Genomic DNA, 115,343 nt, shown 5'->3' on the forward strand with positions numbered 1-115,343 from the left:
GGCAACTCTACCTTGACATCTTCACTCTCAGCTTTCGGAAAATCTACATCTAAGTCTTTGAATTCTTCTTGTTTTCTTGCAATATTACAAGTTTCTGTTTCCACTACTTTCAATACTTCCATCATTTGCTCTGGCATCTTCACTTTGTCTAATGCCATTTGCATTGTATCTTCTAAACATATAGCATTTTTGATATTCATATTAGAAAGAAGTTCTTGTAATTGTTGTAATTCACCTGCAGGTAATTCGTTAAGTTTTATATTTCCATATTCTTTATATAGCTCTTGTATTTTTTGTATGTATTGATATAACAATTCTGGCTGCACACGTAATTGCTCAATTGCAACCATTTGCTCAGATACAGCTAACAATAACTGTTCTGTCTCTTTTTTTTCTTCTTTCTTTACATTAGGCTCTTCTTTCGTTGCCGATTTTTTAGAAAGAATGTTTTCTTTTCTATCCCCTGGTGCATTTTCTTGCTTTGTTTTCTCCGTTTTCGGCTGCTTTTTGTTTTCCATTCTCATCGCACGATCGAATGAAGAATCTTCACTTTTAGATTGTACTTCTAGCCCTTTTTCTTTTTGCGGAGGTAAACTTTGTTGCACCGGTAATACAGACTGTATCACTACATTCACCTCATCCATTCATACACATTTTCAAATCAAGAAGCATTTTTTCTTCCTGCTTTTCTCGTATTTTCGCAAGCTTTCTACAATCTTCTTGATACATCTCATCAATGACACGTTCTTTTTCTTTTACTTGTTCTAAAAGGCTTTCATTTTTTCGAATAAAATCTTCTGTTTTTTTAATTTTCCGATTCCATTCTTCTATTCTTTCAGGTGAAAACGTATGTGACGAAAGCATGCCAGCCATTATACGTTGCCCAGCTTGTACAACTTTACTACGCGATTTTACAACATATAAATCATATTCTTTTTTTTGTTCTATTTTTCTTTTTTCAGCTGTTAATTCATACACTTCTTTCAAAATCTGTTCTTTTTCTTGATTTATTTGCAATTTTATCGTGTCGTACTGCTGCTTATCCACCTGTTTTCATAGCCCCTTCCTATTATAACGTTCTCTTTTTCTATTATATAGTTTTTTTCCAAAAAAATCTGTGAAATATTAAAAAACAAAAAAATAAGACCTCCGAAGCGCAAGGTCTTATACTATATGGTGCATTGCTTCAACAATATCGTTAAATTGGAAACTATCAGATCGACCTTGTTTTAAAAACGTATTTATACCTTCTACTTTATTTTTACATTCAAAAATATAAGCATTTTCTGTATTTTCTTGAATCGTTCCTAATTTGAAATACAATTCATTTTCTTTATAAATAGATAAAATTTTTCGCATTTCATTTGCCAGTTGCCAATGAGTTGGCGACACGATTTCTTCCATAATCCGACTTACTGAGTCTAGCACTGAAATAGCAGGATAATGACTGAGCGTTGCAAGTTCACGTTTTAATACAATATGTCCATCTAAAATACCACGTGCTAAGTCCGGTACAGGACCGTTTAAATCGTCTCCATCAACGAGTACAGTATAAATACCTGTTATAGACCCCTTCTTCGTTTTCCCAGATCGCTCTAACAGCTTCTTCATATAACTTTCCATTAAAAGTGTTTTACCACCAATCGGTAACTCTTTAACTGCAATATCAACACTTCTACGCGCGTCAGCAAAACGAGTGACAGAGTCCATCATAAGTAATACGTTATTGCCTTCGTCTCGGAAGTATTCAGCAATAGATGTTGCAAGCTTAGCTGCACGAAGCTGCATAAGGTGACTTTCATCTGACGTCGCTACGACAACGACGCTTTTCCTCATACCTTCCTCGCCTAATTCTTTTCGAATAAAATCTTTTACTTCTCGGCCACGTTCTCCTACTAAACTAATAACGTTTATATCCGCTTTTGCATTTTTCGCAATCATGCCGAGTAAAGTAGATTTCCCAACGCCAGACCCAGCGAAAATACCAATCTTTTGACCGATACCAATTGTTAGCATAGAATCAATGGATTTAATTCCCGTTTCAAATACGTCAGTAATCTCTTCACGTTCAAACGCATGAATAGGCGGAGCATCTAGTTTTATTTTTTGCAGCGGAATGTTTTCAGCGTTCTCATTTAACACTTCGCCATTTGCACTTAACACTTTTCCGAGTAAATGATTACCACGAGGTATAACAACATCTTCTGCAATTAATGTAACGGAATCTCCGTAACATACTTTTTCTGTCTGTTCAAACGGGAGTAACATATTGTTCTCTTTTTCAATTGCAATTACTTCACATAAGACGCTATGTTCTCCAACGAGACAAACATCACCGATTTTCGCCTTCGGTCCCTTCGCTACGAAAAACTGCTCTTGCACACTATGAACTTTACCGACTTTCGTATAAAACGGTGTTTCAATAAATGTATTCCATTTTTGGTTTTCATTCATTAATAGTCGATTCATACATTTTGCTCCTCAAATAACTTCTCTTCTTCCCATTTCTGGCGAAGTTTCGCAAATATAGGTGCAAACTTAAATTCAAAGAACTCTTTCTCCTCTTCTAGAACAAATTCACCGAACTGTAAGGAGAAATCATATTTCCATTCTACTAATTGTAGCAACCAATATTCTTTCGTATTTTCCTTCTCTTCTTGAATACGTTCAAACGTTTCTGGATGTACGGTAATAACTAGTTTTTCAAACGAAGTAGGTAACGTTTGAACGATGCCAGTTAAAATAGGTAACACATCAAGCAATCTAGTATCTACTGCTTGATTCACAATTTTTTCTGCTAGTTGGAAAGATTGATCCCATAATAATTCTGTCCATTCGTATGCAGTTTCTTGTTGCTCTTTTTGAAACTGCTGACGTGCCGATTCTATTTCTTTCATCTGCTGCTGAACGTGCATTTGAAATTGTTCTTGATCATGTAATAGCTGCTGACGCTCTCGTTCTAATATTTGCTGCTCTTGCCTTAGCTGATTTAGTTCAACATGTAACGATTGTTGCTGCGCAAGAAGTTCTTCATGATCTACTTGAATTTCTTCTACGTGAACTGGTATTGGTTTTGGAAATTGTAATTCATACTTTTCTTCAGAAAAAGAAACAGAATTCTTCGGAATTCTGTTTTTAAATAAGGACATCCTCTTCACCTCTTTGAACGATAATTCTTCCTTCTTTCTCTAGCTTTTTCACCGTACCTGTAATCATTTGCTGTGCTTTCTCAGCATCTGTCATCTTAAGTGGTCCTAAGCCATCTAATTCTTCCAAAATCATCTCTTTACGGTTTGAAGACATACATGTAAATAATTTCTCTTTAATTTCTTCTTTTGCAATTTTAAGCGCTTTTGCAATGACACCGTTATCTGTAATTTCCTCTAACACACGGCGAAGCGCAAGATCTTCAAGACCAAGTAAGTCTTCAAAGACAAACATATTTTCTTTAATTCTCTCAGATAACTCATAATCAACTTCATCCAGCTTTTGAAAGACTGTTTTTTCAACGCCTCGTGAAACGTTATTTAAAATGTTCACAATTGTTTTTAAGCCGTCTGTTTTATTGATTGCACTAAATGCCATATTATTTAATTTTGCTTTTAATAGCTCACCAATTTGATTAATGAGTTCACCGTCAACTTGTTCTAGTTTCGCAATACCCATTACCGTTTCTACTCGCTTATGATCTGGCAATCTCTCAATTAATTGAGAAGCAAGTTGCGGTTTAATGTAAGAAGCGATAATTGCAATTGTTTGTGGTGATTCATCATTCAGCACTGTAAGAAGTGGCTCTAAATCTGTAAGTGAATTTAAGAATTCAAATGGATTATCTTTGTTGTACCAAAGGTCTTCCAATAATTTTTCAAGCTCGTCTTCTGGCATATTTTTAAATATGCGACGAATGTACTCTTTATCTGGAGTGACTAAATTCAATTCTTTTACATTTAGTTCATATAAGAACTCCCCTAGTACATTTTCTAACGTTTCTGGTTTATATACACGAAACTTCGCGATTTCACGAAGCAACACTTCTTTTTCCTCAGCCGTCATATATTCAATGACTTTCGCTGCCACCTCTTCATCTAATGTACGAATGAGGATGGCAGCTTTTTCTTTGGAGGAGATTTCATCTAACATCGTTGTTCCTCCCTTACTGTCCGTTTAACCATTTTTTAATTACTTTTGCAGTACCTTCTACATGTTCTTTCGTAGCATCCTGCACTTGTTCATCTAACGTCGGTTCTTTCGGTTGTTCTGGCTCAGGTTTTGGCTCTGGTACTATTTTCTCTTCAGGAATTTCCATAATACTTTCACTACTTGCAGCAACTTCATCTTCTGCTAAGTATTCTTCATATTCCTCTTCTTCTTTCTTTCTCTTACGTCTTGCTAATAAGAACCATACTAGACCACCAATCGCTAATAGACCAGCTGGAATTCCACCGAATAACCACCAGTTTATACCACTTTCTTCTGGCTCTTTCTTCTTCTCTTCTTTCGGCTGATCAAACTGAACAGTTACAACGTTAACTTGACCATTTGTAAAGTTTCCATTCGGGTCAGCTTGAAGCCCAGCAGCTGTGCCGATTGCTTCTTTGAAAGTTGTCATATCAATTCTTCGTTTTACTAACGTATCATTATCTACCCATACAACAACATTTGTTTTCGTTAACTCTGGGTGTTTCTTAATCGTTTCAACTGTTTTATCTATTTCATAGTTTTCGATTTTGTTACCATTTTTATTATCGTAGACAATTTTGCCATTTTGATTATTGTTCGTACCGTAATTTGGTACTTCGCCGTTCGCTGTAATACCAGCGCCTTGCTTCGTATCTGCACCTTCTTGCGCAGTAGAGCTTTCCTCTTGCTCTTGTTTACTACGAAGTACACCTTTATCACCATATTTTTCAGACTGACGTGTAACTTCATCGTAGTTTACAGATACTTTCGTATTCACTTTATATTCATTTGGTTTAAACATCGTCATTAATGTTGCATCGATATCTTGCTTTAATTTACCTTCAATTTGGTGCTGCATCTCTACTTCTTTCTCATAAGAAGAGGAACTAGTAGCATGTGCTTCATCTGCCCCTTTTGAGATAACACCTTTTTTACTATCAATCACACTTACTTCTTCTGCTTTTACACCAGGAACTGCTGCACTGATCATTTGCTGTATACCCGCAACTTGATCAGCCGTTAATAGTTGACCACGCTTTACACCAACCGTAATTGCAGCTGTTCCTTTTGCTTTTTCTTCATCAAAAATTGTCTCTTTTTCAGGTAATGTAATTTGAACATTTGCCGTTTCAACTGTCGCAAAATTTCTTACAATGTCTTGCTCTAATTGCTTTTTCGTACCGACAATTTGCTTCATTTTTTTATCTTGCTCACTTGAACCGAGCGAGCTTTCTAATAAAATTTCCTCACCGCTTTTTGAGTTAAACGGTAAGCCCATTCCATTCATTTCTTTTCGAACCCATGGAGCATCATTCTTTTGCACACGAATCGAACCATCGGCTGCTAATTGGTAATCGACACCTAGCTTCGATAATTCTGCTGTAATCTCTTGCTTGTCTGCATCATTTAAATTTTGATATACAACAACATATTTATCTGGCAAGGTGAAGTATAAAAGTGCTCCTGTTACAATTGCTAAAAGCGCAGCACCAATGACTAACTTATGCCACGTTTTTAACGATTGGAAAACATTTTTTAACTTTTCCATTTAAACACACCCGTCCATTTTCCTAAATTTGCATATTAATTAGTGACTTATAATTTTCAATAAGATTATCACGTACAAGAGCAGCCGTTTTCATTTGAGACTCAGCCTTCTTTTGCTGAATTAAAACGTCATGTGTTTCTCCTACTCCTTTTGTTAGTAAATCATATACAGCTGTTTGCGCATTGTTTTGTGTTTGATTCATATCTTCCAATAAATCGATAAACTTCTTCCCCTCGACTACAGATGCTTGCGTGTTCTTCGGTGCACCAATTGACTGAATCGCGCCAAATGGCTGTGTATGTAACATTGGTTGGATTTTCATCTTCCCCTATTCCCCCTTTATCCTCGGCCGATTTCTAAATCTTTATCCAGCATTTTTTTATTCGCATTTAATACACTTGTATTTGCTTCGTACATTTTTTGAGCAACCATTACATTCGTCATTTCAGCAGTCACATCAACATTCGGATACCGTACATACCCTTCTTCATTTGCATGCGGATGCGTCGGATCATACACTAAGTTTTCAGTTTTGTCTGCCTCAATACTTTTTATTTTCACCCCGTTAGTCGGTGCACTGTCTAACATATTCGCAAAACTATTATTTGATTCAAGCACTACACTACGGCGCTCATACAAATCTGCCCCCGGAGCTGCCGTTGTATTGGCATTTACAATATTATTTGAAGTAACTTCCATCCATTTTCTCGCTGTTGTTAGCCCTGATCCACTTGCATTAATTGCCTGAAACATCGTTGTCTCTCCTTCTACTATTAACGTCCGCGAGCTGCTTGGTTAATTGCATATTGTGTATTAATTGCGTTAATTGAAATCCCATACAATTGGTTTGTTTTCATTAAATCTAGCATTTCTGTCGTTACATCCACACTATTTCCATCTTTATTCGTTTGCATTGACTTCGTTTGAATCTTCGCATATGTATTTTTCGTATTTACTGTCGGTAAGTGCATTTCATTCGTTTGATATAAATCTGCATTAGTCTTTAAATCCGCAGTATTACTCTTATATAATGCACTACTTTTATTCAGTTGCTCAGCAAATGTAACGTCTTGTGCTTTATAGCCAGGTGTATTCGCATTTGCAATATTACTAGAAACAGTATTTCGTTTCGTCACTAAATAATTCATATAATGGCTTACATCAGTCACTAAATCTGGCATACTCCACACCCTTCCTTTTTAACTTATCATTTTGGCATAATAATCCACTGATGGAAGTTTCACTTCATTATTTAATTTCTTATATGTATTTATTAAAATATTAACTATTATGTACCCTTACATATTTTATTCCATTTTTACATTGTTGTCTTTAGAAAAATACAAAAATATAAAAAAGAATACAAAAAAACTGTATACGCGTAGTAATCTATATAATATTTCAACATATTTACGACTAGCCGCAGATTATTTTCGCATTATTTAGATTACTTCTATTTTTTACAGTCATAAAATGAAACCTCAATCAGCGGAATTCTTTATTTACATGAAGGAATGGATCCCCTTTTAATAAGGGGGATCCGTTTCCACACTTTATAATTAATATTTACCGTAAAATGAATTTGCTTTCATTCGCCCATCATTTGTCATAATCATTTCTTCCAAAATCTTTTGCTTATCTCGAATATGCTGTGCTGCCTTAATAATAAATGGACTTACTTCTGCCGCAACTTGTGCGCGCGTTTCTTCATCCAATGTCATCATCCAGCGATTTAACATCGCGCTCTTCTCAGCAAACTCTTCATCTGACACTTGCAATTCACCGATTTCATTAAAACAACCGACAAATGCTCGATAAATATCATTGTTCATTTTCAAGCGCTCCGCGATAACCATCTATTAAATCTTGTAACACTTTCACAATCGCATCAATATCTTTCGCTTCACGTGTTACTTTCATCGTTTGAATTTGAACACTAATCCAATCATATAAACCATAAAGACTATCATATAAATCTTTCGTAATCTCAGGGTTTAATTGAAGCTTTAATTCTTCAAAAATACGTTCTAACTTCTCAAGAAGCGCATCTCCCTCTTGTAGTTTAAAAGTATGTAAAAGCTCTTCTAAATTACGAAACTCTACAATGCATCTTTCATAAATAAAAATTGTATTTTTAATCGGATTACTCGTCATAATATCATTTTGCATATAACGTTGCCATGCTTGCATACGATCACTTCCTCAACTTTCATTAATCATCACTTTTTTGTTTTGTCATTGCTTTAATTGTTTTTAATTGGCTATCTAGCGCCGCTAATGTACTTTCTAGCTTTTGATACTTCTTCACGATTTCATCTTGTTTTTGCAAGTTTTGTGCTTCAATATCTTTAATCTTTTTATCTAAATCACTTACACGTGAATCGATGTTTTTTACTCGTTCTCCAACTACACCTTTATCACCAAATAATTTATCAAGTGGTTCTTCCATCATTTTTCCTAAGCCGTTAGAACTAAAGAAAAATTGCTTCGCTGCATCCGGCTTCTCTTTTAACGCTTTCGTTAATGCTTCGTCATTAACTTCCATCGTTCCGTCTTGCTTTAATTGAATACCAAATGAGAATAAGTAATTACCATCTTGAGAAAATGTTACGACGCTATTCATCGCTTGGCGTACACTTTGCATAATAGCTTGACCTTGGAAAGCCCCGCCTTTACCAGCAAAGATATCTACTGTAGAAACAGCTTTATTATAATCTGCAACCATTTTTTTAATAACATTTGCTGCATCAGTTACGTTTGAGTCACTTACTGTAAACTTCAGTTCTATCCCTTTTGCTTTCGCCTCTGTTGTCTTTGGATCAACCTCTGTTTTTTCTCCATCAGGATTTTCTACTGGCTTTTCCTCTACTTTTTGCTCAGTTACTTTTAATAATTCAATTTTCACACCAGGCAGGGCTTCAATCGTATTGGTAGAACTATTACCTTTAATACCATTAATCGTATATTCAGCATTTTGCGCTTCATTTATTATATTGCGTGCTGTACCATCCTCATTAGCTAACCCTATATCTTGAAACAATTTAGATGTGTTGTCCTTAAAATTAATTACTCCATCTTCTCCCTCTTTTTTTGAGGTCATGAAAATTTTATTTCCAAGTGTATAAGCTGATACGCCGTAATCTCCATCATTAATTTTATTAATTAAATCTTTATATGTCATATCAGATGTTATTTTTAGTTCTTTACCACCTAGTTTTAATGTTTCATCTCTATTCAACTTTGCATCTATATCGTCAATTTTATCAGAAGCTATTTGATGACGCTGCGCAAGCTGTGTAATCGTCATATTAAAAGTTCCCGGAATAGCTCCACCATCAGCTTTGACATTAATATAACCATCTTGTGATGTTGTTACCTTTTTCTCATTTCCTTTAAAAGCCGCTAAATTTTTAAATGTTTGCGTGAAAGAACTGAATTCTGATTTTAAACTTGTATATAAAAGTTTATCTTGTGAAAGGCTATTCTTTTCATTTGTATACGGCGTTTTTCTCATATCTAACGCATTCATTTCTAATTCAACGAAGTTAGAAGTATCGATCATATTATTTCCGAGGTTCCAAATCTGTTGTCTACCGCCAATACCTGTTATTGTTCCTGCCATATTTCTCACTCCTTATTCATTACATATAGTCTAAAATACTCGTTTTACTCATCGTACTAACCGCTTTAAGCGTCGCTTCATATGTCGCATTAATATACGCCAAGTCAGAAATCGCTACCGCTAAATCAACATCTTCAATTTCTTTACGATTTTCTTGAAGCGCTAAATTTTGCTCGCTTAAAATTGTCTTAAACGTATCTACAGTGTTCATCGTTGCTCCCACTTCTGTTGTACGATTAATAACACTATCCAAGTTTTTCTTATTTTCCGTTAAAATCGGTTGCAACGCCTTTTGATCACCACTTTGCATCGCATCTTTCATCTTTACTAACGTTTGAATAACAGGAGTTAGTAAGTTCTCACCATTACGAAAAGCTTTAATTTCATAACCATCATTTAGCTTCCACATTACATCTTTTTCGCCACCTTGGTATGTCCCATCATCCGCAAATGGAGGTTTCTCTGCACTATCTCCACCAAAAAGATAACGACCTTGCTCTTTCGTATTCGCTAAATATACAACTTGTTTTAAAATTTGATCGATTTCGGCACCGATTGCCTTTAATTCTTTTTCACCATTTGGTCCATTTAACGCTTGTATTGTTAATTGATCCGCTCTCGTTAAAGATTTCACAATACCTGACAATGTATTTTCCGTCTGACTTAACACATTTTTTGAATCCGCTATATCCTTTTGCATTTGTTCAATATTCGCCAACGAATGTTGAATTGCAAATGATTTACTTGCTGCAAGTGGATCTTCACTCATAAGAAGATTTTTCTTCCCTGAAGTTACTTGATTTCGATGATATTGCTGTTGGGCATTCAAATCCATTAACTGGTTCTTTGCCCAGTTTGCATTTTGAAATGTAGATACTCTCATTTCTATCTCCTCCTTTATCTATTGAAAATTGATTGGAAGGTGAAACCGGAACTATTTCCGGCTTTCCTCCATTCTTATTTATCCGGCAACCGCCCTGTATCTCTGGTCTTACACCGATAGGTTCTCTATTAGGCACTGACCGCTTCTACACTCTGCTGGCCCTCTCTTCAAACATAAAAGAAAAGGGTTTTGTTTTTACCTCTCATTATCTAATGATTGAAAACAGACTATCAAACACTTCATTCATTGTAGTAATAGCTTTAGAATTCGCAACGAAGTATTTTTGGAAGGCCATTAGATTAACCATTTCTTCTTCCATATTCACGCCTTCGATACTCATCTTTTCTTGCTGAATACCTTCTAATAAGTCTCCATGAATTTTTTGATAACCGTTCACTTCACTTTTATCAGATGCTACCTTCACTATGAATTGGTCTAATGCTTTTTTATATGAAAGCCCATCTTTATAATCTTCATCTGTAATTCCTGCCAATTTATTTGCAGTTTCAGCAGATATTTTCATTTTCGAAAAATCATTCGCAAATTCTGGATTTAATTTCAACTCTTTCGCATAATCTCCAACGAAGAAGTCTTTTCCCATCACTGTATTTACTTGATTTTTCACTGAACCCATTAACTCTTCAAGATTTTTCTTATAACTAGCAATCTGCCCTTCCGTATCGATTGCAGATTTTATTGCCCCACTAGTTAAAGGAATTTCCGAACCGTAAATTTCAACAGACATAGGTTCTTTCGTTTTATTTAATTGCAATGGATATGTATCTTGTCCATTCACTGTTAAAACGCCATTCATTCTAACACTTGCGATATTAGGATTCATAGATTCATAAGATACTTCTATATTGGCATACTTAGACATTTCTGTAACGATACGGTCACGTTCGTCTAAAAGTTGATTTGGCACTTGTGTACCAGCTTGCCCAATTTTTTGATTCGCTTCTGCTAAACTGTCAGCAAGACGATTAAATTCATTGACATGCGCTTCAATATCTTCTGTCGTCTGCGCTTCTACTGAATCTAAATTTTTCGCAAGTTTATTTACCTGACTTGTAAACTTCCCAGTTTCAGAAATTAGCGTATCATAATAGTTTGATTGATCTGGATTTTTTGCAACTTCTCGAAAAGCATTAAAGAATCCATCCATTAAACTAGATAGTGAGTTTTTGCCTGTCGTTCCTACCATAGACTCTACTCGTGATAAAACCGAGTTCTTATAATTATAGTAAGAGAGCTGAGATAATTGGTCGTTAAACTGTTTCGTCTTCACTTCATCTGTAATACGATCAACACCTAACGTTTGTACACCATAACCAATTCTCTGTTCTGGCGTATGGCCATTGCTCGCTCCAACAGATCCGTAATTCACCATTTGGCGCACATAGCCAGGTGTATGAATATTTGATAAGTTTTGTCTCGTCGTTTGTAATCCCATTTGGGCCGCTAACATACCCGATAACGGGGTATTGTAATCAGATAATCTCATAATGCTTCACTTCCCCTTTACAATAGTTCATTCATAAAGATTTGCGAATTATTGTTTCGTTCTAAGTTATATTCAGAAACTGAATCCACAATACTTTCTGTAGTTTTTAATAGTACGTTTAAGTAATATTGATTTTTCAAAAGAAGCATTTTTACATTTTCTTCTAATCTAATTAAGTTTTTTTGTAATTTTTCCATTTTCTCAATTTCTTCTTGAGAAAAATACGAAAATAACGCACTTACGCGAAATGATTCCACTCCCTGTTCTTTACAAAACTGAACAACCATTTCTTCAAATGATCTCGATAATTGTTTTAAACCTTCAATGTACTGCAATTGCTCTACTTGTAACTTTTGAACTGCATTTACATTTTTATTTTTTAAATTCTCATATATTTGTTCTCCAAGCGTTTGAATGTTTTCATATGCTTTTTGAATAATAACGAGCTTTTCATATAATTGTATATACATATAGCTTCCTTCCCTTTTACAAGACTAAATTTACAATTAAACCGTGGATTTCTCCAATTTGATTTAACATTTCTAAATGTCCTGTTTTTGTATTAATTAAGTTCATAACATCTTCTAACTCATTCAATCCCATTTCCGCCTGTTTTACAACCGTCATTTTCTGTGAATAGCCATAACGCGGATGACGAGACATGATATCTTTATATTGCAATACATTATCAACGTAAAAATTCAAAAATGATTTTACCGTATTTTTGTATTCCATTACGTTATCAAGTGTTAATTCCATTTCGATTTTTTCTTTAATTTCTCCAATATTATCAACAAACGCTTCCATTTGTTCTAACAACTTATCTTTTTTCGGATCTGCATGCAAATTATCCGAAAATGCAAGTCCAGTCCTGACATTTGCTTCTTTCGGCATTTGAGTAGCAGGCGGTATATGCGATAAGATTGGATTATGCGAGATTGAACGCAGCATATATATCACCTATTTATTTTTTTATTTCTTCCAAAAGTTAATCGTAAAATCTAGTTATTTATAATTATACTCTGAACACTAATATTTTGCAGTTATTTTTTATAGAAGATATGTTACAATTTAGCATGAGGTGGCACAATTCTATGAATATTTTTCTTTGTGGTTCAAATCAATTAACAGCATTAGATCAAGAAGAAATCAAAAAATTTTTAACTGACTATGCTCACAAACATAAAATTTACATATTATGTTATAAATCTATTGAAAATGAGGTACTTCGTTTTTTCGTTGAAAACGAAAGACTCGCTCAAAATTTATGCCTTTACACGCTCCAACCGTTACAAGCAGTAACAGATGAATTCCAAGAAATCGTAGATTATTTAAAATCACACGGAGCCGAGTATGTTGCTTTTGATCACCCTTCCGACTCTATTTATCGATCTGATTATATGTTTTTTGTGAAACAAATTATTGAAGATACCGATTTAGTTCTCTGTTTTTATAACGGAGACAAACATACATCTGTCATTCCCGTTGACATTGCAAAAGAAGCTGGGATTGATGCTGTCATTTATGATTTACCAGGTTTACATGAAAAACAAATGAAAAAAAGCTTTGAACAAAAAATTCGTATGATGTAAAGGGGGCGGCACAATATCGTTATTGTGCCCATTGTAAATATGATAATTGAACAAGATTATGATCATTTTATCGCGAGTTTTAAACAACAATTCAATATGGATATCGCTTCGTATAAACAAGATAGGATGCGCCGTAGGATCGATGCTTTTATTTCAAGAAAAGGCTTTGAAAACTACACTACGTTTTTAAGTACTTTACGTGTTGATCAAAACTTATTTTTAAGTTTTATTGACTATATTACAATTAACGTTTCAGAGTTTTTTAGAAATAAAGAACGTTGGCAAACGTTAGAATCGAAAGCACTGCCAAAATTACTCGAACAAAATAACGGAAAATTAAAAGTATGGAGTGCCGCTTGCGCTGCTGGCGAAGAACCATATACACTCTCTTTAATTTTATCGAAACATCTCTCTCCATTTCGCTATGAAATACTAGCAACGGATCTTGATTTTCATATTTTAGAGAGTGCAAAACGTGGTCAATATACGGACCGTTCTTTAAAAGAATTACCTAGCGATTTGAAAGAACGTCATTTCACAAAAGAAGATGATGTATATTCATTACATCAAAATATTAAGCAACACGTCACGTTCAAACAGCATGACCTATTAATGCAATCGTTCGATACAAATTACGATTTAATTGTTTGTCGTAATGTAATGATCTATTTCACTGAAGAAGCAAGAGTCAAGCTGTATGAAAAGTTTAGCCGTTCTTTACGAAAAGGCGGTGTGCTATTTGTCGGTAGCACAGAACAAATTTTAACACCTGAACGATTCAATCTTCAGCGTTTTGATACATTCTTTTATGAAAAAATATAGAAAAAAGCAGGATTATTGCACCCTGCTTTTTTTGTATTTATTTACTAAAATCATAACAAAGAATTGCGTGATTCCGTTCGTTTCTTATATAACTCGAATTAAAATAATACAAGCAACCCATATAACGAGAAAAAGAAACGTCATTGACCATTTATGTTCTTGCATCGTTTGTTTCAACGCCTGTGATAATTGTGTCATATTCATTTCTGCAAGTGCTCTCCATACACTTGCATCCCGCTCTTTAGCTGTGCGATCCGTGACGCTAATTAAAATGGTTTCGTTAGACAATTTCGTGATATACGCAGTAATAACCGTTACCATTAAATTTATATTTCCTTCTGATGAATCACTCTCCACGCTAGAGAGGAGTGCACTTACATCTAATAACGGAATGTGTACCTTTCTACCAAATGATAGTTGTACTTCAGCGAAATCATACGTTCCATCTAACAAAGGAAGTTCTTTTATATGCGCCTGCTTAACAAGTCCTTGCAGGCTTCTCATGACTTGTTCAAATATTTTATCTGTTTGCTTTCCTTCTCCAGATAATGTATGTAACTTTTTAAAGAGTTGTAATACTGTATCCATCTCTTTAGAAAGCATTTCCTTCATAACCTTTCCATCACCTAAACTCGCAAGTAAAATCCCGATTTCATTATTTTTCGAAATAATCTTAGACTGTCCAGTAAACACTAGATTACTATACTTTCGTTCTTTCTGGATTTCATGTTCCGAAATAGCTGCAGGCTGTTTTAATGGTTGTAGCGTCTTATTTTCAATTGTCGTACGTTTAATTTCCATTTAAGCGCCTCCACTATGATGAAATAATTAGCCCCATTCTTTATTACTCTTTAACACTAAAAATAGTACGAATAAACCTGACATAATAGCAAATACATTAGAAGCTTGTATTCCATGGTCACTTTTAGTTTCTTTCTTATCTTCTGGCTCTTCTTTTTTTTCTTTCTTTTTCGAAATGACTTGATTGTTATTATCTTTATCTTTTTGAGCCTTCGTATTATTTACTTCCTTGTTGTCTGTGAGAGGCTCTTTTATAACATAAGTAATTTTTTCTTTCTCTTTCAATGGTTCTTTTATAAGGTCGTTTACTTTCGCTTCTTTTTTCGGAATTTGAACAACTGGCTGTTTTTCTTCCTGCAGCGGGATTTCTACTTTCGTGTCTTCCTGCTTCTCAGTTTCTTTCTTATCTTCTATTTTATTTTCTAATTTATCTTCTTTCTCTCGTTCTTCTGTCTTTTTATCCTCTTCTGTTTTTTGTTCCAAAACAGAAACGACATACTCACTTTCTTCAACGAGTTTATTTCCAGCCGCATCTACTACCTCTACAAGTAGCTCGTATGTCCCATTTGGCAATGCATCCGTTATTTCAAATACTTTTTGCCATTCCATGTCGCGCTTATTGTAATCTAATAAAAATGTAATCTCTTTATTTTCTTTTCCTTTTAATGTAACACGAACTTCTTTCACAACCGATTCCACGTCTGCCGCCTTCACTCTTACACGTATAGAATCGCCTCGTTTTCGTTCGATTACATTCTCCGTCGCCTCGTCAATAGTGACTTTATGCAACTTCGGCATCTCTTTATCTATTGTTGGTGTTTCATTATTTATACGAATAAGAGGAACTTTCACTTCATTTTCTATAAGCTCTTCTTTCTCATTTTCTTTAAAACTTTGAATAAGCTGAAGGTTCCAATCACCTTGCAAATCAAAAATCCCGACCTTATAGTTAGCAATCCATCGCTTCGTCTCTTCTTCATAGTCAAAAGGTATCATTCTTTCTTGCTCATACAGATTACTGTTTTTTTGCAAACGCAACATACCTTTTATACTTTGAATATTTTTCTCTTTTGGCTCTATAATAATCCGTACTTCTTCGCCAATCTTTAATTCTCGCTTATTTATTGTAATAATCCCTTGATCCGTCTCTATCTTTTTTTCGGTTTCTTGCTCATTCTTTACTTCTTGTTGTTCCTCTTTATCTTGCTTCATTTCCACCTGTTCTGGCTGTTCTTGAACTTCCTTATTCTCTTCTTGTACATTCACTTCATTTATATTTTGTTCTGGCACATTTTGCTCTTCCGCCTGACTTTGCAGCGGGAAGAGCAAGCACACATGTATGCATAGCCAGCAAATTAGAAAAAACTTTACGCTTTTCATCTACTATTTCAACGCCTTATAGTGATTTCGTCACTTTTACTCCGAAAAATCCATCTACATTTACAAGTTCACCATACGCCACCAATACATCATTTACATAAATTCGAATTGGTTCATCAATATCTTCATCTAATACAACGGCTTCATTTTCTTGTAAACTTAATATATCTTGAATCGTTTTCACTGTACTTCCAAATACAAATTTCACATTCATTTCTACATTTTGTAGAATAGATGTATCCATATACACTGGCTCAATTTGTTTCACTTCTTTAAATTCAATAGGTTGTACAACAGGTTCTACAACCTCTTCTTCCATTTCTTCCTCTGCAATCTCTTCTTCTGCTTCCACCATTGGATATAGCAGTCGTCTTACCATTTCTTTCGCTTCTGAAATCGGTAAAATTTGATACATTTTCGATTGAAGCAAGTCGCCAATTTCAAGGTTGAACGTAATTTGAACGAGTTCATCCACTTCCATTGACTCTCCCAAATATTCCATTTCTTCTTTTAACGTGACAAATTTAACGTCTGGCGGCGTCATGTCCATCTTCTCTTTAAACATTTCTGACATCGCTGTTGCCGCATGCCCCATCATTTGGTTCATGATTTCTTTAATACCGCTCAGCTCTAATTCACTAAGCTCTTTCTCTGGATCAATCTCCCCTGTTCCCATCATCATTAAATCTACCATTGTCAAAGCAACATCTTTCGTAAATACGAATACGTTCTCATTCTTTAAACCTTCAACAAAATCGACATTTAAAATCACAAAGGGAACCGGTACACCGTCATAATGACGCACATTAATCGCTTCTACATTGGGTGTACTAATCGTAACCGGCTGATTTAAAAGCGTTGATAATACCGTTGAAGCTGAACCGATGGAAATGTTGGCAATTTCCCCAAGTACATCTTTCTCTTCTTGCGTTAACTGTTCTTTTTTAACTTGTTCTTCTACAATTTCAGCTTCCGCTACTTCTGCTGGCTCGTCTTGCTCTTCTACGCCACCAGATAATTGTAGTAATTTATTTATCATTTGTTTCGCATGTTCAACTGAAACAATTTGTACGAGTTTAGAGTTTACAAGATTATCTATTTTAAGGTCAAACGACACTTTCACAATCGTGTTATTTCCTGTTATTCCAGAGATTTTCTCCATCTCTTCTAATAACTTTACAACTTTAATTGTCGGCGGTGACATGTCTACTGTATCTTGGAAGAATTCCGACATAGACGTCGCTGCGAATCCCATCATCTGGTTCATCGCTTCTTGTACAGCACTGAGCTCTAATTCGCCAAGTTCTTTTCCCTCTTCCACTTCACCTGTCCCCATCATCATTAAATCAGCAATAGATAAAGCAACATCTTGCTGAAGGACAAGTAGATTTTCCATATCTAATCCTTTTGTAAAATAAATATTTAATACAACATGAGGAACCTCAACATCACTTGTATCGTATAAATCCACTAACTCTACATGAGGAGCAGTTATACTTACTTGCCTATTTAAAATCGTTGATAATACTGTCGAAGCAGAGCCAAATGATATATTTGCAATTTCGCCAAGAATATCACATTCTTGAGGCGTTAAAAGCTCCTTTTCTTTTTCTAGCACAATTGTGCTCGTATCCCCTTTTGTGTGTTGCTCAGGCATTTTCCCTGCCTCCTCATTTTTGTTTTTCTATTCAATGAATACACTCATTACATTTTAACAAACTTATTACGTAAATCGTGAACATGTATTTATTTCCTGCTATATATATTAATTTTTTATATTAGTATGTAGTTAACCAAAAAGCTCCCCAATTGTATACAAGTGGGGAGCTTTCCTTCATTCCTATTATAAACCTTCTGGGTTTAAAATGAGGACCACTCGTCCATCGCCGAGAATCGTCGCGCCAGAGAAATAGTTCGAACTCTCTGCAAAGAAATCACCTAATGACTTTAAGACTATTTCTCTTTGGCCGATAATTGTGTTTACAATAAGTCCATAGCTACGATGTGTATTACGAACAATTAACACAGGAACCATTTGACTTTCATATGATTCAAATGCCTCATCTACTGTTTTTTCACCAAATACAGTACTTAAATGCTTCACTTCAATAATTTGATCACGATAGTTTAACACATCTTTTCCTTGTATGGATTGGATGTCTTCTCTCTTAATTCGAATTGCTTCAACAATATTACCAAGAGGTAAAGCATAACGTTTATCATTCGTTTGAACAAGCATAGATTGAATAATGGACAACGTTAATGGAAGTTCAATTCTAAATGTACTTCCCTTTCCTTCTTCTGAATCAATAATTAAATGTCCACCTAAACTATGGATTGTATGTTTTACAACATCTAATCCAACCCCGCGCCCCGAAAGATCCGATACTACTTCTGCTGTACTAAATCCTGGTTGGAAAATGAGATCAAACACTTCACGATCCGTTAATTTATTTGCCTCAGATTCTGTTACAACACCATTTTTAATCGCTTTTTCTAATACTTTCCCTTTATGAATTCCATTTCCATCATCCGTAATTTGAATTACGACATGATTTCCACTATGGAACGCTTCTAATTTAATTGTACCCGTCTCATTTTTCCCTGCATCACGACGTTTTTCAACAGTCTCAATACCATGATCAATTGCATTACGAATTAAATGAACGAGTGGATCACCGATTTCATCAATAACAATTTTATCAACTTCTGTATCTTCACCCGTAATTTGTAAATCGATTTTCTTCCCTAAATCTTTCGCTAACATACGCACCATACGCGGGAAACGATTAAAGACTGTTTCAATCGGCACCATACGCATGTTTAGAAGTACATTTTGAATATCTTTTGAAATATCGCCTAATCGATTTAAATGCTCAATTAATTCTTTGTTTTGAATTGCTTGTGCCAATTCATCTATGCGACCACGCTCAATTACACTCTCTTCAAACATATTCATTAATCGTTCAATTTTCTCTAGCTGCACACGAATGGAACGATTCTCACCTTTAGCATTTTTCGTTTTTGCAGTGCTTTTAGTTGGCGTAGTACTTGCAGGTTGCTTCGCTGTCTCAATAGGTGCTTCCACCTGCGCAACTACAGACGGCTGTATCATTTCTTCTACTCGCGTAGTTTCTTGCGTAGCAACCATCGAATCTACTTCCTGTAATAATTCTCCTTGTTTCACTACTACTTTCTCAATTTCAGAAACATGAAGCACTACCTGTTTCAATTCTTCTTCACTACGATCCGTATTCATAAATACTGTAAACTCAAACCCGAAAGCATCCGCTTCGATTTCTTCAATACTAGGAACCGTTTTTTGTATATCGCCTATATTTTGCAGTGCTTCAATACACATAATGGCACGTACTGCTTTTAAAATAGCTTGCTGTTCAACGGTTATATGCACTTCATGCGAAACTGCATCATCATTGTTTATAGACTCTTGCTCTACATGTTCCATAGAAGTTTCTACATTTCCGTTCAATAACGCTTCTAATTTTTGCTTCGTTGCGACTACATCAATATTACCCATTCCGCCTTGCTGCACATCTGCAACCATTTTCTCTAAATTATCAATGCATTCAAAAATCACATCAATAATATCCGCATGTACTACTATATTCCCATGACGAATTTCATCTAAAACGTTTTCCATTTTATGCGTTAAATCCGCCATTTCCGTAAATTCCATACTCGCAGACATACCTTTAAATGTATGGGCTGAGCGGAATATTTCTCCCACAACATCCATATCAGTGGGATTTTGTTCTAAAGTTAGCACATTTTCATTTAGCGACTGTAAATGTTCTTCCGATTCTTCAAAAAATATATTTAATAGATCTGTTTGCATTTTCATCCCCTACCTGTCTAACAAACATTTCATTTATGTATAACAATTTAGTGTTTTAAAATGAGAAAAAAGGGGCCACACATCTATCCGTTATCACTGTTTTGATTCCTTGTGGCACCCCTTTTATATTAGCTATTTGCTACTTTTGTTAAAGCTTCGATTACGCGATCTGCTTGGAATGGCTTTACAATAAAGTCTTTTGCCCCGCCCTTAATTGCATCTAATACCATACCTTGTTGTCCCATTGCTGAACAAATAACAACCTTTGCACTTGAATCAATTTTCATAATTTCTTTTAATGCTTCAAGTCCGTCCATTTCTGGCATAGTAATATCTAATGTTACAATATCAGGTTGAAGTTCTTTATATTTTTGAATTGCCTCCACTCCATTTTCCGCTTCTCCGATTACTTCAAATTCAGAATTACTTTTTAATAAGTTTTTAATCATTGTTCGCATGAACATCGCATCATCTACAACTAAAATTTTATGTGCCATTCTTTTTGATTCTCTCCTTCTATGTATAAATATATCTTAATATTTCACCTTATCATTCTCACTCATTATACAAAATAAAACGATAAAATTTAATATTTTTTTAAAAGAATTTCTGCATTTTAGTATTTTATTACTAAAATACTAAAATACTATTCTTTAATATAAATGACAACGCGACGGTTTTTCTCCCAATTTTGCGGTGAATCATTCGGTACAACTGGCTTTGTGTCTGCATATCCTACCGCAGCTAACCTTTTATCCTCCACATTATACACTTCAATTAAATGGTGGATCATATTAGCTGCTCGTGCTGAAGATAATTCCCAATTAGAAGGGAACTTTTCATTATGGATCGGTCTACTATCTGTATGCCCCTCCACAACAATTGAGTTTGGTACGGATTGAAAAAATCCGACTAATTTGCTAATAATTTCTTTTGCTTCAGGCTTAACGTTCGCATCACCTGTATCAAATATTAAATTATCTACTATAACAACGCTTACCCCTGTATCTTCTCGATATACATTCACTTGACTAATACCGTTATTATCTACATATGCTTTTAACTTTTTGTACAAGTCGTCCATTCGCTTTTTTGAGACCATTTTTTCATCATTTTTTTCATGTGAAATATCTGGTATAGTATTTTCCATTACTTTTGCATCAACTTGCTCCGTATCACTAAACTTTTCAAGCATCTTTGACAATTTTACTGCATCCTGCTTTGAAGTAGCAACTAGTAATACAAAGAAAGTTAATAATAACATCGTTAAATCTGTAAAAGTCGTCATCCAACGAGGCGATCCCTTTTGCGGTCGTTTTATCATCACCATACCACTCCTTGCAATATTAGGCTGCTCGTTTTACTTTTTTTATCTTTGTTTCGTATACATACGTATCGAGTTTTAACTTTAATTTAGACGGAATTTGTCCACGATACAATTCTGAAATTGCTTCAATAACAAACTTCTTCTCTGTATATAAATCTTCAATACCACGATACACTTTTTCAGCAAGAGGGATTGCAATCATATTTGCAAGTACTGATCCATACAATGTCGTTAACATCGCAACTGCCATCCCTGTACCAATTTGCGATGTGTCTTGCAAGTTTTGAAGCATAATGATAAGACCAATTAAAGTCCCTATCATACCCCAAGCCGGAGCGAAATCGCCAATTTTATCTAATAATACTGCCCCTTTTCTTAATTCATACACTTCCGTTTCAACATCTTTCATTAACACTTCTTTTAATTCCTCTTCATCGTAACCACTTAACATTAATCGAATTCCTTTTTGAATAAAAGGATTGTCCACCTGCTCTCCATCAACCTCTAAAGAAAGTAAACCGTGTTTTTTAGATTTTTTCGAAAAATCAACAAACAAATCCGTTAACTGTTCTAAATCTTCTTCTTTTCTATGTAAAACAGTAAAAATACTTTTCGTATATTTTTTTATTTCTCCAAATCGATATGCCACAACAATTGTCGCAGTTGTTCCCCCTATGACAATTAAAATAGATGAAACATCTAAAAAGTTTTTAAAAGCTTTTATTCCGCCTCCACCAAGCATAATTGCCGCTATCACTATAGCAAAACCTACTAAAATGCCAAATGGGCTAGAAATGTCAAACTTCCTTTTTCTTCTTTCTGGTCTAGCAAATCCTTGATTTTTGTCTCCCATATTCCTGCCCTTTCCTTTTCATTTTTATAAAACATTTTTTTATTTTAATAATGCGTTTTCACATATAATGCTTATTATACGCTCATCATCTATTTATCGCAATATACTCATAAAATTGACACATTTCATTTCCATATTAGAATTATAGTATAGAAATATGAGGAGGATCACGATGGAACATAACATTTTACAAGTCATTGCACTAGCAGAAAAACTAAAATATGAAATGCGACATAGCTGGCTTTCTAACGGACGTCAAGAAAGCGTTGCTGAACATACGTGGCGCATGTCTCTAATGGCCATTTTAGTTGAACCTTATTTAGATCAGAAAGTAAATATTGAAAAATTACTTAAAATGGTTATTATTCACGATCTAGTCGAAGCAGAAGCTGGTGATATTCCTGCTTTTGATACAATGAATAGTCATGAATTACAATTACAAAAACAAATAAATGAACAAGAAGCAATTTTAAATATTAAACGAACATTAAAAGGTTCTCTCGGCGAGGAATTATATGATTTATGGATGGAGTTTGAAGCGAAAGAAACATACGAAGCAAAAGTTGCTAACGCACTTGATAAGCTTGAGGTAAAAATTCAGCATAACGAAGCTGATATTGATACGTGGTTGCCAATTGAGCATAAAATGACATTCCAAGTAGCAAAGCATACAAACTTTGATTCTTTCCTATCTAAATTACAAAAAATCATTGAGCAAGATGGTGAAAAAAAATTATTAGCTGCCGGCATTGACGTTGAAGCTTGCAAACAATAATGAAATAAGACACTCAGTACGAGTGTCTTATTTCATTATTGTTGATACAGCCTGCTTGTAAATAAGTTGTTGTTTTCCATCAACTAACATTAAAACGGTAAATTTGTCTATTGCAACAACTTCTCCTACTATTCTAACGCCACTCTTTAAAAAAATTGTAACAATACCTTTTTCTTCTTTTATTTGTTTATATAGCTCTTCTTGTAAATGTTCCAAATATATCTCTCTCCTCTTCGTTGAATATCTTAATATAAAAAACTGCAAATTATTTATGTACTTTATCTTTCACATTCATAAACTTATTAATAAGTATATCTAAATCTCGGCTAAATAACAAAACTTTATCATGATCCAATCCATGTCTAGCAACAAGTTGAATTAGCTCTTTCTTTTTAGTTTCTATTTTATTTTGTAGTTGTCCCATCTCCATCTCTTCACTAAAACTCCCTTTTCCCATAATATTACTTGTAAAATTATAGTACAAATCCTCTCATAAAAAAATATAAAAATGGTTTTTTTTACAATTTTTATATTTTTTATGAACAAATCGCGAAATATATAATGATTTCTTCACATACTCCTAGCTCCATATACAATCAAAATGACCATACAGGCGTTTGTCTAATTACTCAAGAGACTGGCTCCTTTTCCATACGAAAAACATACTGTATACAGTAGTCCATGAATTATATAGATTAACTTACTCAAAAGGAGGAAAACATATGAGTTATGGTGGAAGTTGCGCTGGTTTCGGCGGTGGATTTGCTTTGCTTATCGTACTATTCATCCTTCTAATCATCATCGGATGTAGCTGTTGGGGTGGCGGCGGATACGGATACTAATATATCCTATCCTTAACAAATGAACGAAAAACTATAAGAAAACAGCTCATATTTGAGCTGTTTTTTTCATACTTTCGTATGAAGTTATGTCCCTCTTTTTTGTGATTTCAACTAATAAAAAACGTTTACTATGAAATAAGAAATATTTTTACTTAGGAGGATTACAATGATTAAAGGTCTTTACGAAGCACATTTACCTGTCCGTAACTTAGAAGTGTCTATACCTTTTTACGAATCGCTAGGACTAAAATTATATAAAAGAGGAGACGATATTGCTTTCTTTTGGATTAAGGAAAATGAAAGTTGGCTCGGTCTTTGGGAAGGTACAGAATACAAAGTAAATTATCATCCCTCTTTACGACACATCGCCTTTCAAGTAAGCTTACATGATTTAGAACATGCAATACATTGGCTAAACCAAAAAGGAATTTCAGCACGAAAAGATTTTGGAATGGAGCCAATTGAACCAATTGTTTTTCCAGAGTTAGCGCATGCCGCCGTATACTTTAACGATCCTGACGGAAATAGTTTAGAATTGATTGCACAATTACCTGTTGGACTCCCTACAGAGGAGAAAGTGTATTTAAGTGAGTGGAAAAAACAAGTTCAAGCATCATCATTACATAAGGATTAATCTTTTTATGTCAGTTTCTTATTCCGCGCTTCTTAAAACAAATAATAACTTCAAAAAACTATTTTATGGGCAAACATTAAGTGTGCTTGGAGATTGGTTTCATACTGTAGCTTTATTAACGTTCGTCTATAGCATAACGGAATCTCCATTTATGATCGCACTCACCTTTATAAGTAAAGGTTTACCTCAGCTTCTGCTTAGTCCTTTCATAGGCGGAGTTGTAGATCGTTTTTCTAAAAAGAATATTATGATTTTTACCGATATTTTACGAGGCATAATCGTCCTCACTTACTTATTCGCACTATATAAAATTGAGATTATTTTCATTTCTAATATATGTTTATCCGTACTTTCTTGTTTATTTGAGCCGGCTAAACAAGCAACCTTAAAAAACATCGTACATCAAAATCATTTCGTAACTGCTAATTCTCTTTCTAGTACAATGAATGGTTTTATGTCTATTATGGGAGCTTCTTTAGGCGGGATTATCGCACAATCTTTACATATTGAGTTCGCTTTTTTAGTAAATAGCCTTTCCTACTTTGTTTCAGCCTATTTTATTTATAGTATGAGTATCCCTGCTCATATTAATTTTAATAAGAAAAAAGCATTTTTTACTGATATAAAAGATGGTTATACATACATATTACAAACAAAAATCATTTTAACATTAATTCTTGTCGGCATTTCATGGGGCATAATTGGCGGCGCTTATCAGCTACTTCTAACAATCTATGCCGAAAAAATTTTCCACACGAACATTGGGATTTTATATACGGTTCAAGGGGCTGGGCTTATGATAGGAAGCCTTCTCGTTACTCTTTACATATCCAGCAATAAAGAAAAAATGAAAAAAGCATTTGGTTGGGCCTATTTCCTACAAGGCATTTTCTTTCTTGGATTCATTCTATCCGATCAACTTATTTTCGGTATCATTACATTGCTCTGTATGCGCATAGCAGGAGGAATCATCGTTCCACTTGATACGACATTACTTCAAACTTACACGCACGAAAGTATGATTGGTAAAGTTTTTTCCTTTCATTACTCAATTTACGGTTCACTTATACAGTTCTCTATGTTCATTACAGGATGGCTATTAGAAATCCTTTCTCCTCAAATAATTGGTAGTTTTCTAGCTACATGCTGTATATTTGTAAGTTTTATATGGCTTTACCTGTTTTATCGCGGGAAACTTAATGAAGAATCTACTATTACTTAATAGCATGTTTATGTACATGCTATTTTTATTTATGTCGAAAAACAGAGGAAAAAGGCGATTTATTTTTCTTACGTTCTAATTTTTTAGAATGTACAATAAATTTAGATTATAAGAAAGGGGATATTATAATGTTTGAAGATAGGCTTACTATTTCAGCTGAGCAGCAGAAACTTATTTCCAATGCAACACGTATTCAAATTCTTCACCTTTTAAAAGACGAAGCACTCACTGCAAAGCAAGTAGCTACTAAACTAAATAAATCTGCTGGTAGCGTACATTATCACGTTCAAATTTTGTACGATGGAGGGTTACTTGAATTAGTAGACACGAAAGAAAAACGAGGAATTATTGAAAAATATTACAAGGCAAAATCCGCTCATTTCTATATTGAAGAAAGCGGCACAGAAGGAACGAATACAGATAGTCATATTGTATCTCATTTATTTTTAACTCCAGAGGAATTACAACAGCTTACTTGGGAAGTTACACAAGTTTTATTACGATGGGAAAACAAAACCGCTCGTCAATCACACTCTGAAGAGGAATACGCTATTTCCTGCAGGCTAAAAAAACAATGAAAGAAAGGGCCATTTGTTCATGAAAAATAAATTATTATTATTGTCGGGAACAGGAATTTCTCGTTTAGGTGATTTTATGTATCTCATCGCCCTAAACGTAATGGTGTTACATAGCACAAACTCCCCTGCTGCTGTAGCAGGATTATGGATTGTCGGTCCAATTGCGACCGTTGTTACAAAAATTTGGTCTGGTAGCATAGTAGATCGATTAAACAAACGGTCCATTATGCTCATCACAGATATAATTCGAGCAATTCTCATTGGCTGCGTTCCACTATTTGATTCTATTTGGGCCATTTATATTTTTATCTTTTTAACTCGTATCGCTACATCATTTTTCGATCCAGCTTCATTTTCTTATAAAACAATGCTTATACCTGCTGAAGAACGCGCTCAATTCAACGCTTGGAGTAGCTTTTGTACAAGCGGGGCTTTTATTATCGGTCCAGCTCTTGCTGGAATACTTCTCACCACGCACTCAGCATCCTTTGTAATTTACTGCAACTCACTTTCCTTTCTACTTTCTACTATTCTCATTTATTTCTTACCTAATATTACGTTACAAACAAAGCAAAGCGAAGAAGTTGCAAATACTTTCGTACAAACATTACGAAGTGATTGGAAACAAGTTTTTTCATTCGCTCGAACTGAAACGTACATTATTCTCATATTCGTTTTATTTCAAGCGACTATGCTTGTCGCTATGGCACTTGATTCACAAGAAGTTGTTTTTACAAGACAAATACTGTTTTTAACCGATATAGAATACAGTATGCTTGTTAGTATAACTGGCGCTGCTTACGTTTCCGGTTCATTTCTTGTCTCTCTTTTTGCCAAACGTTTACCAATTCAATATTGTATCGGATTAGGGACAATTTTCACAGCAATAGGCTATGTAATTTTCGCCTTTTCAAATTCATTTATCGTCGCGGCAGGCGGTTTTATTTTACTTGGCATTTCTTCATCATTTGCTGGTACTGGCTTTTTTACATTTTATCAAAATAACATCCCGGTTCATATGATAGGACGTATCGATAGCGTATTTGATTCCATAAAAAGTTTTATCCAAATCTTTTTCATTTTAGCAATTGGAGCATCCGCACAATTTCTTTCCGTTCAAATGACTGTAATAAGTAGCTCGTTACTCATCCTTTTCCTTTCCTGTTTATTAGCAATCCGAGTAATGACTCCTTCACGAGAAAAATATTTTAAGGCTACAGGATCATCATTGAAATATTAACCGCAACATAACAAGCGGCGATTTGCTAGGTAGTAAGCCCTCACTGATTAAAGTTTTACTTTATGTTAAAATATTAATGAAATTTGATTATGTAGGGGGGCTTTTTTGAATACTATATTCATGTTCATTTGTATTATATTAGTAGCTTCTATTTTACAAACGAGTACCGGTTTTGGCTTTTCTATTATGGCAACACCTTTCTTACTCATGTTATTTCTACCACAAGAAGCTATACAAATAAATATCATTTTATCATTCATTATTTCTATATCACTCATTTGGAAAATAAGAATGGACATTGATTGTATTCTACTGAAAAGATTAATTGTCGGCAGTATAGTTGGTGTTCCTTTTGGTATTTTCATTTTCGTTTCCATTAACATCAATACGTTTAAATTAGCAATTAGCATCTTGCTCTTACTATTAACGTTGATGCTAATCTGTAACTTTAAGATTCAATCAACAAAATCTAGAGATTTCTTAGCGGGAGGATTATCCGGTCTTTTAACGACAAGTATCGGTATGCCGGGACCACCTCTGTTACTGTACTTTACAGGAACTGATACAAAAAAAGAGAAGCTGAGAGCAACTACTTTAGCTTTTTATCTATTTATATATTTCATTAGTCTACTAACGCAAATACTCTTTACTGGCACAAACAAAACAATTTGGGAATCAAGTTTTTACGCTATTCCAATCGTATTTCTAGGTTTGTATATAGGTCAAATTATTTTCAAATGGCTTAATCAACGGATTTTTAAAATATTTACGTACATCCTTTTAAGTTGCACGGGCATGTATCTTCTTATTGAAAGTTTGCATTCGTTATAGAAGTTGCTTTAGTTTGTGTCATAACGGATAAGTTTTCAATATTTTTGAACGTGATAACAATAAAAAGCGGCTATTATGCCGCTTTTTATTTTCAAATTAAATATTTTAAAACTAGAAGCCCACCTATCGCTATTACAAACACATTGAAAAAAATCAGCCAACTTTTTTCAAACTCTTTATATCTCTCTTCTTTCACCCCTCGTTGTTTTAGCTTCTCAATTACCGTTTTCAATTCTTGCTCATGCTCGGTACTTCCTAATTGTATATAGTTATTATCTATAGTAATTCCATATACATTCTTCATTTTTTTATGTCTCGAAACTGCTTGAATTGAACTAATTAGCACATTGTACTCATTTATTTCTTTGAAATAACAATCTAACGATTTAATTCGTAATCTTGTATTTGTTAAAACAATGTAATAATAAAAAGCAGCACCTGCCGTTAATATATTCGGTATAACTTTAGAATTTACAAGACTCCCCTCTTCTACTAATATTTCGCATTCGATTTCTTCTCCTTCTTGTAAATCTTTCCGAACTGATTCTTCCAACATTTGCACCGTTAATTTCTTCAATAATTCTCCGTTTTTCACATAATACTTATCTATATTGATAGTCTCATCCGCTTCTTTCTCTAAACGTGCAATTTCTTCATCTGAATATTGGAGCTCATTTAACATAGATAATAATCTTTTATCCATATTACACACTCCCTTTCCATAGTTTTTGAATTTTTTTCTTCCCACGAGAAATTCGATTGTATATATAATCCGCCGTTACTTTTAATTCTTTTGCAATATCGTCAATGGAATATCCATCAATGTACCTCTTTAAAAAGATATATCGATCCTTCTTGTTTAAATCTTGGACTATTTCCATAATCTCTTCTTCTTGTTCTATTTCATACCTATCATGGACACCTGTATCTATCTCTACGTCTTTATCGACTTTATTCTCTTTATATACTTTCTTTTTATATTCCAATGTCTTTAATTTAGTAATACCAATCATCCAAGATTTGAAGTTTCCCTTTTCCATATCAAATTGTTCGATATGAAACCAAATGACAGTAAATACATCCTTATAACAATCATCCACATATTGTTTCTCCATAGGGCTACTTAATAATTTATGAATAATGTATAAAATTAATTTTCCATATTGATCAATTACTTCTTTCAAAGCATCTTGATCACGTTTTTTCATAGCTGTAATTAAATCCACTTCAGAATCGAAAATCATAAACATCTTCCTTCCTCAATTCCCCTTTAGCAGCTGCCTTTACTTACTATTGGCATTTCATTCTCATTTTCTATCACTTTTGTAAAAATTTTTTAATTTTTATGTATATGATAACAAATAAAATACCTAAGTTCAGAAAGTGGTATCTACATTCTGAACTTAGGCATTAGCAATCAAACTATTCACTTAAACTAACGTTTCATCACAAAGCTCTGTTACATTTTTAAAATATTGCAAGTTCTCCTTCGCTTCAGATCTGCCTTTTTACTCATTTCTTATTAAATCCTTTTTCACTTAAAAACTCTTTCATATGCATTCTTTTTTCTTTAGACATAAACGAACTCATCGATTCCGTCCATGTTGCGTTTTTCTTATTTGATGATCTTTCTTTATAATACGCGCTCATCGTTTCATCGTATTCGTTTAGTAATTCATCATATTTCTTTTCATCATATCCATTTTCATGAAGGATTGCTGCTACTGGTAAGCGTGGTTTTACTCCATGATCTTCATCTGATACACCGACTGTCATTCCGAATACAGGATATACTTTATCTGGTAAATGAAGCAATTCGCTCACTTCTCCCGGATTATTACGAATACCACCAATATAACAAATACCGTATCCTAACGATTCTGCTGCTAACGCCAAGTTTTGCGCAAAGAGTGAAGCATCTACCGTTGCTACGATAAAGTCTTCTACTCCTTCATGCTTTATCTCTGTACCATGTTTTTCACATGCCATTTCAAGTCGTTTTAAATCTGCACAACAAACAAAGAATGCTGCGCAGTCCTTCACATGACGATTTTCGGATAACTCTGCTAGTTTCGCCTTTAAGTCTTGATCGGTTACATATATAACAGAGTAAGCTTGTACAAAATGCGAGGAAGCAGCATGCTGCGCAGCTTGCACCATTCTTTCTACTACATCTTTCGGAATGGATTCTTCTTTATATTTACGAACTGAAACGTGTTGCTCCATTTTATGTATCATCTCATTCATGAAAATCACTCCTTTTTTCTCTTCCTAATGAAAAATTAACATATCTTTTCCAATATTCACAACTTATAAGCACAAAAAGAGCAATTCTTTTTGAATTGCTCCTTTTAAAAGATCTATTAATACGGTAAATGAAATTATATCGACGATTTTTTCAATATATCGACTTACCGACAAATAACGACAAATTCATTCCAAATTATCCCTTATCTTATTGCGCTGTTTTCAACACTTTAACACCTTTTACGATATTCCAAATGAAGTAATAAATCCCTACAAGAATGAACACTGCATATGTGATCATGATCCCAATTCCAGCACCGTCAGATTGATTGAATCCTAAACCGTATATTCCTGATATCGCTACCCCTCCGAATAAAATTGCATACGGGAAAATATGTGACCAAAATGCTTTTTTCGCGTGATATTTCACTTCATCCTCTGCAACGAAGTACACTATAATTGGTAGTAAAAATGGTGCAAAAAAGATACTAAAGTAACATAGTGAAGATAATATATTATTTCCTTTCATCCGATTCACCTCTAAATAGTTTTTGTTATCTTCATTATGTCAGGAATCCATTCTAGAAACTATCGCTTTACCTTTCATTAAGATGACATATTTGTAAGATTCCCCTCAAAAAATCCCGCCTAGAATGCTAGGCGGGACCACGTCCACTATATTCGATTCATAAACCAATATTGCGTAATGGCTAAATATTCACGTATATTCGATGGAATGACAATTCGCTTTGGTGTTTCGGCCGGAAGACCTTCTAATTGTAAACCTTGCTTAGCTGCTATTTTTTTCGCTCTAAACATATGGAAGTCATTTGTTACGATCAGTCCTTTTTTCATATTGTCCGGAATTAAAGGTTTTGAGAATTTAATATTTTCATCTGTACTCGTTGACTTATCTTCCATTATAATGCGGTCTTCTGCAATTTTTAGTTTTATTAATTCATTTTTCATTGCTAATGCTTCTGAAATATCTTCCCCTTTTCCTTTTCCTCCAGACACAATAGCAATTGCTTTCTCATGTGCTTTCAAATACTCAGCTGCTTTATCAATACGATATTGCAATGAGTACGATGGTTTCGTTCCGTTTACTTTCGAGCCTAATACAATGATATAATCAGCTTCATAGGTCGCATTCATTTGCCCATGCTTATAAATGTTATATTGTAAAAATCCCACATAAACGGCGCAAACCATTATCATTCCTATCATATACTTCATTATTTTTTTCTTTCTCATATCTATATACTCCTATGTTCTTTGCTTCTTTCATGATAATATCCATTTATTTGTTTGTATACAGACAAATTCCAATTCAACCTAATTTATCCTCTAGAAAGTAATATTTATATTTCTTTCGGGAACAGTAAGTACAACTTTGCACGAAGGAGTGTCTCTATTGCTTCTCTTTTTATGTAACGTATCGTTCTTTTTTATCTTATTTTTACTATCACTTAAGATGCTCGGTAAATCAGCTTTAGCACAACTAACTCCTCATGATTTTGGTGCTATTATCTTTTTATCTTATTTAGCTTTTCAGGCCATACCAGTCTCTGGTGCTTTGCAAGCTTTTCTCGGTATGGTCGTTATTACATGTTTGCATTTAATCCTTACAAAATTAAGCCTATTCAACAAACTAAATCGTTTCATTCTCGGACACCCGATTATTTTAATTAAACATGGTGATATTATTTTTGAGAACTTACAAAAAAGTAGGTATCCCATTGCTGAATTACTTTCTAACCTTCGTGTCGCAGGATATCCAAGTGTTCATGAAATTGAATACGCTATTTTAGAAGCGAATGGAGCCATTAGCATTTTACCAAAGCGTGAACTTGTCCCATTAACTCCGAAAGATTTGAACATAGATGTTAAGTATGCTGGATTACCAATTGCCCTTATCGTTGATTCACAAATTCAATACGATAACTTAAAGTTAATTCATAAGGACGAAAAGTGGTTATATAAAGAATTAAAAGAAAAAGGCATCACAAATATTAAAAACGTTGCCTTTGCGTCTGTTCAAGAAACGGATGGATCTTTTGCTATTAGTTTAAAAGAATAAAAAATCCCCTTACTTGCTCAAGGGGATTTTCTTCATCATATTGCTTCTTTCTCGCCTGCCATGTTTAATGGCACAGGATGTTTCATACGATTCATCGTAAATACGATAATCGCTGTCAATACTTCCGCTACTGGCATAACGAGCCAAATTCCGTTTATCCCAAATAATTTCGGCATAATCCATAATAATGGAATAATAAATAGCAACCCTCGGCTCATTATAATAAGTACTGATTTTGTCGTTTGTCGCACTGATTGGAAGTACTCTCCATACACAATGTTATAGCCTAAAAATACATATTGGATAAAGAACAAGCTCATACCTGTTAATGTTAACTCCAATAACTCTGGAGATTGGACATCAAATAGACCAATAATATATTTCCCGAAGAATAATCCGACAATTATTGCAACGCCTCCAAGTACAACTGCAATTTTCACTGCAAACTGCAATCCTTCACGAAGTCTCTCTGCTAAATTTGCACCATAATGGAAACTAGCAATCGGTTGTAATGTTGCACCTACACCAAAGAATAATAGTAATGTCATTGCATGAATACTATTCACCATCGCATAAGAAGCGACTCCTACTTCTCCTGCATATTGAACGAATGCAATATTAAAACCAATCGTTACAATCGCTACTGTACTTTCTGCTGTAAAGCTCGGGAAACCGATTATCATAATTTGTTTTACTGTATCCCATTCAAAATGGAATTTCGTCCATTTTAAAATACTACTTTTTCTAAAGAAATGCGTTAATAATACAAGGAAACCAATCGCTGCTGAAAGAATAGTTGCTGAAGCAGCTCCTGTTACGCCCCATTTAAAGATGAAAATAAAGATATAGTCAAACACTATATTTAATACAGCTGTTACAACTAAACCTGCCATTGCTAAATTAGGATTTCCATCATTTCGTATAAATGTACTTAAAATATTTTCTAAAACGTATATCATTCCAAATGTTAATAATACGTGTAAATAGTCTAACGCATACGGTAAAATTACTTCATTCGCACCGAATACGTATGCTAAATCTTCTATTCTCCATAAGCAAATTGCCGCTAAAACGCCTACAATAATGACTGCTACCGTCATGGATTGAGTAAAAATAGACCTTGCTCTTTCAATTTTATTTTCACCTAATGCAATGGAATATAACGTTGCCCCGCCCATTCCAATCCATAATGAAATAGAGAAGAAAATTGAAAACGCTGGAATAGCCACGTTTACTCCTGCCAATCCATTTGCTCCAACTCCCCGACTAATCATTACCGCATCAATTACAATATTAACCGACATTAATACCATTCCTAGAACAGCTGGTATTAAATAAGAAATAAATAAACTTTTTATCGGTTTTTCTCTTAATTTTTCTGTTGCTTCCATACTATTATGCTCCTTTTTTCAACTCTCTTTTCTTAGTTTAAACCTTCAAGTAACTTGAAGGTCAATAGAGAATTTAAAAAATAGGTAACTGAATTATCGTATTTAATACCCATTTGTAATGATACGAGTGCTACAGCTTATTGTTTTATTTTTTCATGATAGGAATTTGAATTTCTGTTACTTGCTCCTCTGGATTTTCTGTTACAGACCAATCGATTAATCCAATCTCAATCGCATCTCCACTTACTTCATATCCTTCTTGATCAATGTATGCAAGTAATTCCTTATACGTTGCATCTGTTTCTTCATACGGTCCATGATGATAAGAACAAGCATATAAACCTTCCTTAATCTCATCTGAATTATGCACTTCATACGGCATATAATCCAAAAGAATAAACACGCTACTATACGCTTGAAACTCATTTTGCATGAATCCTTTTTTCGCAACTGTTACACCAATATCTCCAGAAAATAAACTATCATCCATTTGCCTCATATTTTTTTGCAACGAATGGATGTAGTACTCAAACATATCATCCGTCGTATTCGGAGCAACCGCAATGGCTGTTATTTTTCGCCGCGGGATCTCTTTTATTACCATTTGTTTAGCTTTTGCTTTTGTTGCTTCCTTAATCAAATGAATTCTATGCTCCATTTTCGCCAAAGCATACTCAATTTCTCTTTGTTTTTTCAACATCATTTCTTGTTGTTTTTCCAACAAATTGAGTGCGTATGCTGGATTTCTTTCATCAATATATTTCTTAATTTCCTTTAATGGAATATTTAATTGGCGTAAAAACTTAATCGTATCTAATAGTGAAAATTGATCGATTGTGTAATAGCGGTAATTTGTTTGTGGGTCCACAATGGACGGATGAAAAATTCCTTTTTCATCATAATAACGTAAAGTAGATTCCGCTATATTATGCATTTTTGCCATTTCTCCAATTGTAAAGCGTTTGTTTAATAACATCTTTTATTCCCTTCCATTTCTATTTATTTCATTATACGTTCATTCTATCTTCAAAACAAAAAAGAATTCCCTTAAGAGAATTCTTTTTATTCATTATTACACCTCTATAATTATAGGAAGAATCATCGGTTTTCTTTTCGTACTCGTATATATATACTTCCCTAAAGCTTCTCTTACTTCTCTTTTCAAAATACCCCAGCTATTCACTTTCTCTTTCTTTACATTATTAATCGTAATAACAGCTAATTTATTTAATTCCTTCAAAAATTCTTCTGAATCACGAACATAGACGAATCCACGAGAAATAATATCAGGACCTGAAATTATTTCTCCATCCACTTTATTAAAAGTAATAACTATAACGAGCATTCCATCTTCTGAAAGTTGTTTTCGATCACGTAATAATGCATTTCCAACATCACCAATTCCTAATCCATCTACATATATATTTCCTGCTTGTATTTTTCTCGATTGAATTGCCACTTGATTACTTATATCTACAACATCTCCATTACGAACGATAAAGATATTTTCTTTTTCAACACCAATTGATTCCGCTAGCAAGCTATGGTGATGTAGCATTCTAAACTCTCCATGAATGGGGATAAAATATTTTGGCTTCATTAATGTGAGCATTAACTTTAATTCTTCTTGATATGCATGGCCAGATACATGGACTCCAGTAGAACTGCCTGATCCGTAAATCACTCTTGCCCCTAATGCAAATAAGTTATCGATAATTCGCGAAACATTACGTTCATTTCCTGGAATAGGAGTCGCAGCTATAATAACTGTATCTTCTGGTAAAACATCTACTTGCCTATAGTTTCCACTAGCTAAACGCGCTAAAGCTGCCATTGGTTCTCCTTGACTTCCTGTACAAAGTATTGCGACCTGCTTTGGATCTAAATTATTTACCTCATTTGCTTCAATTAGCATACCATCTGGAATATTTAGATACCCTTTCTCTAGAGCAACTTCTACTACATTTACCATACTTCTGCCGAGCAAAGCCAGTTTTCGATTTGTTTTTATACAAGCTTCAACTATTTGCTGAACACGATTCACATTAGAAGCAAAAGTAGAAATAATCACTTTCCTATTTGCTTTCATAAATATTTCCTCTATCCGTTCCCCCACCGACCTTTCTGATGGGGTAAATCCAGGTCGTTCTGCATTTGTACTTTCAGATAGTAAAGCTAATACACCTTCACTACCTATTTTAGCCATTTTATGAATATCAGGATGTTGATTATTAACTGGTGTTAAATCAAATTTAAAATCACCTGTATGTACTATAGTACCTTCTGGTGTATGAAAAACAATACCGAGGCAATCTGGAATACTATGATTCGTTTTAAAGAAAGTTGTCTTAATAGCACCGAAATCAATTTCTGATTCTGAATGAATCACGATTAATTCTGTATTATCTTGAAGGTTATGTTCCTTTAATTTAATTTCAATTAAACCTAACGTTAACTTCGTCGCATAGATTGGTACGTTTAGTTGTTTTAAAAAATATGGTATTCCCCCAATATGGTCTTCATGTCCATGCGTCACGACTAATCCGCGAATTTTTTCTTTATTTTCTTGTAAGTAGGTGACATCTGGAATGATTAAATCAATTCCTAATAAACTTTCATCTGGAAATTTTGATCCACAGTCAATAACGACAATATCATTTTCAAATTGAATAACATACATATTTTTCCCTATTTCATTTACTCCACCTAAAGCAACGATAGACAAGTTGTTTTTTAATGACTTCAAATGATAAGTCCTCCCTTTCACATTTATAATTCGTGAAATAACATTTAGGCTTTATTATTTGTAATGAAAAAGGACTTCATACTATTTCATACATATATAAATTCACACGCTACTCTTATATGTATATCCCCAATTACACAGTCTCTCTCTAAAAAAGCCCCTATTTTTTCATTGATTTTTTGTAAAATCTATTATATATTAATTACAGGTTCAAATTACAAGTTCAAAAGAACTCGTAATCAGACCCTTTGTTTAATGGGTTTTACATATTTTCATTAGGCAAATTCCGAGAAATCGTATGATAAAAATAAAAATGATAAGGAGAGGATCCGATGGAATTCGAATTTTTCTTTCAAATTGCACTTATTTTATTAAGTACAAAGCTTGCTGGTGATCTTAGTGTTAGATTAGGTCAACCTTCTGTACTAGGTAAATTAATTGTCGGTATCGTTATCGGTCCAGCTGTATTAGGTTGGATTGAAAACTCAGAACTTCTAACACAATTAAGTAATGTTGGTGTTATTCTTTTAATGTTTATGGCAGGACTTGAAACAGACTTAGAGGAATTAAACGCAAATCGTAATTCTTCTTTAGCTGTTGCACTCGGAGGTATCATTCTTCCATTCGTAGGTGGTTACGTTTCTGGTCTTATTATGGGAATGGAACAAGGAAATGCTGTATTTTTAGGATTACTTCTATGTGCGACAAGTGTTAGTATTTCCGTACAAACACTTCGCGATTTAGGAAAGATGAAAACACGTGAAAGTACAACTATGCTGGGTGCAGCTGTATTTGATGACATTCTTGTCGTTATTTTATTAGCATTTGCAATGAGTTTCCTAGGTACAGACGATGTTAACTTAACAATGATTATCTTGAAGAAAGTTGTATTCTTCGCTTCTATTATTTTAATCGGATGGAAAGGTGTTCCTGCGATTATGCGCTGGTTATCACCGCTACGCGTATCTGAGTCTATCGTGAGCGCGGCTCTTATCATCTGTTTCTCATTCGCATATTTCGGCGAACTATTAGGAATTGCTGGTATTATCGGTGCTTTCGCAGCTGGTATCGCAATTTCTCAAACGAACTACAAACATGAGGTAGAAAAGAAAGTAGAACCAATTGCTTACGCTATGTTCGTTCCAGTATTCTTCGTAAGTATCGGTATGAATATTACATTTGACGGTATTGGCGATCAAATTTGGTTCATCCTAGCATTAACAGTAATCGCTGTATTAACGAAACTAATCGGTTGTGGCTTAGGTGCACGAATGACTGGATTTGACGCTAAGTCTTCTGCAATTATCGGTTCTGGAATGGTTTCTCGTGGTGAAGTTGCACTTATCATCGCAGGAACAGGACTTTCTTCAGGTCTACTAGCACAAGATTACTTTACAGCTATCGTTATTGTCGTTATTTTAACTACAATGATTACACCACCAATGTTAAAATACACTTTTGGTGCAAAAGATAAAGCAATGAAAGCAAGTAAATAAGTTTAATAAAAAAGAAGCTTACTATCTTATAAGATAGTAAGCTTCTTTTTCGTTTTATCTTTAAACAATCCCGTTCGTTTTTAACCATTTTTCAAAAATAATTCGCGCTTCATCATCATCAATATCATTACGAAATGAATACACCATAATGCCATAATCATCTACATATTCACCTAGCTTCATTTCCTCCACTTTCTTATAAAAATCGTCTACCTCATAGTGTGGAATATAAGCATCCCAAACTGGTTCATGTATTCTTTTGTACGCTGTCACTTCTAAATCATATCCATCTTCATAATATCCGATGTGATAATGTTGACTAGGATCATATTTCTTCATAATAATTTCCCTCCCTTTGAAAACGTATCATATTTCACCTAATAAAGTGAAACTTTAATCAGCCCTCACCAATCGGACTTTAATGGGCAGCCCGACCCCCACCTAACTCCTTTGCTTTCGCTGCATTTTGAGGTGGGGGTCTTACTGCCCATTAAGTGGGATAAACAAAAGCGAGCTGTAATCACAGCTCGCTCGATTCATTAAATGCGTTCCATCGCTGTCTTCAACGTTCCAACAACAAAGGCAATTTCTTCACTTGAAATAACAAGTGGTGGCGCTAATGTTAAGACGTTATTATATCCTGCTGTTGTCATACCGTTTCTACCTATAATTAACCCTTTTTCTTTGCAAGCATTTACAACACTTGCAATTTTGTCGTTATCAATTGGCTCTTTCGTCTCTTTATCGTTTACTAGTTCAATTCCCACTAGTAGACCTTTTCCTCTAATATCTCCAACAAGTGGATGCTCCCCAATTTCTTCTTTTAATTGCTCTAATAAAAGAGAACCCATTTGCGCAGATCGCTCAATTAAATTTTCATTTTCCATAATTTCTAAATTTTTAAGTGCTAGTGCACAAGCTGCAGGATTTCCACCAAATGTATTAATATGACGGAAGAATTCATATTCTCCCTTTCCTTTAAATGCTTCATATATTTCTTTTTTCACAGCTGTTGCTGATAATGGTAAATATGCACTCGTAATGCCTTTTGCCATTGTAATAATATCAGGCTTCACATCATAATTCATAAATCCAAATGCCTTTCCTGTACGTCCAAAACCGCAAATCACTTCATCGCTAATAAGCAGGGCACCGTGTTTTTGACACGTTTCATGAACAGCTTTCATATAGTCTTGTGGCGGCATTAAAATGCCTCCGCCTGTAATAATTGGTTCCATAATAAAAGCTGCAATCGTTTCACTTAGTTCCCATGTCATGACCCGATCTACTTCTTTTACACATTCTACATCATAAATGTTCTCTCTTTCTATTCCAGGCATACGATAACAATCTGGCGGCGTTACATGTAAAAATCCTGAAGCAAATGGCTCATATTGATATCTACGCTGTGCTTGTCCCGTCGCTGCCATCGTTGCCATTGTATTCCCATGATAGCCGCGGTAACGTGACATAAATTTATAACGATGTGGTTCACCTTTTTGCGCATAGTATTGTCTCGCTATTTTAAAAGCTGTTTCGTTCGCTTCCGAACCACTATTAGAGAAGAAAATAACATACTCTCCTCCAAGCCATTCATTTAATTTTTCTGCAAGCTTTATAGCCGATTCATGTGATTGTGACATCGGAAAGTATGATAATGTTTGTAATTGCTTATAGGCCGCCTCTGCAAGCTCTTTTCTGCCATATCCACTATTCACACACCAAAGACCACTCATACCATCTAAATATCTTTTTCCTTGTATATCTTCAACCCAGCACCCTTCTGCTTTTGCCCCTACCATTGTACTATTTGGACTAAAGGGACGCATTCCGTGCCAAACATATTGCTCATCTTTTGCTAATAATTCATCAGTCTGTTTCGTTTTCATCATTTCTTCCACCTTCCATAACAACTTATTTTTCACAAAAGCTGCGCTGGTACCATGATGATTTAAATTTCTCCCTGCTTATTTTCATTCCACAAAATTAAGACAAATCCTACTTACAAAGCAGTATTATTTACAAGAAAATGACAAAAGAAAAAGGAGCTTTTCTTATCTATCGAAAAGCTCCTCTTTTTTAATGCGAAGACGCGTCACTAATACCATGCCCAGTATTAGATTTCACGAGAATTTCATCAAATTTCGCTGCATCTTCTTTCTTACTAGATAAAACAGTTCCTAAATACGCTGCAAGAAATCCGAGCGGAATCGAAATAATTCCAGGTGTCGTATATGGGAATATCGCTTCCCCAACAAATATAGCTTTTCCAGCTACAGGGTTCCATACATTTGGGCTTAACGCTACAAGAACAATAGCTGATACAAGACCAGCAATCATACCAGAGATGGCACCTGTTGTATTGAAGCGCTTCCAATATATTGTGAATAATATAACTGGCAAGTTTGCACTCGCTGCAACTGCAAATGCTAACGAAACTAAAAATGCTACGTTCAATGTTTGAGCAAATAACGCTAGTATAATAGATAATACAGCTACTCCAATAGACGCATAACGAGCCATGGATACTTGCTCTTTTTCCGTTGATTTCCCCTTACGGATAATTTCATTATAAAAATCATGTGCGAATGCGGATGCTGCTGTTAATACAAGGCCTGCCACTACAGCTAAAATCGTTGCAAAAGCAATTGCTGATACGAAAGCAAATAAGAAATCTCCGCCCAATGCTTTAGCTAATAAAGGTGCTGCCATATTACCAGCTGGATTTGCTTTAATAATTGCCTCATTTCCTACAAACGCTGCTGCCCCAAATCCTAAGAAAATCGTCATAATATAAAATGCGCCAATTAACCATGTCGCATATACAACAGATTGACGTGCCGTTTTTGCATCACGTACTGTAAAAAAGCGGACAAGAATATGTGGTAACCCTGCTGTACCAAGAACTAGTCCTAAATTTAAAGATAGCGTATCAAGACCATCTTTATACTTTACACCGGGATTTAAAAACGACTCTTTTAACGGAGTAGCTGTTTTCATTTGCGCGAACATTTCCGTCACACTGAAATTAAATTTGGCGAAAACGATTACAGAAATAATAAATGTACCAGCCATAAGTAATACAGCCTTAACGATTTGTACCCAGCTCGTCGCAGTCATGCCACCAAAAATAACATACACAGTCATAAGTGTACCAACGATTAATACAGATGTTGTATATTCGATTCCTAATAATAATTTAATAAGTGCACCCGCACCAACTAATTGTGCAATCATATAAAAAATGGATATCGTCATCGTATTAAGCGCTGCAACTCCGCGAACTTTTTTCGCATCAAAACGCGCCGCAATCATATCTGCTAATGTGTATTTCCCCAAGTTTCTAAGCGGCTCTGCAACTAAGTATAGTACAACTAAATAAGCAACTAAGAAACCGATACTATAGAAGAAACCATCAAACCCAGTTAACGCGATCGCTCCCGCTATACCAAGAAAAGACGCAGCAGACATATAATCTCCCGCAATGGCCAGACCATTTTGCCAACCAGTTAATCCCCCTCCAGCTGTATAAAATTCACTCGCATTTTTCGTTTTCTTCGATGCAAAATAAGTTATGACGAGTGTACCAAGTACGATGATTAAAAATAGTGCAAAAGCGGTTGTATTCAAAGTCAGCCCCTCCCTTTTTGCATCTCTTGCAGAATGTTTTGTGAGATTTTATCAAAGGATTCAGCTTTTTTGCTGTAAATCATACATAATGACCACGTCATAATAAATTGTGCAAAAGCAAATATCCACGCCCACGTAACATCACCAAATGCCGGTGTATTGAGTACCTTTGAATACGATGTTAAAATAGGTAACGCAATAAAAAAACTTAAAAAGAAAATACTCATTGGAACGATGAACTTCTTTTTCGTATTTAATAACAATTGAAATTCTTCTGACTGAACAACCTCTGTATAATTCACCTCATTTTGTAACTTACGTGCTGACGTATCATCTCGTTTCATTCTCTAATCCCCTCTCTTACTGAAAGTACAATTCCCCCTTGTATACCCAAAAACTAAATTTTACAAATATTCAGAAACTTATTTTCATTTTAGACAATCCATACATTCCTGCAAAGATTTTTCGATAGACATTTTTCGGCATTTTCCCCTAAGTTTTTAATATACTTTTTCAACATAAAATTTACGTGCCAGTGAAGCTTTCATACTCATTAAAACAAAATAAAAAAGTAGTGCTTATCGCACCACTTCTGTTTTTTTCTCTTTTTCTAAATTACGAGCCGTTTCGCTTAATTCAACGTCTTTTCCATCTTTAAGTGTTCCAAATATGAAATCAAATACTGGATTGGAAACACCAAACCAAAACTTTTCATTTTTATAATGGTGTAATATGTGCTGTTTTTTTAGCCACCTACCAAACTTGGTGACGGGACGAATTGGCTTATGTGCAATGTAATGTTTCCATTCATAAACGAGAAGCATAATAATCATTCCGATTCCGAATGAAAGTGTAATAGTAACACTTTTTGTTATCACGTATGATATAAGTAAATATATAGTAAAGCTCGGTATACTAAACCATACAGGCAAAAATAAAAGTTTTAAATCATCTGGATATACGTGATGGTCATAATGTAATCTTCTTAGCATTTTTAATAAAAATACGTTTTTAGGTGGTTTTAAATGAAATAAAAAACGGTGTGTCATATATTCGTTTAGCGTATAAAAAATAATCCCAAACAAACATGCTAACAAACCGATCCATGTGAAAAATTGCATTTTTAAAATAATGATAAAAACAAATAAAATACTATACATAATAACGATATCATGTTGTAAAAAGAACTCTTTCCCCACCCTCTTCATCTTCCTTCCCCCTTTTCAAAAAAAACAGTCGCAACATATCGTTACGACTATTTCTTTTCTATATCTTATTCTATACGCTTTACAAATTTGCCTGTTGCTCTATTGTCGAGAAAAAATTGTTCGGTCCAAATATATTTTGCTTTGGAATAATATGTTCTACCGCAAACACTGTTACTTCTCCTCTTTGTACCTCTCCAATGATAAGTCCAAATATTTCATGATTTACAGCAAACGTTGGTTGCTTTGTTTGTAGTAATCTTGCTGCATTATGAAATACCGCTTCATATAGTGGATTTCTATCAGTAATTTCTTTTCTGATTTTTGGTGCTAACGTAATAATGATTTCTTTTCCGTCAATAGTGGTTCGATACATAAAAATCTCCCCTTCAATCTTATGTGAACAACTGTAAAGCTTTGTATGCAAAATGGATAGAATATCCTACTAAAATAATACCTGCTCCGGCTGTTATATAGCCAAGTGCTTTTTGCTTTAATAATGTTCTGCCAAAATGGACAGAAAAAGCAATATTTACATTCCATAAAATAATACCAACGATAATACAAAGACTGTACAAAAAGGCTTCTTGTTTCGTTACCTTCGTAAGCAATGAGCTAAGTGTACTTCCATATATACCAAACCAAAAAACAAGATTTAATGGATTGGATATCGCAATTAAAAAACCTGCCATAAACGATTGTTTAAGGCCGCCTACCTCTTCTTTTTTATATTCCATATTCGATTGAGAAATTCCTTGTTTTACACTTTGAAATCCTAAATAAAATAATAAGAAAAACCCTGTGCAATACATAAAAGCTTGTACATATGTATACATAAACAGAGAAGATAAACCGAAATAGATGAGAAGCATAAACAAAATATCTGCTGTCATTCCACCAATTCCAACAACCCACGCATGCCAAAAACCTCGTTCAATTCCTCGTTTTAACATTTCAATATTAATCGGACCTACTGGCGCAGCTAATGAAATACCTAATACAATTTGTTGTATAATTGCTCCAAACATCACTCTATCCTTTCTACTTCCTTTACTATTAAGTAATGATGTAATAATTAAAAATAGACTAGCTTTCCTCAAAATATTTACTACTAAAATACCCCTTTTTATCCAAAATATGCAAAAGAGCCATCTAGATGATGACTCTTACTTTTCTATCTTATGAAGAAAAGGACATTTTCCTTTTAACGGTTCTACATCGTCTCCTATAAAGTATTGTTTCCATTCACGATGATCCGGATCACCATAATGACTAATGTTAGGATGTTTCGGCAACTGATCCCACTTTTCAACTCGCTCACGGACCGTTTGCCTAGAATATGCTCCTTTAGGACGATCCCCTTCTAATCCATCAAATATAGTACGTGGCTGAAATCCAATAACGAGAGAATTTCCTAAATGCCTAGTTTTTCGTTGTTTATAGGCTGGTGCGTTTCCAAATGCGAATATCGGTTCCCCGCCAAATGAAAATTCCCATAAGTAATGATCTGGGTCTTCAGGAATTTGCTTTGGCCATGTTTCCTTATCGTTTTCATGTAAATATTGTAGTACTTTCCAAAAGTAATCACGGTAATATTCCAGTGATTGCTCCTCACATTCCGGTTCTACAAAAAGAAAAAATCCTCTTCTTACAATTGGACGCTCTTTCATTAACTCTAAAAAAGATAACATTGTATGTGGCAAATGACTCCAATCATTATGAGAGAGAAATGAATAACGAAGTTCATTCTTTTTTAAAGCTGTTAAGCCGAAATAACACGGAAAAGTTGGTTCTAGCACAACACTCGAAAAATTTTGAAATTCCTTTGCAACCCAATTCGGTATGTCGTTTCTCGTTCTCATTCCTTCATTATCTAATAAATAAGACTCATTCATTCTTTCACCTCATTATGTATAGCGTTCAATTAAGACTATTACATACTCGGCCTGTCCTATACCTATTAAAAAATTTGGCTAAAAAATTATTTAAAAATACAAAAAAATAAAATCGCTTACTTGACTAAATTCTCCCAATTCGTGTATATTTAAATTAATCATTTAGCAGAATATTCAAGATTATAGCATTTTTAGTTTATATTATCTTTTCAAATGAATTTCACTAAATGAAAAAACGTAAATGTTTTCTAGGAGGAATTGTAACATGCAAGGAAAAGTAAAATGGTTTAACAACGAAAAAGGTTTTGGATTTATCGAAATTGAAGGCGCTGACGATGTATTCGTACATTTCTCTGCTATTCAAGGCGAAGGCTACAAAGCTTTAGAAGAAGGTCAAGAAGTATCTTTCGATATCACTGAAGGAAACCGTGGACCTCAAGCTGCTAACGTAGTAAAACTTTAATCCAACATATGACAGGAGGTTACCTTACTTGGTAACCTCCTTTGTTATTCCTTTGTATATTTCCGTTTTCCAGAGCAAAAACTATGTGAAATGCGCACTATACAAAGGAGGAATTATTAATGGGATCAGAAGTAAATGATTTTGAAGAAGTGAAATTCCGTGTAGAAACAGCACAAAAAATGGTAGGATCAGCGACAATTTCAATGGATCCAGATACATTAGAGCATGCGACTACTGCTGTAGAAGCCGCTCGCTCTCAGCTTGAGATTATGAAATCTGTGGCAACAGATTTAGATGAGCCGTTTTTAATAAATGAGGAAAAGAAATTAAGCGAGTGCGAGCATCAATTAAATGAAGCGAAGCACTAAAAAACATCCAGAGAGTTTTCTCTGGATGTTTTTTCATGACAACTGTTCCCCATACTTTTTCAATGTTTCTCCAACTGTACATTGTCTTATACAAAAGGAATGAGCATAATACTTACTATTTGTTTTTCGATTATGTTCTCGCAAAAAACATCCTTCACAATACGTTTCTAATAAGTCATTTACCTCTGTAATGAGTTGCTTTTTATCCACCTTTGCACCTCTCTATTCGGTTATTTCTTTATGACTATCAATCACTGTTCCTTCTAATGCTTGCGTAGCTAATTGATGTGCTTCTTTATTTTGTTTTCTTGATATAGGCTCACATACAAGTTTTAATTTCATTTGCTTCGCCTTTTGCTCAATTTGGTCTAAATAATGATTTAAATGTTCATCATAACAAGGCCATTCTCCAGCCAATTGCTGCAGTACAACTTGAGAATCTCCGCGAAGCGTGACCGCTTCATACTTAATTCCTAATTCCTCGAGTATATTCATGCTATATAGTAATGATGCATATTCCGCTTCATTATTATCATATATGCCTTCTATATATGCATTACGGCGAATTCGGTATTGTTTATTCCCTTTTTTATAGTATACACATATACCTACTCCAGCTTCTTTCGTCTGAACATCATACCCCCCATCAAAATAAACGAGTATTTCTTGGGGTTCTTCCTCCACTTGTTTGCTCAGCTTCTTCATTTCCTTTAATGACCATTCTGCATCCATTTCATCGTAAAATAATAATTCTTTCACTCTTCCTGTTTTCTCGAAATCCTCCGCAAATTGAAGTGCTTTTTCTATGTTCATATAATCTGTCGTTAATTCCGTCTGCAAACCGCGTTTTGTTTTATACAACCAATGAATTTTATATTTCATACTAGATTCCCCTTATGTAAGACTTCTTATATGTATCCAGCTAATGAAAGCCTCACTTTATTTTATTATATTTTATCAAGAGCTAAAGAATTATATTCAATATTATCACATGCAAAAAGAGCTATCCCTATAGGAATAGCTCTTTCATCTATTACATAAATCTTTCAAATTGTACTCGTTTATTAATCCAGTACATTACAGGCATACCAATTGCCATGACAACAAATTCACCGATTGCACATGTTAACCAAGTCAACATGAATGGTAAATCAAATGCAAGATGAAGTTCAATTGCAATCATAAACATTGTAATTGTGAAAATAACTGTATTAAAAATCATACGAGCCCAAACACCTTTAATAAATCGCATAGAAATAATTGTTGCAACTAATGCAAGAATAGATTGCCCTACTCCAAATACTAAATCGTAAGCGATCATAGGTGAGAAAAAGAGATTCGTTAAAAATACACCTAATACAATTCCGTAAATTGCTTTCTTATTAAATACAACGAGATGATTAAACATCTCTGAAATACGAAACTGTACATTCGTAAAGCCAAATGGCTGAATAAGCATAGAAACAGCAATATATAATGCCGCTAAAATACCATTACCGACTAAAGTTCTAATATTCATGACAAAATCTCCTTAGTTTTTTTACGTGGGATGGTTTCGAACCACGTTATTCGTTTTTTAAGCAACAAGATTATATTTTACGCGGTAGCCCCCCTTTCGTCAATAGATTCCTACCATGAACTACCCTTTTTCTTTTAGACAACGTATAATGAAATATATGAAAGATTTAGGAGGTTTTACTTCATGACTGCAACAATTCAAAATGAAAAAGTGGTCGTTACCATCTCTGACAAAGGTGCAGAATTACAAAGCGTTCGCTTAAAAGAAGACAATACAGAATACTTATGGCAAGGTGATTCTACTTATTGGGGACGCCGTGCACCAATTTTATTCCCTATCGTCGGCCGATTAGTAGATAATACATACTACGTAGACGGTAAAGCTTATTCTTTAACACAACACGGCTTTGCTCGGGATCTTACATTCTCTGTAAAAGAACAAAGTGAAACGAAAATCACTTATATCGTTACTAGTAATGAAGAAACATTAAAAAAATACCCATACGAATTCGAACTACTCGTTTCATATGAAGTAGATGGACAAATCGTTCATGTAACATACGAAGTGAATAACCCTACCTCAAAAGAGATGTTCTTCTCAATCGGGGCACATCCTGGTTTCAATTTCCCGTTATTAGAGGGCGAATCATTTACAGATTACCATCTATCTTTTAATGGTTCAGAACGTTTAGAAACGAGCGTATTAGAAGGACCTTACCTTTCAAATAAGAAACAACTAATCGCTGAAAGCACGAATGAATTGCCACTTACATACGACCTATTTAAAAATGATGCGCTTATTTTTGAAAATATGAATACAGACGAAATCTCTATTCGTTCTCATAAACATAATAAATTTGTAAAAGTAGAATTTGATGGATTCCCATTTGTCGGCGTATGGACACCAGGCGAGAATGCACCTTTCTTATGTATTGAACCTTGGTACGGAATTGCTGATGAAGTAAATCCAGCAAAAGATTTCAAGGAAAAAAAAGGAATTCAATCTTTACAAGCGAATGAAACATTTACATGTCGTTATAGTATTACAATCGGCTAAGTTACTCTATCCCCTACTTCAAAGAAACATGTAAGTAGGGGAACATCTTATCATTTGGAGGTTTCTCATTTTGATTGAAGTATATATTGATGGTGCATCAAAAGGAAATCCTGGTCCTTCTGGTGCAGGTGTGTTTATTAAAGGGGTTCAACCGGCTGTACAATTATCATTGCCCCTTGGGACAATGTCCAATCATGAAGCAGAATACCACGCTTTACTTGCGGCATTAAAATATTGCATGGAGCATAATTATAACATTGTCTCTTTTCGTACAGATTCGCAACTTGTCGAGCGAGCTGTCGAAAAAGAATACGCAAAAAATAAAATGTTTGCACCTCTATTAGAGGAAGCACTGCATTACATAAAAAGTTTTGATCTCTTTTTTATTAAGTGGATTCCAAGTAGTCAAAATAAAGTTGCTGATGAATTAGCTAGAAAAGCTATCTTACAAAACTAACGGGGGTATGAGTGTGAAAAAAGATTGGATTGCTCCTCTTGCTTTATTATTTGTCTCTTTTATTTGGGGAGCTACATTTGTCGTCGTTCAAAATGCTATGTCTTTCGTTGGGCCATTTACTTTTAATGGTATTCGCTTTTTATTCGCTGGAATTATTTTATTATTCGTTCAAATCATTTTCTCAAAAAAAACTTCAAAACAAGATATAAAACAGAGTAGCCTCGCTGGATTAATCATTGGATTCTTTTTATGTGTTGGCTATGTATTACAAACATTCGGCTTACTGTATACAACTTCTTCAAAAGCTGGTTTCTTAACAGGGCTTAGTATCGTTATGGTACCAATTTTGTCTTTTATCTTTTTAAAACAAAAGGCTACCATTTTTATCGTAATTGGCATCACTGTAGCAACAGCGGGTTTATATTTATTAACAGCCGGTGATTCTTTTCAATTAAACATTGGAGATATACTCGTTCTCGGTTGTGCGGTTGCTTTCGCTGCTCATATTCTTGTTAACGGCTTCTTCTCTAAAAAAATATCACCTTTATTGTTAAGCACATCGCAAGTATTAGCTGTAGGTATGTTTTCTTCTATTTGCGCCTTTTTGTTTGAAGATTGGGAAAAATTATTTTCAGTAGCACTATGGACGAATGCTTCCTTTTTATTTGCTCTATTTCTAACTTCCCTGTTCGCGACATCCATTGCTTTTTTCATTCAAACATCAGCACAAAAACATACATCTCCAACGAGAGTAGCAATTATTTTCGCAATGGAGCCCGTTTTCGCTGCCTTAACAGGCGTTCTCGTTGCAAACGAACAACTTTCTATTTCCGCTATTATCGGATGCCTCTGTATTTTCCTAGGCATGGTTTTTGTTGAATTACCTTCCAAAACAAAAAAAGAAGCGCAGGCTGCGTGAAGTTACGCTTGTAACTTCCGCATAAAAGCCTTAGCGCTTTTTTTATCTGTAATCTCTTCTTCTTTCAATCGTTCTAATAACGCAACAAAATAACTGCCATCAAACTGCAATTGATGCTTAATTGTCGCTTCTATTGCTGCGTTCACAATCCCATCAGACGCACCAGTATATCCTTGTCCGAACATAATAAATCCTTGTGCTTCCTCTGATAATTTAAATCCTTTCGTATGTAAGAATGAAAGATAATCTTCTACTGTTTGCATGTTATTCCCACCTACTCAAAAATTCTCCATCTCCTATCATACATGTTTTTACACGCTATGAGAATGAAATTTCTTTGACAACTTTGTAAATCAATCTTCTACTTCTCTTACAATGGAGGACTTCCTAACAATCTGAAGGAATATGTACAGTGGAACTTATTTCATATTAAAGGGGAGACATGATGAAACAAGCACTATTAATTATCGATGCTCAGCAAGAATTAATGGATGGAAATGAACAAGAAAGTGAAGTTTTTCGTAAAACCGAATTATTATCTACACTCAATACAGCCGTGCAGAAAGCAATAGATTCCAATGCCCTTATTGTTTTCGTAAGAGATATCGATGTTGCTTCTGGTAGCGGCTTAGGCTTTCAAGTACATAATGAAATTCAAGTACCTCAGTCTGCAATCCTTATTAATAAAGCAGCCACAAACGCATTCTATGGCACTTCTTTACTTGAACTTTTAAAAGAAGAAAAGATTAACCATATTGTTATCGGTGGATGTAAAACAGAGCATTGTATTGATACTGCTGTGAGGACAGCAACTGTACAAGGCTTTGATGTTACATTAATTAAAAACGGTCATTCCACAACTGACTCTAACGCATTGTCTGCCGAGCAAATTATTGGTCATCACAATAAAACTTTACATGGGCATTATAACGTTGATCATTTTTCTATGGTGAGGGCTATCGAGGAAGACCTCTTTCAGCCGACTCATGATCAATATCGTGATTAATATCGTGATTAAATGAACTAAAAAAGAATCCTTACGTGAAAAGGATTCTTTTTTAGCCAAAAATTTACGCTGCAATACTGTATAGTTCTCCATTTCTTTTCAATAATTGATCACTATTTTTCAACATAATGGGTGGTATATTCGCCCTTTTAAAACCAGCAATCTCTAACTCTTTCAGAAAATCGTCCTTTCCTTCTGTTACATCTATTCTTAATCTCCCATTATGTCCCCTTGCTAAAGCATGTACAATTCTCATTGCCATCGCATCATTTTTAGCAACAACCGGTCCTATTATTTTATTTTCTGGTGTTTGTATGCTTAAACCGTAACCTAATACATTTTGTTCCTTGTCCTTTACAACGATACACTGTTCACTTTGCATAATTCTTTTCTTTAAAAACTCTTTTCTATTTGTTCCAAACGCATATTCATCTATTTTTATTATTTTGTCTAACTCACCCTCTTCATAATTCATCACATAATCTTCATTTCTTACACAATAATCATTCGCATTGTATGAGTTACATATGTATTTAGAAACATAACTTACTGCCCTAAATCCTAATTTTTCATATAAAGGTTTCCCTTCATCCGTAGCAATAAGCATAAATGGAGTTTGAGCTGATACGCTATTCATGCATGAATTTGTAATCATCTTTCCAATTCCTCTTCCCTTATAATCTGGATGTACAATTACCATTCCGATAGATGCCAACGCCTCCCCATATAATATTATTGCTGCGCTAGCAATAAGTTCCTTTCTCTCATTCCATACGCCGTATACAATACCTGAGTTAAAAATTGTTTCAACTTCTTCCCTGTTATAATCCCAACCAATATAAGATGATAATGCTACAATATCGCCTATTTGTTCTTCCCTAAGACGCTCCACGCTAAATTCCAATTCAATCATACTCCATCCCCTTATCTAGACATTTAAATCCATCTTCCCAATTCAACTTGTACATGTTACCCTTTATTTGTCACACACATATCCTATTTTGACCAAGACTATATTGTAAATGAGGTGACAACATGCCCATTACGAATCGATTTTCTACCACCACTAACGGCGCACTCGCTATTACAGGAAATACTTTAGGCTTAAGTAAAATTAGTAATCAAAACCGTGCTGGTACAATCGGGGCAATTGGTGCATTCGCAACTACGAATACTGCTTTACAAGTCCCTACTTTTCCTGCTGGTACAACGTTAAACTATACACAAAATAGTTCTACCGCTATTTTAAATATACCTGCTGGTAGTACGATTCTTTACGCAGAACTCGTTTGGGGTGGAAACTATTTATCTCGTGATCAAAACATTACGAGTGTTTTAGGAAACCCCGTTTCTTTTACAACACCTGTTTCAACATACTCGATTACCCCTTCATCCGTTACAGCTTCTAATCAAACATTCGTTTCTGGATCAGTCACATTTGGATTTTATACGCGTTCAGCAGATGTAACATCACTCATTCAAGCTGCGGGAAGCGGTTCTTATACGACTGGATCTGTTCCTGGACTTGTGGATCCTTTAGATGCTTCTAATGGGTCGATTAATTCAGCTGGATGGACGCTTATCGTTGCTTATCAGAACGGAACATTACCCGCAAGAAACTTAACGATTTATGTAGCAGGAAACCGTGTTTCTGCAGAAACTGGTAGTGCCGATGTATCTGTTTCAGGATTTTTAACACCTTCCGGAGGACCTGTAAGCGGGAGATTGTTTTTAAGTTCTACCGAAGGAGATGCTGATCTAACTGGGGATCAAGCTTTGTTTGGACCAAATTTCAGTTCATTAAATGCTTTATCTGGGCCAAATAATGCTATAAATAATTTTTTCGGTTCTCAGGTCAATAATGCGGCTGGAAATTTAGATACAACCGGGACATTTGGAACACGAAATCAGAGTGCTTCTACAAGCACAAATATTTCCGCAGGTCGGCAAGGTTGGGACATTACTTCTATTGATATTTCTCCTTATTTAACAAACTCTCAAGTGTCCGCAGCAATCCGTTTAACAACTAACGGAGATGCATATATGTTAAATACAGTCGGATTACAAATTAATATAAACTCGCCTAACATACAAGCAACGAAAAGCGTAAATAAAAGTGTTGCGGCAATTGGAGACATTCTTACTTATACAGTTACTATCCCTAACACCGGACTACTTCCTGCTAATAACGTTATTTTTACAGACATACTCCCTAACGGTACTTCCTTTATACCTGGCACTGTAACAGTGGATAATGTCCCGCAAACAAATGCAAATCCGGCCGCTGGTATATCTCTTGGAACAATTAATAATAGTGCTTCTCGTACAGTAACTTTCCAAGCAACCGTCGTTTCTCTTCCAAGTCAAAACCCTATCTCTAACACCGCTACTATTACATTTCAATATACACCAATTGCTGGAGGAACGACTTTTAACGGTCTTGCAACAAGCAACTCTGCAGGAACACAAATTAACCTCGCAGATATTAATGGAACAAAATCAGTTAACAAAATCTTTACTGACATTGGTGAAACATTAACTTACAGTATCGCCTTAACTAATATAGGAAATATCACTGCAACGAACGTTATATATACGGATCCGATTCCTAGCGGGACTACTTTCGTTCCAGGAAGTGTAACTGTTAACGGAATTACGCAAGCTGGAGCGAATCCCGCTAATGGTATATCAATTGGGTCTATTGCTGCTAATTCTACAACTACTATTTCATTCCAAGTACTCGTTCCATCTATCCCCCAAACAAACCCCATATTAAATAGTGGAACAACAACATATCAATATACTCCTATACCAAATCAGCCGGCAGTAAACGGGACTGATACGACGAATATTGTCTCCACTCAAGTGAATAATGCTACTGTAACAATGACGAAAGTAGTAGATAAAAATTTTGCAGATATTGGTGATACACTAACGTACACCGTTTCCTTTACAGGTACAGGTAATACAAGTGCAAACAATGTTATTTTTACAGATGCCATTCCTACTGGAACAACTTTTGTTCTCAACAGTTTAACAATAGACGGAACGACACAAGTAGGCGCAAATCCCGCAAACGGTGTGAATATTGGATCGATTCCAACTGGTACAACAAAAAATGTTTCATTTCAAGTAGTAGTAAATACAATACCCGCGTCAAATGTCGTATCTAATGGATCAAACGCTTCTTATCAATACATCGTCAACCCTAGCCAATCACCCGTTACAAAAAATATTTCTTCTAATCTCGTTTCCACTCAAATTAATAATGCGAATGTAACAGTAACAAAATCAACAAATAAACAGTTTGCTACAATCGGCGAAACAATTAGTTATACAATCCTTATCTCAAACAGTGGAAATACAGCTGCAACGAACGTACAACTAACAGATCCACTTCCAAATGGTACAATATTGACTCCAGGTACTGTAACACTAAACGGTGTTTTGCAAAATGTAAATTCTCTCGTTGCTTTTCCTATTGGCACAATTCCCAGCGGAGCTACTTTTACACTTTCTTTCCAAGTAACTGTCATCAATATTCCCGCCCAAAATCCTATCATTAATAATGCTTTCGCTTCTTATTTATACACTGTAAATCCTGGTCTGCCACCAACTTCAAAAACCGCAAATTCTAATTCTGTTACATCAACAATTAGATTAGCAAACCTTCAAGCTACTAAATCTGTAGATAAAACGTTTGCAGAAGTTGGAGATGTATTAACCTATACCTTAGCTCTTACAAACAACGGAAATGTTACGGCAAACAATGTATTACTATCCGATTCAATAGCGAACGGTACTTCCTTTGTACCGAACAGTGTTATAGTTAACGGTACTACTCAGCCGGGCGCAACACCAGCTAGCATCAATATCGGTAACATCAATGCTAATACTACACTTACAGCTTCATTCCAAGTAGTAATCACTAGCATTCCAAACCCAAACCCGATTTCAAATAGCGCCTCCATCTCTTATAACTTTATTGTTGATCCAAATGCTTCACCTGTAAGTAAAAACACAACTTCAACTACTACATTTACGCAAGTAAACGATGCAAATGTCATTTCAGCCAAAACAGTGGATAAAGGGTTCGCTACTGTAGGGGATGTATTAACTTATACCGTCGTTTTAACGAATGCAGGAAGTGTTTCTGCTGATAGTCCTACTTTCGTAGATACAAATCCAAACGGTACTACCTTTATCCAAAACACTTTCCTTATTAATGGTGTACTCCAAAATAACGCCGATCCAAATGTCGGTGTTCCGTTACCTTCCATTCCTGCTAACGGCTCACTTACCGTCTCTTATCAAGTAACTGTCACCTCTTTACCAACACAAAACCCAACAATAAATTCATCTAGTACACAATATAGTTTTATTTTAAATCCGGGCGATCCACCAACTATAGAAACATCTTTAAGTAATACTGTAAGTACACAAATTAATTTAGCAAATGTAGTTATTGTTAAACAGGTAGATTTAACTATTGCTGATGTTGGGCAACCAATCACATATACCATTTCCCTAGCTAATCCAGGAAATACTCCAGCGAATAATGTAGTTGTTACCGATATACTCCCTTCTGGCACAACTCTCGTACCAAATAGTACTTTTATAGGCGGTGCTTTACAGCTAGGTGCAGACCCAAGTACCGGTCTTCAAGTTGGGACAATTCCTGCTGGCGGATTTACAACGATTGTTTTTCAAATAAGCGCAAGTAGTTTGCCTACACAAAATCCAATTCAAAACAGTGCTGCACTGCAATATAACTTTATTGCTGACCCAAATTTATCTGCTGTTGTGAGAAATGCTACTAGCAATATAGTAACGACTCAAATTAACACCGCTAATATTGTTGCTACGAAACTAACAAGTACAAATTTCGCTGATGTTGGCAATGTCATAACTTATGCAACGATTTTAACGAATAACGGCAATATCCCTGCCTCCAATGTAACGTTTTCAGATATCATTCCAGCCGGTACCATCTTCCTTCCTAACACTGTAACGATTAACGGTGTCCCCCTAGCTAATACAAACCCTGCTAATGGCATTTTAATTGGTACAATAGGAGCGAATTCATCACGTACTGTTTCATTCCAAGTTTCTGTACCAACTATTCCTATTCCAAATCCGATTACGAATCAATCGAGCACTACATTCCAATACACGTACGACGCATCCAAACCAGTTGTAACGCAGATGGTGGCGTCTAACACCGTACAGACGACTATTAATAATGCTACAATTGCCGCTGTAAAATCGGCAGATAAACAGTTTGCTAACGTAAATGATATGATTACGTACACAACTACTTTAACGAATAACGGGAACACACTTGCATCAAATGTAATTTTTACAGATGTAATTCCAAACGGAACATCATTTATTCCTAATAGTGTAACAGTAAATGGCAATACACTTCCTAATACAAACCCAGCAAGTGGAATTGCAATTGATCCAATAAACCCTAATACAAGTGCAACAATCTCATTTCAAGTAATAGTAAATTCCATTCCTAGTCCAAATCCAATCCCGAACCAAAGCAATACAGCGTACCAATATGTCATAGATCCCAGCTTACCTCCAGCATCTTCCAATGCGTTAAGTAACGTAATAACAACTCAAATTAATAATGCTACAATTGTCGCTACGAAGTCAGTAAATACACCGACAGCTGCAATTGGGGATATCGTTACTTATACGATTGCAGTTACGAACACAGGAAATATTCCTGCTAGTGCTACAGTTTTAACAGATGGACTTGGTGCCGGCGCGTCCTTTATCCAAAATTCAGTAACTATCAATAATGTTCCTCAGCCAGGGTTAGATCCATCACTTGGTATTCACTTGGCAGATATTCCGCCGGGAGATACTGTATTGATTACTTTTCAAGCCCAAATTTTAGCTATACCACCTAGTGGCACATTAACAAATAATGCTCTTGTAAATTATGAGTATACCGTGAACCCAAACCAATCACCTGCTGTTGGTAGCACAATTACGAATACGACGGTTACTCCAATTATTGATGCTACTTTAGTTTTAAATAAAAATGCGAGTACAACTTTCGCTACAATTGGTGATACGATTACATTCACTTCATCTGTTACAAACACAGGAAATACTACTGCAAACAACATTGTTTTTACAGACACAATTCCAAACGGTACTACATTTATCCCAAATAGCTTTAAGATAAATGGTGTAACCGTTCCGAATGCAAATCCACAAAACGGTATCAATATCGGTAACTTGAATGCAAATGCATCAATTACACTCAATTTTCAAGTAAACATTACAACGCTGCCAAACCCGAATCCAATTCCGAACCAATCATCGCTTCAATATAGCTTTATTGTTGATATAAATGAACCGCCTGTTTCACGAACAGTTCAATCCAATAAAACTTTTACACAAGTAAATACTGCTTCCGTTATCGCAACAAAAACTGCAAGCAGTGCATTTGCTGCTGTTGGAGATATAATTACGTATACGACTATCCTCACTAATAGCGGAAATACTACTGCAAACACACCTGTTTTTATCGATATATTACCACCCGAACTTTCATTCGTTCCTGATAGTGTACAAATTAACTCCATCCCACAACTTGGATTTAGGCCAGATAGCGGAATCTCTTTAGACGTAATTCCAGTTGGAGGAACGATAACAATTAGCTTTCAAGCTATTGTTGGCTCAATACCAACTACAAATCCAACATTGAACCAATCTAGCACAACATACTCTATCATTGTTGATCCTACCCAGCCGCCGGTGACGGAAACAGCTACAAGTAATCCAACTTTAGTGCAAATTAACGAAGCAATCATTCAAGCAACGAAAAGTGTGGATCGACTATTCTCTGACGTCGCACCTGGAAATTCCTTTTTAACGTATACTGTTTTATTAGAAAATATAGGGAACACAACTGCTACGAATATCATTTTTACAGATTCGATTCCAAACAATACAGTATTTATAGAAGATAGTGTTCGAGTAGGTGGGGTTTTATTGCCTGGGGTAAATCCAGCGAACGGGATACCAATTGGGGATATTATTGCAGGAGATTTTATAAACGTTACCTTCCGTGTGCAAGTAGTTAGCATTCCAAATCCAATTTTCACAATTGGACCTGGGGGGCCAAATTCACCGGTTGTAAACGGTGCTTCTATTGATTATCAATTTATGGCAGGACCTAATTTACCACTTGTTTCACGAAATACGACATCCAATTCTGTTTCGACACAAATAAATTCTGGGGAAATCGCACTTGTTAAATCTGTAGATAAAACTTTCGCAACAATTGGCGATACAATTTCTTATACAATTACATTAAGTAACCCTGGAAATGTCACTTCACAAAATATAATTTTCACCGATATTTTACCTAATGGAACAACATTTATATCTGGTACTCTTGTAAATGATTCTGGTACGCAGCAAATCGGAAATCCAGCTAATGGCATACAAATTGGAAATATAAACCCAAGCGGAATGGCCGTTATTACTATTAATGCACTTGTTATAAACATTCCAAGTATAAATCCAATCTCTAATTCTAGTTCTGTACAATTTCAGCATATTGTTAATCCAAGTCAACCAGTTATCACTCAAACAGCTTCATCTAATACCGTTACTACGACAATAAATAGTGCCATATTAACTACTACAAAAAGCGCTGATAAATCCATTATTTCTGTCGGTGATACGATTACGTATACAACTACGATTACAAATACAGGAAATACGACAGCAAAAAACATAACATTTACAAGCGCTATTCCAGCTAACACTACCTTTATACCAAATTCAGTCACAATCAATGGTGTTCAGCAACTTGGTGCACAGCCAGCTCTTGGAGTAAATATACCAAATATCGCTCCTGGTGAAACAGTAACCGTTACTTTCCAAGCAAATGTTCTTTCTGTTCCCCCTTCAAGTTCAATTATGGGTAATGACACAATTTTATATTCTTATACTGTCGATCCAAACGGAACTCCTGTTACAACTTCTACTTCAACGAATATCGTTACAAACCCTGTACTAGATGCTATGATAACGATGGTGAAATCTGTAGATCAAACACTTGTAACACTAGGTGATACCATTACCTATACGACACTTTTGACAAATACCGGTAATACAAACGCTACGAATATTACGTTCACTGACCTTATTCCAGACGGCACATCATTCGTTTCTGGTAGTGTCACAATAAATGGCCTCACACAACTTGGCCTTAATCCTAATACAGGTATTACAATTGGATCAATTGCTCCTAACAGCTCAATATCTATAGCATTTCAAGTTACCGCTACTTCTACACCACCCCAAAATCCTATTGCCAATTCCGCTACTGCTTCTTACACATTTATCGCTGATCCAAATGCACCAATTGTTTCAAGAAATGTTACTTCAAACACAACATTTACTACAATTAATACAGCTACCATTCTTTCATCTAAACAAGTTGATAAAGCATTTAGCCATATCGGAGATACACTCACTTACACTGTCACTTTAACAAACAATGGAAACTCATCCGCACAAAATGTTATTTTCTCAGATACAATACCGAGCGGAACTACATTTATTACAAGCACATTTTCTATTAATGGAATTCCCCAAATTGGTGCGGATCCATCCAATGGTGTAAATGTCGGGACTATAACAGCTGGGAATACAATAACAGTTTCATTCCAAGTTACTGTAACATCATTACCAACCGAAAACCCAATTGTAAATTTCTCATCAACATCATATCAATTAGTCTCACCACCTGATCCAGAAACTTCAATTAGTAATCCTGTTTCCACACAAATTAAAGAAGCTATATTATCTATGACTAAAAACGAAAATATATCCTTTGCAGATATTGGGCAAACTGCTTTTTATACTACTTCTATTTCGAATATAGGAAATACGGATGCGACTAGTATTGTATTCACGGATGTATTACCGATTGGACTCACATTTGTTCCTCATACATTAACCGTTGATGGTGTTTTACAACCTGACGCGAATCCGAATACTGGTGTATCGCTTGCAACACTTCCACCAAATGAAATATATAGTATCGTCTTTCAAGTTACAGTGAACAGCATTCCCCCTATTAATCCAGCACCGAATACAGCATCAACGACATATGGGTTTATTGTTGATCCTGTTAACCCTCTAGTATCGAGTTCAACTACTTCCAACACAACCCTTCTTCAAATAAACAACGCAAATATTATAAGTACAAAAACAGCAGATCTTACCTTTGCGGATGTTGGTAATACAATAACATTTACACTTAACCTCCCTAATACCGGGAATGTGGCTGCAACTGATGTTACCGTTATCGATATACTTGATAGCAATTTAAGTTTCGTTTCAAATAGTTTCACAGTTAATGGGCAAACCATTCCAAATGCTGATTTATCTACTGGTGTAAATATCGGTTCCATTAACGGTGGTGATGCGGCAATTGTCACATTCCAAGCAACTGTTACTACACTTCCAACACTGAATCCTATTTCTAATTCTACTTCTATCACATATCATTATGTCGTTAATCCTAGCCAATCACCTATTACAACTTCTAATCAATCTAATACAACGACTACACAAATTAATAGCGCTATCCTTACTGCACAGAAAAATTCAAATGTGTCAACAGTAAATATTGGGCAAGATATTATCTACTCCGTTACCATTACAAATAGCGGAAATGTTAGTGCATCAAATGTTATTTTCACCGACCTTATTCCAGATGGAACTTCCTTTGAACCGAATAGTTTTACACTTAACGGAACTAGCATCCCAAATGCAGATATCGTTACAGGGGTTCCAATTGGTGATATCGCGCCAAACCAGTCTGTCATCGTAGCATTTCATATTAATACCAATGAAATTCCACCTATAAATCCAATTACGAATCAAGCTAGCGTTAACTTCCAGCATATCGTTAACCCTGCTAATCCACCAGTTTCAAAAAGTATTGCTTCTACTACTATTTCAACAAAAATCGAAAGCGCAATTTTAAACACAATTAAAATTGGAGATAAAGCTTTTGCGACGATTGGTGATACGATTACGTATACAACTACGATTATGAATACAGGAAATATTCCAGCTAACAACGTTGTCTTCTCAGACCCTTTACCTTCATGGGCACAATTTGTTGCAGGATCAGTTGTTGTTGACGGTACTTCATTACCATCCGCTTCTATCATTAACGGTGTTGGCATAAATACAGTCAATCCAAATCAAACTGTAACAATCATATTCCAAGTTCAAATTGTAAGCAATCCAACAACATTCACTCCTGAACTCCAAAACTTAGCATTTGTGAACTTCCAATATAACGTAGGCAATGCATTACAGGCTCAGCCTGGCAACGTGGAAACGAACGTCTTTGTTACTTCTATTAATACAGCAATACTTTCAGCTATAAAAACTGCTAGTACAGCCTTTGCAAATATTGGCGACACGATCACTTATACAGTTTTAATTCAAAATAGCGGCAATACGAACGCTACGAATGTAAATTTCTCAGACCTCATTCCAGAAGGAACTACCTTTATTGAAAATAGTTTTGCTGTAAATGGAAGTACCATTCCAGATGCAAATCCAAATAACGGAGTTAACATCGGAACCGTTAGTACGAACAGTTCCTTAATCGTTACTTTCCAAGTCATAGTTACATCTACTCCACCTTCCAACCCAATTACAAACGTTGCATCTATTCAATACGAATTCATCGTTGATCCGGCATCTCCTCCTGTTACCGGCACAATAACTTCTAATAGCGCTTCTACACAAATTAATAACGCTACTGTTACAACGCTTTTAGAAGCAGATCGAACAATCGTATCTATTGGAGATATAATTACGTACACTGCAACATTAACAAACACTGGAAACTTCCCTGCAAACTCTGTATTACTCATTAACGGAGTTCCTGAAGGAGCATTATTTATTCCAAATAGTGTTACACTCAACGGGATTTCACTTCCAGATGCAAGTCCAACTCTTGGCATTCCCGTTGGTATTGTCGCACCAGGTAATTCTGCTACTATTACGTTCCAATTTCGTGCAAGCTCTATTCCACCGCAAGGAGCAATTATAAATCAAGCACTTACAAGTTACACGTATACTGTCGATCCGAGTCAACCTCCAGTTACAGCAACCTCTTCATCTAATACGGTTAGTACAGCCGTCGTTGATGCATCGTTATCCGTAATTAAAAATACAGATTCTCTCGTACAATCTACTAACGGTACAATCACTTACACTGTCGTCATTCAAAACAACGGGAATACAACTGCAAATACGGTTACTTTAACAGATTTGGTCCCAGAAGGAACTGCATTGATTCCAAATAGCGTGACCATTAATAGTATCTCAATTCCAGGTGCCGATCCAAACGTAGGAATACCAATAAACTCCATTGCGCCGTCAGAAATCGTCACCGTCACATTCCAAGTTATCGTTCAATCTATTCCAACCGCGAATCCAATTTCTAATATAGCCCGTATTGACTATACTTTTATCGCCGATCCAAACGCTCCTATCATCTCTCGAACAATTGCGTCTAATCCAGCTTTCACACAAATTTCGGATGCGAATGTCCTTTCTTTAAAAGCAGTTAATGCACAACAAGCAACAACAGGTGACATTTTGACCTATACGATAACACTAGAGAATACCGGAAATATTCCAGCTACAAATCTCATATTTTCAGATACTATTTCAGAAGGGACTACATTCATAGAAAATAGTTTTACACTTAACGGCACAGCTATACTTGGTGCAAATCCAAACGCAGGGGTTACTTTACCTAACCTAGCAGCAAACGCTACTCACCTTATTTCGTTCCAAGTTCTTATTAACGATCCATTCTCGCAACAATCGATTACAAATCAATCTAATACAACATATACAATTCAACCAGATCCAGAGCAACCGCCTATTACGGAAACATCTACTAGTAATATCGTCATTACAAATTTCGTGCAAGCACAATTGACAATTACAAAAACATCCAATCCAACAACTGTAGATATTGGCGGAACGATCCTTTATATTTCTGAAGTGAAAAATCTCGGCAATGTTGACGCAATAAATATTATTTTTACAGATTCTATTCCAGCTGGGACTACATTCGTTACCGACAGCGTCACAATTAACGGTGTACTTCAGCCAGGTGTAAACCCTGAAAACGGAATAGCAATTGGAACGATTCAAGCTAACAGTTCCAAAACAATACTATTTCAAGTACAAACAAATAATCCACCTACTGAAACCGAAATTGTAAATCAATCTTCAGCAACGTACCAATATGTAAGTATTCCTGCAGCTCCCCCAGTGAATCGTTCTGTAACTTCTAATATCGTTACAACATCGCTTCAAAATGCAAATATTATTTCTGTTAAACAGGCGAACGTTACTTTCGTATCTATCGGGCAAAATATTACCTACACAAATACACTACAAAATATCGGAACTGTTCCGGCTAACAATACAGTGTTCATTGACAATATTCCAGAAGGTACGATATTCATTAAAGATAGCTTATCAATAAATAATGTGATTCAGCCTGGTGCGAATCCTGAAATTGGCATAACGCTTGACACGATACAACCAAATGAAACAGTCACTATTTCATTCCAAGTACAACTTACAAGTATACCTCCTGACAACACAGTCATTAACATTTCAGACACTTCGTATGAATATCAAATCGAACCTAGTTCCCCTATTATTCAGCGTAGATCGTTATCAAATGCAGTAAATACTGAAGTCCGTACAGCAAATGTTATTGCAATTAAATCCGCTAACAGATCTATTACACGCATCGGTCAAATCATCACATATACAGTCGCGGTTACAAACGCTGGTACAGTACCTATTACAAATACTCTCCTAATTGACGCAATTGCTGCTGGCACTACATTCGTTCCAAATAGCATTCTTGTAGATGGCATACCAAGACCTAACGAAAATCCAATTACCGGTATCACCCTTAATATTATCCTTCCAAACAATACAATTATCGTTACATTCCAAGTAAATGTAGTCTCTATACCTTCTCAAAATAACATGAATAATATCGCCGTCATCCACTATGAGTATGAGCCAGATCCAAGCTTACCACCAATTTCAGAAACGGCATTTTCCAATACTACCAATATACAATTTATTGATGTAATTCTTACCGCTACAAAATCCGCTAATACAGTATTAGCTAATATTGATGAAACCGTTGCATATACAGTCTTTATTCAAAATAACGGATCCACTACAACTAACTCCATCTTTTTTACAGATACGATAGAAGATGGAACAGTATTTATTCCGGGAAGTGTAATAGTTAACAATACTGTGCTTCCTGCAGCAGATCCGAATATCGGCTTTTCCATTCCTAATATCGCATCAGGTCAAATGGCTACAATAACCTTCCAAGTTTCCGTTACGAATTTACCTGATGTAAATCCAACACCTAATACTGCAAACATCATCTACGACTTTGTTTTCACCCCTGATTTTGCACCAATTCAAAAATCGACTACTTCCAACACTACTTTTGTTCAAATTAATGATGCTGATATCGTTTCACTTAAAACTGTTGATTTAACTTCTGTAGCGATTGGTGACATTTTAACTTATACAACAACTTTAACGAATACAGGGAATACAGATGCCACTGCGGTTGTATTTACAGACAACATTCCTGGTGGAACTACCTTTATTGACGGTAGCGTTTTAATAAATAATATTCCGCAACTTAACGCCAATCCAAGTACCGGTATACTTGTAGGAACGATTGCTCCTAACATTTCTATCTCAGTCACATTTTCTGTTACCGTCATAGCTCTTCCAGCTACCGGCCATGTTCAAAATCAATCAACTTCTCGTTATACAATTAACGTGGAAGAACAAATATCGACTAGCAATATTACCTTCACTGAAGTTATTTCCGCTAATGTAATTGCGACAAAAACAACACCTATCCAATATGCTGACTTACAAACTATCATCCCTTATACAATTTCCATCATAAATAACGGAAATATACAAGTCGAAAACATTATTGCTACAGATATTATCCCGGCAGATACGAGCTTTATAGAGAATAGTGTTATCGTGAACGGCAACGCTCGGCCAAATGACAACCCTCTTCACGGTATACAAATTGATACCATTCCACCTAATACGACAGCAACTATTCTATTCCAAGTACGTGTTACTTCGATCCCACAAACAAATCCAATTTCTAACACGAGTACAATTGAATTTCAATACACGTTACCAGATCGACCACCTATTACAGAAACTATTATTTCATCAGCTGCCGTAACAGAAATTAATCACGCGACTTTAAATAGTAATAAAGCTGTTGACCTGGCATTTGCAACGGTTGGTGATACGTTAACGTATACGATTACACTCAATCAAACTGGTAATGTTGCAGCAAATGATGTAGTCATTCAAGATATGATTCCTCAAGGTACTACGTTTATAGAAAATAGCGTTATTGTAAACGGAAAAACGCTTCCGGGAGTTAATCCAGTAAGCGGTATACCAATTGACACTATAATTGTTGGTGGAGATGCTATCGCTTCATTCCAAGTTTCTGTGACTTCTATCCCAACACCAAATGAACTCAACAACAATGCAATTACTACCTTTAACTATACCGTCAATCCAAATAACGCACCTGTTACAAATACAACCACAACAAATACTGTCACAACGACTGTCCAAAATGATAATGTCATTGCCATAAAAGCTGTTGATTTCACGAGTGCCTTACCTGGTCAAACTTTAACGTACACCATTACTATTACTAATAGTGGTAATATCACTATTGAAGATCTTCTTTTAGTAGACACAGCACCAGTAGATACGACATTCGTTATTGGTAGTGTTACAATTAACGGAATCAATCAACCTAATACGAATCCTGAAAATGGTATTACGTTAGGAACTCTTGCTCCTAGTGAATCTGTTATTATTACGTTCCAAATAACAATATCTTCTTCTACTCTTCAACCTACAATTAATAATGATGCTTCTGTTTCCTATACCGTTATCATCGATCCAACAAAACCACCTATTACAATTACAAAACAAACAAATACCGTTACAACGACAGTCATTGATCCGATGGTTCGTATTGAAAAAACAGCTGACAAATCTATTGTCGTTATTGGAGATATAATTACATTCACATTAGCGGTATTTAATCACTCCCCAATTCCGACAATCAATACTTCTGTTATAGACACTATTCCGGCTGGTACAACATTTATAGAAAATAGCGTAACAATTAACGGTACTCCGGTACCAACTGTCCGTCCAGACACTGGTATGAATATCGGCGCTTTACCTGCAGGCTCAGTAGCAACGATAACATTTCAAGTGCTCGTAACTTCCATTCCTTCAAACAGTACAATTATAAATTCTGCAACAGTTACAGCCGCTTTCCAATTGACACCACAGGATCCGATTATTACTTTCGTTGTTAATTCGAATATTGTTCGTATACCAGTTCAATTTGTAACTGCGACAGTCACGAAAAACGCTTCCGTCAGCTCTGCTTATTTAAATCAATATTTTGATTACACGGTGCGTATTACGAATACTTCGGAGATTTCACTCTTAAATATTTCTTTACAGGATACTATTCCAGCAGGTTTACAATTTATAAACGGCACTGTCTCCATTAACGGTGAACACTCTCCACTAGCGAATCCGAATATCGGTTTCCTAGTCGCTACTAATTTGGAACCAAACGAAACAATTATCGTGTTATTCACAGTACAAGTAATAAGTCCACCTGTTACTAATGAATTTAAAAATACGACTACTATTTCGTTACAACTTCAAGTCTCGCCTACGGACCCACCAATTACAGTATCTGTTATAAGTAACGAAAACATCGTCACCTTTGTTCCAGAAAATCCAGATGAAACACTTCCAAATTTGAATTGCTTCTTTGACGGTGAACGCTTCATACGGATTACTCCTCGAAATGTACGAAATTACTTTTGGGCTTGGATTTGGTGGAAGTAATACAAAAGAAAAAGCTTGTAGTTTGGATAGTCTCTAAACTACAAGCTTTTTTCATAGGGAAAATTATTATACTCAATTACTAGCAACTTGATATGCTACATGTCGTTTCTCAATTCGTTCCTCAATTTCTTTCATATTTTCTTTATTATTTAATAGTGATTGTTTATTTTCAATTAATAATTGTTTAAAAGATTTTCTCACTTTTTTTCTCATTTTCATTGTCCTCCTTGGGGGATGATTTATATAAAGTGAAACTTTAATCAGTGGGGGTTTTCTTCATCCCCCACTGATTATTAGTTGAACCAATCGGACTTTTATGGGCAGTTGATCCCCCACCTAACTTCTTTGCTTTCGCTGAATTTTAAGATGGGGGTCTTACTGCCCATTAAAGTGGGATAAAAGATAATGAATTATCTGGTTGTTCTTATAATAATTGATTGTTGTGAATTCTATTTGAACTTCATATGAAAATTCCGTTTATTTTCTGACAACTTTGTGAACACTCAAAAAAAGAGATTCCCCTAAAAAAGTCTATAGTTGTTTCATTCAATTACATCAATCGCCATTTGCATCATCTTATATCGGTTTATATTATCTAAACGTTTATATATCACAATATAAATTTCATATATTTTCACTTATTAACATACTGTTTTCCAAATTAAAAAAGAAGGTGTCACCTAGTCTAAGTTCGACTTATGCAACATCCTTCTTTTCAACTATTTACAGCATATTGATTAATATTTCAGGTCTTCCCCAATTCATTTCTTCACAAACGAATCGTAGTTTTTCTTCATCTATTGTGTGTAATCCTTCTTCTAGTGAACATGAAATAGGAACTTCACAATGAATTTGTGCCAATTGTAATGAAATATTTAAATTCTCTAAATCACTTTCAATCTTCGTACGTTGCGCTTTCGTTAATGATGTTATGTTTTCTAGTACAGCTGATACTGTTCCGTGTTCTTGAATAAGCTTATACGCTGTTTTTTCACCAATCCCTTTTACACCTGGATAATTATCACTTGTATCTCCCATAAAAGCTTTCGCATGAACAATTTGCCACGGTTCTACACCTTTTTCTTCCATAATTTTCTCCGGTGTGTAATACTCGTAATTTCCAATTCCTTTGCGCAGAAGCATAACTGTAACGTTTTTATCAACAAGCTGAAGTAAATCCGTATCACCTGTTAAAATATAAACTTCCGCTTCATTGCAATATTGTTTTGCTAGTGTACCGATACAATCATCCGCTTCATACCCTTTCAGACCGATAACTGGAACAGATAATTTTGCAGTCATTTCTTGCACTAGATCAAATTGCGGAATTAATTCTTCAGGCGGCGCTGCACGATTTGCTTTATAATTTGAGAACGATTCTGTTCTAAATGTTGTACTTCCCATATCCCAGCATGTTACGATATGTGTCGGTTCAATTGCTTGCATTGCCGTTAATAAATGTTTCATATAACCATGAATCCCATTTGTAGGGGTACCATCTTGTCGTTTCATAAACTGTCCATAGACACTTGTTGCATAAAAAGCACGAAATAATAGTGCCATACCATCAACTAATAATACTTTTTTCATAATTCCTCTCCTACCAAAAAAATAATAACCTCACGTCATCACGTAAGGTTATATAAATAGATTACCATTCTACGTTTTTCAACTTTGTCTATTATACATTGTTTTTGTATATTTAGCATCATTTACACATTAAGACGTTCTACTACAACAAGTATGAAGAATCCCTGTATACGTATTTTTCCCAGTTGAAACTACTACAGCTTTCGCATTTCCACCAACAATATACGTTCCTTTGAAACATACATTTTCAAGTTCAAGTGGATTATAGTCTTTCATTCTTTTTAAAGGAATAAATCGTTTGCGCTCAAGATGATAGCAGCTTTCAAACTTCTCAATACTCGCATCATTTCCTGTTAGTACAGATTCATTTACTAATAAATCATTTGCATAAATGATACGTACATCTGCTGGTACTGTGTCACCTTCTGAAAGGAAAATTATATCCCCAGGAACAAGCTCTTGTACTGGCAAATCCATCATTTTTAATTCACCATTTAAACCTGTTACACTAGAACATTCTACTCGAGACACAGTAATCTTTTCACATTGTAATCCATCTCTCACATGTTGTTTTGAAAAACCTGGGATCATTCCACTTAGCTTCATCATTACTTCCGCAATACGAGCTCTTTTTGAAGTTAATTCATTTCGGCCGTATACTTGAATACGTTTTTGTGCCTCTTTCATAGATAATCCATCTCTTGTTGTTTTAAAATACGCAAATACAGATTTTACATCTCTCGTTGCGATTTCAATTAATAAATCTTTATTTTTTTGAAGCAATGTTTGTTCTTTCATTGATTTTTTACTTAATTTATATGACGTGTTACCCACAGTTTTGTTTGCATATAACATATTATCGTCTCCTCCTTTACAACGTAGGAAGAAACGCTTTGTTTCTCAATTTATCTACTTTACTGTGAAAGTATTTAGCGCTTAAACATACATATAAACGCTACATGATGATAAATATAAAGGGAGGAACAAGTCGTTTCCTGCCTACATCATATATTTTTGATTTGAAGTATATGGGTAACGGAACCGAGTCAGAATTTGACATGCTCCTCACCTCCTCGTTTTATTTTATAGTTTATACTATGAAATTACTCATAGCTTTGCAACAAAAAGACCTTTACTCCGAAAAGAGTAAAGGCCATGACATACACAAATAAACGATTCCTAATACAATTAGAAATCTACGGACCTCTCCCTCGCCGAGTTTTAGCACTGTATAGCATAGGTACATTACCAGCTACGTTAAGAAAAACCTTAATTCGATCATTCCTGTTGACCCATTGGCGTCTCTCGACATTTTTGGGCAGTAGCATTTCTCTATACAGGAGCCTCACCTAACAGAGACTTATTTTTATTACATAGAAAATGTTACTCTTATTTAAAATAGATGTCAACAGGAGCCTACATTTTTTTCGAAAGGTATAACAAACTAACCTAGATATAATAAAGACAGAAAGTGCTATATTTATTACGGAAACTTCACCGGTGAATCCAGATAACATGGATATATGTATGCAACAAAAAAACCTTACGTATAAAACGTAAGGTTTTTATTTAGCCCCACATATGCCGTTCTCTCTAGATGTCCATAAACCTGCTCTCACAGGTGGATGCTCTCACAAATGTTTGTAACTTCCTTCTTAAAAAGATGGCATGTTAGCTACATTTAAATATTGAACTTCCATATTAAACTTATTGGTTTAAGACATGCATAAGCTACGTACACCGTAGGAATTTTATATAATGTTAGTTGAAATAAGACCCCCGCACGTGCCGCTCCTCGTAAATGTCCAAAAACCCGCTACTCGCAGGTGGATGCCCTCACAGTTACCGTACATCTTCCTCCACAAGGAAGGCTTGATGATGGTCGCTAAATATTGAGCTTCCGTATAACTAACATCGGTTTTAGACATAAATAAGTTACGTACACCGCAGGATGTATTATTTACTTGTCGTTATATTATCACATTGTTTCCAATGTGTAAAATACAAAGTTTTTCGAGCAATCTCTTGCTTGTGACCTTATTTTAATACAAATTATTTTTGCATGCAAGTGATTAATCTTCTTCTTTTGCAATTTGATTTTCTGGATAAGAAATCCAATCACTCCAGCTACCTGCATACAATTTAACATTCTGAAATCCAGCTAATTTCAATGCAACGATATTTGGACATGCTGTAACACCAGAACCACAATATACAATTGTTTCCTTATCTTTCGAAAGATTTTGGAATCGTTCTTGTTGCTGAGCTTCATTCTTAAATTGTCCTGATTGCAGCATTCCATCCTTCCAAAAATAATTTACTGCTGTTGGAATGTGTCCTGCTTTCGGATCAACAAGTTCCTCTACACCAGCATAACGTTTTGGCTCTCTAGAATCAATTAACGTAACATCTGCACCTGCATAAATATTCTCTCTCACCGTTTCCATCGTTACAAGCATATGATTTTGTACATTTGCTTTGAATGCTTTTCGTTTAGTAACAGAAATTTCCGTTGTTACCGGTAGTCCATTCTCTTTCCATGCTGGAAATCCGCCATCTAATATATATACTTTCTCATGTCCTACATAATTTAATAACCACCAAAGACGAGAAGCATTTGCACCCGCTTCACTGTCATATGCAATCACTTTCGTATGTTCATCAATACCAGCTTGCGAAAGCTTGTCTGCAAACTCCTCAATATTCGGTAACGGGTGGCGACCACCATGTTCTGTTATAGGACTTGATAAATCTACATTCAAATCAAAATATAATGCATGAGGAATATGTTCTTCCTCATACTTTTCTCTACCCCAATTAGGATTCGCTAAATCAAAACGACAATCGATTATACGGACGTTCTCATCTTCTATATGCTCACGTAACCATTCGACTGTAACTAACATCTTTAACGACCTTCTTTCTCTTTCAAACGACTTACATACTCCATAACCATTTCTTTTGTAACATATTTACGCTCTAGTGTAACACCATTTTTTGCAAGAGCATTAATTTGCTTCGTTACAACATTAATGACATCAACCGAAAATTCTTTCCCATTTGACGCAAGAGATACGGCTGCTTCAATAGCTGCTTCACGCTGCGCATCTAATTGTAAACATGCTTTTACACTTTCATTTTGTTTACGAGAATGTGCTGTAATTGCTTTATGTACTTCCATCTTCTCTTCCCCCTAAATAAGTTATACGTTCTGATTTAATTCCATTGCAAGCCGAATCATATCACGGCATACAATCCCATTTTCAATAATCTCTTCTTCATAATGCTTCGAAAAGTAATCAAAATCAATAGAAAAAATACGAAATCCACATTTTTGATATAAAGCAAGTTGTGAAACACTAGAATTGCCTGTACCAACTTCAAGTTTTGACATACCATATCCTTTAGCAGTTTCTATAGCATGACTTACTAGCTTCTTTCCAATGCCTTTTCCTTGCAAATGCTCTACAACCGCAATATTCATAATTTCCATCGTCTTCGGCCTTGTTTCCAAAATCACATATACACCGATTACATTATCCTCTTGCTTAGCTACGTATGTTAATCCTCTTTGTACATATGCACCAATTTGCTGTTCACTTGGATCGGCAAGTAGTAATAAAGACTTCGGTATAGCTTCTTTTGAAATACGTTCTATTACAACAGTCATAAAAAATTCCCCCTTCTCTATTGTTCTAAACCCTCCTTGTCTACCATAAGTAATAGAAAGGAGGGATTCACCATGGACAACAATGAGAAAAAATGCAACGTCATCTCTATTGATGGAAAGAAGAAGAAGAGCGACACGTATTCCTATCCAAAATTAGTAGTAGAAAACAAAACATATGAATTTTCTTCGTTCGTCTTATGCGGTGAAACACCAGACGGCAGACGACTCGTTCTTACTCATATGATTTCTACCGATGAATTTGCTGGGTTTGTCAAATCTTTAGATACTGTACTACAAAAGAAAATCGAACGAATCTTTTTCTCATAACGACTACATCACATACATTTCTTTTTCAATCTCTACTAATTGCTTTTGCAATTGTTCTTTACTTTGTTCATATAGTGATACATCAATTGTTTCAGCCAATGCAAATAATACACTTTCATAATAATTCATCACATCTTGCTGCATCACTTTTTGGAATAAGTTCCATTTCAAATCCCACTCTTGCTTATAATGATGAACAAATAAATCTTTTTCATCAGCTACATAGTTTGATACGAGAGGTTCTAATACAGATTTAGCGTCTTCTTGCATAAAGGCTTTGTCATTCTTTTCAAAAAAGCTTTTCTCGTTTTTAAAGTGTGCCAATGCTTTTTTGAAATCTTTTATTTCAACTGAAGGGAACGGTTCTTTATGTGTAATATCTTTATATTCATATTCCACTGTTCCATTCATAGAAATTGATTCATTTTCTACTTTACAGTTCACCACAATTTCATTCTTTGCACGCTTCATCGCTTCATCTATCCATTTTTCAAGGCGTAATGATGTCGCACGCATTTCTTGTAATAAATCATGCTGAATAAATGCTACTAATTCCATAACACACTGCTGCAACTGCACTTTCACATTTCCATCCGTTCGAAGCGATGCTGGATTAATAAATTCAGTAAACACATCGTTATAGCGTAGGAATAGACGTTGTTGCACGTAATAAAGCAATTCTTTCACTTCATTTTGCATCGCCTGTTCTTCAGCAAGCACACTATATGATGAAATAATATGAAGTAGTTGATCACGCTCTGCTTCATATTTTTTCGTTTGCTTCTCTTTCTCTTCATTCCCCTGCTTTGCACCATTTATCATATTTACTAACAGCTGATCTGCCCCTTGCAATGCACCATATAAAGCATGAACAGATACGAGCATTAAATCTCTCATCATAAAGGATGTAAATGATTCCTCGAACTTAGCAATCCCAGAGTTTTGTAAAATACCGTACTTCTCTTTTTCAATATTTTTCCCTTGTTTCTCTTCAAGCGCACATAAACTTGAAATTGCAAATAAACGCGGATTCCTAATACCGTATTGCAGTAGCTGATCTGCGATATAACCTTTTACCATTTCAAGCTCTTCTTCAGACTCTGCTAAATCGGCCGCATTAATTAAGAAGAACATTTTATCAAGAGCAAAAGTATCCTTTACACGACCAAGCTGAATTAAAAATTCACGGTCAGCACGAGAGAACACGTGATTATAATACGTGACAAATAAAATAGCATCTGCGTTTTTAATATACTGGAACGCAACGTCTGTATGGCGGGCGTTAATAGAATCCGCTCCAGGTGTGTCTACAAGCGCTACTCCTTGCCTTGTTAATGCACAATCATAATAAAGCTCCATGTACTCAACAAAACAAGATTTTTCTTCATTCGCTACATAATCAGAAAACTCATCTAATGTAACTTGTACTTGCTCACCTAAATGCGCAGAAACCGTATCATACCCTTTTTGTACCGCTCGTAAAAAGCTAAATGTTGTTTTTTGCTTTCCAGTTGGTGAAGGGTATTTCATAACTTTATCAATCTGTGCTAACGCTTCATCTAACGTAGTAATCTCATAATGAAACAGCTTATAAACAGCTTTCATATCTTCTAATAAGGCTTGCTTTGATTTAAATTGAACCATTACTGTTCCGTGTGGTTTTTCCTCTGTAACTGGCAAAATTTGATTAATCGTTGCCGTCGTCGGATTTGGTGACACAGGAAGTACTTTTTCACCAAGCAATGCATTGGCAAATGATGATTTCCCAGCACTAAAAGCTCCAAATAATGCCACTGTAAATTGTTTCGTTTCCACACGGCGCCTTTTTTCTATTACCTCTTGCTGTACATGTTTTAGCGCTGGCAATGGCTCTAATATCGTTTCAGCTTTCTTCACTTTCTCTAATATACGCTGAATATTTAAAGCTGCCGTTCCTTTTATCTCTTCCTCACGAGCCGCTACGTTATCATTTACAATTTCCTGCTCTTGTAGTGTGAATTTCTCACTAACAATTTGTTTTTTACTTTGCAATATTTCCTCTACTTGCAATCCTTCTGGTGTAGCAACACGATCATGCCAAATATTTTGTAAATAGCCTTCATATGCCTCCAAATTGTTACTGTATTGCAATTGTGTTTCTTTCGCAGTTTGCAACATCGTATATGTTTCAATCTCTTCTTCAACACGATCAACTGCTTCTTTTACCTTTTGCTTTAAAACGACTGCACTTTTATCAAAAATTTGCTGTGCTTTTGTAAAATAACGTTTCTTTAATTCATTCGCTACATCCGCTGTATAAAGAAGTAAGTAATCACCTGTGAAACCTGCACCTTGTTTAATTACTTCCGCTAACATTTCTGGTCCAAAAGCAATTTCTAAAGCATATATGTCTTTCCCAATCTCTTCTGTAAACAACCCTTCTTCTTTTAAGAAGGCAACAATAAATTCTTTCACATGAAAATCAAGTTGCGTTTCGACAGTCTTTTGCAAAGCAGCATAAAAAGCATCTAAACGTCTCTGTTTTTCTTGCTCAGTCTTTCCTTTCGCAAATAGCAAACCAACTTTAAATTTTGTTAATTTCGTTTCTAAGTACGCATTTGCCAATTCTCTCATTTCAAATGGCATTAAATACGCGTTATCTAATATAGCTTGTAAACCTTTTATAAATTCATTTCTCATTTGAGACTCTTTATTAGCCTCGCGATGTTTCATTTCCGTTAGCTCTTCTTTCTTTTCAACTATTTCTGAAATGGAAAGCGGTGATGCTAACTCTTCCTCATATTTCAAAAGAGCTTTTTCATTTTCAGAAAGAATAAACGAGAAATGTTCCCCCATTAAATATTCTGTTTCTCGCTCCATTCCATCTCTTACATACTGCTCTTTTTCTTTCATAATAGAAGTAATTAACGTTTCTAGGTTTTCAATTTCATTATGTGGATGGTTCATCATTCGTAATGATGTATAATAAACTCCATCTACTTCAATATCCCAGTTAGAGAATGATTGTTTTACACTATCTCTATAATCCGCAAACGATAATTCATTTTCTTTATGTTTATCTATTTGATTTACAACGAGATAAACCGTTTTATTACGTTGTTTCAATTCTTTAACAAATTGTAAATTCACTTCCGATTGGACGTGATTATAATCCATCATATAAAAAATCACGTCTGCTAGATGCAGCGTTGATTCTGTCGCTAGTTGATGGGCATCATCTGTTGAATCAATCCCTGGTGTATCAACTAACATAACACCTTCAGGAATTGGCGCATCATTCCGATAAATATGAACACCAATTACTTCATCGCCATCTTTACAAATTTGTTTTAATTCTTCTGCTGAATATGCACCGTCATATTCGTACTGCTCTCCAGATTTAATCGTTACAACAACACGATCAAATCCCTTTTCAATTTTAACGACGTTAGCGCTTGTCGGAATTGGACTTGTCGGTAACAACTGCGCTTTATATAGATGATTCATCATCGTTGATTTCCCTGCTGAGAAGTGACCGCAGAATGCTATCATAAGCTGCTCTCGTTTATATTTTTGAATTACTTCAAACAACTTTAAGCTATTCTCTGCATCGCCGTGTTTTTGCCACTCTTCATAAAAACAAACAAGTTTTTTCATACCGTTTGTCTGTACTATGTTTGTCATCCCCTTGTTCCCCTTTATCCAAGATGTATATGCTATTTGCAAGCCAATAACCAGTGAGAAATGCACCTACTCATTGATTATCTTTTCACTTTACTATCATACTAAATTTTCAGCATATTCTCATTAAAAATAAAAAATCCCTTTCATTCTTTTTACAAATGAAAGGGATTTTATGTAATATCACTCATTTTGCTGTTCCTACTCCATTTAAAACATACTTTGCAATAACTGCATATACAGCGACTGTACCTGCTACTAATGCATATACCATACTCATGCACCAACCTTTTTTGATAATGATTATCACTTTTGAATACATTTTATCATTAAAGAGAATCATTATCAACACTTTTTCATAAAGAAAGCCCCTTATAAGAAGGAGCTTCACTGCCTGTTTTGAAAAAAGGTAAAACTTGTTGTGCACTCTTATTATATCTCATCTTACATAACTTAATAGTTAAAAAAAATGGAAATCCACCCTATACCCTCCATCTTACATTTTGTATAATAAAAGGGAATTACTTAACAAGGAGGAAAATAATGACACAAAATATTTCACAAGGCGAGAGGATACACTCCATCGATATTATTAGAGGAATAGCTGTACTTGGTATTTTTCTTGTTAACTGGCCTGTTATCGCCGGGATTGACTCACGTGATATTACAGGAATTTACGAAGGGATAGACAGCTACATTCGCCTATTTTACGATATGTTTATTCAAACAAAGTTTTATACTATCTTTTCGTTTTTATTCGGCCTAGGATTTTACATTTTTATGACTCGTGCTGAAGCGAAAACAGATCGACCAAAAACTTTATTTGTTCGTCGCTTACTTATTTTATTATTATTTGGTTTCTTACATTACGTTCTTTTATGGGACGGAGACATTTTACATACTTATGCAATTACTGGTTTTTTCTTATTTTTATTTTATAAGAGAGAGCCACGAACTATTTTAATTTGGTCAATTGTACTATTAAGTTTCATGCAACTGTTCTCATTATTAGGTTCTCTTCTCATGTTAATCGTGCCAGTAGAGGAATTAGGCCTTTCCACAGCAATTATGCCGTTAGAAAACTGGGGCTTACAAATCACAGACCGATTCCATTCTTTCTATTCTGAAGCAATTAGTAACAGTCTTATTATGCTTCCTGAAACACTAGGATTGTTTTTACTCGGATTATATGCCGGTAAAAAAGACATTTTCCGCCGTGCTAAGGAATTAGATCCAAAACTTAAAAAATGGCAAATCATTATGTTCATTTTAACATTACCGATGTGGTTTATTATGGTTTACTTCTTTATGAACAATCAACCATACACACCATTTTCACTTATGGGTATTACGATGATAAGCGGAAAGACATTATTCATATTCTACATTTTCACGCTCATGCGTTTATTACAAAAAGAAAAATGGCAAAAGATATTACGTCCGTTCCAGTACGTTGGTCGAATGGCATTAACAAATTATATCTCGCATACAATTGTTACGTTGCTTGTATTCGGAATATTGTTCAAAAATGATTATCTTGCTCCATTATGGGTAGGACCACTATTTTGCATCGGTTTCTACACGCTGCAAATCTTTATTAGCCGCTGGTGGCTGTCACGTTACCAATACGGGCCACTTGAGTATATATGGCGCCTTGGTACGTACGGAAAGATGATGCCACTTAAAAAGAAAAGCAAGGTCTCGTAAGCAACACAAAAATAAAAGGTTCAAATCGCATGCGATTTGAACCTTTTATCAATTTTACGCTTCTCTTACCGCACTTTGTATCGGAACTGGTTCATCCTTTACTTTCACTTTACGCTGCGGCACCATATTAAATACGATATTTAAAAGGACTGCTGACGCACTTCCAAGTACGATTCCGTTATCTGTTAAAATACGAATGCTTTCTGGAAGTTGTGAGAATAATGTAGGAACGACAGTAACTCCTAGTCCAATTCCGACAGAACATGCAACGATTAATAAGTTTTCTTGTCTTCCAAAATCAACGCTACTTAACATTTTAATACCATATGCCATTACCATACCGAACATCGCTAACATCGCACCGCCAAGTACTGATTTCGGAATGATTGTTGTAATAGCGGCGATTTTTGGAATGAACCCAAGAACGATTAACATACCACCACACGTGTAAATAATCACGCGATTTCTTACTCCAGTTAATTGAACAAGCCCTACGTTTTGAGAGTATGTTGTATACGGAAAAGCGTTGAAAATACCACCTAACACCATCGCTAATCCTTCTGCACGATAACCTTTTGTTAATTCTTTTTCACCAATCTTTTTATTGCAAATATCAGATAATGCAAAGTAAACGCCTGTCGCTTCTACAATCCCTACGCAAGCAACGAGAATCATCGTAATAATTGGCGTTAATTCAAATGTTGGTGTACCGAAATAAAATGGCTGGATACCATGGAACCAATCCGCTTCTCCAACCGCTTGCAAGCTTACTTTCCCCATAAATGCTGCAACGATTGTACCGAACAATAGACCTAGTAAAATAGAGATTGAACGAATAAATCCGTCAAAGAAACGATACATAATGATAATAAATAGTAACACACCAAATGCTAATGCTAAATTTTCAAGACTACCAAAATCTTTACTTCCTACTCCACCAGCCATATCATTAATAGCGGCAGGAACAAGTGTAACTCCAATTACGGTAACGACAGATCCTGTTACAACAGGGGGAAACAGCTTTACAAGCTTTCCAAATAATTTCGCAAAAATAACAACGAATAACCCCGCAGCAATAATCGCTCCATAAATAGAGGATACGCCGTATTGTTTCCCGATTGCAATCATCGGGCCAACCGCTGTAAATGTACAACCAAGTACAACTGGAAGTCCAATACCGAAAAAGCGATTTGATAATGCTTGTAAAATTGTCGCAACGCCGCACATTAATAAATCAATTGAGACTAAGTACGTTAACTCTTTTTGATTTAAACCAAGTCCGCCGCCCACAATAAGCGGAACGATAATTGCACCAGCATACATTGCAAGCATATGCTGCATACCAAGTGATGCGATTTTAAATGGATGTTGCTTCATCGCTTATTTCACCTCCGCAGTTTCATGCTGTACAAATGTAACTGTGCCGTTATCAAGTGATGCAATTTCTGCTAGTGATTCAACACGAACTCCTTGTTCACGAAGCTTCTTTCCTCCATCTTGAAATGCTTTTTCAATAACAATACCAATACCTGCAATACTTGCTCCGGCTTGCTCTACTAAACTCATTAAACCTAAAGCAGCCTGACCGTTTGCTAAAAAGTCATCAATAATTAAAACGCGATCACTTTCATCGATATGATTTCGAGATAATGAAATTTCATTCGTTTCTTGTTTCGTAAATGAATATACGTTTGCCACATACATATTATCTTGTAACGTTAACGATTTACGCTTTCTAGCAAAAATTACTTTTACACCAAGTTCTAATGCAGCCATAACCGCTGGTGCAATACCTGAAGATTCAATCGTCACGATTTTTGTAATGTTCTCTTCTTTAAAACGTTTAGCAAATTCTTTTCCGATTTCTTGCATAAGTACTGGATCAATTTGATGATTTAAAAAAGCATCTACCTTTAATACGTCACCAGATAAAACCTTTCCTTCGTTCAAAATCTTTTCTTGTAATACTTTCATGTTTGTTCCCCCTCTTATGCAATAAAAAAACTCCAAAAGCCGCCACCACTCGTTACAAGTGAGAGACGCGCTTTTGGAGTTTCGCAAAAAAAGAATGCTAAACAAGCAAATATATTCGTCCTCACTCATAGTCAAAGTATTTACGGTACTTCGGTAGAAACTTGCAGGCCATATCCCCGCGATTATATGAGTGTAGCTAACTATTTATTTTATAGAAGGATTATAACGTACTTTTTATACTTTGAAAAGCTTTTATTAATAAAACACGGACAAATTTTATAAAATCATCATTTTTGTTCGAGTTTTGTAAACTCTTTCATTCCAAATTACAACTTCGTTAAAATGATCGGTCCATCTTCTGTAATCGCAATTGTATGCTCATATTGAGCTGATAATTTCCCATCCATCGTTTTCGCAGTCCATCCATTTAAATCTACTTTCGAATATCGCATACCTACATTGACAATTGGCTCAATCGTAATTACCATTCCCTCTTGTAACTCAGGCCCTTGTCCCGGCTTACCAAAATGAAAAATTGCTGGTTCTTCATGAATCTCTTTACCAATTCCATGTCCCGTAAAGTCCCTTGCGACAGAAAAACCTTCACTTGCTACATAACTTTCAATCGCATAACCAATATCTCCTACATGATTACCAATTATCGCCTGATCAATGCCTTTATACAAAGCATTCTCAGCTACTAGTAACAACTTTTCTGCTTCATCAGAAACTTTTCCAACTCTATAAGTCCAAGCAGAATCTGAAAGACCACCATTTAAGTTTACTACCATGTCAATTGTTACAATATCACCCTCAGTTAAAGGAACATCGGCCGGAAACGCATGACACATTTCATCATTTACAGATGCACATATCGCATATGGATATCCGTTGTACCCTTTCTGCTCAGACGTTGCACCATGCCGTTCTAAATATGCTTCCACAAACGTATTAATTTCTTTTGTTGTAATACCTGGTTTCATTATTTTCGCAATTTCTCTATGACATGAAGCAAGTAACTTTCCAGATTCATGCATTACATCTATTTCATTTTTCGTTTTAATTGTAACCATTCTACCTCTCCTGACTAAACTTCACATTTACTACTGAAATTCAATCATACACATCCTCTATCAAAAATTCAAAGCACCCAATTACAAAAAATATTATTTATTTCTGCATCAAAATAAAAAACAGAGGAGATTCTTCTGTTTTTAATCATTTTTACATATATAATTCATTTTCAAAAACTCAAAACAACTACCATTTGTCTTCTGTATAAACGTTCCAACTGCTTCAAATCCTGCCCTTTTATACACTTTAATTGCTCTCTTATTAAATGTAGCTACTGATAGTGTTATATACTTGCATCCATATTTTTCTTTACTAAAAGCTAGTATAGCGTTTATGAACTGTAATCCAAACCCATTTCCTGTTATATTAGGTTTCATTCCAAGACCTATATCAACCGTCCCATCATTTATTTTACAAACAGTAAAATAACCAATGAGAGTGCCATTTTCCTTCACAGAAAAGGTATGATCCCCCCTACTCTCATCATGTAAAAATTCAGTTAAATCTTCTTCATCTGCCTCTATATCATAAAAGGAATATTCCCCTTCATAATGCCAGTTGTATGCAATTTCTTCTGCTTCTTCTTGCGTCATTACTGTATATGTATAATCCATTTTTCTCCCCCCTTTAAAAAAAGAGCTGCAAGTAAGCAGCTCTTTTTATAACTCGTAAATTTCTTTATACTTCGCTTCTAAATAATCTGCTAAGTAATTTGCATTTAATCCTTCACCTGTTACATCTTCTAAAATTTCAAGTGGCTTTTTCGTTTTACCGTATTGGTGAATATTTTCTGTTAACCATTCACGAATTGGTGTTACGTTTCCTTCTTCTAATAATGCATCAAAGTTCGGAATGTCTTTTAACATTCTTTGCTTAAATTGCGCTGCATACATATAGCCAAGCGCATAAGATGGGAAGTATCCAAATGAACCACCAGCCCAGTGAACATCTTGTAATACGCCTTGTGCATCGTTAGCCGGGCGAATCCCTAAATATGCTTCCATCTTATCATTCCAAGCGGCTGGTAAATCCTTCACTTGTAATGTACCATCAAATAATTCTTTCTCAAGTTCATAACGAACCATGACGTGAAGCGGATATGTAAGCTCATCTGCTTCTATACGAATAAACGACGGCTTCGATTCATTAATCGCATCGTAAAACTCATCTACTGATAAATCATTGAATTGACCATCGCTATACTCTTTTAATAAATCATAATTTTTCTTCCAGAATGATTTATTACGACCGATAAAGTTCTCAAAGAATAATGATTGTGACTCATGAATACCCATAGATGTTCCACTACATAGCGGTGTACCTTCAAATTTCTCTGCAATATTTTGTTCATATACAGCATGACCACATTCATGAATTGTGCCAAACACAGCCATACGGAAATCTTTTTCGTCATAGCGTGTCGTAATACGAACATCCCCTCTATTTAATGTGATCTCGAATGGATGTACCGTTTCATCAAGACGACCTGCTTCAAAATCATAATTTAATTGCTTTAATAGCTCTAATGTAAAGTTTTTTTGTTTTTCTTTTGAAAAATGTTCCGATAAAGCACTTGTCTTTAATCTCTTTTGCGACTCCGATATTTCTTTTACGAGCGGTACGATACGCTCACGAAGTTGACCAAATACGTGGTCTAATACTTCTACCGTAATACCCGGCTCATACATATCTAATAATGTATTATATTTATATGTTTCGTAACCCCAATATGTAATGAACTTCTTTTTAAATTCAACGATTTGTTCTAAATACGGACGGAACATTTCGAAATCAGATTTTTCGCGAGCTTCTTCCCACACACTTTCCGCTTTCGCTTCTAATTTCACATAGGCTTCGTATTCCATTTGTGGAATTTTCTTATTTCTATCATATTCTTTACGACACTCTTCCACCATTTTCTTCGTCGTTTCAGAAAGTTTGTCTTCACTTATTAAAGCTTCAAGCTCTGTTAAATAGTTCCCCATCTCATCTGAAGTCGACATAGCAAATACTTCTGATGAAAGCATGCCAATTACTTCTGAACGCTGATCTACACCTTTTTTAGGCGCACCTGTTCTCAAGTCCCAAAACATTAAGCTTAATGCTTCTCCATAATTCTGTATCTTCTTCACATATGTTAAAAATTGTTTTTCCACTTCATATGTAGCTACTGTCATCCTATAAAAACCTCCTTTTTCTACCTCAAACTTAATTCGACACGAAAATCCAAATTCCTTTTATAATAGAAAAGAAGCTTGGCAAGCGCCAAGCTTTCTCCTTATAATTCTTTACCTTCTACTGGTAGTACGTTTTTCACCGCTTCTACCACTTTCTCATCTTCTGTATCAGATAAGAAGATTGATATAGCACCTTTATCGTCGCTCGTACGAATTAAACGGCCAATCCCTTGACGAAGACGTAAAATCATATATGGTACATCTACATCCCAGAATGGGTCATTTACGTGTTTACGCTTCGCTTCAAACACAGGATCGTTTGGAGGGAATGGTAATGACCAAATAATAACATGTGATAATGATGAACCAGGAATATCTAAACCTTCCCATAAATGAACGGCACAAAGTACAGTCTCTTCTTCATTTTGGAAACGAGAAACGAGCTGACTAATTTCTTGGTCCCCTTCATATAAGAACGGAACTGACATTTGTTCTTTACTTACATATTCTTTAAACGCTGCAAGCTCTTGTGTTGTACGGAATAATACAAGTGTACGTCCATTTGTTTTTTGTATATTTTCAAGTGTATATTGACACTTTCTTTCCCATTCATTTTCTTTCGTATGCGATAGTAAGTTTACTGCCATTTGCTCTTCGTAATCAAACGGTGAGGCAACTGAGAATGATAAGTAATCTTTTACCCCTAGGCTATTTGCTGTAAATGCAAATGAATCGTTGTTAGATAATGTAGCAGAAGAGAAAATATACGGGATTTTCTTCGAGAATACTTTCTCTTGTAATACTTCTTCAACTGCACGCGGCATAATTACTAACGTGAAGGCTCCATCACCTTCTTCACCCCATGTAATTACATTTTTCTCGTGCATAAATAGACGCAGCGAGTGCTCTAATACATCTAAATGTTCATCAACGATATTTAAATCATACGTGTTTACTGTATGCATTTCACTTTCAAATACTAATGCATCACCAACTTCACCAATTTTTGCATAAAGTCGCTTCGCTTCGGCAGTTACTTTTTCTGTCACAGTAATCTCTAAACGATCAGAACCGGCAATTTCCTTTTTATTTTCTTGTAACACATCAAAGAATCGCTCTGTTTGCCAAATTGTTTCTTCTACTAAATGTGCAAACTCCTCGCGAATATCATTTTGTAATAATCTCGTTAAAAGTTGCTCCATCATCGTTTGCTTTAAACGATATGTTAAAGCTTTTTGAGCTGCATACTCTACAAGATGTCCTTCATCGAATACAACGCAACTACTTTCTGGTAATAACGGAATTTGTCCTTCACGCTTACGAGCATCATACGTCCAAATATGATCCATATAGAAATCTTGAGAGCAAATAATTAAATCTGCTGCTTTACGATAATGTTCACGTGATAGAGTTTGCCCACAACGATGTCGAGAATCACAAGTGAAGCAATCTTGGAAGTAATCCCAATTTACTTTTGACCATTCCTCGTCATTTAAAAGCGGAAATTCTTTTCGGTCACCATAGTGAGTAAAGTTTTGCATCGTACCGTGGTCAAATACAAACTGCGGTAATTCGTAGTATACATCTTCAATTACTTCTGGAGCTCGTCCACTCATAACATCTTCAAGTTTACGTAAACATAAATAATTATCCATCGATTTCGCAAGTCTTACATCTACCGATAAGCCTAATGCCTCAGATAATTTAGCAATGTCCCCTTCTTCTTTCACAAGCTGCTCAATTAATGTTTCATCTGCACAAGCGATAATCGCTGGCTTTCCAGTATAACGTGCATAACAAATTGCATATAGAAGATATACAATTGTTTTCCCGGTTCCTACACCCGCTTCTGCGAACATTACTTTCTTTTCTTGGAAAGCACGCTCTAATTGAAACGCCATAAAAATTTGTTCATCACGCTCTTCAAAGCCTTTTTCCGGAAGGATGTCGTAAAACACATCTCCAATCCACTCATTCAACTTATCATAAAAATTGTCTTGTTTCCCTACTTCAAATGGTAATCTCTTCTCAGTAAACATCCTTAGCCTCCAACCAAAAAGTTTTTCTATAAAAGATATAGCAACTGCTACTCATATGTGCGCAGCCACTTTCCCCTGTTGCAATACATGGAAATACACGAAAAAAAATTTTCCTTTCGAAAAAGGAAAATTTTCTTCTATATTAATGACTTTAAATACCGTTTATCTATCGCTGTTTCATGCGAAAGAGCTAACAAATATTCTTCTTGTGCTTTTTGTATTTCATCTACAATCGCACCTTCGTTATCCACTTCTTTTCCGAGCTCATCATACGTACGGTGAATAGCTTTTTGAATCATTGATAATTGGAAACTATCCATATCAGTTCCTCCTTTACGCATTACATAATAGCCAGTATATGCGCGCTAAAGGAGTTTTATACTATGAATTACGAGGTGGACGTTTTCCGAAGTATTGGTAGTAATCTGTACGGATAAATCCATTAAACAGTTTACGTTTCTTCGATGCATCTTTTCCGTAGCACTTCTCAAATGCTTCATAACTTGTTAATACATACGTCGACCATGTGTCTAATGGACCGAATACTTGTCCCATTTCTTTATACAGTTGTTCAACAAGTGCTTTTTCACTTAAACGTTCTCCGTATGGAGGATTCGTTACAACATAGCCATAATCCTCTTTTGTTGTGAAATCTTTTACTTGCATTTGTTTAAATGTAATTAAATCACCTAAACCTACTTCTTCTGCATTATCTTGAGCAACACGTATCATACGATGATCAATATCTGATCCAATGATTTGCAATGGTTGATCATAGTTCGCTAAATCTTCTACTTCTTGACGAGCTTCACGCCAGTTTTGTTTACCAACCCAGCCCCACTCATCCGATGCAAAACCACGGTTAAAACCTGGTGCGATATTTTGTCCAATTAATGCTGCTTCAATCGGAATTGTACCTGATCCGCAGAAAGGATCCACGAAAGGACGATCTGGCTTCCAGTTTGTTAATTTAATTAAAGACGCAGCTAATGTTTCTTTTAAAGGAGCTTCCCCTTGATCCACACGATATCCACGTTTATGAAGTCCAACACCGCTCGCATCGATTGTTAATGTTGCGATATCTTTTAACATTGCAATCTCAATACGGAATAACGGGCCATCTTCTTCAAACCAAGTTGTACGTTTATATGTTGTTTTTAATTTTTCAACGACAGCCTTTTTAACGATACGTTGGCAATCCGAAACACTGAATAACTCAGATTTTAAAGATTTACCGATAACAGGGAACTCACCGTTCTCTGGAATATAATCTCCCCAGTTTAATGCTTTCGTTTTCTCAAACAGCTCATCAAATGTTGTCGCTTTAAATTCGCCAACTTTAATTTTCACACGGTCCGCAGTACGTAACCATAAATTCGTGCGACAAATCGCCTTTTCATCTGCTTCAAATGTTACCTTGCTGTTTTCTACTTGGCATTCATAACCTAGATCACGAACTTCTCGGGCAACTAAAGCTTCAATACCCATTGCCGCTGTTGCGATTAAAGTAACTTTTCCCATTTGCATTCACCTCTTATGTATATTCAAACAATAATTAATAGCTATTTCTCCTATTAATTATTACATTTTACGAAGAATTTTCTCATTAACCATTTTAACTCATCATTTATAACTTCATACAAATAAAAAGCCCTCCTCTAACAAAGGAGAGCTGAGTTATTTCATAGTTGGTTCATAACGTTCTGTAAGCCATGTTCTGTTCCTTTGTACTGCAAACGGCCCACGCCTCGTACTCCGGTGGCAATCATCTATCTACAGGTTATACAACCTGTCCTTTCCCATCGTTCATTTCCTTGGAAAAGATTCCCCTACCATTATTTGGGTTTCTCGCTCGTGGGGTTTACCTCGTTCCACTCCTATCATTTCTTCAAGGACTTCGTCACTGTGGCACTTTAAAGGTAGTCAAACCATATCCGAAAGGACTTAGGTTTTTTCCCTGCCGTTAAACCAGCCTTACAGCCAGAATACCCTAGCTTATGAATTGGCTAGGCACGAACACTACAGCCATCTCAGGCCGTGCGAGCATGGACTTTCCTCTACAACGTTGGCGTTGCAGCGATTACCCAAACGTTATGACATCCATTAGTATAGTGGAAACAAAAAGATTTTGCAATGTTTTTTTCTATGTAAAATGCTTTAACCTTTTTATCACCAGAAATTATTCGTATAACTTGCTTCCAAATACAGCTTTTTCTAAATTCGATAGACGTTTTAAAATGTCCGTATTCGTGTTGTTATATACTGGTTGCGCAACTGGTGTTTGTACAGGTTGTTGCGCAACTTGCGTTGCTGCTAGCTTTTGTTCTTCTAGTTCACGCTTTAAACGAGCATTTTGTTGCTTTAATTGCTCAAATTCCTTGTGGAAAGCTTCATAATCTTTAATGATCATATCAAGAAACTTGTCTACTTCTTCTTGTTGATAACCTCTCATACCTGTTTTAAATTCTTTTTCTAAAATATCTTTCGCCGTTAATTTAATTTTATCCGAAATCATTTTCTTCACCTCAAATTTTTGCCAAAACTTTCATTAACTAAATTTTTTCAGAAACAATGCTTTTTGTCAATCATATATACGAGTACTATATTACATATTACTCAGCATTATTCCACTGTTCCTCTTCTATTATATCTTGTAAATCGGAAAAAAGAATGAAATAACTGTGATAATTTTCTATTTCTCCTTTTTTCTTTGCTGCTTCTACAATATATTTAGGACTCCCTGGTTTTTCTTCATCATATACAGCTAAAAGCGCATCACTTTTTTCAATAAAAAATTGATTTTTTAATTTAAATTGCTCTGGGCTTTCGTACTTACGTTTCGTGATACTATCAACATGGTCTGCTTGAGAGAGAATAAACTCGTAATATTCACGGTTATCTTCCTTCCAACCCTCTTCTTGTTCTAAAAATGGAGTAAATACCGCTAATTTTAAATCTGGATATTCTACTTGTATTTCAAAAACAACTTCAGCAGCCCATAATTCTACACCTAACTGGCCACTTATTATAACCCACTCTAAACCATCTTCTACAAAAGCAGTTAATTTACGACGCAACGCCTTTTTTATACATTCTACTCCTGGATGATCATTTTTAAATATTCCAAGTTCAAATGGCTTATATCCTGTTACTGCAATAACTTTCATATCAACACTCCAATTACAAAAAAAGAACTAGCATTTCGCTAGTTCTAACATATCATTTACTTTTTAAATATTCCACCAACGTTTGGTCCAATATTTGGTCCAACTGGTGATACATTGTTTGGTAAAAATGGTGATACATTAGGTCCTGGTCCAAACGGTGATACATTCGGCCCTGGTCCAAATGGAGATATTTGATGACCGTGGTGATGATGTCCATGACCACACGGTCCACATCCGCCGAACCCTGGATCGATTGGGTCTACAACATTTACATTTGAGTTTGTTTGTGGGAAGAAGTTTTGGTTTTTAATTTGTTGATGGTGTACATGTGTTGTATGCGTTGGGAAAATGTGTGGCACCACCGTTGTTGAAAAAGAATGTGTTACGCATTGTTTCGTCGGATGAATGACAGGAGCAGTCGTACAAATAGGTCCTGTAGGCTTATGCCCTCCAAAGCAAGGATGACAATGATGCATAGTTTTTTCTCTCCTCTCTCATAAAAAAAATCTGATTACACTTTACAATATGAGAAAAGAGGTTAAGCCGCTTGTTATATATACCCATTTATTCTAAGGAAATTTGTCTAGACCTTTATTTCGTATACAATGTTTTTATAGCCAACCCTCCAAAATTACTTACCAAAAAAACCTCCCACTTGCTTTACAATGCCTGTTACTTGATTCATTGCATTCATCATTTGTCCAGCTGTATTCATCATTTTATTTACATCATAGTTACCATCTGAATTTTTAAATTGGGAAACGAAACTAGAAAATTGACTTGGTTGTTGCTGTTGCTTTTGTTTATTTTGCGTCGGGTACGGTTGTTTTGGTGGATAAAACATCGCTTGTTGATTATAGGGAGATGGCGGTGGCATATAGTATTGTGAATTCATATAAGGTTGCGGTTGTTGGTTCATATAAGGTTGCTGCGGTTGATTCATAAACGACACTTCAAATGGCTGGTAATAATTTTGATTTCCATAATGAGGCTCGAAAGGATACATATTATAACGTAAATATGTATCCGTATTATATTGGTACATATTTTGCTGTGCATATGGATTAGATTGCTGATATACGTTAGATTGTTGAAACATGCATTCTCTCCTCCTTCACATAAGTTTCTACATATATAATATGTACTTGTAAAATAATTTGTGTGACGGATTATCTGTCTATTTTTGTCGGAAGTTTAAATTTTTAAAAAATTATAAAAGAAAACCCTTCCATGCTATGATAAAAAAGAAGAAGATTCTCATGGGGGAGGAATCAACATGGTATTAGGGGATTTAAAACAAGCGTTTTCTCAAAAAAAGGGGTATTACACAGAGAATGTAAATGAATTGTTAGACTTTGCGAGACATTGGTATCTCGAAGGAAAAATATGTATTTCAGATTACCGAACATTAATAAAAGAATTAGAGATAAACGGCGCAACAAAGCCTACAACGATGACAGAAGCATAAAAAACAAGAGGGTTTCCCCTCTTGTTACTTACATTGCTCAATTATATTTTGCAAAGTATACGAAATGGCTTGATGCGTTTCAAAGAATCGCTTACCTTTTCCTTTATTTACAAAACATTGCAACACATTTGTTTGTAAATTATCGTACACTTGATCAATTTGCTGTACATGTATATACTTTGGTTTTTCTTCCTTAATCCATTCATAAGCTAATTCTTTCCACACTTTTAATTCCTCATCTACCATATCTACAAACGGTTTCATATCCTTATAAAAATCGTATTCAATCATTTCTCTTTTTTTCACATTTGCTTCATTATTATGTTGCATAAGTTTTTCCGAAGACTGTATTAATGCTTCATACTTCATTTTATTCCCACCTTATTATGCACTCACTACGACGTTTTGAAATGCCTTCACCCAATTCCCTTTTTCTTCGTGATGCACTAATTTATTTTCCATATGCTCAATATGCATTTCTGTTATTTCTATCTTGTTGCATATTTTTTCACTCTTATCCTTTAATGCATGATTCATTCTAATCCCTATATTCATTTCCAGCAAATCGAGAGAACTTAACATTTGATCCATTGTTTTCATTACATCTTCCTTCTGAACCATCGCCATATACAAAACGCCTCCTTCTTTGCTTTTCCTTTGTCATGTAATTTCGCCGAATGATTTCACACTCCTTCTCACATGACAAAACTAGTTGTTATTCGTCAAAGAAATCATTTTGTATGTCATTTATAGAAATGGTAACAATACAAAAAGGAGGTGCATGAAAATGGCAAAGAACAAAAACGAAAAAAAGAAAAAACAAAATAAACAAAATAAACCCGAAACTGGCAACCCAAAATTAGATGGTCCAAACTTCCCTGCTACATAAAGTGAAACTTCTTTAATCTCTTATATTCATTACGTTTTGAGATTAAATGTTTAGCACGCATAGCAGGGTTACTTCACATTAAGAAGTCCCGTCTTCATAAATGAAGACGGGACTTCTTTTTTATTATATCACGAACTCATCTATCCTTTTAACAAAACGATTTACGGTGGAAGCAATATAGATTTGCTCCCTCTTTCTTTTATACCATTCTGTTATATCAACTTCACCCTTATACTCTTCTGATAAAAATAGTTCATTTATTTCCGTATCTCTACAAAACCAATCTCTCATACTTATTTCATCATGTGCAACAGCAGGATAAACTTCTCTAAGAGCTGGTGTACAAGATTTTCTAGCTTCTCTTACATAACATTCATAATCTGCTCTTGATCCTGTGTGTATCGTTTGCGATGCAAACCTATGGAATAAACTTTTGTAATTCGGATGGAACAGTAACGCTGCTAATTTCTTTCCTAGTTCTATACGCTTCTGTAACGTTTCAAATTGATAAATTGAAAAACCATACATCTTCCCTTCAACGGTTGGGAATATAACGGCACTAATATGAAGCATTTCTTGTAATTTAAAAAGTGCTGTATGGAATACATGTTTTTTAAAATATGCATTCTCAATAACTGGTTTTTGAATTTTATTTTGTTCATTTATAATAAGCGCTATCATAAGTCTATTTATATCTTTTTTCTCCCAAAAATATATCCATTCCTTTTCCATAAAAATGGATACGTTAAAATATTGTAACAAATGGAATAGTGGCACCTGCCTCCTCTTACTTTCTTCATATAACAACAGCTGAGGAAATGCATCTAAAAAAATAATCCAATTCGCTTCTTCATAAGTCAAAAATAAATGTTTTTTTACTGTTTGAGGTAAAACAGTAGCATAATACCTCCCTTGTAAATCAGTCATATTCCATCCCGCATTTCTCGAGACCATACTCGCTAAAAAAGCCCACCTAATTTCACTATTTCTTACATAATATTCTTGATAACACTGCGTTCGAGAAATGTTGTCCATATTAGCTATTTCTATTTCCCTCTTCATGTTGTAAACCATTGTTTTTTCTTCCTCTGTACAGACCGTATTTTTACGATATTGTTTAATTTTTTCATAATCATTCCATGTAAACATGAATAAGTCATCATACCTTTCTTCAAAAAGGTCACATCTTTTTTCATTTTTTGTTATAATCACCTTTGTAAGTAATTCTTAGCAAGTTGGGAGTGGACACACTATGACCATTCGTTACCCAAATGGAAAACGATACAATCAAGCTTCACAACCTCATAAAACACCAATTAAAAAACATACTTATAGTAATAGAGGTATGTCCCTTGAAGAGGAATTGAATGAAACGAATGAATATTACTTAACCCATAATATTGCATGCGTACATAAAAAACCTACACCTCTTCAAATTGTAAAAGTAGATTACCCCGCTCGAAGTGCTGCAGTGGTAAAAGAAGCGTATTTTAAACAACCTTCTACAACAGATTACAACGGTGTATATAAAGGGAAATACATCGATTTTGAAGCGAAAGAAACAAAAAATAAAACGAGTTTTCCACTTCAAAACTTCCACCTTCATCAAATTGAGCATATGAAGCAAGTAATCGCTCATAATGGAATTGCATTTGTTATTATTAAATTTACACTTTTTGATGAACTTTATTTATTAGATGCAAAACATATTATTGCATTTTGGAATCGTCAAAATACTGGTGGACGAAAATCGATTACGAAAGAAGAAATAGTAGAGCATGGATCTTTATTATCATGCGGTTATCACCCTCGGATTGATTATATCCGTGTACTAGACACGGTTTATTTTTCGTGATAGAGTCATCACTAAGGCTCTTTTTTCGACTTTTGGGGAGAGAATGAAAGGTAGGAGAAAGTATAATGTCAGATAATTATCGTTCTCGTACAGAACGAAATCATGTAAAAAATCAAAAGCAAGAAACAAATACAGAGAAAAAACCAAAGAAAAAAGGCTCCTTTTTAAAAAAATTCCTTATAGGTTGTCTACTTCTTGGTATCGTTGGTCTTGTAGCTGGCGTTTCCGCTTTCTTTGTTATGGTGAAGGACGCTCCAAAATTAGACAAATCAAAACTTGTCAATCCTTTATCAACAAAGTTTCTTGATAAAGATGGGAACTTTTTCTATGAATACGGTGCTGAAAAACGAACCCACGTTACGTATGATCAAATTCCAAAAGTAGTTGAAAATGCATTCCTTGCAACTGAGGACTCACGTTTCTATGATCATAATGGAATTGATTTTAAACGAACTACAAAAGCAGTTATGGAAAATGTCACTGGAGGTTTCGGATCTCAAGGTGGTAGTACGATTACACAACAAGTAGTCAAAAACTATTTTCTAACGATGGACAAAACTGCAAAGAGAAAAGTACAAGAATGGTACCTATCTTACAAATTAGAGCAACAATACTCTAAACATGAAATTTTAGAAATGTACTTAAATAAGATTAATTTAGGTAACCGTTCATATGGTATTGCGACAGCAGCGCAAAAATATTATGGTAAAGATTTAAAAGACTTGCAATTACATGAAGCTGCTATGCTCGCTGGTTTACCCCAAGGTCCAAACATTTATGATCCAACCAAAAAGGAAAATGTTGAACGAGCAACAAATCGTCGTAATGTCGTATTGTCATTAATGAATCGACATGGTTATATAACAAAAGAAGAAATGAATAACGCAGTTAAGATCCCAGTAACAGAGGGTCTTCAACCGTCTTCAGAAATAACTGAGATGAAGTATCAAGCATTTTTAGATGCGGTTGTAAAAGAAGTTGAAAAAGAATATCCTGATGTAAATATTGGTTCAGATGGTTTGACGATTCATACAACACTTGATCAAGATGCTCAAGATTATGCTGAAAAAATTATGGATGGCAATCTTATTAAGTATCCGAACGATCAATTCCAAGGATCATTCGTATTTATGGATACACAATCTGGAGAAGTTCGAGCAATTGGGGCTGGGCGTAAAGAAAGTAAGTCTACTTTCAAAGGTCATAATATGGCCACTGATTTAAAACGCCAAGTTGGTTCAACAATGAAACCAATTTTCGACTACGGTCCAGCAATTGAGAATTTACAATGGTCTACATACCATCAATTAAATGACTCAGAATATACGTATTCCGATGGTAAAAAAATACGAAATGCAACAAATAGTTACAAAGGTGACGTTTCACTACGTGAAGCTTTGAAAAAATCATTAAACATTCCGGCTTTAAAGACAGCTCAAGCGGTTGGTCTTCCTAAGTCACAAGCGTTTGCTGAAGGTTTAGGTATGACATTTAAAGACGGCAAAACATATGAATCAACAGCAATTGGTAGTAACGATAGTTCTCCATTACAATTAGCGGGGGCATATGCAGCCTTTGGTAACGGTGGGAACTACAATAAACCGCACTTCGTAAAAGAAGTTATCTTCCCAGATGGGAAAAAGAAAAGTTTTAAACCGAAAGAACAACGTGCGATGCAAGACTACACAGCTTACATGGTGACTGACGTTCTTCGTGACGTCGTAAAACCTGGTGCTGGTGGTACAGGTCCAACAGCATACGTTCCAGGTATAGACGTAGCTGGTAAAACAGGAACTCAAAACTTTGATGCAGACGTGATTAAAAAATATGGTATTCCAGCTGATGCAAACAGAGATAGTTGGTTCGCTGGATATTCACCGCAATATACAATGGCTGTTTGGACTGGTTACGAAAAAGATGGTCCAGAAAATTACATTGGCGATCGCTCTACTAAAATTGCACAACAAATGTTCCAAGTAATGATGAGCAAATTCGCTACAGATAAATCACGTTTCGAACGTCCTTCTTCTGTACAAGAATTAAATGGTGAATTGTACGTAAAAGGCGCTAAAAAAGATGCAGTGAAACAAATTAAAGTAGATGCACCTAGTGGTCTTAATGTCACTTTCGATGGCGCTAGCACAGTTACACTAAACTGGTCTGGACCAGCAGAAGTTGATGCGTATGCAGCAAGCTATAAAGCGACTGACGGTTCAAGTGGTAGTTTATCAATAAATGGTACGACAGCTACTCTTGGTGGTATTAAACCAGGCGTTACTTACAGCTTCTCTGTAGTAGCGAAAAAAGGTACTGGAACAAGCCCAGCAGTTGGAGCATCCTTCACTGCGCCTGGAGGAACTTCAGACGCGAAGAAAGCTGAAGATGAGGCTGCTAAGAAGAAGGCTGAAGAAGAAGCTAAGAAAAAAGCTGATGAGGAAGCTCAGAAAAAGGCTAATGAAGATAAATTAAAACAAGAAGATGCTAAGAAAAAAGCTGAAGAAGAGCAGCGTAAACAACAAGAGCAACAGCAGCAAGAACAACAACGTAAACAACAAGAAGAAGCTCAAAAGAAAGCTGAAGAGGAAGCTAGAAAAAAAGCTGAAGAAGATGCTAAAAAACAACAAGAACAACAACGTAAACAGCAAGAAGAGGCTCAAAAGAAAGCTGAAGAGGAAGCTAGAAAAAAAGCTGAAGAAGATGCTAAGAAACAACAAGAACAACAACACAATACCGGCGAAGATACACCACACGCAGACGGAAATGTTGTTACAACAGAGTCTTAATACAAAAAAGAAGTCCTTTTCTCTTAACGAGAAAAGGACTTCTTTTTTGTTATCATTTTCTTTACATATAACTTTTCTATTTCAATATACAACTGCGCTAACTGAATATAAGAATGATAATTATTCGGTTTCTTTATAATGAACGAATAGCGCTCTATAAAATTCACTGGTTGTACTTCCAACATACTCGTGTAATCTTCCATTTCGTTCAAACTATAAACAGGTTGTTCATTTAGCCAATATACAATTGATAACAAATGTGCTGCAAAAAGAATCATTGGGCCTTCAGCTTCTTGCTTATTTCTGTTTCGAAAAAGTGTCGCAATGTCTTCATGCTTACTTTTCCATACATTCAATAATACTGGAATACTATTTTCAATTTCATTCCACGGCTCATATTGTCTTTCCATATCATATATAAAATAAGTATTTTGTATTGTTTCTTCAAAAGACTGTTCTGTATAATACACAATCGAATTTTTACTTTCTTTAAAAAATGGTAAGCATCGAAATTCTTTCGGTATTTCTATCACTCGCTCCATCCTTTATTTCCCCTTCATTCGCTTCTTTCCTTCACGACATACTTCTAGTAAAGGGCACTCCTCACATTGTGGTCGCTGCGCTTTACAGTGATAACGTCCAAAGAAAATCATACGGTGATGTGTGACGCTCCATTCATCCATCGGAATTTTCTTCATTAATGTCTTTTCTACTTCTAACACCGAATCTTTCCATCTACAAATCGCTAACCGTTTACTCACTCTTTCTACATGCGTATCAACAGCAATTGCCGGAATACCAAACGCTACCGAAACAACTACATTTGCTGTTTTTCTCCCTACTCCTGGCAAGTTCGTCAACTCGTCACGGTCTTCTGGAACTTTTCCGTTATAATCATCCAGTAACATCCGGCACAATTTTTGAATGTTTTTTGCTTTATTTCTATACAAACCAATAGAACGTATATCTTGTTGTAATTCTTCTAGCGAAACACTTAAATAATCTTCTGGTGTTTTATATTTTTGAAATAAATTTTTCGTCACTTTATTTACAAGTGCATCTGTACATTGTGCAGATAACGCTACCGCGATTACTAGTTCAAACGGATTATCATGAATTAATTCACAATGTGCTTCTGGATACATATCCGCCATTGTGTCTAAACAATAGCGAATTTGCGTTTTATTTAACATATACTTCCTCCTACATTACTGCTCCAACCAATTATAAAAAGGTACTTTTCCAGTAAATTTCGTCTCTTGTTTTGTCGTTTGCTGCGTTCGTTGTTGATTTGCTCTAAATTTTCGTCCTTGGTTTTGGGCTTGATCTACTGTTTTAATACCATTCTTTTTCCATTCAAATAAAATACGATCAATATATCGGAAATTAAGCTTACCACTCATTACAGCTTCCCTGAGGGCCGCTTGAATTAAATTCGGATGATGTTGATCTTGATCTTCCCACATTCCCAACGTTTCACATTCAAATGGAGAGAGTGGTCTTCCAAATTCTTTTTCAAATACTGTATATAAATTTACTTGCAGTTGCTTTATTTCTTTTTGTTCTTCCTCTATTGATTCATTCATTAAGAAATGCAATATTTTTTCCCATAGCGGTTGTAAAGAATAACTTTCACACATCATCGCTTCTGATTTTTGTCCACCTTCTAGTGATAAAAAACCTTTTTGAATCAATGCCTGAATGACTTCCATACATTTCATTTCGGTAATCGTCATCCGTTCTGAAATCTCTGACGGAGTCGGAAACGAATTGCCCGATTCTAAAAATGTATGTACATGAAGTACAACCATAAATTCCGTTTCATTTAACCCTAATTTTTTATAATGCATCATAAGTAATTTTGGAATTGCAATGCTTCCCTGCTCAAACCACTGTAACATCATTTTCTTTTTCATCACCAAACACCTCGCTCTCTAGTATAACACACCTTTCGCTATTTCTTTTTGCCACAATTCGTCAAAAAAACCTCCCTATTATGTAGGAAGGTTTTTGTATTACGTTAATAAAATATACAATTAAGCTTGCACTTTACTTTTCATAAACGTATGAATACGTTCTAATGCTTTCTCCACTTGCTCAAGAGATGTCGCATATGATAAACGAACGTTATTTGGAGCACCAAATCCTGTACCTGGTACAAGAGCTACTTTTTCCTCTTCTAATAGAGCTTTTGCCCAATCATCAACAGTTTCGTATCCTGATAAAGCTACTGCTTCTTTTACATTAGGGAATAAGTAAAATGCACCTTGTGGTTTAATGCAAGTAAAGCCAGGGATTTGAATTAATTTATCATAAATAATGTTTAATCTCTCTTCAAATGCTTGACGCATTGTTTCTACAGGTTCTTGTGAGCCTGCATATGCCGCGATTGCGCCGTATTGAGCGATTGAAGTAGGGTTTGACGTACTATGACTCGCTAAGTTCGTCATCGCTTTAATAAGCTGCTTATTTCCTGCTGCATATCCAATACGCCATCCTGTCATAGAATGAGATTTAGATACACCATTAATAATAAGTGTTTGTTCTTTTAATGCATTAGAAAGCTGGGCAACCGAAGTATATTCTGCTCCACCATAAATTAATTTCTCATAAATTTCATCTGAAACGATTAAAATATTGTGTTCTAAACATACTTCTCCAAGCTGTTGTAATTCTTCTTTGCTGTAAATCATTCCTGTTGGATTGCTCGGTGAATTAATAATAACTGCTTTCGTTTTCTCTGTAATTGCCTCACGCAGCTGCTTCGCTGTAATTTTGTATTCATTATCTTCAAGGCCTTCTACATAAACTGGCTTACCACCAGCAAGTTTTACTTGTTCCGGATAACTTACCCAGTATGGCGTAGGGATGATAACTTCATCTCCTTCATCAAGTAACACTTGGAATAATGTATATAATGCATGCTTTGCACCGTTACATACAATAATTTCAGACGGATCATACGCAATTCCTTGATCGCGAGTAAACTTCTTCACAATTTCTTGTTTTAACGCTTGTAATCCACCCGTTGGTGTATACTTCGTATGTCCTTCTAACATCGCTTTATGTGCAGCATCCATAATATGCTCTGGTGTATTAAAGTCAGGTTCTCCTGCCCCTAATCCAATTACATCATGACCTTCTGCTTTTAATGCTTGTGCCTTTGCTGTAATTTCTAAAGTTGCAGATGGTGTTAAAGCAGCTACTCGCTTTGCTAATTTCATTTGTAGTTCCCCCTACATCTATTTTTCAATGCTGTATCGTCGTAAAAACTGACCATCTTTAAATGCAAGATAGTAATAACTATAACGATTTTCATCATCAATATATGTAACTTCCCATAATGGTATATTGTTTTCAAAGCCTAATTTTACTTTTAAAATTTCTTTAGGCTTACTTTTGTGCTCTTTACTGTCATCTCCGACTTGTTCAATCGTTCTTTGTAAAGCCTCTTTTTCAGAAATACCTTCACTCTTTTTCCTTACTATAGTTTCCCCTTTTTTCTCAGGCACCCAAACGATAAGTTGTTCTCCTTTTTCATCTGTACCTTGTACGACTGTATATGAAGATTCTCCGTTATAATAATCCACAGATTTTACTTTTACAAGCTTTGCTTTTTCTTTTGCAATTTCTACAGATTTTGCCTCTTTAGGGATTTTCTTTTCCATTGCTTTATTATAAACATACGCCCCATATATTCCGCTAGCAACGATTACGATAACGATTGCAAAGATCCACTTTTTCATTGTATCACTACGTTCTGTAAATCGTAAATACAGCTGTTTCTTTATCTTTTTCGTCTAATGCTAATCCGAACATGAGGTCCTGCTCTTTTAACGTACGATTCAAACTATCAACGATTTTATACAAGTCAGACGAATATTTAATACGCGTCGTTGATAGGACTTCGATTTTCTTATCCATGAAAAAACTCCTCCGTTACACAAAAATTTCTAATTATAGAAGAACGCAATGCGGTTACAATAAGAGTACATTCTTTACAACCCCTGCTTCATCACCCATCTATTATAGCAGGACATGTACAGCAAAAAAAGGTTTCAAGTCGAAAACCAATACATTTTGTATACAAGAAGTAAGAAAAATAAAATTCCTCCTACCCACATTTTTTACGCCTGAAGTTTACATGCACTTCAGGCGTATTTTTTCTTCCAATTTTATTCAATTGGCCGTTCCTTTAATTGTTCTAACAATTCTTCTAGAGGGCCTTCATAAAGCGGAACAGTTGGAATTGATTGTAAAAAACGTTTTCCATAGGAAGCGCTTGTCAAACGACGATCTAATACAAACACCGTCCCGGTATCTGTACTTGTTCTAATAAGACGACCAAATCCTTGTTTGAAACGCAGTATTGCTTGCGGGAGTGCTAACTTAGCGAATACGTCCTCTCCTTGATTTTTTAACCACTCTCCTTTTGCTTCCATCATCGGTTGATGAGGAGGCGTAAAGGGAAGGCGGACAATAACAAGACAACTAAGGGCATCTCCAGGTATATCTATCCCTTCCCAAAAACTACTTGTTCCTAATAAAATTGATTTATCGAACTCTTGAAACTTACGAATGAGGCGACTTCTGCTCTTATTATTCACACTTTGCGTTAATAATAAATAGCCTTCTAATTCCTCATCATTTTTCAAATTCGTATACGCTTCTTTCAACATTTCATACGAAGTGAACAAAACAAGCATTCTACCTTCTGTAGTTTTCGCTATTTTTGCAATATGAGCCGACACAGATTCAATATATTCTTCATTACTTGCTTGCTTAATAAAAGGCACATCCGTTGAAACCATTAATTTCATCTGTTCTTCAAAATGGAATGGTGATGGGACCTGTAATGTATTTGGAGCAAAATCATGTAAGCCTAGCTCTTCTTTTATATAGTCAAATGAATCGTTTACTGTTAGCGTTGCTGATGTGAAAATAACACTCTTTTTCTCTGTTAAAAATTCATCAGCAAATCTTTCACCAATACGAACAGGTTGTCCATATAAAACAGTTGAATGAATGGTTCCCTTCGTTTCAGTTTCCATCCATGTCACATATGAATTTTTTTCTAAAATGAGTACTTGTAAAGATTGCGCCATCTTTCTCAACAACTCAATTAAATGCATAAATTCACCTGTGACAACATGCATTTCCCATTCTAATTTACTTTGCAATATATCAACTTGCTTCTCAAGTGTAGAGAGTAATTTTCTTACATCATATACAAAGCGATTTGTTAACTCGGTAATACTATCCCATAACTTACCTTTCTCTACTTCCGTGTTATATCGATAAATGAGTGGCATATTGCTGATCCCTTGTTCCTGCTTTGTTTGCTTAAAGATAAAAGCACGTAACATTTGGAATAGCTCATCCGCATCAAATTTCAATTCCTTCAAACTATGACTTACCATGCGGAAAGTAGAACGGGAGGCTTGCTCTGATTTTTTCATCATTTTATATACTTTAGAAAGCACATCATCTGTTTCTAGCGTACCAAGACGAGATAAAACTAGCTGGAAATACATACAGGAGAACTGTTCACCTAATGTTCTACTCGCTGCTTCCTCGATATGATGAGCCTCATCAAAAATAATATGTTCACATGACGCAAACAGTGGTTCTTCACTTGAAAAATCTTGAAATAATAACGCATGATTTGTAATAACGATATCTGCAAATAATGCTTTATTCTTTGCTCGTTGATAAAAACAACGACTAAACCAGTTGCTTTGCATCCCACCCGGACTATGTACATCACTACAAATCCGGTTCCAAAGTAACTTTCCGCCCTCAGGAATATTTAATTCATCACGATCGCCCGTTTCCGTTTGCAATAACCACACTAAAATTTTTGCCTTTGTGAGCGCCATATCATAATTTTTCTCTTCCTCTTGCAAAGCATATTCAAATTTATGTAGACAAAGATAATGCTTTCTTCCTTTCAAAAGAGCTACTTCAAATGAAAATGGCATGATTTTCTGTAATAATGGAATTTCTTTTTCTAGTATTTGTTGTTGCAGTTGTACAGTTTGGGTACTTATGATGACAGGTTCTTCTTTTTTCTTTGCAAAATAAATACTTGGAAGCAAATATGCAAGAGTCTTCCCTGTTCCTGTCCCTGCTTCAATTAGTGAAAACCTAGAATCTCTTAGCGCTGTATATATTTCCTTCATCATACTCTGTTGGCTTTCTCTTTTTTCAAACTTTGGCATATTCAACTCAAGTTTAGCAATTGTCTTATGCAAGAAAGCATCAAATTTAAATGCACATGTTTCACTTAAGTTTAAAGAATAATTCCGTTTTCGAAGTGCAATATTTCGATACACTTCATATCCCTCTACGCCTTTTTTACCATGCATCATTTTCTTTAAAATATTTTCAGAAAGTACATCCGCTATATCACTTTGAAACACATCACTCAATTCATAAAGCGATTGCAAGGTGACAAGGGGTAACTTCTCAATTTCATTAAAAAATTGTAAAAATAATTCCGCTGTTGCAAGAGCATCACTATCCGCACGATGCGGTTGATCATGCTCTAATTCGTGTTGTTTAGCTAAATCGCGTAATTTATAACTATCAGCCGTTGGCAAAAGAATTTGCGCCAACTCAACTGTATCAACTTTTGGACAATGTATTTCTGTATATCCAGCCTGCCTTAATTCTTCCGTTAAAAAATTCCAATCAAAATGAACATTATGTGCAACGAAAGCTGCACCTTGTAATAGCTCAACAACCATCGGGGCTACATCTTGAAATAACGGGGCTTGCTTAACCATACTCTCATCAATCCCTGTTAACTCTGTAATAAATGGCGGAATCTCTCTCTTCGGATTAATAAAAGATGAAAAAATCTCTAATATCTCTCCATCTTCCACTACAACAGCTGCAATTTGGGTAATTTTATCTTTCCCATCCTTCCAGGAGTTCCCTGTCGTCTCTAAATCCACAACGACATAACGCTTACTCATATATGTAACACCTCAATTTCTTACCTATCAAACAGAAAATTATATAATGTTACTATACCACGTTTTATCTCATCTTAATGAAAAGATGCACAAAAAAGCTATCTCCGTAATAGAGATAGCCTTCTTACTTATAGTATCGTTCCTGCTTTTTCAGCACCTAACATTTCAATAATTTGATTATTATCGTCTAATACTGCAATTTTCGGCTCTTGTTTATGAATATTTTCTTCTGCCACTAGACCGTAGCAAATAATAATAACTTTATCTCCTGGTTGTACAAGCCTTGCAGCTGCACCATTCAAACAAACAACACCGCTACCACGTTCTCCTTTAATAACATATGTCTCTAAGCGAGCACCATTATTATTATTTACAATTTGGACTTTTTCGTTTTCTACAATATTTACTGCATCCATTAAATCTTCATCAATTGTAATACTACCTACATAATTTAAATTTGCTTCTGTTACTGTTGCGCGATGTAACTTCGCTCTCATCATTGTGCGAAACATAGATGCTCCCCCTTATTTAACCGTTAATGTTATATTGTCAATTAATCGTACATTGTCAAATTTAACTGCAATTGCTAAAATGATTCGTCCTTCAATTTTATCCACTACTTGTAGTGAAGGATACGTATATAAATCAGCATAATCTACAGTGCCTTTCGTATACGTCTCAATATACTCTTTCACAAGAGCTGTAATGATTTCTGCATTACGTTCTCCTGCCTCAATTCTTTCTTTCGCTATACATAGACTGCGGTATAAATGAGGAGCCTCTTCACGCTCTTCTTGTGATAAATACACGTTACGAGAACTTTTCGCTAATCCATCTTCTTCCCTTACAATATCCACCGGTACGATTGTAACCGGAATATTAAAATCAGCGACAAATCCTTCAATGACAGCAACTTGCTGTGCATCTTTCATACCGAAATAAGCACGTGTTGGCAATGTAATATTAAATAGTTTCATTAGTACAGTCGCAACACCAGCGAAATGACCAGGTCTTTGTTTTCCGCATAACACATCGGTACGCTTCACAACTTCTACTGTTGTCGTTTGTTCTGCTGGATACATTTCTTCTACGCTCGGATAAAATAAATAATCTACACCGTTTTCTTTTGCTACATTTTCATCTCTATCAATATCACGAGGGTATCGATCTAAATCTTCATTTGGTCCAAACTGTAGCGGATTAACAAATACGCTTAAAACTACAATTTCATTTTCTTCTCTTGCCTTACGTAATAAAGTCGCATGACCTTCATGTAAATAACCCATCGTTGGGACAAAACCAATACTTTTTCCACTTGCACGTAGTTCGTTTGTAATTTGCTGCATCTCTTGCACTGTAGTTATGATTTTCATTATTGTTTTCCTCCGTATAACGCTAAACATTCTTCCTCTTTCATTGTGAATGAATGTTTTTCTTCCGGAAATTGACCTGTCTTTACTTCAGTTACGTATTGTGAAATCCCTCGCACAATCTCCTCTTGAACAGACGTATATTGCTTCACAAATTTCGGAACACGATTTACGCCATATGAGATAAGATCATGATAAACGAGTACTTGCCCATCCACTTTTTGTCCTGCTCCAATTCCAATCGTTGGAATTGTTAGTTGCTTCGAAATGAATTCTGCTAGCTGCATTGGCACACATTCTAATACAAGTGCTATCGCACCAGCTTCCTCACATCTCTTCGCATCTTCTATTAATTTTTTTGCACTTTCAGCATCTTTTCCTTGTACTTTATAGCCACCTAACACTCCTACAGATTGAGGAGTTAAGCCTAAGTGTGCCACGACAGGAATTCCCGCACTCGTCAAGTAATGAATAGTTGATATCACTTCTCCTGCACCTTCTACCTTCAGTGCATGAGCACCACTCTCTTGAACGATGCGGCGTGCATTCACCATCGTATCTTGAGGCGACACATGATACGACATAAATGGCATATCAGTTACAATAAACGTCTGTTTCGCTCCCCGGCGTACAGCTTTCGTATGATGAATCATATCCTCTACTGTTACAGGTACTGTTGAATCATAGCCGAGCACAACCATCCCAAGGGAATCTCCAACTAGAATCATATCAACTTCCGCTTCTTCTGCTAGCTTAGCAGATGGATAATCATACGCCGTTAGCATTGTAATCGGCTCACCTTGCTCTTTCATTTTCAAAAAATCTGTTTTTGTTTTCAAAAACTACTCCTCCTTTATATAGGAGAGAGGAGATGGCCGAAATCATATAAAAAACCCCTCTGGCCATAAAAGGGCAGAAGGGTTGTGTGTTAGTCGGCATTATTCATCCCTCTGTCCCAGTCCGTTATTGGATCAAGGCAGAATCCAAGTTATTATTTTTCGTATTGCATCGAATCATGGTGCAGTTCGCTCTGATACTGCCCACATTCGAACTAATTATAGCAAACTCTAAAAAGGAATTACTACATTTTTTTGAAAAAATAATTTTTATCCTTATTACGGTATGTGAAATTTTTAAATAACGCATGCATAGAAAGATAAACAAATTTGTTTACATACATAGTATAACTCTTAAAATAATGATGCAGGTTAATTGAGGAAACATACTTACAAAAGGAGGATTGCTAATGTCTATAAGCACATGGTTATTTCGATTCATCGGTTTTCTTGTGATGCTTGTGGGAGTAACAACTTTAAATTCCCTCAATGTATTTGCCTCAGTTAACGTCGTAACACAACCTGTTGAGTCTGCCAAAGTGATTGAAGTTGAGCTAAACGATGATTACTTTAAACCGAACGTCATCACGATTCCAATTGAAGAATCAACAACATTGCTATTGAAAAATAAAGGCAAGAGTGAGCACACCTTTACAGTAAAAAAACTCGGCATTGACGTCGTAGTCGAATCAGGAAAAGAAAAAAATATTACCGTGAAACCTAAAAATACTGGTACATATGAATTAATATGCCGGTATCACCTTCTTAAAGGAATGGAGGGAAAAGTAATCGTCAAATGACAAGTAAATACTAAAAAATTCATTATCACACCGCAAACTCATTTCAAAAATATTGAAATAAAAAAGAAGTTCCAAAAGAGGAACTTCTTTTACTTAATTTCGATATCCGCAGAATGAATGTGATGTACTTTTCCTTCATGATCTTCTAGAAGCAATACACCATCCTCTGTAATTCCTTTTGCTATCCCTGTAATTGTCTCTCTCATCGTTCGAGCGTTAATTTCTTTCCCGATGCTCACAGCGTAACTTTCCCAAAGAATTTTAATGACAGAGAAACCATTTTGTAAATACTCTTCATATAATTTTTCTAGTTGTAAAAAGATTTGTTGCATAAGCTCCGCACGAACAATTGGCTTACCAGATTCAATCGCTAAAGAAGTAGCAATATGCTGAATTTCCTCATCAAAATGTTCTTGCTTTTGATTCGCATTAATACCAATACCCATAATGACAGCATTAATTTTATCAGGATCAGCTTGCATTTCTGTTAATATACCTACAGCTTTTTTCCCCTGAATTAAAATATCATTCGGCCATTTTATTCCTACATTTACACCTGTGCACTTTTCAATTGCTTGCGCAACGCTAACAGCGGCTAACAAAGTAAGTTGTGGTGCATGATGAACCGGGATTGATGGACGTAAAATAATACTCATCCAAATTCCTGTTCCTTTTGGTGAATGCCATTTTCTGCTTAAACGACCTCTACCCGCTGTTTGTTCTTCTGCCACAACAATCGTTCCTTCTTCTGCACCTTCATAAGCAAGTTTTGCTGCAATATACTGCGTCGATTCAACAGACTCTTCAAAATACACTGTTCTACCAATATGTTTCGTTTGTAATCCTAACTGAATTTCATTCGCAGTCACTTTGTCTGGCTTACTTGCAATTCGATAGCCTAATCGACGCACAGCTTCAAGTTCATACCCCTCATTCCGAAGGTCCTCCATATGTTTCCACACAGCAGTTCTTGAGCAACCAAGTTTATCACTAATTGTTTGACCAGATACAAACTCGCCATCCGCTTCCGAAAAAACTTGCAATAACTGCTTTCTTATAGTAGATTGCATTCTTGCAGCCACTCCCTTATACACTCTTTCTCATTCACTACATTTCCTTGTACGATTGCTTCTTCAATTTTTTGAATCATTTCAGCAACCCACGGACCTGGCTTTTTACTTGCCCAGTTTAACAAATCATTCCCAGTCACATTCATCTCTTGTCGATTCTTGATTGGCAATGCTTGAAACAACGTTTGTACTCGTTTCACAGATGTATGATCATAGCTTTCAATCATCGCTTCATATACTCTTTCTGCCATTTCAGCTATATGAATTCCCGTTTTATAAAGAAGAACTGTATCCCAATCCTTCTCCTTTCTCTTACGGACTGTTAATAAAACTGCTACGATATCTTTTATTTTTTTATTTGAAAACTTCCATTGACGTAAAAAGACAGCTGGATGTTCTTCCCCGATACAATATAAGAAAAAGGCCCATGCCTCAATGTCTGTTTCAAAAGAATCCCAGTTATACTGCGTAGCTTTTAACAATCTCTCTTCTGACATCTGTAAATATGGTAGATGAGAAAATAGTTTCGTTTCTACTAATTCTTTGAGAGCCTTCACACAATATGTGCCAGTTAACAGTTTTTCAAACTCCACTGTAATTCTCTCAATTGCTATATGTTCCAGCAAATGTCCATATGTTTCAATTGCTTGTTTCGTTTTCGTCTCTAAAGAAAAACCTAACGTACTTACGAACCGAATACCACGCATCATTCGCAGGGCATCTTCTTGAAAACGATCCGCAGCATTTCCCACTGTCACAATTTCTCTCTTTTGAATCGCTTCCTGCCCAGCAAATAAATCAACCATTTCGCCTTCTTCTGTCATAGCAATTGCATTCATTGTGAAATCACGACGTTTTAAATCCTCTTCTAATGAACGAACAAATTGAACACTACTAGGTCTTCGAAAATCTTCATATTCGCTCTCTGTTCGAAACGTGGTTACCTCATAAGGTTCACCATTTTCTACTACAATTACAGTTCCATGCTCAAGACCAACAGGAACATGTCTTGGAAATATAGCCATCACTTCTTCTGGTAAAGCAGATGTCGCAATATCAATATCTCCAATCGGCCTATCGATAATAAGATCGCGTACGCTTCCGCCGACAAAGTAGGCCTCATGCCCTTGTTGCTTTAAAGTCTCAATAATAGAACTAGCTTTTTTAAATCTTTTCATTTTTGTCATCCCTTAGTACATCATAGTAAATCGTTTCATATTGTGAGACGATTTTTTCAGAGCGGAACTGCTCGTAAACACTTTCTCTTGCTCGCTCTCCCATAATACGGTGAAGTTCTTCATCCTTTAATAGCTGAATAGCTTGATTGGCCACTCCTGTTGTATCGCCAACTTCACATAAATATCCTGTATCACCATGTTGAATGACTTCTGGAATACCTCCAACCCTTGTTCCGATACAAGGTACACCACACGCCATCGCTTCTAATAAAACAAGACCAAAACTCTCTTTCTCTGATAGAAGTAACATTAAATCACTCATCGCAAGTAACTCTGCAACATTATCTTGCTTCCCTAAAAATAAGACGCGATCTTCAATATGTAAATTTTTCACCAACTGTAAAATCGTGCAAAATTCCGGTCCATCTCCAACAAGAAGCAACTTCGCATCTACTTCTGTAACAATTTTAGCAAATGCTTGCACAACATCTTGCACACGTTTCACTTTACGGAAATTTGAAATATGAATGAGTATCTTTTCACTTTCACTTATACCGTATTCTTTCTTTAATTGAGTCATATCACGCTTGAAATATACACGTTCGTCTATAAAGTTATATACCGTTTGAATGTCTTTATTTGGTTTTACAAGCTCATGCGTTTCGTTAATTAATGAATGCGAGACAGCCGTCACAACATCGGATTGCTCAATACCAAAACGAATTAAATTATTTAACGAAGGGTCGGAACCTAACACAGTAATATCTGTTCCATGCAAGGTTGTAACAATTTTAATACGCTCGCCAATCATTTGTTTTGCTAAATAAGCACAAATGGCATGTGGTATTGCGTAATGCACATGTAAAATGTCTAGGTTTTCTCTTTGTGCAACCTCTGCCATTTTACTCGCTAACGCTAAATCGTACGGTGGATATTGAAATACAGAGTATTGATTTACTGTCACTTCATGAAAGTAAATGTTTGGATACACTTTATTTAACCGGAATGGTAAACCCGATGTAATAAAATGAATTTCATGCCCGCGTTCCGCTAATTGCTTTCCTAATTCTGTTCCAACAACTCCAGAACCACCTACAGAAGGATAACATGTAATACCTATTTTTAATTTCATTTACATCCCCCTATTAAATCAGCATGTAATAAAACCGGTTTCTTACTCATAAACCCTTCGGCATATAAGACTCCAACTTCTTTTCCAAACATTTTCTCACGAGCGACTACAGTTTCAACGTAACCTTCTGTTAACGGCGTTTTCACACCATCACTCCCTGTTGAAAACTGACTTTCATACGCTTCTAGTGCTTCCACTTTTTGCGATACGTATTCACTAATATCTATACAAAAATTCGGTTTATGAAAACCATTAATCATATAATGATAAAAAGACTCCACACGATGTGGTGGAACCTCTGGCATATATTTGCGAATTCCCGCTGAAAAAATAGCTTCTTCCACAAGTTTTGCACAATTTGCATGATCTGGATGACGATCTTCATAATACGGTGCAAAAACTAGTTTTGGTTTATATGTACGAATTACCTTTACAATTTCACGTATATACTCTTCTTTCATATACAAACCACGGTCTGGCATCGCTAAATTTAGTCTCGTTTTTACTCCCATTATACGAGCTGCCGCCTTTGCTTCTTCTTTTCTTAACTCTATCGTTCCATTAGAAGAAAGATCAGCTTCTGTTAAATCACAAATACCTACTTCATACCCTTGCTTCGTATATTTAGCAATGGTACCAGCCATGCCGATTTCAACATCATCGGCATGAGCACCAAACGCTAATATATGTAATCCACTCATAATTGTTCCCCTCATTTTCTTAACTTGCGGTAATCTAAATCTCCTCGTTCTAATGCGTGCATTAACATTTCAGCACTCGCCATATTCGTTGCAAGTGGAATTGCATATACATCACATAAACGAAGCAATGCATTCACATCCGGTTCATGCGGCTGTGCTGTTAATGGATCGCGGAAGAAAATTACCATGTCTAAATCATTTTTCGCAATCATTGCACCAATTTCTTGATCGCCACCAAGAGGACCAGATTGATATCTTGTTACAACTAAACCGGTCGCTTCCATAATACGAAGCCCTGTCGTTCCTGTTGCAAATAATTCATGTTGTTCAAAAATTGGTTTATATGCGTATGCAAACGAAACCATGTCATTTTTCTTTTTGTCATGTGCGATTAAGGCAATTTTCATCCGTTGTCTCCCCTTTAGTCGATAATATTTTCTAAACCGTACACAAGATGATCTAGATTCATTACTGTCTCAATTGATAGTTTTACACCAGACATAAATGATGCACGATTGAATGAATCATGGCGAACTGTTAACATTTGTCCGTCTCCACCAAACATTACTTCTTGGTGTGCAATAAGTCCTGGTAAACGTACACTATGAATGTGAATGCCGTCTACGTTTGCACCACGAGCTCCTTTTAGTTGCTCTACTTCATTTGGATGACCTTGCTGCTTAGATTCACGATTTTGACGAATCAATTCTACTGTTTTTACCGCAGTACCAGATGGTGCATCTAACTTTTGATCATGATGCAATTCAATTACTTCAACATCTTGGAAGTACTTCGCTGCCATTTGTGAGAATTTCATCATAAGAACTGCACCAATTGCAAAGTTTGGAGCGATAATTGTTCCTACTGCTTTTTCTTTTGCAGTCTCGGTTAATTGTTTTAGCTCTTCTTCTGTAAATCCAGTTGTACCAATAACAGAACGAAGTCCACGCTCAACTGCTAGTGTAACGTGTTGTTTTCCAACTTCTGGCGTTGTTAAATCTAACAACACATCTGCTTCTACTTCCTCTAAACAAGTATGTAAATCCGCGTAAATAGGTGTATCTAACGCTGGCATTCCAGGTAAATCAGAGATTTTCTCTCCACCATGCTTATAATCCACTGCTGCTACTAAATTAAAATGTTCCGTTCTTTCCATAAGAAGAACTGCTTCATGTCCCATACGTCCTCTTGGTCCAGCGATAATTACTTTAATTTCTTTCATTATTCTTTCTCTCCCTCATCAATACGTGTCCAGCGATCTTTATCGCGAGTATTAAATTTATTCATTACAATGTTATGTGCTGTTTCTAAATCAATATTTAAACTATTTGCCATACAAATCATAACAAATAATACATCTCCAAGCTCTTCTTCAATACTACGTTCTGTTTCAGTTGTTTTCTTCGGTTTCTCACCATAATAATGATTAACCTCTCTTGCAAGCTCCCCCATTTCTTCCGTTAAACGAGCCATCATTGCAAGTGGACTGAAATAACCTTCTTTAAACTGACCAATATATGCATCTACTTCTTTCTGCATATCCTTCATCGTTTTCGCTTCCATACAATTCACCTCTAATCCTTCCTCTTTCATGTTAGCCAATTCATCGCGATTTGACAAATATTATTCCCCGCCAAACACCTATTTGCGACCCTTTTTGGGAAAGATTATAATAAAGTGAAACTTTCTTTTGCATTTTTGGCAAAAGATCAACCTAAACCAATCGGGTTCCAACGACTGGTTTTCCCTGCTTCCTTGCTTTATTCCCTACCAGCCGTTGGAACGGGGTAAAGTGAAACTTCTTTTGCGTTTTTACAGCCTTCACTATTTTCACTAGCAACTAGAAATTACTTATCATTATGTTTTACCGTTTCAGCGGAGCAATGCCATTTACATAATTAGGGGGATTTCTATATGACATCAAATTTGAAGATTCGAAATATCATTTTCATTTTAATCGGTTCCGCTATTTTTTCTTTCGGTATTGTGAATATCAATATTGAAAATCACCTTGCAGAAGGTGGATTTACCGGTATTACACTATTATTGTATTTTCTATTTAAGTTTGACCCTTCTTATTCAAACTTACTTTTAAATATCCCTATATTTTTTATTGGTTGGAAATTACTTGGAAGAACGACATTTATATATACACTAATCGGCACCTTTAGCGTATCTTTATTTCTATGGATTTTTCAGCGTTACGAAGTTCTCAACTTACATGTAAACTTACAAAACGATATGACACTTGCTGCTTTATTCGCCGGAGCATTTATTGGTATCGGTCTTGGGATTATATTTAAATACGGCGGAACTACTGGCGGTGTAGATATTATCGCGAGACTCGCTCATAAATATGTTGGCTGGAGTATGGGGAAAACGATGTTTATGTTTGATGCTATCGTCATTATCGTCTCTATCCTTACCTATTTATCATATCGCGAGGGTATGTATACGTTAGTTGCTGTTTTTATCGGAGCGAAAGTGATTGATTTTATGCAAGAAGGAGCCTATGCAGCAAAAGGAGCAACGATTATCTCAGATAAAAACGATGAAATTGCTGCCAAAATTTTATCTGAGATGGAGCGCGGAGCAACCTTTTTAAAAGCTGTTGGGTCGTATACAAAAGTGGAACGGAACGTATTGTATTGCGTTGTTGCTAAAAATGAAATCGTGAAACTAAAAAACATTATTACTTCTGTAGATCCTCACGCCTTTGTTGCTGTAAGTGACGTACACGATGTAGTTGGTGAAGGTTTTACATTGGATGAAAATAAAAATCCGTTACATACGTAAACACAACTAGAAAAGCTTTTTAGCTTTTCTAGTTTTTTATTACATATCGCTTAAGTTTCTCTAAATCCTCATAAATAAGCTCCAATAAACTTCGATTATAAAAAATGGAAGCAGGGTGGAATGTCGGAAAAATATGATATTCTTTCTCTGACCATGTAAACTCTGCACTTTGCATATCCTTTAATTTTTGAATGGGCTGTTTGAATAATTGTCCGTGTACGTCTGTGATTTTTTTATCTTTTCCTGTTAAACGTTGAAGACCGATATTGCCAAGCGTGACGATAAGCTTCGGATTTATTTTCTCTAATTCATAATCTAACAAAGGCGCATGGGCAACTATTTCTCCTTGTTTTGGCGTTCTATTATACTTTTTTTGTATGATTTCACCATTTCGTTCTTTTTTCTCTCGCCATTTATAAGGTCTACTCCGAACAGCGCTCGTAATATATACTTCATCCCTTGTAACGTGAATACGTTCTAAAAAACCCATTAATTGTTTTCCTGCCCTCCCGCTAAACGGAATCCCATTATGTATTTCTGTTTCACCAGGCGCTTCTCCTAACAACATAAATTTAGGATTTTCAGGACCTTGTCCACTTAAAAAACCTTCTAATTGATAAGGAGCACTACGCTCTTTCACTTGTTTTACTAAATGGTCTGGATATTTCATTTCCCCCACCACCTTTCCGCATTACTTCTATTATTGCTACTTGCCATATATTATATAATTCAATTCATAAAACAAAAAAGACTATCATAATTGATAGTCTTTAGTCGTCGCTACGCTGCATACCAGTATAAATCAATACGAGACGTAATAATTCAAATACCGCTACAGCTGCAGCTGCTACATATGTTAATGCTGCCGCATTTAATACTTTACGAGCTTGCCCATATTCATCAGTTGATACGATACCTAACGCTTCAATTTGTTGCATTGCACGCTTGGATGCATCAAATTCAACTGGTAATGTAACAAGTTGGAACACAACACCTGCTGCCATTAAAATGATACCTAATAACAACAAACCAGACATTTGTGCAAATATACCGATTAGGACGAAAATCCAAGACATATTCGAACCAAAGTTTGCAACTGGCACTAACGAATGACGAACGCGCATAAAGTTATAATCTTTTGCATCTTGAATTGCGTGTCCTACTTCGTGTGCTGCAACTGCTGTACCAGCAACTGAATGACCGTAATAGTTATCTGTTGATAATCGAACTGTTTTTGCAGTTGGATCATAATGGTCTGATAAGTGACCTGGTGTTTCTTCAACGGCTACGTTGTATAATCCATTCTCATCTAAAATTTTCCGAGCCACTTCTGCTCCTGTCATACCTGATGTTGAGTAAACTTGTGAATACTTGCTATAGGCACTACGTACTTTTGACTGTGCGTACAACGGTATGATCAAAATGATCGCGAAGTAAATTAAATAAAACATCATGAACCTCCATTGAAGTTTTAATTATAGTACTTCTCATTCTATTTTCTTCTGCCACCATTGTCAATGAATAAACCTTACAATCCGTATCTTTATTTATTACATTATCTATTCTTAGAATGTACATTACTTTTTCTTTTTTCTCTCTCCCCTTTATACTTTCTCCATCCAACATAAGTTAATGTGAATAAAATAAGACCTCCAGTAATTGTCATAAACCAAATGAGAGAGGGTGCAATTTCGTCTTTTTTTACTGTATGAAATATCTTTTGTAAATCCCCTTTAATGATTCCTACTTGCATTTGCCCACCTTTCGTTTTTAACATAACGTTACGGAATTCATCCAAATAAGATAAATGGGCATTTACACGCTGCACTTCGTTTTCTGGCAGAGCTATCATTAAGCTTGGATAAATAATATTAAATTCATGTAAAAATGTGTTTAACGTTTGTTGAAACTGTCCCGTATCTTCTTTTGTCATCGCTTTTTCCATTTGAGAAAAGGCATCCATTACTTTTCCTTCTCTTTCCATCCAAAGTGGTTGGTACTTCGATACTTGTGCATCAACAGCGAGCTGCAGTGCTAGCACATTATCAATTTTAACTTGTTTACTTACCTCTTCTTCCGCGAGAGATTGTTTCGCTTTGTCGTAAGCTAAAGAAATAACTCTAACTTGATCTGGCGTTACTTCTTGCTTCTTTTCATTCCCCTTTATGACAAACTGCTCCGAGAAATGTTGTAATACTTGTACTGCTTTTTCATCTTCATTACGCTTCACTAATTGTAATGAGTCATCCAACAAGCCTGTTAGTTCACTCCACTCTTCAGCATATATACGTAACGGAAACATTATAATTAGAAATGCTATCAATCCAACTAATGTTCTCTTCATCACGGTCCCCCCTATAACTACTAGTACAAAATATGTTAATTTGGACAAGAATAGAACAGAACTGGACGGAAAAATATATTATCGTTTTACAAACAAAAAAATTCTCTTTAGATAGAGAATTTTTCTTTTGAAATCCTTTTCTTTTTTACAAAATATTTATACAAGCTATAACAAATTATGCTACCACATAAAATAAATAATAAAATAGCACACGCTGCATGCATAAAGAACTCTTCTGGTAACATTAATATAATCGGATCCGTTTCAATATCAAACATCCAATAATCATTACTGAATAAAAGCTTATGGAATAATACAAAACTCTTTTCAAAATTAATAGCGATTGGTAACACAAGCGCAATCGGAAAGATAATTGTTACAATCGATCCATGCAGTAAAAACTTTTCATTTTTCTTTTTTAATAAATACATGCCGCCTACTATTGCAATCATAATTGTCGCATACATTACATATTGTATCTTTACTAAAATATTTTTAACATCTACAAAATGAATACGACCATTTGTAGACATATCTAATGTGGGCAACTGTAATGCACCGTCATAAAACGGAGATAAATATGTGATAAGCACATCATAATTTCTTTTAATATCATCCTTCGTCATATCTGCTAAATCTGGAATGTTTAAAAAATCAATTTCAAAATAATATAGCCATTTTCCGTATACAACCGCCGTTGTTGCGAGTGCAAATATAGAA

115 protein-coding genes, 3 other RNA genes and 3 riboswitches (2 of these 121 cut by a window edge) are annotated in these 115,343 nt (G+C 35.4%); of the genes, 26 read left to right on the plus strand and 92 right to left on the minus strand.

Going from position 1 to position 115,343, the window contains the following annotated elements; genetic code table 11:
• The 16 genes from PDK19_RS10160 to PDK19_RS10235 form a co-directional block, all read right to left on the minus strand.
• Positions 1–644 carry the 5' portion of a flagellar hook-length control protein FliK gene (locus tag PDK19_RS10160; RefSeq protein ID WP_053090660.1) on the minus strand. The gene continues 487 nt to the left of window position 1, outside the view, so 644 of the gene's 1,131 nt are visible here — the first part of the coding sequence; the start codon lies at positions 642–644; its stop codon lies off the left edge, out of view.
• Positions 637–1,047, minus strand: a complete 411-nt coding sequence (locus tag PDK19_RS10165) for a hypothetical protein (RefSeq protein WP_000360867.1) — start codon at positions 1,045–1,047, stop codon at positions 637–639. The genes PDK19_RS10160 and PDK19_RS10165 overlap by 8 nt, the downstream gene beginning before the upstream one ends.
• A 117-nt stretch (positions 1,048–1,164) precedes the next feature.
• Positions 1,165–2,469, minus strand: a complete 1,305-nt coding sequence (locus PDK19_RS10170; RefSeq protein WP_049112020.1) for a flagellar protein export ATPase FliI — start codon at positions 2,467–2,469, stop codon at positions 1,165–1,167.
• On the minus strand, positions 2,466–3,149 hold the full coding sequence (locus PDK19_RS10175; RefSeq protein ID WP_049112022.1) for a FliH/SctL family protein: 684 nt from the start codon (positions 3,147–3,149) through the stop codon (positions 2,466–2,468). The genes PDK19_RS10170 and PDK19_RS10175 overlap by 4 nt, the downstream gene beginning before the upstream one ends.
• Entirely contained in the window at positions 3,136–4,140 is a 1,005-nt protein-coding gene (gene fliG / locus PDK19_RS10180; RefSeq protein ID WP_000883351.1) for a flagellar motor switch protein FliG, read from the minus strand. Before fliG ends, PDK19_RS10175 begins: the two co-directional genes overlap by 14 nt.
• Before the next feature lie 13 nt (positions 4,141–4,153).
• Entirely contained in the window at positions 4,154–5,728 is a 1,575-nt protein-coding gene (gene fliF, locus PDK19_RS10185; protein WP_000413179.1) for a flagellar basal-body MS-ring/collar protein FliF, read from the minus strand.
• Positions 5,729–5,750: 22 nt separating this feature from the next.
• Entirely contained in the window at positions 5,751–6,050 is a 300-nt protein-coding gene (fliE, locus tag PDK19_RS10190) for a flagellar hook-basal body complex protein FliE (RefSeq protein WP_000701665.1), read from the minus strand.
• A gap of 17 nt (positions 6,051–6,067) precedes the next feature.
• Positions 6,068–6,481 carry a flagellar basal body rod protein FlgC gene (gene flgC / locus PDK19_RS10195; RefSeq protein WP_000484677.1) on the minus strand — a complete coding sequence of 138 codons (414 nt, stop codon included), beginning with the start codon at positions 6,479–6,481 and terminating at the stop codon, positions 6,068–6,070.
• A 20-nt stretch (positions 6,482–6,501) separates the two neighbouring features.
• Positions 6,502–6,909, minus strand: coding sequence for a flagellar basal body rod protein FlgB (flgB, locus tag PDK19_RS10200; protein ID WP_001113118.1), 408 nt, complete (start codon positions 6,907–6,909; stop codon positions 6,502–6,504).
• A 378-nt stretch (positions 6,910–7,287) separates the two neighbouring features.
• The gene (locus tag PDK19_RS10205) at positions 7,288–7,560 is read right to left on the minus strand and encodes a hypothetical protein (protein WP_001058066.1); all 273 of its coding nucleotides are present in this window, start codon (positions 7,558–7,560) and stop codon (positions 7,288–7,290) included.
• Complete coding sequence (locus tag PDK19_RS10210) at positions 7,550–7,918, minus strand: flagellar export chaperone FliS (RefSeq protein ID WP_001149522.1); 369 nt, start codon at positions 7,916–7,918, stop codon at positions 7,550–7,552. The genes PDK19_RS10205 and PDK19_RS10210 overlap by 11 nt, the downstream gene beginning before the upstream one ends.
• Positions 7,919–7,940: 22 nt before the next feature.
• Positions 7,941–9,350, minus strand: a complete 1,410-nt coding sequence (locus PDK19_RS10215) for a flagellar hook-associated protein 2 (protein ID WP_029440755.1) — start codon at positions 9,348–9,350, stop codon at positions 7,941–7,943.
• Between the two features lie 19 nt (positions 9,351–9,369).
• Positions 9,370–10,233, minus strand: coding sequence for a flagellar hook-associated protein 3 (locus PDK19_RS10220; RefSeq protein ID WP_001266390.1), 864 nt, complete (start codon positions 10,231–10,233; stop codon positions 9,370–9,372).
• A gap of 205 nt (positions 10,234–10,438) precedes the next feature.
• Positions 10,439–11,737, minus strand: coding sequence for a flagellar hook-associated protein FlgK (flgK, locus tag PDK19_RS10225; RefSeq protein WP_270707050.1), 1,299 nt, complete (start codon positions 11,735–11,737; stop codon positions 10,439–10,441).
• Positions 11,738–11,754: 17 nt separating this feature from the next.
• The gene (locus tag PDK19_RS10230) at positions 11,755–12,207 is read right to left on the minus strand and encodes a hypothetical protein (protein WP_000275908.1); all 453 of its coding nucleotides are present in this window, start codon (positions 12,205–12,207) and stop codon (positions 11,755–11,757) included.
• 16 nt (positions 12,208–12,223) lie between these two features.
• Complete coding sequence (locus PDK19_RS10235; protein WP_270707051.1) at positions 12,224–12,688, minus strand: YaaR family protein; 465 nt, start codon at positions 12,686–12,688, stop codon at positions 12,224–12,226.
• A gap of 143 nt (positions 12,689–12,831) precedes the next feature.
• Between PDK19_RS10235 and PDK19_RS10240 the strand changes: the two genes are divergently transcribed.
• Both PDK19_RS10240 and PDK19_RS10245 read left to right on the plus strand, forming a co-directional pair.
• Positions 12,832–13,329: a flagellar motor switch protein FliG gene (locus tag PDK19_RS10240; RefSeq protein WP_001020115.1), complete on the plus strand. Its 498-nt coding sequence runs from the start codon at positions 12,832–12,834 to the stop codon at positions 13,327–13,329.
• 39 nt (positions 13,330–13,368) lie between these two features.
• Positions 13,369–14,151, plus strand: a complete 783-nt coding sequence (locus PDK19_RS10245) for a CheR family methyltransferase (RefSeq protein ID WP_000582894.1) — start codon at positions 13,369–13,371, stop codon at positions 14,149–14,151.
• An 84-nt stretch (positions 14,152–14,235) separates the two neighbouring features.
• Here PDK19_RS10245 and PDK19_RS10250 read toward each other — a convergent pair whose 3' ends face one another.
• The 7 genes from PDK19_RS10250 to PDK19_RS10280 all read right to left on the minus strand — a co-directional run bounded on the left by PDK19_RS10250 (position 14,236) and on the right by PDK19_RS10280 (position 22,368).
• Entirely contained in the window at positions 14,236–14,952 is a 717-nt protein-coding gene (locus PDK19_RS10250; RefSeq protein ID WP_074615172.1) for a hypothetical protein, read from the minus strand.
• 27 nt (positions 14,953–14,979) lie between these two features.
• Complete coding sequence (locus PDK19_RS10255) at positions 14,980–16,332, minus strand: hypothetical protein (protein WP_049113216.1); 1,353 nt, start codon at positions 16,330–16,332, stop codon at positions 14,980–14,982.
• 16 nt (positions 16,333–16,348) lie between these two features.
• On the minus strand, positions 16,349–17,989 hold the full coding sequence (locus tag PDK19_RS10260) for a flagellar motor switch protein (protein WP_049113214.1): 1,641 nt from the start codon (positions 17,987–17,989) through the stop codon (positions 16,349–16,351).
• A 186-nt stretch (positions 17,990–18,175) separates the two neighbouring features.
• The gene (locus tag PDK19_RS10265) at positions 18,176–20,188 is read right to left on the minus strand and encodes a chemotaxis protein CheA (RefSeq protein WP_049113212.1); all 2,013 of its coding nucleotides are present in this window, start codon (positions 20,186–20,188) and stop codon (positions 18,176–18,178) included.
• 128 nt (positions 20,189–20,316) lie between these two features.
• On the minus strand, positions 20,317–20,685 hold the full coding sequence (locus tag PDK19_RS10270; RefSeq protein ID WP_000940577.1) for a response regulator: 369 nt from the start codon (positions 20,683–20,685) through the stop codon (positions 20,317–20,319).
• Positions 20,686–20,834: 149 nt separating this feature from the next.
• Positions 20,835–21,512: an OmpA family protein gene (locus PDK19_RS10275; protein ID WP_000596046.1), complete on the minus strand. Its 678-nt coding sequence runs from the start codon at positions 21,510–21,512 to the stop codon at positions 20,835–20,837.
• 22 nt (positions 21,513–21,534) lie between these two features.
• Positions 21,535–22,368 carry a flagellar motor protein MotP gene (locus tag PDK19_RS10280; RefSeq protein WP_000502571.1) on the minus strand — a complete coding sequence of 278 codons (834 nt, stop codon included), beginning with the start codon at positions 22,366–22,368 and terminating at the stop codon, positions 21,535–21,537.
• 172 nt (positions 22,369–22,540) lie between these two features.
• Between PDK19_RS10280 and PDK19_RS10285 the strand changes: the two genes are divergently transcribed.
• On the plus strand, positions 22,541–23,143 hold the full coding sequence (locus PDK19_RS10285; RefSeq protein ID WP_000400753.1) for an HD domain-containing protein: 603 nt from the start codon (positions 22,541–22,543) through the stop codon (positions 23,141–23,143).
• Positions 23,144–23,170: 27 nt separating this feature from the next.
• Here PDK19_RS10285 and hfq read toward each other — a convergent pair whose 3' ends face one another.
• Both hfq and PDK19_RS10295 read right to left on the minus strand, forming a co-directional pair.
• Positions 23,171–23,359: an RNA chaperone Hfq gene (hfq, locus tag PDK19_RS10290; RefSeq protein WP_000400661.1), complete on the minus strand. Its 189-nt coding sequence runs from the start codon at positions 23,357–23,359 to the stop codon at positions 23,171–23,173.
• A 49-nt stretch (positions 23,360–23,408) separates the two neighbouring features.
• Positions 23,409–23,627 (minus strand): aspartyl-phosphate phosphatase Spo0E family protein, encoded by a 219-nt coding sequence (locus PDK19_RS10295; RefSeq protein WP_002091864.1) that lies wholly within the window; start codon positions 23,625–23,627, stop codon positions 23,409–23,411.
• 238 nt (positions 23,628–23,865) lie between these two features.
• Here PDK19_RS10295 and PDK19_RS10300 point away from each other — a divergent pair, with 238 nt between their 5' ends.
• The 6 genes from PDK19_RS10300 to PDK19_RS10325 all read left to right on the plus strand — a co-directional run bounded on the left by PDK19_RS10300 (position 23,866) and on the right by PDK19_RS10325 (position 28,490).
• Complete coding sequence (locus tag PDK19_RS10300; protein WP_000120179.1) at positions 23,866–23,985, plus strand: YjcZ family sporulation protein; 120 nt, start codon at positions 23,866–23,868, stop codon at positions 23,983–23,985.
• Between the two features lie 166 nt (positions 23,986–24,151).
• Positions 24,152–24,619, plus strand: coding sequence for a VOC family protein (locus PDK19_RS10305; protein ID WP_000589699.1), 468 nt, complete (start codon positions 24,152–24,154; stop codon positions 24,617–24,619).
• Positions 24,620–24,626: 7 nt separating this feature from the next.
• Entirely contained in the window at positions 24,627–25,841 is a 1,215-nt protein-coding gene (locus tag PDK19_RS10310; protein ID WP_000117045.1) for an MFS transporter, read from the plus strand.
• 128 nt (positions 25,842–25,969) lie between these two features.
• A complete protein-coding gene (locus tag PDK19_RS10315) occupies positions 25,970–26,419 on the plus strand; it encodes an ArsR/SmtB family transcription factor (protein ID WP_000461273.1) in 450 nt (149 codons plus the stop codon).
• A 19-nt stretch (positions 26,420–26,438) separates the two neighbouring features.
• Positions 26,439–27,659, plus strand: a complete 1,221-nt coding sequence (locus PDK19_RS10320; protein ID WP_049112615.1) for an MFS transporter — start codon at positions 26,439–26,441, stop codon at positions 27,657–27,659.
• 105 nt (positions 27,660–27,764) lie between these two features.
• The gene (locus PDK19_RS10325) at positions 27,765–28,490 is read left to right on the plus strand and encodes a sulfite exporter TauE/SafE family protein (protein WP_001092071.1); all 726 of its coding nucleotides are present in this window, start codon (positions 27,765–27,767) and stop codon (positions 28,488–28,490) included.
• Between the two features lie 91 nt (positions 28,491–28,581).
• Here the strand turns inward: PDK19_RS10325 and PDK19_RS10330 are convergent, their stop codons facing one another.
• The 5 genes from PDK19_RS10330 to PDK19_RS10350 form a co-directional block, all read right to left on the minus strand.
• A complete protein-coding gene (locus tag PDK19_RS10330) occupies positions 28,582–29,193 on the minus strand; it encodes a flagellar motor switch protein FliG (RefSeq protein WP_014893162.1) in 612 nt (203 codons plus the stop codon).
• Between the two features lies 1 nt (position 29,194).
• Positions 29,195–29,740 carry a sigma-70 family RNA polymerase sigma factor gene (locus tag PDK19_RS10335; RefSeq protein WP_270707054.1) on the minus strand — a complete coding sequence of 182 codons (546 nt, stop codon included), beginning with the start codon at positions 29,738–29,740 and terminating at the stop codon, positions 29,195–29,197.
• A 262-nt stretch (positions 29,741–30,002) separates the two neighbouring features.
• Positions 30,003–30,737 carry an oxygen-insensitive NADPH nitroreductase gene (gene nfsA / locus PDK19_RS10340; RefSeq protein WP_270707055.1) on the minus strand — a complete coding sequence of 245 codons (735 nt, stop codon included), beginning with the start codon at positions 30,735–30,737 and terminating at the stop codon, positions 30,003–30,005.
• Between the two features lie 208 nt (positions 30,738–30,945).
• Positions 30,946–31,266 (minus strand): DUF4870 domain-containing protein, encoded by a 321-nt coding sequence (locus PDK19_RS10345; RefSeq protein ID WP_000678047.1) that lies wholly within the window; start codon positions 31,264–31,266, stop codon positions 30,946–30,948.
• Positions 31,267–31,412: 146 nt separating this feature from the next.
• The gene (locus tag PDK19_RS10350) at positions 31,413–31,964 is read right to left on the minus strand and encodes a YdcF family protein (protein WP_308196943.1); all 552 of its coding nucleotides are present in this window, start codon (positions 31,962–31,964) and stop codon (positions 31,413–31,415) included.
• A gap of 187 nt (positions 31,965–32,151) precedes the next feature.
• Here PDK19_RS10350 and PDK19_RS10355 point away from each other — a divergent pair, with 187 nt between their 5' ends.
• On the plus strand, positions 32,152–32,817 hold the full coding sequence (locus PDK19_RS10355) for a DUF421 domain-containing protein (RefSeq protein WP_000923931.1): 666 nt from the start codon (positions 32,152–32,154) through the stop codon (positions 32,815–32,817).
• A 35-nt stretch (positions 32,818–32,852) separates the two neighbouring features.
• Here the strand turns inward: PDK19_RS10355 and PDK19_RS10360 are convergent, their stop codons facing one another.
• The 3 genes from PDK19_RS10360 to PDK19_RS10370 form a co-directional block, all read right to left on the minus strand.
• Complete coding sequence (locus PDK19_RS10360) at positions 32,853–34,208, minus strand: MATE family efflux transporter (protein ID WP_270707057.1); 1,356 nt, start codon at positions 34,206–34,208, stop codon at positions 32,853–32,855.
• A gap of 145 nt (positions 34,209–34,353) precedes the next feature.
• Positions 34,354–35,184 (minus strand): MerR family transcriptional regulator, encoded by an 831-nt coding sequence (locus PDK19_RS10365; protein ID WP_000925926.1) that lies wholly within the window; start codon positions 35,182–35,184, stop codon positions 34,354–34,356.
• 96 nt (positions 35,185–35,280) lie between these two features.
• Positions 35,281–36,954 carry a ribonuclease J gene (locus PDK19_RS10370; RefSeq protein ID WP_049113341.1) on the minus strand — a complete coding sequence of 558 codons (1,674 nt, stop codon included), beginning with the start codon at positions 36,952–36,954 and terminating at the stop codon, positions 35,281–35,283.
• 332 nt (positions 36,955–37,286) lie between these two features.
• On the opposite strand from PDK19_RS10370, the gene PDK19_RS10375 reads away from it, so the two are divergent.
• Positions 37,287–38,450, plus strand: a complete 1,164-nt coding sequence (locus tag PDK19_RS10375) for a cation:proton antiporter (protein WP_000393887.1) — start codon at positions 37,287–37,289, stop codon at positions 38,448–38,450.
• Between the two features lie 60 nt (positions 38,451–38,510).
• On the opposite strand, the gene PDK19_RS10380 is transcribed toward PDK19_RS10375, so the two are convergent.
• From PDK19_RS10380 to PDK19_RS10415, 8 genes are all read right to left on the minus strand, one after another.
• Positions 38,511–38,789 (minus strand): DUF3986 family protein, encoded by a 279-nt coding sequence (locus PDK19_RS10380; protein WP_016717048.1) that lies wholly within the window; start codon positions 38,787–38,789, stop codon positions 38,511–38,513.
• Positions 38,790–38,989: 200 nt separating this feature from the next.
• Complete coding sequence (locus tag PDK19_RS10385) at positions 38,990–40,339, minus strand: aspartate aminotransferase family protein (RefSeq protein ID WP_053090655.1); 1,350 nt, start codon at positions 40,337–40,339, stop codon at positions 38,990–38,992.
• A 190-nt stretch (positions 40,340–40,529) separates the two neighbouring features.
• On the minus strand, positions 40,530–42,080 hold the full coding sequence (locus PDK19_RS10390) for a solute symporter family protein (RefSeq protein WP_001098251.1): 1,551 nt from the start codon (positions 42,078–42,080) through the stop codon (positions 40,530–40,532).
• A gap of 2 nt (positions 42,081–42,082) precedes the next feature.
• Positions 42,083–42,424 carry a DUF485 domain-containing protein gene (locus PDK19_RS10395; RefSeq protein ID WP_000817374.1) on the minus strand — a complete coding sequence of 114 codons (342 nt, stop codon included), beginning with the start codon at positions 42,422–42,424 and terminating at the stop codon, positions 42,083–42,085.
• 234 nt (positions 42,425–42,658) lie between these two features.
• Positions 42,659–43,288 (minus strand): sterol desaturase family protein, encoded by a 630-nt coding sequence (locus PDK19_RS10400; RefSeq protein WP_000832152.1) that lies wholly within the window; start codon positions 43,286–43,288, stop codon positions 42,659–42,661.
• Positions 43,289–43,367: 79 nt separating this feature from the next.
• A complete protein-coding gene (locus PDK19_RS10405) occupies positions 43,368–43,661 on the minus strand; it encodes a hypothetical protein (protein WP_000286361.1) in 294 nt (97 codons plus the stop codon).
• A 19-nt stretch (positions 43,662–43,680) separates the two neighbouring features.
• Complete coding sequence (locus PDK19_RS10410; RefSeq protein WP_000466557.1) at positions 43,681–44,313, minus strand: LysE family transporter; 633 nt, start codon at positions 44,311–44,313, stop codon at positions 43,681–43,683.
• Positions 44,314–44,451: 138 nt separating this feature from the next.
• Positions 44,452–45,180, minus strand: coding sequence for a YqcI/YcgG family protein (locus tag PDK19_RS10415; protein ID WP_016717045.1), 729 nt, complete (start codon positions 45,178–45,180; stop codon positions 44,452–44,454).
• A 265-nt stretch (positions 45,181–45,445) separates the two neighbouring features.
• Between PDK19_RS10415 and cspB the strand changes: the two genes are divergently transcribed.
• Together cspB and PDK19_RS10425 are read left to right on the plus strand one after the other, a co-directional pair.
• Positions 45,446–45,643, plus strand: a complete 198-nt coding sequence (gene cspB, locus PDK19_RS10420; RefSeq protein ID WP_001161727.1) for a cold shock-like protein CspB — start codon at positions 45,446–45,448, stop codon at positions 45,641–45,643.
• A gap of 119 nt (positions 45,644–45,762) precedes the next feature.
• A complete protein-coding gene (locus tag PDK19_RS10425; protein WP_000534391.1) occupies positions 45,763–46,011 on the plus strand; it encodes a DUF2564 family protein in 249 nt (82 codons plus the stop codon).
• Between the two features lie 33 nt (positions 46,012–46,044).
• Here the strand turns inward: PDK19_RS10425 and PDK19_RS10430 are convergent, their stop codons facing one another.
• The 3 genes from PDK19_RS10430 to PDK19_RS10440 form a co-directional block, all read right to left on the minus strand.
• Positions 46,045–46,221 carry a zinc-finger domain-containing protein gene (locus PDK19_RS10430; RefSeq protein WP_000358801.1) on the minus strand — a complete coding sequence of 59 codons (177 nt, stop codon included), beginning with the start codon at positions 46,219–46,221 and terminating at the stop codon, positions 46,045–46,047.
• Between the two features lie 12 nt (positions 46,222–46,233).
• Positions 46,234–46,893, minus strand: a complete 660-nt coding sequence (locus PDK19_RS10435; protein ID WP_270707061.1) for a ribonuclease H family protein — start codon at positions 46,891–46,893, stop codon at positions 46,234–46,236.
• A gap of 151 nt (positions 46,894–47,044) precedes the next feature.
• Positions 47,045–47,530 carry a QueT transporter family protein gene (locus PDK19_RS10440; RefSeq protein WP_001026467.1) on the minus strand — a complete coding sequence of 162 codons (486 nt, stop codon included), beginning with the start codon at positions 47,528–47,530 and terminating at the stop codon, positions 47,045–47,047.
• Between the two features lie 6 nt (positions 47,531–47,536).
• Positions 47,537–47,581: riboswitch (PreQ1 riboswitch) on the minus strand.
• Positions 47,582–47,713: 132 nt separating this feature from the next.
• Here PDK19_RS10440 and PDK19_RS10445 point away from each other — a divergent pair.
• The 3 genes from PDK19_RS10445 to PDK19_RS10455 all read left to right on the plus strand — a co-directional run bounded on the left by PDK19_RS10445 (position 47,714) and on the right by PDK19_RS10455 (position 49,962).
• Positions 47,714–48,586 (plus strand): aldose 1-epimerase family protein, encoded by an 873-nt coding sequence (locus tag PDK19_RS10445; RefSeq protein WP_270707062.1) that lies wholly within the window; start codon positions 47,714–47,716, stop codon positions 48,584–48,586.
• Positions 48,587–48,656: 70 nt separating this feature from the next.
• Positions 48,657–49,043 (plus strand): reverse transcriptase-like protein, encoded by a 387-nt coding sequence (locus PDK19_RS10450; RefSeq protein ID WP_000573870.1) that lies wholly within the window; start codon positions 48,657–48,659, stop codon positions 49,041–49,043.
• Between the two features lie 13 nt (positions 49,044–49,056).
• Positions 49,057–49,962 (plus strand): DMT family transporter, encoded by a 906-nt coding sequence (locus PDK19_RS10455; RefSeq protein ID WP_270707064.1) that lies wholly within the window; start codon positions 49,057–49,059, stop codon positions 49,960–49,962.
• Positions 49,963–49,964: 2 nt separating this feature from the next.
• Here the strand turns inward: PDK19_RS10455 and PDK19_RS10460 are convergent, their stop codons facing one another.
• On the minus strand, positions 49,965–50,225 hold the full coding sequence (locus tag PDK19_RS10460; protein WP_001195212.1) for a DUF6123 family protein: 261 nt from the start codon (positions 50,223–50,225) through the stop codon (positions 49,965–49,967).
• A gap of 182 nt (positions 50,226–50,407) precedes the next feature.
• Here PDK19_RS10460 and PDK19_RS10465 point away from each other — a divergent pair, with 182 nt between their 5' ends.
• On the plus strand, positions 50,408–50,968 hold the full coding sequence (locus PDK19_RS10465) for a cysteine hydrolase family protein (RefSeq protein WP_270707066.1): 561 nt from the start codon (positions 50,408–50,410) through the stop codon (positions 50,966–50,968).
• 64 nt (positions 50,969–51,032) lie between these two features.
• Here the strand turns inward: PDK19_RS10465 and PDK19_RS10470 are convergent, their stop codons facing one another.
• Positions 51,033–51,881, minus strand: a complete 849-nt coding sequence (locus PDK19_RS10470) for a GNAT family N-acetyltransferase (protein WP_270707067.1) — start codon at positions 51,879–51,881, stop codon at positions 51,033–51,035.
• Between the two features lie 122 nt (positions 51,882–52,003).
• On the opposite strand from PDK19_RS10470, the gene PDK19_RS10475 reads away from it, so the two are divergent.
• Complete coding sequence (locus tag PDK19_RS10475) at positions 52,004–67,036, plus strand: beta strand repeat-containing protein (RefSeq protein ID WP_270707069.1); 15,033 nt, start codon at positions 52,004–52,006, stop codon at positions 67,034–67,036.
• 72 nt (positions 67,037–67,108) lie between these two features.
• Here PDK19_RS10475 and PDK19_RS10480 read toward each other — a convergent pair whose 3' ends face one another.
• The 8 genes from PDK19_RS10480 to PDK19_RS10515 form a co-directional block, all read right to left on the minus strand.
• Entirely contained in the window at positions 67,109–67,249 is a 141-nt protein-coding gene (locus tag PDK19_RS10480) for an FbpB family small basic protein (RefSeq protein WP_001228043.1), read from the minus strand.
• A gap of 510 nt (positions 67,250–67,759) precedes the next feature.
• A complete protein-coding gene (locus PDK19_RS10485; RefSeq protein WP_000757048.1) occupies positions 67,760–68,626 on the minus strand; it encodes a 5'-3' exonuclease in 867 nt (288 codons plus the stop codon).
• 129 nt (positions 68,627–68,755) lie between these two features.
• Positions 68,756–69,481 (minus strand): P-type ATPase, encoded by a 726-nt coding sequence (locus PDK19_RS10490; RefSeq protein ID WP_000964962.1) that lies wholly within the window; start codon positions 69,479–69,481, stop codon positions 68,756–68,758.
• A gap of 343 nt (positions 69,482–69,824) precedes the next feature.
• Positions 69,825–69,990, minus strand: a riboswitch (M-box (ykoK) riboswitch).
• A gap of 204 nt (positions 69,991–70,194) precedes the next feature.
• A non-coding RNA gene (gene ssrS / locus PDK19_RS10495) (6S RNA) lies at positions 70,195–70,378 on the minus strand.
• 21 nt (positions 70,379–70,399) lie between these two features.
• A non-coding RNA gene (ssrS, locus tag PDK19_RS10500) (6S RNA) lies at positions 70,400–70,582 on the minus strand.
• Positions 70,583–70,698: 116 nt separating this feature from the next.
• Complete coding sequence (locus tag PDK19_RS10505; protein WP_049112585.1) at positions 70,699–71,532, minus strand: sulfurtransferase; 834 nt, start codon at positions 71,530–71,532, stop codon at positions 70,699–70,701.
• 2 nt (positions 71,533–71,534) lie between these two features.
• Positions 71,535–71,807, minus strand: coding sequence for a YpbS family protein (locus PDK19_RS10510; RefSeq protein ID WP_000451811.1), 273 nt, complete (start codon positions 71,805–71,807; stop codon positions 71,535–71,537).
• Positions 71,808–71,828: 21 nt separating this feature from the next.
• The gene (locus tag PDK19_RS10515; RefSeq protein WP_049112587.1) at positions 71,829–72,296 is read right to left on the minus strand and encodes a GNAT family N-acetyltransferase; all 468 of its coding nucleotides are present in this window, start codon (positions 72,294–72,296) and stop codon (positions 71,829–71,831) included.
• A gap of 72 nt (positions 72,297–72,368) precedes the next feature.
• Here PDK19_RS10515 and PDK19_RS10520 point away from each other — a divergent pair, with 72 nt between their 5' ends.
• Positions 72,369–72,623 (plus strand): DUF3931 domain-containing protein, encoded by a 255-nt coding sequence (locus PDK19_RS10520; RefSeq protein ID WP_000369740.1) that lies wholly within the window; start codon positions 72,369–72,371, stop codon positions 72,621–72,623.
• Positions 72,624–72,626: 3 nt separating this feature from the next.
• Here the strand turns inward: PDK19_RS10520 and PDK19_RS10525 are convergent, their stop codons facing one another.
• Positions 72,627–76,286, minus strand: a complete 3,660-nt coding sequence (locus PDK19_RS10525; RefSeq protein ID WP_000182149.1) for a dynamin family protein — start codon at positions 76,284–76,286, stop codon at positions 72,627–72,629.
• A gap of 540 nt (positions 76,287–76,826) precedes the next feature.
• On the opposite strand from PDK19_RS10525, the gene PDK19_RS10530 reads away from it, so the two are divergent.
• Positions 76,827–77,990, plus strand: coding sequence for a DUF418 domain-containing protein (locus tag PDK19_RS10530; protein WP_000193091.1), 1,164 nt, complete (start codon positions 76,827–76,829; stop codon positions 77,988–77,990).
• Between the two features lie 54 nt (positions 77,991–78,044).
• Here the strand turns inward: PDK19_RS10530 and pbuX are convergent, their stop codons facing one another.
• The 13 genes from pbuX to PDK19_RS10595 form a co-directional block, all read right to left on the minus strand.
• A complete protein-coding gene (gene pbuX, locus PDK19_RS10535; protein WP_000809226.1) occupies positions 78,045–79,367 on the minus strand; it encodes a xanthine permease PbuX in 1,323 nt (440 codons plus the stop codon).
• A gap of 3 nt (positions 79,368–79,370) precedes the next feature.
• On the minus strand, positions 79,371–79,964 hold the full coding sequence (locus tag PDK19_RS10540; RefSeq protein WP_000866487.1) for a xanthine phosphoribosyltransferase: 594 nt from the start codon (positions 79,962–79,964) through the stop codon (positions 79,371–79,373).
• Positions 79,965–80,072: 108 nt separating this feature from the next.
• Positions 80,073–80,174, minus strand: a riboswitch (purine riboswitch).
• A gap of 116 nt (positions 80,175–80,290) precedes the next feature.
• Positions 80,291–81,037: a type I methionyl aminopeptidase gene (locus PDK19_RS10545; RefSeq protein ID WP_000256355.1), complete on the minus strand. Its 747-nt coding sequence runs from the start codon at positions 81,035–81,037 to the stop codon at positions 80,291–80,293.
• A gap of 141 nt (positions 81,038–81,178) precedes the next feature.
• On the minus strand, positions 81,179–81,652 hold the full coding sequence (locus PDK19_RS10550; RefSeq protein ID WP_000386774.1) for a GNAT family N-acetyltransferase: 474 nt from the start codon (positions 81,650–81,652) through the stop codon (positions 81,179–81,181).
• A gap of 45 nt (positions 81,653–81,697) precedes the next feature.
• On the minus strand, positions 81,698–83,215 hold the full coding sequence (gene ypwA, locus PDK19_RS10555) for a carboxypeptidase (RefSeq protein ID WP_049113354.1): 1,518 nt from the start codon (positions 83,213–83,215) through the stop codon (positions 81,698–81,700).
• Between the two features lie 101 nt (positions 83,216–83,316).
• Entirely contained in the window at positions 83,317–85,254 is a 1,938-nt protein-coding gene (locus tag PDK19_RS10560) for an ATP-dependent DNA helicase (RefSeq protein WP_000493699.1), read from the minus strand.
• Positions 85,255–85,391: 137 nt separating this feature from the next.
• Positions 85,392–85,574 (minus strand): DUF3921 family protein, encoded by a 183-nt coding sequence (locus PDK19_RS10565; protein WP_016717030.1) that lies wholly within the window; start codon positions 85,572–85,574, stop codon positions 85,392–85,394.
• Between the two features lie 61 nt (positions 85,575–85,635).
• The gene (locus PDK19_RS10570) at positions 85,636–86,775 is read right to left on the minus strand and encodes a THUMP domain-containing class I SAM-dependent RNA methyltransferase (RefSeq protein ID WP_270707070.1); all 1,140 of its coding nucleotides are present in this window, start codon (positions 86,773–86,775) and stop codon (positions 85,636–85,638) included.
• A 180-nt stretch (positions 86,776–86,955) separates the two neighbouring features.
• Positions 86,956–87,346, minus strand: an RNA gene (gene rnpB, locus PDK19_RS10575) — RNase P RNA component class B.
• Between the two features lie 87 nt (positions 87,347–87,433).
• Positions 87,434–87,769: a cell division regulator GpsB gene (gene gpsB / locus PDK19_RS10580; RefSeq protein WP_270707072.1), complete on the minus strand. Its 336-nt coding sequence runs from the start codon at positions 87,767–87,769 to the stop codon at positions 87,434–87,436.
• Between the two features lie 97 nt (positions 87,770–87,866).
• Positions 87,867–88,421 (minus strand): DUF1273 domain-containing protein, encoded by a 555-nt coding sequence (locus PDK19_RS10585; protein ID WP_000862921.1) that lies wholly within the window; start codon positions 88,419–88,421, stop codon positions 87,867–87,869.
• 56 nt (positions 88,422–88,477) lie between these two features.
• Entirely contained in the window at positions 88,478–88,897 is a 420-nt protein-coding gene (locus tag PDK19_RS10590) for a CotD family spore coat protein (protein ID WP_000546263.1), read from the minus strand.
• Positions 88,898–89,052: 155 nt separating this feature from the next.
• Positions 89,053–89,520, minus strand: coding sequence for a YppG family protein (locus PDK19_RS10595; RefSeq protein ID WP_014893168.1), 468 nt, complete (start codon positions 89,518–89,520; stop codon positions 89,053–89,055).
• A 177-nt stretch (positions 89,521–89,697) separates the two neighbouring features.
• Between PDK19_RS10595 and PDK19_RS10600 the strand changes: the two genes are divergently transcribed.
• Entirely contained in the window at positions 89,698–89,889 is a 192-nt protein-coding gene (locus PDK19_RS10600; protein ID WP_000242661.1) for a YppF family protein, read from the plus strand.
• Between the two features lie 24 nt (positions 89,890–89,913).
• Here PDK19_RS10600 and PDK19_RS10605 read toward each other — a convergent pair whose 3' ends face one another.
• Together PDK19_RS10605 and PDK19_RS10610 are read right to left on the minus strand one after the other, a co-directional pair.
• Positions 89,914–90,258 carry a YppE family protein gene (locus PDK19_RS10605; RefSeq protein WP_000872959.1) on the minus strand — a complete coding sequence of 115 codons (345 nt, stop codon included), beginning with the start codon at positions 90,256–90,258 and terminating at the stop codon, positions 89,914–89,916.
• A gap of 15 nt (positions 90,259–90,273) precedes the next feature.
• Entirely contained in the window at positions 90,274–90,516 is a 243-nt protein-coding gene (locus tag PDK19_RS10610) for a hypothetical protein (protein ID WP_001252039.1), read from the minus strand.
• 85 nt (positions 90,517–90,601) lie between these two features.
• On the opposite strand from PDK19_RS10610, the gene PDK19_RS10615 reads away from it, so the two are divergent.
• A complete protein-coding gene (locus PDK19_RS10615) occupies positions 90,602–90,778 on the plus strand; it encodes a hypothetical protein (RefSeq protein ID WP_001982922.1) in 177 nt (58 codons plus the stop codon).
• A gap of 123 nt (positions 90,779–90,901) precedes the next feature.
• On the opposite strand, the gene PDK19_RS10620 is transcribed toward PDK19_RS10615, so the two are convergent.
• Positions 90,902–91,927, minus strand: a complete 1,026-nt coding sequence (locus PDK19_RS10620) for a DUF2515 domain-containing protein (RefSeq protein ID WP_049113358.1) — start codon at positions 91,925–91,927, stop codon at positions 90,902–90,904.
• Positions 91,928–92,030: 103 nt separating this feature from the next.
• Between PDK19_RS10620 and recU the strand changes: the two genes are divergently transcribed.
• On the plus strand, positions 92,031–92,633 hold the full coding sequence (gene recU, locus PDK19_RS10625; RefSeq protein WP_000155593.1) for a Holliday junction resolvase RecU: 603 nt from the start codon (positions 92,031–92,033) through the stop codon (positions 92,631–92,633).
• A 65-nt stretch (positions 92,634–92,698) separates the two neighbouring features.
• Entirely contained in the window at positions 92,699–95,416 is a 2,718-nt protein-coding gene (locus tag PDK19_RS10630; protein ID WP_270707075.1) for a PBP1A family penicillin-binding protein, read from the plus strand.
• 23 nt (positions 95,417–95,439) lie between these two features.
• Here the strand turns inward: PDK19_RS10630 and PDK19_RS10635 are convergent, their stop codons facing one another.
• The 10 genes from PDK19_RS10635 to panB all read right to left on the minus strand — a co-directional run bounded on the left by PDK19_RS10635 (position 95,440) and on the right by panB (position 104,605).
• Positions 95,440–95,958: a YpoC family protein gene (locus PDK19_RS10635; protein WP_014893171.1), complete on the minus strand. Its 519-nt coding sequence runs from the start codon at positions 95,956–95,958 to the stop codon at positions 95,440–95,442.
• 3 nt (positions 95,959–95,961) lie between these two features.
• Entirely contained in the window at positions 95,962–96,609 is a 648-nt protein-coding gene (gene nth, locus PDK19_RS10640; protein WP_000933028.1) for an endonuclease III, read from the minus strand.
• Between the two features lie 15 nt (positions 96,610–96,624).
• Positions 96,625–97,332 carry a DNA replication protein DnaD gene (gene dnaD / locus PDK19_RS10645; RefSeq protein ID WP_000728540.1) on the minus strand — a complete coding sequence of 236 codons (708 nt, stop codon included), beginning with the start codon at positions 97,330–97,332 and terminating at the stop codon, positions 96,625–96,627.
• Positions 97,333–97,452: 120 nt separating this feature from the next.
• On the minus strand, positions 97,453–98,640 hold the full coding sequence (gene aspB, locus PDK19_RS10650; protein ID WP_000761548.1) for an aspartate transaminase AspB: 1,188 nt from the start codon (positions 98,638–98,640) through the stop codon (positions 97,453–97,455).
• 18 nt (positions 98,641–98,658) lie between these two features.
• Positions 98,659–99,162 (minus strand): cell wall elongation regulator TseB-like domain-containing protein, encoded by a 504-nt coding sequence (locus PDK19_RS10655; protein WP_014893172.1) that lies wholly within the window; start codon positions 99,160–99,162, stop codon positions 98,659–98,661.
• Between the two features lie 7 nt (positions 99,163–99,169).
• Positions 99,170–99,340: a YpmA family protein gene (locus PDK19_RS10660; RefSeq protein WP_000358352.1), complete on the minus strand. Its 171-nt coding sequence runs from the start codon at positions 99,338–99,340 to the stop codon at positions 99,170–99,172.
• A gap of 251 nt (positions 99,341–99,591) precedes the next feature.
• On the minus strand, positions 99,592–102,396 hold the full coding sequence (dinG, locus tag PDK19_RS10665) for an ATP-dependent DNA helicase DinG (RefSeq protein WP_049113581.1): 2,805 nt from the start codon (positions 102,394–102,396) through the stop codon (positions 99,592–99,594).
• A 128-nt stretch (positions 102,397–102,524) separates the two neighbouring features.
• Positions 102,525–102,908, minus strand: coding sequence for an aspartate 1-decarboxylase (panD, locus tag PDK19_RS10670; RefSeq protein ID WP_000490177.1), 384 nt, complete (start codon positions 102,906–102,908; stop codon positions 102,525–102,527).
• A gap of 12 nt (positions 102,909–102,920) precedes the next feature.
• The gene (gene panC, locus PDK19_RS10675; protein WP_049113578.1) at positions 102,921–103,769 is read right to left on the minus strand and encodes a pantoate--beta-alanine ligase; all 849 of its coding nucleotides are present in this window, start codon (positions 103,767–103,769) and stop codon (positions 102,921–102,923) included.
• A complete protein-coding gene (gene panB, locus PDK19_RS10680) occupies positions 103,769–104,605 on the minus strand; it encodes a 3-methyl-2-oxobutanoate hydroxymethyltransferase (protein WP_049113576.1) in 837 nt (278 codons plus the stop codon). The genes panC and panB overlap by 1 nt, the downstream gene beginning before the upstream one ends.
• 407 nt (positions 104,606–105,012) lie before the next feature.
• Here panB and PDK19_RS10685 point away from each other — a divergent pair, with 407 nt between their 5' ends.
• Positions 105,013–105,402 carry a cupredoxin domain-containing protein gene (locus tag PDK19_RS10685; protein ID WP_048551610.1) on the plus strand — a complete coding sequence of 130 codons (390 nt, stop codon included), beginning with the start codon at positions 105,013–105,015 and terminating at the stop codon, positions 105,400–105,402.
• 89 nt (positions 105,403–105,491) lie between these two features.
• On the opposite strand, the gene PDK19_RS10690 is transcribed toward PDK19_RS10685, so the two are convergent.
• From PDK19_RS10690 to PDK19_RS10720, 7 genes are read right to left on the minus strand one after another with little or no spacing between them, the layout of a single operon-like run.
• Complete coding sequence (locus PDK19_RS10690; protein ID WP_016717023.1) at positions 105,492–106,472, minus strand: biotin--[acetyl-CoA-carboxylase] ligase; 981 nt, start codon at positions 106,470–106,472, stop codon at positions 105,492–105,494.
• Entirely contained in the window at positions 106,457–107,650 is a 1,194-nt protein-coding gene (locus tag PDK19_RS10695) for a CCA tRNA nucleotidyltransferase (RefSeq protein ID WP_000819498.1), read from the minus strand. The genes PDK19_RS10690 and PDK19_RS10695 overlap by 16 nt, the downstream gene beginning before the upstream one ends.
• Complete coding sequence (gene bshA, locus PDK19_RS10700; protein WP_000768300.1) at positions 107,637–108,782, minus strand: N-acetyl-alpha-D-glucosaminyl L-malate synthase BshA; 1,146 nt, start codon at positions 108,780–108,782, stop codon at positions 107,637–107,639. The genes PDK19_RS10695 and bshA overlap by 14 nt, the downstream gene beginning before the upstream one ends.
• On the minus strand, positions 108,779–109,483 hold the full coding sequence (gene bshB1, locus PDK19_RS10705; protein WP_000015666.1) for a bacillithiol biosynthesis deacetylase BshB1: 705 nt from the start codon (positions 109,481–109,483) through the stop codon (positions 108,779–108,781). The genes bshA and bshB1 overlap by 4 nt, the downstream gene beginning before the upstream one ends.
• Positions 109,484–109,494: 11 nt before the next feature.
• Positions 109,495–109,890: a methylglyoxal synthase gene (mgsA, locus tag PDK19_RS10710; protein ID WP_000684765.1), complete on the minus strand. Its 396-nt coding sequence runs from the start codon at positions 109,888–109,890 to the stop codon at positions 109,495–109,497.
• A gap of 14 nt (positions 109,891–109,904) precedes the next feature.
• Positions 109,905–110,705 carry a dihydrodipicolinate reductase gene (gene dapB, locus PDK19_RS10715; protein WP_000658804.1) on the minus strand — a complete coding sequence of 267 codons (801 nt, stop codon included), beginning with the start codon at positions 110,703–110,705 and terminating at the stop codon, positions 109,905–109,907.
• Positions 110,705–111,046 carry a nucleotide pyrophosphohydrolase gene (locus PDK19_RS10720; RefSeq protein ID WP_001992677.1) on the minus strand — a complete coding sequence of 114 codons (342 nt, stop codon included), beginning with the start codon at positions 111,044–111,046 and terminating at the stop codon, positions 110,705–110,707. The genes dapB and PDK19_RS10720 overlap by 1 nt, the downstream gene beginning before the upstream one ends.
• A gap of 351 nt (positions 111,047–111,397) precedes the next feature.
• Between PDK19_RS10720 and PDK19_RS10725 the strand changes: the two genes are divergently transcribed.
• Positions 111,398–112,279, plus strand: coding sequence for a YitT family protein (locus PDK19_RS10725; protein WP_049113568.1), 882 nt, complete (start codon positions 111,398–111,400; stop codon positions 112,277–112,279).
• A gap of 28 nt (positions 112,280–112,307) precedes the next feature.
• On the opposite strand, the gene PDK19_RS10730 is transcribed toward PDK19_RS10725, so the two are convergent.
• The 4 genes from PDK19_RS10730 to lit all read right to left on the minus strand — a co-directional run.
• The gene (locus tag PDK19_RS10730) at positions 112,308–112,949 is read right to left on the minus strand and encodes a uracil-DNA glycosylase (protein ID WP_049113566.1); all 642 of its coding nucleotides are present in this window, start codon (positions 112,947–112,949) and stop codon (positions 112,308–112,310) included.
• A 100-nt stretch (positions 112,950–113,049) separates the two neighbouring features.
• Positions 113,050–113,730: a zinc metallopeptidase gene (locus PDK19_RS10735; protein WP_000499537.1), complete on the minus strand. Its 681-nt coding sequence runs from the start codon at positions 113,728–113,730 to the stop codon at positions 113,050–113,052.
• 104 nt (positions 113,731–113,834) lie between these two features.
• Positions 113,835–114,623 carry a sporulation protein YpjB gene (gene ypjB / locus PDK19_RS10740; protein ID WP_000831687.1) on the minus strand — a complete coding sequence of 263 codons (789 nt, stop codon included), beginning with the start codon at positions 114,621–114,623 and terminating at the stop codon, positions 113,835–113,837.
• Positions 114,624–114,730: 107 nt separating this feature from the next.
• On the minus strand, positions 114,731–115,343 hold the 3' portion of the coding sequence (lit, locus tag PDK19_RS10745) for a lipoprotein intramolecular transacylase Lit (protein ID WP_049113561.1). It continues 74 nt past the right edge of the window; 613 of the gene's 687 nt are visible here — the last part of the coding sequence; its start codon lies off the right edge, out of view — the gene reads right to left on this strand; the stop codon is at positions 114,731–114,733.

Origin of the sequence: Bacillus cereus group sp. BcHK124, from assembly GCF_027712065.1 — a bacterium.
Taxonomy (GTDB): Bacteria; Bacillota; Bacilli; order Bacillales; family Bacillaceae_G; genus Bacillus_A; species Bacillus_A pacificus.

Bases quoted from the DNA above. Each gene is read 5' to 3' on its own strand.
- PDK19_RS10620 (WP_049113358.1), bottom strand. From the start codon at position 91,927: ATGTTTACATGGAATGATTATGAAAAAATTAAACAATATCGTAAAAAT.
- PDK19_RS10245 (WP_000582894.1), top strand. From the start codon at position 13,369: ATGATAATTGAACAAGATTATGATCATTTTATCGCGAGTTTTAAACAA.
- PDK19_RS10525 (WP_000182149.1), bottom strand. From the start codon at position 76,286: ATGACAAACATAGTACAGACAAACGGTATGAAAAAACTTGTTTGTTTT.
- PDK19_RS10205 (WP_001058066.1), bottom strand. From the start codon at position 7,560: ATGAACAATGATATTTATCGAGCATTTGTCGGTTGTTTTAATGAAATC.
- PDK19_RS10335 (WP_270707054.1), bottom strand. From the start codon at position 29,740: ATGTTTATGATTTTCGATTCTGAAGTGGATTTAATTACAGCTATGAAA.
- PDK19_RS10695 (WP_000819498.1), bottom strand. From the start codon at position 107,650: ATGAAAAGATTTAAAAAAGCTAGTTCTATTATTGAGACTTTAAAGCAA.
- PDK19_RS10210 (WP_001149522.1), bottom strand. From the start codon at position 7,918: ATGCAAGCATGGCAACGTTATATGCAAAATGATATTATGACGAGTAAT.
- PDK19_RS10310 (WP_000117045.1), top strand. From the start codon at position 24,627: ATGTCAGTTTCTTATTCCGCGCTTCTTAAAACAAATAATAACTTCAAA.
- PDK19_RS10485 (WP_000757048.1), bottom strand. From the start codon at position 68,626: ATGAAAAAAGTATTATTAGTTGATGGTATGGCACTATTATTTCGTGCT.
- PDK19_RS10345 (WP_000678047.1), bottom strand. From the start codon at position 31,266: ATGAAAGGAAATAATATATTATCTTCACTATGTTACTTTAGTATCTTT.
- PDK19_RS10285 (WP_000400753.1), top strand. From the start codon at position 22,541: ATGGAACATAACATTTTACAAGTCATTGCACTAGCAGAAAAACTAAAA.
- flgC (WP_000484677.1), bottom strand. From the start codon at position 6,481: ATGTTTCAGGCAATTAATGCAAGTGGATCAGGGCTAACAACAGCGAGA.
- gpsB (WP_270707072.1), bottom strand. From the start codon at position 87,769: ATGATTTCGGATAAAATTAAATTAACGGCGAAAGATATTTTAGAAAAA.
- PDK19_RS10360 (WP_270707057.1), bottom strand. From the start codon at position 34,208: ATGGAAGCAACAGAAAAATTAAGAGAAAAACCGATAAAAAGTTTATTT.
- PDK19_RS10425 (WP_000534391.1), top strand. From the start codon at position 45,763: ATGGGATCAGAAGTAAATGATTTTGAAGAAGTGAAATTCCGTGTAGAA.
- PDK19_RS10275 (WP_000596046.1), bottom strand. From the start codon at position 21,512: ATGATAAAACGACCGCAAAAGGGATCGCCTCGTTGGATGACGACTTTT.
- PDK19_RS10515 (WP_049112587.1), bottom strand. From the start codon at position 72,296: ATGACTGTTGTAATAGAACGTATTTCAAAAGAAGCTATACCGAAGTCT.
- PDK19_RS10445 (WP_270707062.1), top strand. From the start codon at position 47,714: ATGACTGCAACAATTCAAAATGAAAAAGTGGTCGTTACCATCTCTGAC.
- PDK19_RS10570 (WP_270707070.1), bottom strand. From the start codon at position 86,775: ATGGGAAAAGTTACTTTAATCGCAACAGCGGCAATGGGTATTGAAGCT.
- PDK19_RS10220 (WP_001266390.1), bottom strand. From the start codon at position 10,233: ATGAGAGTATCTACATTTCAAAATGCAAACTGGGCAAAGAACCAGTTA.
- PDK19_RS10560 (WP_000493699.1), bottom strand. From the start codon at position 85,254: ATGTTTACTGAGAAGAGATTACCATTTGAAGTAGGGAAACAAGACAAT.
- dinG (WP_049113581.1), bottom strand. From the start codon at position 102,396: ATGAGTAAGCGTTATGTCGTTGTGGATTTAGAGACGACAGGGAACTCC.
- PDK19_RS10725 (WP_049113568.1), top strand. From the start codon at position 111,398: ATGACATCAAATTTGAAGATTCGAAATATCATTTTCATTTTAATCGGT.
- PDK19_RS10330 (WP_014893162.1), bottom strand. From the start codon at position 29,193: ATGGATAAAAGATTATTATCTATGTTAAATGAGCTCCAATATTCAGAT.
- PDK19_RS10655 (WP_014893172.1), bottom strand. From the start codon at position 99,162: ATGAAAAAGTGGATCTTTGCAATCGTTATCGTAATCGTTGCTAGCGGA.
- PDK19_RS10540 (WP_000866487.1), bottom strand. From the start codon at position 79,964: ATGAAAGTATTACAAGAAAAGATTTTGAACGAAGGAAAGGTTTTATCT.
- PDK19_RS10505 (WP_049112585.1), bottom strand. From the start codon at position 71,532: ATGTTAGTTACAGTCGAATGGTTACGTGAGCATATAGAAGATGAGAAC.
- PDK19_RS10610 (WP_001252039.1), bottom strand. From the start codon at position 90,516: ATGGCGATGGTTCAGAAGGAAGATGTAATGAAAACAATGGATCAAATG.
- PDK19_RS10660 (WP_000358352.1), bottom strand. From the start codon at position 99,340: ATGGATAAGAAAATCGAAGTCCTATCAACGACGCGTATTAAATATTCG.
- bshB1 (WP_000015666.1), bottom strand. From the start codon at position 109,483: ATGAGTGGATTACATATATTAGCGTTTGGTGCTCATGCCGATGATGTT.
- PDK19_RS10365 (WP_000925926.1), bottom strand. From the start codon at position 35,184: ATGTTATTAAACAAACGCTTTACAATTGGAGAAATGGCAAAAATGCAT.
- PDK19_RS10375 (WP_000393887.1), top strand. From the start codon at position 37,287: ATGGAATTCGAATTTTTCTTTCAAATTGCACTTATTTTATTAAGTACA.
- PDK19_RS10720 (WP_001992677.1), bottom strand. From the start codon at position 111,046: ATGGAAGCGAAAACGATGAAGGATATGCAGAAAGAAGTAGATGCATAT.
- PDK19_RS10400 (WP_000832152.1), bottom strand. From the start codon at position 43,288: ATGAAGAGGGTGGGGAAAGAGTTCTTTTTACAACATGATATCGTTATT.
- PDK19_RS10585 (WP_000862921.1), bottom strand. From the start codon at position 88,421: ATGAAAGTTATTGCAGTAACAGGATATAAGCCATTTGAACTTGGAATA.
- PDK19_RS10265 (WP_049113212.1), bottom strand. From the start codon at position 20,188: ATGCAAACAGATCTATTAAATATATTTTTTGAAGAATCGGAAGAACAT.
- nth (WP_000933028.1), bottom strand. From the start codon at position 96,609: ATGTTAAATAAAACGCAAATTCGCTATTGTTTAGACACAATGGCGGAT.
- bshA (WP_000768300.1), bottom strand. From the start codon at position 108,782: ATGAAATTAAAAATAGGTATTACATGTTATCCTTCTGTAGGTGGTTCT.
- PDK19_RS10685 (WP_048551610.1), top strand. From the start codon at position 105,013: ATGTCTATAAGCACATGGTTATTTCGATTCATCGGTTTTCTTGTGATG.
- PDK19_RS10405 (WP_000286361.1), bottom strand. From the start codon at position 43,661: ATGTATCGAACCACTATTGACGGAAAAGAAATCATTATTACGTTAGCA.
- PDK19_RS10590 (WP_000546263.1), bottom strand. From the start codon at position 88,897: ATGCATCATTGTCATCCTTGCTTTGGAGGGCATAAGCCTACAGGACCT.
- PDK19_RS10550 (WP_000386774.1), bottom strand. From the start codon at position 81,652: ATGGATTATACATATACAGTAATGACGCAAGAAGAAGCAGAAGAAATT.
- PDK19_RS10735 (WP_000499537.1), bottom strand. From the start codon at position 113,730: ATGTTTTATTTAATTTACTTCGCGATCATTTTGATCATACCGTTGTAC.
- PDK19_RS10240 (WP_001020115.1), top strand. From the start codon at position 12,832: ATGAATATTTTTCTTTGTGGTTCAAATCAATTAACAGCATTAGATCAA.
- PDK19_RS10470 (WP_270707067.1), bottom strand. From the start codon at position 51,881: ATGATTGAATTGGAATTTAGCGTGGAGCGTCTTAGGGAAGAACAAATA.
- PDK19_RS10385 (WP_053090655.1), bottom strand. From the start codon at position 40,339: ATGAAAACGAAACAGACTGATGAATTATTAGCAAAAGATGAGCAATAT.
- PDK19_RS10600 (WP_000242661.1), top strand. From the start codon at position 89,698: ATGGTATTAGGGGATTTAAAACAAGCGTTTTCTCAAAAAAAGGGGTAT.
- PDK19_RS10380 (WP_016717048.1), bottom strand. From the start codon at position 38,789: ATGAAGAAATATGATCCTAGTCAACATTATCACATCGGATATTATGAA.
- PDK19_RS10440 (WP_001026467.1), bottom strand. From the start codon at position 47,530: ATGAATATTAGAACTTTAGTCGGTAATGGTATTTTAGCGGCATTATAT.
- PDK19_RS10255 (WP_049113216.1), bottom strand. From the start codon at position 16,332: ATGAAAAGCGTAAAGTTTTTTCTAATTTGCTGGCTATGCATACATGTG.
- PDK19_RS10175 (WP_049112022.1), bottom strand. From the start codon at position 3,149: ATGTCCTTATTTAAAAACAGAATTCCGAAGAATTCTGTTTCTTTTTCT.
- PDK19_RS10630 (WP_270707075.1), top strand. From the start codon at position 92,699: ATGTCAGATAATTATCGTTCTCGTACAGAACGAAATCATGTAAAAAAT.
- PDK19_RS10230 (WP_000275908.1), bottom strand. From the start codon at position 12,207: ATGTATATACAATTATATGAAAAGCTCGTTATTATTCAAAAAGCATAT.
- pbuX (WP_000809226.1), bottom strand. From the start codon at position 79,367: ATGAAGCAACATCCATTTAAAATCGCATCACTTGGTATGCAGCATATG.
- cspB (WP_001161727.1), top strand. From the start codon at position 45,446: ATGCAAGGAAAAGTAAAATGGTTTAACAACGAAAAAGGTTTTGGATTT.
- PDK19_RS10690 (WP_016717023.1), bottom strand. From the start codon at position 106,472: ATGCAATCTACTATAAGAAAGCAGTTATTGCAAGTTTTTTCGGAAGCG.
- PDK19_RS10300 (WP_000120179.1), top strand. From the start codon at position 23,866: ATGAGTTATGGTGGAAGTTGCGCTGGTTTCGGCGGTGGATTTGCTTTG.
- flgB (WP_001113118.1), bottom strand. From the start codon at position 6,909: ATGCCAGATTTAGTGACTGATGTAAGCCATTATATGAATTATTTAGTG.
- PDK19_RS10605 (WP_000872959.1), bottom strand. From the start codon at position 90,258: ATGAAGTATGAAGCATTAATACAGTCTTCGGAAAAACTTATGCAACAT.
- PDK19_RS10320 (WP_049112615.1), top strand. From the start codon at position 26,439: ATGAAAAATAAATTATTATTATTGTCGGGAACAGGAATTTCTCGTTTA.
- PDK19_RS10595 (WP_014893168.1), bottom strand. From the start codon at position 89,520: ATGTTTCAACAATCTAACGTATATCAGCAATCTAATCCATATGCACAG.
- PDK19_RS10305 (WP_000589699.1), top strand. From the start codon at position 24,152: ATGATTAAAGGTCTTTACGAAGCACATTTACCTGTCCGTAACTTAGAA.
- mgsA (WP_000684765.1), bottom strand. From the start codon at position 109,890: ATGAAAATTGCCTTAATCGCACATGACAAAAAGAAAAATGACATGGTT.
- panD (WP_000490177.1), bottom strand. From the start codon at position 102,908: ATGTTTCGCACAATGATGAGAGCGAAGTTACATCGCGCAACAGTAACA.
- aspB (WP_000761548.1), bottom strand. From the start codon at position 98,640: ATGAAATTAGCAAAGCGAGTAGCTGCTTTAACACCATCTGCAACTTTA.
- PDK19_RS10215 (WP_029440755.1), bottom strand. From the start codon at position 9,350: ATGGCAGGAACAATAACAGGTATTGGCGGTAGACAACAGATTTGGAAC.
- nfsA (WP_270707055.1), bottom strand. From the start codon at position 30,737: ATGAATGAGATGATACATAAAATGGAGCAACACGTTTCAGTTCGTAAA.
- recU (WP_000155593.1), top strand. From the start codon at position 92,031: ATGACCATTCGTTACCCAAATGGAAAACGATACAATCAAGCTTCACAA.
- PDK19_RS10475 (WP_270707069.1), top strand. From the start codon at position 52,004: ATGCCCATTACGAATCGATTTTCTACCACCACTAACGGCGCACTCGCT.
- PDK19_RS10315 (WP_000461273.1), top strand. From the start codon at position 25,970: ATGTTTGAAGATAGGCTTACTATTTCAGCTGAGCAGCAGAAACTTATT.
- fliG (WP_000883351.1), bottom strand. From the start codon at position 4,140: ATGTTAGATGAAATCTCCTCCAAAGAAAAAGCTGCCATCCTCATTCGT.
- PDK19_RS10730 (WP_049113566.1), bottom strand. From the start codon at position 112,949: ATGAAATATCCAGACCATTTAGTAAAACAAGTGAAAGAGCGTAGTGCT.
- PDK19_RS10170 (WP_049112020.1), bottom strand. From the start codon at position 2,469: ATGAATCGACTATTAATGAATGAAAACCAAAAATGGAATACATTTATT.
- PDK19_RS10395 (WP_000817374.1), bottom strand. From the start codon at position 42,424: ATGAAACGAGATGATACGTCAGCACGTAAGTTACAAAATGAGGTGAAT.
- ypjB (WP_000831687.1), bottom strand. From the start codon at position 114,623: ATGAAGAGAACATTAGTTGGATTGATAGCATTTCTAATTATAATGTTT.
- dnaD (WP_000728540.1), bottom strand. From the start codon at position 97,332: ATGAAAAAGAAAATGATGTTACAGTGGTTTGAGCAGGGAAGCATTGCA.
- PDK19_RS10635 (WP_014893171.1), bottom strand. From the start codon at position 95,958: ATGGAGCGAGTGATAGAAATACCGAAAGAATTTCGATGCTTACCATTT.
- PDK19_RS10410 (WP_000466557.1), bottom strand. From the start codon at position 44,313: ATGTTTGGAGCAATTATACAACAAATTGTATTAGGTATTTCATTAGCT.
- PDK19_RS10465 (WP_270707066.1), top strand. From the start codon at position 50,408: ATGAAACAAGCACTATTAATTATCGATGCTCAGCAAGAATTAATGGAT.
- ypwA (WP_049113354.1), bottom strand. From the start codon at position 83,215: ATGACAGTAGCTACATATGAAGTGGAAAAACAATTTTTAACATATGTG.
- PDK19_RS10490 (WP_000964962.1), bottom strand. From the start codon at position 69,481: ATGTTATATGCAAACAAAACTGTGGGTAACACGTCATATAAATTAAGT.
- PDK19_RS10280 (WP_000502571.1), bottom strand. From the start codon at position 22,368: ATGGGAGACAAAAATCAAGGATTTGCTAGACCAGAAAGAAGAAAAAGG.
- PDK19_RS10250 (WP_074615172.1), bottom strand. From the start codon at position 14,952: ATGGAAATTAAACGTACGACAATTGAAAATAAGACGCTACAACCATTA.
- PDK19_RS10460 (WP_001195212.1), bottom strand. From the start codon at position 50,225: ATGCAAACAGTAGAAGATTATCTTTCATTCTTACATACGAAAGGATTT.
- PDK19_RS10270 (WP_000940577.1), bottom strand. From the start codon at position 20,685: ATGGCACATAAAATTTTAGTTGTAGATGATGCGATGTTCATGCGAACA.
- PDK19_RS10530 (WP_000193091.1), top strand. From the start codon at position 76,827: ATGACACAAAATATTTCACAAGGCGAGAGGATACACTCCATCGATATT.
- PDK19_RS10565 (WP_016717030.1), bottom strand. From the start codon at position 85,574: ATGGATAGTTTCCAATTATCAATGATTCAAAAAGCTATTCACCGTACG.
- PDK19_RS10350 (WP_308196943.1), bottom strand. From the start codon at position 31,964: ATGATAGGAATGATAATGGTTTGCGCCGTTTATGTGGGATTTTTACAA.
- PDK19_RS10235 (WP_270707051.1), bottom strand. From the start codon at position 12,688: ATGCTGCGTTCAATCTCGCATAATCCAATCTTATCGCATATACCGCCT.
- PDK19_RS10545 (WP_000256355.1), bottom strand. From the start codon at position 81,037: ATGGTTACAATTAAAACGAAAAATGAAATAGATGTAATGCATGAATCT.
- panC (WP_049113578.1), bottom strand. From the start codon at position 103,769: ATGAAAATCATAACTACAGTGCAAGAGATGCAGCAAATTACAAACGAA.
- flgK (WP_270707050.1), bottom strand. From the start codon at position 11,737: ATGAGATTATCTGATTACAATACCCCGTTATCGGGTATGTTAGCGGCC.
- fliE (WP_000701665.1), bottom strand. From the start codon at position 6,050: ATGAAAATCCAACCAATGTTACATACACAGCCATTTGGCGCGATTCAG.
- PDK19_RS10510 (WP_000451811.1), bottom strand. From the start codon at position 71,807: ATGGAAGTACATAAAGCAATTACAGCACATTCTCGTAAACAAAATGAA.
- PDK19_RS10435 (WP_270707061.1), bottom strand. From the start codon at position 46,893: ATGAAATATAAAATTCATTGGTTGTATAAAACAAAACGCGGTTTGCAG.
- PDK19_RS10480 (WP_001228043.1), bottom strand. From the start codon at position 67,249: ATGAGAAAAAAAGTGAGAAAATCTTTTAAACAATTATTAATTGAAAAT.
- PDK19_RS10415 (WP_016717045.1), bottom strand. From the start codon at position 45,180: ATGAATGAGTCTTATTTATTAGATAATGAAGGAATGAGAACGAGAAAC.
- dapB (WP_000658804.1), bottom strand. From the start codon at position 110,705: ATGAAAGAAATTAAAGTAATTATCGCTGGACCAAGAGGACGTATGGGA.
- PDK19_RS10260 (WP_049113214.1), bottom strand. From the start codon at position 17,989: ATGCCTGAGCAACACACAAAAGGGGATACGAGCACAATTGTGCTAGAA.
- fliF (WP_000413179.1), bottom strand. From the start codon at position 5,728: ATGGAAAAGTTAAAAAATGTTTTCCAATCGTTAAAAACGTGGCATAAG.
- PDK19_RS10520 (WP_000369740.1), top strand. From the start codon at position 72,369: ATGGACAACAATGAGAAAAAATGCAACGTCATCTCTATTGATGGAAAG.